Annotated in this window: 136 protein-coding genes (1 of these 136 running past the window's edge); 88 read left to right on the top strand and 48 right to left on the bottom strand. The window is 35.9% G+C overall.

Annotated features, from left to right (window positions below; all coding sequences use genetic code 11):
• The 16 genes from MHH95_RS00680 to MHH95_RS00605 all read left to right on the top strand — a co-directional run.
• Positions 1 to 333, top strand: the 3' end of a protein-coding gene (locus MHH95_RS00680) for a DUF4430 domain-containing protein (protein ID WP_340726052.1). Its footprint begins 3549 nt before the window's first position; only the last 333 of its 3882 coding nucleotides appear in the window; its start codon lies off the left edge, out of view; the stop codon is at positions 331 to 333.
• 66 nt (positions 334 to 399) lie between these two features.
• A complete protein-coding gene (locus tag MHH95_RS00675) occupies positions 400 to 1827 on the top strand; it encodes an S-layer homology domain-containing protein (protein WP_340726051.1) in 1428 nt (475 codons plus the stop codon).
• The gene (locus MHH95_RS00670) at positions 1827 to 2639 is read left to right on the top strand and encodes a DUF4430 domain-containing protein (RefSeq protein ID WP_340726050.1); all 813 of its coding nucleotides are present in this window, start codon (positions 1827 to 1829) and stop codon (positions 2637 to 2639) included. The genes MHH95_RS00675 and MHH95_RS00670 overlap by 1 nt, the downstream gene beginning before the upstream one ends.
• Positions 2639 to 3520 carry an energy-coupling factor transporter transmembrane component T gene (locus MHH95_RS00665; RefSeq protein ID WP_340726049.1) on the top strand — a complete coding sequence of 294 codons (882 nt, stop codon included), beginning with the start codon at positions 2639 to 2641 and terminating at the stop codon, positions 3518 to 3520. The genes MHH95_RS00670 and MHH95_RS00665 overlap by 1 nt, the downstream gene beginning before the upstream one ends.
• The gene (locus MHH95_RS00660; protein WP_340726048.1) at positions 3493 to 5139 is read left to right on the top strand and encodes an ABC transporter ATP-binding protein; all 1647 of its coding nucleotides are present in this window, start codon (positions 3493 to 3495) and stop codon (positions 5137 to 5139) included. The genes MHH95_RS00665 and MHH95_RS00660 overlap by 28 nt, the downstream gene beginning before the upstream one ends.
• Positions 5103 to 5801, top strand: coding sequence for an ECF transporter S component (locus MHH95_RS00655; RefSeq protein ID WP_340726047.1), 699 nt, complete (start codon positions 5103 to 5105; stop codon positions 5799 to 5801). Before MHH95_RS00660 ends, MHH95_RS00655 begins: the two co-directional genes overlap by 37 nt.
• A 223-nt stretch (positions 5802 to 6024) precedes the next feature.
• Positions 6025 to 6618, top strand: coding sequence for a hypothetical protein (locus MHH95_RS00650; RefSeq protein ID WP_340726046.1), 594 nt, complete (start codon positions 6025 to 6027; stop codon positions 6616 to 6618).
• 410 nt (positions 6619 to 7028) lie between these two features.
• Complete coding sequence (locus MHH95_RS00645; RefSeq protein ID WP_340726045.1) at positions 7029 to 8009, top strand: LacI family DNA-binding transcriptional regulator; 981 nt, start codon at positions 7029 to 7031, stop codon at positions 8007 to 8009.
• A gap of 3 nt (positions 8010 to 8012) precedes the next feature.
• Positions 8013 to 8885, top strand: a complete 873-nt coding sequence (gene rbsK / locus MHH95_RS00640) for a ribokinase (protein ID WP_340726044.1) — start codon at positions 8013 to 8015, stop codon at positions 8883 to 8885.
• A 60-nt stretch (positions 8886 to 8945) separates the two neighbouring features.
• Positions 8946 to 10307 carry an acyclic terpene utilization AtuA family protein gene (locus tag MHH95_RS00635; protein ID WP_340726043.1) on the top strand — a complete coding sequence of 454 codons (1362 nt, stop codon included), beginning with the start codon at positions 8946 to 8948 and terminating at the stop codon, positions 10305 to 10307.
• A 3-nt stretch (positions 10308 to 10310) separates the two neighbouring features.
• Positions 10311 to 10616: a DUF4387 domain-containing protein gene (locus MHH95_RS00630; RefSeq protein ID WP_340726042.1), complete on the top strand. Its 306-nt coding sequence runs from the start codon at positions 10311 to 10313 to the stop codon at positions 10614 to 10616.
• Between the two features lie 27 nt (positions 10617 to 10643).
• Positions 10644 to 11537 carry an ABC transporter permease gene (locus MHH95_RS00625; protein ID WP_340726041.1) on the top strand — a complete coding sequence of 298 codons (894 nt, stop codon included), beginning with the start codon at positions 10644 to 10646 and terminating at the stop codon, positions 11535 to 11537.
• 13 nt (positions 11538 to 11550) lie between these two features.
• On the top strand, positions 11551 to 12429 hold the full coding sequence (locus MHH95_RS00620; protein WP_340726040.1) for a carbohydrate ABC transporter permease: 879 nt from the start codon (positions 11551 to 11553) through the stop codon (positions 12427 to 12429).
• A gap of 24 nt (positions 12430 to 12453) precedes the next feature.
• On the top strand, positions 12454 to 13914 hold the full coding sequence (locus MHH95_RS00615) for an ABC transporter substrate-binding protein (protein ID WP_340726039.1): 1461 nt from the start codon (positions 12454 to 12456) through the stop codon (positions 13912 to 13914).
• A 9-nt stretch (positions 13915 to 13923) separates the two neighbouring features.
• Entirely contained in the window at positions 13924 to 15072 is a 1149-nt protein-coding gene (locus MHH95_RS00610) for an ADP-ribosylglycohydrolase family protein (protein WP_340726038.1), read from the top strand.
• A 22-nt stretch (positions 15073 to 15094) separates the two neighbouring features.
• Positions 15095 to 17194, top strand: a complete 2100-nt coding sequence (locus tag MHH95_RS00605; protein ID WP_340726037.1) for an ADP-ribosylglycohydrolase family protein — start codon at positions 15095 to 15097, stop codon at positions 17192 to 17194.
• A gap of 184 nt (positions 17195 to 17378) precedes the next feature.
• Here the strand turns inward: MHH95_RS00605 and MHH95_RS00600 are convergent, their stop codons facing one another.
• Complete coding sequence (locus tag MHH95_RS00600; protein WP_340726036.1) at positions 17379 to 18881, bottom strand: CAP domain-containing protein; 1503 nt, start codon at positions 18879 to 18881, stop codon at positions 17379 to 17381.
• A 415-nt stretch (positions 18882 to 19296) separates the two neighbouring features.
• On the opposite strand from MHH95_RS00600, the gene MHH95_RS00595 reads away from it, so the two are divergent.
• Together MHH95_RS00595 and MHH95_RS00590 are read left to right on the top strand one after the other, a co-directional pair.
• Positions 19297 to 19908, top strand: a complete 612-nt coding sequence (locus MHH95_RS00595) for a hypothetical protein (protein ID WP_340726035.1) — start codon at positions 19297 to 19299, stop codon at positions 19906 to 19908.
• A gap of 121 nt (positions 19909 to 20029) precedes the next feature.
• Positions 20030 to 20509, top strand: a complete 480-nt coding sequence (locus MHH95_RS00590; RefSeq protein ID WP_340726034.1) for a hypothetical protein — start codon at positions 20030 to 20032, stop codon at positions 20507 to 20509.
• A 253-nt stretch (positions 20510 to 20762) separates the two neighbouring features.
• Here MHH95_RS00590 and MHH95_RS00585 read toward each other — a convergent pair whose 3' ends face one another.
• The 3 genes from MHH95_RS00585 to MHH95_RS00575 are packed head-to-tail and all read right to left on the bottom strand — an operon-like array spanning position 20763 to position 23232.
• Positions 20763 to 21245 (bottom strand): hypothetical protein, encoded by a 483-nt coding sequence (locus MHH95_RS00585; RefSeq protein WP_340726033.1) that lies wholly within the window; start codon positions 21243 to 21245, stop codon positions 20763 to 20765.
• 2 nt (positions 21246 to 21247) lie between these two features.
• Positions 21248 to 22504 carry a replicative DNA helicase gene (locus MHH95_RS00580; protein WP_340726032.1) on the bottom strand — a complete coding sequence of 419 codons (1257 nt, stop codon included), beginning with the start codon at positions 22502 to 22504 and terminating at the stop codon, positions 21248 to 21250.
• Positions 22501 to 23232, bottom strand: a complete 732-nt coding sequence (locus tag MHH95_RS00575) for a conserved phage C-terminal domain-containing protein (RefSeq protein ID WP_340726031.1) — start codon at positions 23230 to 23232, stop codon at positions 22501 to 22503. The genes MHH95_RS00580 and MHH95_RS00575 overlap by 4 nt, the downstream gene beginning before the upstream one ends.
• 567 nt (positions 23233 to 23799) lie before the next feature.
• Here MHH95_RS00575 and MHH95_RS00570 point away from each other — a divergent pair.
• From MHH95_RS00570 to MHH95_RS00550, 5 genes are all read left to right on the top strand, one after another.
• On the top strand, positions 23800 to 24309 hold the full coding sequence (locus MHH95_RS00570; RefSeq protein ID WP_340726030.1) for a DUF421 domain-containing protein: 510 nt from the start codon (positions 23800 to 23802) through the stop codon (positions 24307 to 24309).
• Positions 24310 to 24550: 241 nt separating this feature from the next.
• Positions 24551 to 25045: an RNA polymerase sigma factor gene (locus MHH95_RS00565; protein WP_191699646.1), complete on the top strand. Its 495-nt coding sequence runs from the start codon at positions 24551 to 24553 to the stop codon at positions 25043 to 25045.
• Positions 25042 to 25590, top strand: a complete 549-nt coding sequence (locus tag MHH95_RS00560) for a zf-HC2 domain-containing protein (RefSeq protein ID WP_340726029.1) — start codon at positions 25042 to 25044, stop codon at positions 25588 to 25590. The genes MHH95_RS00565 and MHH95_RS00560 overlap by 4 nt, the downstream gene beginning before the upstream one ends.
• Position 25591: 1 nt before the next feature.
• Positions 25592 to 25924: a YfjL-like protein gene (locus MHH95_RS00555; RefSeq protein WP_445682982.1), complete on the top strand. Its 333-nt coding sequence runs from the start codon at positions 25592 to 25594 to the stop codon at positions 25922 to 25924.
• Positions 25925 to 26145: 221 nt separating this feature from the next.
• Positions 26146 to 26898, top strand: a complete 753-nt coding sequence (locus MHH95_RS00550; protein WP_191699649.1) for an SDR family NAD(P)-dependent oxidoreductase — start codon at positions 26146 to 26148, stop codon at positions 26896 to 26898.
• An 84-nt stretch (positions 26899 to 26982) separates the two neighbouring features.
• On the opposite strand, the gene MHH95_RS00545 is transcribed toward MHH95_RS00550, so the two are convergent.
• Positions 26983 to 27456, bottom strand: coding sequence for a DUF2062 domain-containing protein (locus MHH95_RS00545; RefSeq protein ID WP_340726027.1), 474 nt, complete (start codon positions 27454 to 27456; stop codon positions 26983 to 26985).
• Positions 27457 to 27728: 272 nt separating this feature from the next.
• Here MHH95_RS00545 and MHH95_RS00540 point away from each other — a divergent pair, with 272 nt between their 5' ends.
• A complete protein-coding gene (locus MHH95_RS00540) occupies positions 27729 to 27986 on the top strand; it encodes a UDP-glucose 6-dehydrogenase (RefSeq protein ID WP_191699651.1) in 258 nt (85 codons plus the stop codon).
• A gap of 153 nt (positions 27987 to 28139) precedes the next feature.
• Here MHH95_RS00540 and MHH95_RS00535 read toward each other — a convergent pair whose 3' ends face one another.
• The 8 genes from MHH95_RS00535 to MHH95_RS00500 form a co-directional block, all read right to left on the bottom strand.
• The gene (locus MHH95_RS00535) at positions 28140 to 29159 is read right to left on the bottom strand and encodes an ABC transporter ATP-binding protein (RefSeq protein WP_340726026.1); all 1020 of its coding nucleotides are present in this window, start codon (positions 29157 to 29159) and stop codon (positions 28140 to 28142) included.
• Complete coding sequence (locus MHH95_RS00530) at positions 29149 to 30843, bottom strand: ABC transporter permease (RefSeq protein WP_340726025.1); 1695 nt, start codon at positions 30841 to 30843, stop codon at positions 29149 to 29151. Before MHH95_RS00530 ends, MHH95_RS00535 begins: the two co-directional genes overlap by 11 nt.
• 2 nt (positions 30844 to 30845) lie before the next feature.
• Positions 30846 to 31883, bottom strand: a complete 1038-nt coding sequence (locus MHH95_RS00525; protein WP_340726024.1) for an ABC transporter substrate-binding protein — start codon at positions 31881 to 31883, stop codon at positions 30846 to 30848.
• A complete protein-coding gene (gene surE, locus MHH95_RS00520) occupies positions 31880 to 32659 on the bottom strand; it encodes a 5'/3'-nucleotidase SurE (protein ID WP_340726023.1) in 780 nt (259 codons plus the stop codon). Before surE ends, MHH95_RS00525 begins: the two co-directional genes overlap by 4 nt.
• Positions 32640 to 33431 (bottom strand): sugar phosphate isomerase/epimerase family protein, encoded by a 792-nt coding sequence (locus MHH95_RS00515; protein WP_340726022.1) that lies wholly within the window; start codon positions 33429 to 33431, stop codon positions 32640 to 32642. The genes surE and MHH95_RS00515 overlap by 20 nt, the downstream gene beginning before the upstream one ends.
• The gene (locus tag MHH95_RS00510; protein ID WP_340726021.1) at positions 33428 to 34261 is read right to left on the bottom strand and encodes a PHP domain-containing protein; all 834 of its coding nucleotides are present in this window, start codon (positions 34259 to 34261) and stop codon (positions 33428 to 33430) included. Before MHH95_RS00510 ends, MHH95_RS00515 begins: the two co-directional genes overlap by 4 nt.
• 439 nt (positions 34262 to 34700) lie before the next feature.
• Positions 34701 to 35078 carry a YxiJ family protein gene (locus MHH95_RS00505; RefSeq protein WP_340726020.1) on the bottom strand — a complete coding sequence of 126 codons (378 nt, stop codon included), beginning with the start codon at positions 35076 to 35078 and terminating at the stop codon, positions 34701 to 34703.
• Positions 35079 to 35100: 22 nt separating this feature from the next.
• A complete protein-coding gene (locus MHH95_RS00500) occupies positions 35101 to 35592 on the bottom strand; it encodes a hypothetical protein (RefSeq protein WP_340726019.1) in 492 nt (163 codons plus the stop codon).
• A gap of 330 nt (positions 35593 to 35922) precedes the next feature.
• Here MHH95_RS00500 and MHH95_RS00495 point away from each other — a divergent pair, with 330 nt between their 5' ends.
• The 3 genes from MHH95_RS00495 (at position 35923) to MHH95_RS00485 (ending at position 39168) form a co-directional block, all read left to right on the top strand.
• Entirely contained in the window at positions 35923 to 37443 is a 1521-nt protein-coding gene (locus tag MHH95_RS00495) for an AbgT family transporter (protein WP_340726018.1), read from the top strand.
• Between the two features lie 85 nt (positions 37444 to 37528).
• Complete coding sequence (locus MHH95_RS00490; protein ID WP_340726017.1) at positions 37529 to 38707, top strand: amidohydrolase; 1179 nt, start codon at positions 37529 to 37531, stop codon at positions 38705 to 38707.
• 242 nt (positions 38708 to 38949) lie between these two features.
• Positions 38950 to 39168: a hypothetical protein gene (locus MHH95_RS00485; RefSeq protein ID WP_340726016.1), complete on the top strand. Its 219-nt coding sequence runs from the start codon at positions 38950 to 38952 to the stop codon at positions 39166 to 39168.
• A 192-nt stretch (positions 39169 to 39360) separates the two neighbouring features.
• On the opposite strand, the gene MHH95_RS00480 is transcribed toward MHH95_RS00485, so the two are convergent.
• Entirely contained in the window at positions 39361 to 39612 is a 252-nt protein-coding gene (locus tag MHH95_RS00480) for a hypothetical protein (protein WP_340726015.1), read from the bottom strand.
• A 454-nt stretch (positions 39613 to 40066) separates the two neighbouring features.
• On the opposite strand from MHH95_RS00480, the gene MHH95_RS00475 reads away from it, so the two are divergent.
• The gene (locus MHH95_RS00475; RefSeq protein ID WP_339213891.1) at positions 40067 to 40222 is read left to right on the top strand and encodes a hypothetical protein; all 156 of its coding nucleotides are present in this window, start codon (positions 40067 to 40069) and stop codon (positions 40220 to 40222) included.
• A gap of 306 nt (positions 40223 to 40528) precedes the next feature.
• Here the strand turns inward: MHH95_RS00475 and MHH95_RS00470 are convergent, their stop codons facing one another.
• Positions 40529 to 40936, bottom strand: a complete 408-nt coding sequence (locus MHH95_RS00470) for a hypothetical protein (protein ID WP_339213889.1) — start codon at positions 40934 to 40936, stop codon at positions 40529 to 40531.
• The gene (locus MHH95_RS00465; RefSeq protein WP_340726014.1) at positions 40929 to 41735 is read right to left on the bottom strand and encodes a hypothetical protein; all 807 of its coding nucleotides are present in this window, start codon (positions 41733 to 41735) and stop codon (positions 40929 to 40931) included. Before MHH95_RS00465 ends, MHH95_RS00470 begins: the two co-directional genes overlap by 8 nt.
• A 426-nt stretch (positions 41736 to 42161) precedes the next feature.
• Between MHH95_RS00465 and MHH95_RS00460 the strand changes: the two genes are divergently transcribed.
• The 6 genes from MHH95_RS00460 to MHH95_RS00435 all read left to right on the top strand — a co-directional run bounded on the left by MHH95_RS00460 (position 42162) and on the right by MHH95_RS00435 (position 45145).
• Positions 42162 to 42347, top strand: a complete 186-nt coding sequence (locus MHH95_RS00460) for a hypothetical protein (protein WP_191699661.1) — start codon at positions 42162 to 42164, stop codon at positions 42345 to 42347.
• Positions 42348 to 42361: 14 nt separating this feature from the next.
• Positions 42362 to 42808, top strand: coding sequence for an SMI1/KNR4 family protein (locus MHH95_RS00455; protein ID WP_340726013.1), 447 nt, complete (start codon positions 42362 to 42364; stop codon positions 42806 to 42808).
• Positions 42809 to 42866: 58 nt separating this feature from the next.
• Complete coding sequence (locus MHH95_RS00450; protein ID WP_340726012.1) at positions 42867 to 43022, top strand: hypothetical protein; 156 nt, start codon at positions 42867 to 42869, stop codon at positions 43020 to 43022.
• Between the two features lie 54 nt (positions 43023 to 43076).
• A complete protein-coding gene (locus tag MHH95_RS00445; RefSeq protein ID WP_340726011.1) occupies positions 43077 to 43229 on the top strand; it encodes a hypothetical protein in 153 nt (50 codons plus the stop codon).
• 68 nt (positions 43230 to 43297) lie between these two features.
• On the top strand, positions 43298 to 43756 hold the full coding sequence (locus MHH95_RS00440) for a hypothetical protein (protein WP_340726010.1): 459 nt from the start codon (positions 43298 to 43300) through the stop codon (positions 43754 to 43756).
• Between the two features lie 567 nt (positions 43757 to 44323).
• A complete protein-coding gene (locus MHH95_RS00435) occupies positions 44324 to 45145 on the top strand; it encodes an MBL fold metallo-hydrolase (protein ID WP_340726009.1) in 822 nt (273 codons plus the stop codon).
• Positions 45146 to 45305: 160 nt separating this feature from the next.
• Here the strand turns inward: MHH95_RS00435 and MHH95_RS00430 are convergent, their stop codons facing one another.
• Complete coding sequence (locus MHH95_RS00430) at positions 45306 to 46859, bottom strand: hypothetical protein (RefSeq protein WP_340726008.1); 1554 nt, start codon at positions 46857 to 46859, stop codon at positions 45306 to 45308.
• On the bottom strand, positions 46852 to 47391 hold the full coding sequence (locus MHH95_RS00425) for a sigma-70 family RNA polymerase sigma factor (protein ID WP_340726007.1): 540 nt from the start codon (positions 47389 to 47391) through the stop codon (positions 46852 to 46854). The genes MHH95_RS00430 and MHH95_RS00425 overlap by 8 nt, the downstream gene beginning before the upstream one ends.
• A gap of 420 nt (positions 47392 to 47811) precedes the next feature.
• Between MHH95_RS00425 and MHH95_RS00420 the strand changes: the two genes are divergently transcribed.
• The 7 genes from MHH95_RS00420 to MHH95_RS00390 all read left to right on the top strand — a co-directional run bounded on the left by MHH95_RS00420 (position 47812) and on the right by MHH95_RS00390 (position 51344).
• Complete coding sequence (locus MHH95_RS00420) at positions 47812 to 48285, top strand: hypothetical protein (protein ID WP_340726006.1); 474 nt, start codon at positions 47812 to 47814, stop codon at positions 48283 to 48285.
• Between the two features lie 191 nt (positions 48286 to 48476).
• Positions 48477 to 48701, top strand: a complete 225-nt coding sequence (locus MHH95_RS00415; protein WP_340726005.1) for a hypothetical protein — start codon at positions 48477 to 48479, stop codon at positions 48699 to 48701.
• 25 nt (positions 48702 to 48726) lie between these two features.
• Entirely contained in the window at positions 48727 to 48957 is a 231-nt protein-coding gene (locus tag MHH95_RS00410; protein ID WP_340726004.1) for a hypothetical protein, read from the top strand.
• A gap of 54 nt (positions 48958 to 49011) precedes the next feature.
• Positions 49012 to 49935 carry a hypothetical protein gene (locus MHH95_RS00405; RefSeq protein ID WP_340726003.1) on the top strand — a complete coding sequence of 308 codons (924 nt, stop codon included), beginning with the start codon at positions 49012 to 49014 and terminating at the stop codon, positions 49933 to 49935.
• Positions 49936 to 50027: 92 nt separating this feature from the next.
• Complete coding sequence (locus MHH95_RS00400; protein WP_340726002.1) at positions 50028 to 50204, top strand: tRNA U-34 5-methylaminomethyl-2-thiouridine biosynthesis protein; 177 nt, start codon at positions 50028 to 50030, stop codon at positions 50202 to 50204.
• Positions 50205 to 50336: 132 nt separating this feature from the next.
• Positions 50337 to 50729, top strand: coding sequence for a DUF5412 domain-containing protein (locus tag MHH95_RS00395; protein WP_340726001.1), 393 nt, complete (start codon positions 50337 to 50339; stop codon positions 50727 to 50729).
• Positions 50730 to 50822: 93 nt separating this feature from the next.
• Positions 50823 to 51344, top strand: a complete 522-nt coding sequence (locus MHH95_RS00390) for a hypothetical protein (RefSeq protein ID WP_340726000.1) — start codon at positions 50823 to 50825, stop codon at positions 51342 to 51344.
• A gap of 87 nt (positions 51345 to 51431) precedes the next feature.
• Here the strand turns inward: MHH95_RS00390 and MHH95_RS00385 are convergent, their stop codons facing one another.
• Positions 51432 to 52466, bottom strand: coding sequence for a DUF4179 domain-containing protein (locus MHH95_RS00385; RefSeq protein ID WP_340725999.1), 1035 nt, complete (start codon positions 52464 to 52466; stop codon positions 51432 to 51434).
• The gene (locus tag MHH95_RS00380) at positions 52453 to 53016 is read right to left on the bottom strand and encodes an RNA polymerase sigma factor (protein ID WP_340725998.1); all 564 of its coding nucleotides are present in this window, start codon (positions 53014 to 53016) and stop codon (positions 52453 to 52455) included. The genes MHH95_RS00385 and MHH95_RS00380 overlap by 14 nt, the downstream gene beginning before the upstream one ends.
• A 248-nt stretch (positions 53017 to 53264) precedes the next feature.
• On the opposite strand from MHH95_RS00380, the gene MHH95_RS00375 reads away from it, so the two are divergent.
• Positions 53265 to 53843: a TetR/AcrR family transcriptional regulator gene (locus MHH95_RS00375; protein WP_340725997.1), complete on the top strand. Its 579-nt coding sequence runs from the start codon at positions 53265 to 53267 to the stop codon at positions 53841 to 53843.
• Positions 53844 to 53902: 59 nt separating this feature from the next.
• A complete protein-coding gene (locus MHH95_RS00370) occupies positions 53903 to 55132 on the top strand; it encodes an MFS transporter (protein WP_340725996.1) in 1230 nt (409 codons plus the stop codon).
• A gap of 8 nt (positions 55133 to 55140) precedes the next feature.
• Here the strand turns inward: MHH95_RS00370 and MHH95_RS00365 are convergent, their stop codons facing one another.
• Positions 55141 to 55308, bottom strand: a complete 168-nt coding sequence (locus MHH95_RS00365; protein ID WP_339213853.1) for a TetR-like C-terminal domain-containing protein — start codon at positions 55306 to 55308, stop codon at positions 55141 to 55143.
• Positions 55309 to 55339: 31 nt separating this feature from the next.
• A complete protein-coding gene (locus tag MHH95_RS00360; protein WP_339213851.1) occupies positions 55340 to 55537 on the bottom strand; it encodes an ABC transporter in 198 nt (65 codons plus the stop codon).
• A 150-nt stretch (positions 55538 to 55687) separates the two neighbouring features.
• Between MHH95_RS00360 and MHH95_RS00355 the strand changes: the two genes are divergently transcribed.
• Positions 55688 to 56377: a hypothetical protein gene (locus tag MHH95_RS00355; protein ID WP_340725995.1), complete on the top strand. Its 690-nt coding sequence runs from the start codon at positions 55688 to 55690 to the stop codon at positions 56375 to 56377.
• A gap of 184 nt (positions 56378 to 56561) precedes the next feature.
• On the top strand, positions 56562 to 57341 hold the full coding sequence (locus MHH95_RS00350) for a MerR family transcriptional regulator (RefSeq protein WP_340725994.1): 780 nt from the start codon (positions 56562 to 56564) through the stop codon (positions 57339 to 57341).
• A 52-nt stretch (positions 57342 to 57393) separates the two neighbouring features.
• Here the strand turns inward: MHH95_RS00350 and MHH95_RS00345 are convergent, their stop codons facing one another.
• A complete protein-coding gene (locus MHH95_RS00345; RefSeq protein ID WP_340725993.1) occupies positions 57394 to 57750 on the bottom strand; it encodes a Fe3+-siderophore ABC transporter permease in 357 nt (118 codons plus the stop codon).
• Positions 57751 to 58483: 733 nt separating this feature from the next.
• On the opposite strand from MHH95_RS00345, the gene MHH95_RS00340 reads away from it, so the two are divergent.
• From MHH95_RS00340 to MHH95_RS00320, 5 genes are all read left to right on the top strand, one after another.
• Entirely contained in the window at positions 58484 to 58846 is a 363-nt protein-coding gene (locus MHH95_RS00340; protein ID WP_340727283.1) for a DUF2294 domain-containing protein, read from the top strand.
• Between the two features lie 87 nt (positions 58847 to 58933).
• Positions 58934 to 59101, top strand: coding sequence for a multidrug transporter (locus MHH95_RS00335; RefSeq protein ID WP_340725992.1), 168 nt, complete (start codon positions 58934 to 58936; stop codon positions 59099 to 59101).
• A gap of 309 nt (positions 59102 to 59410) precedes the next feature.
• Complete coding sequence (locus tag MHH95_RS00330; RefSeq protein WP_340725991.1) at positions 59411 to 59623, top strand: helix-turn-helix transcriptional regulator; 213 nt, start codon at positions 59411 to 59413, stop codon at positions 59621 to 59623.
• Positions 59604 to 60101: a hypothetical protein gene (locus MHH95_RS00325; RefSeq protein ID WP_340725990.1), complete on the top strand. Its 498-nt coding sequence runs from the start codon at positions 59604 to 59606 to the stop codon at positions 60099 to 60101. Before MHH95_RS00330 ends, MHH95_RS00325 begins: the two co-directional genes overlap by 20 nt.
• Before the next feature lie 171 nt (positions 60102 to 60272).
• A complete protein-coding gene (locus MHH95_RS00320) occupies positions 60273 to 61049 on the top strand; it encodes a phosphotransferase family protein (RefSeq protein WP_340725989.1) in 777 nt (258 codons plus the stop codon).
• A 559-nt stretch (positions 61050 to 61608) separates the two neighbouring features.
• Here MHH95_RS00320 and MHH95_RS00315 read toward each other — a convergent pair.
• Complete coding sequence (locus tag MHH95_RS00315) at positions 61609 to 61878, bottom strand: hypothetical protein (RefSeq protein WP_340725988.1); 270 nt, start codon at positions 61876 to 61878, stop codon at positions 61609 to 61611.
• A 678-nt stretch (positions 61879 to 62556) separates the two neighbouring features.
• Between MHH95_RS00315 and MHH95_RS00310 the strand changes: the two genes are divergently transcribed.
• Together MHH95_RS00310 and MHH95_RS00305 are read left to right on the top strand one after the other, a co-directional pair.
• Positions 62557 to 63324, top strand: a complete 768-nt coding sequence (locus MHH95_RS00310; RefSeq protein WP_340725987.1) for a hypothetical protein — start codon at positions 62557 to 62559, stop codon at positions 63322 to 63324.
• A 121-nt stretch (positions 63325 to 63445) separates the two neighbouring features.
• A complete protein-coding gene (locus MHH95_RS00305; RefSeq protein ID WP_340725986.1) occupies positions 63446 to 64021 on the top strand; it encodes a hypothetical protein in 576 nt (191 codons plus the stop codon).
• 411 nt (positions 64022 to 64432) lie between these two features.
• On the opposite strand, the gene MHH95_RS00300 is transcribed toward MHH95_RS00305, so the two are convergent.
• The 4 genes from MHH95_RS00300 to MHH95_RS00285 form a co-directional block, all read right to left on the bottom strand.
• The gene (locus tag MHH95_RS00300; protein WP_340725985.1) at positions 64433 to 64621 is read right to left on the bottom strand and encodes a hypothetical protein; all 189 of its coding nucleotides are present in this window, start codon (positions 64619 to 64621) and stop codon (positions 64433 to 64435) included.
• A 274-nt stretch (positions 64622 to 64895) separates the two neighbouring features.
• Positions 64896 to 65978 carry a DUF4179 domain-containing protein gene (locus MHH95_RS00295; RefSeq protein WP_340725984.1) on the bottom strand — a complete coding sequence of 361 codons (1083 nt, stop codon included), beginning with the start codon at positions 65976 to 65978 and terminating at the stop codon, positions 64896 to 64898.
• Positions 65975 to 66499 (bottom strand): sigma-70 family RNA polymerase sigma factor, encoded by a 525-nt coding sequence (locus MHH95_RS00290; RefSeq protein ID WP_340727282.1) that lies wholly within the window; start codon positions 66497 to 66499, stop codon positions 65975 to 65977. Before MHH95_RS00290 ends, MHH95_RS00295 begins: the two co-directional genes overlap by 4 nt.
• A gap of 278 nt (positions 66500 to 66777) precedes the next feature.
• Entirely contained in the window at positions 66778 to 67509 is a 732-nt protein-coding gene (locus MHH95_RS00285) for an HAD-IIB family hydrolase (RefSeq protein WP_340725983.1), read from the bottom strand.
• Between the two features lie 379 nt (positions 67510 to 67888).
• Here MHH95_RS00285 and MHH95_RS00280 point away from each other — a divergent pair, with 379 nt between their 5' ends.
• Complete coding sequence (locus MHH95_RS00280) at positions 67889 to 68614, top strand: Fic family protein (protein ID WP_340725982.1); 726 nt, start codon at positions 67889 to 67891, stop codon at positions 68612 to 68614.
• Positions 68615 to 68725: 111 nt separating this feature from the next.
• Here MHH95_RS00280 and MHH95_RS00275 read toward each other — a convergent pair whose 3' ends face one another.
• The 3 genes from MHH95_RS00275 to MHH95_RS00265 all read right to left on the bottom strand — a co-directional run bounded on the left by MHH95_RS00275 (position 68726) and on the right by MHH95_RS00265 (position 71602).
• Positions 68726 to 70072 carry a flagellin gene (locus tag MHH95_RS00275; RefSeq protein WP_340725981.1) on the bottom strand — a complete coding sequence of 449 codons (1347 nt, stop codon included), beginning with the start codon at positions 70070 to 70072 and terminating at the stop codon, positions 68726 to 68728.
• A 233-nt stretch (positions 70073 to 70305) separates the two neighbouring features.
• Positions 70306 to 70791: a small multi-drug export protein gene (locus tag MHH95_RS00270; RefSeq protein WP_340725980.1), complete on the bottom strand. Its 486-nt coding sequence runs from the start codon at positions 70789 to 70791 to the stop codon at positions 70306 to 70308.
• A 28-nt stretch (positions 70792 to 70819) separates the two neighbouring features.
• Positions 70820 to 71602 (bottom strand): helix-turn-helix domain-containing protein, encoded by a 783-nt coding sequence (locus MHH95_RS00265; RefSeq protein ID WP_340725979.1) that lies wholly within the window; start codon positions 71600 to 71602, stop codon positions 70820 to 70822.
• 273 nt (positions 71603 to 71875) lie between these two features.
• Here MHH95_RS00265 and MHH95_RS00260 point away from each other — a divergent pair, with 273 nt between their 5' ends.
• The 11 genes from MHH95_RS00260 (at position 71876) to MHH95_RS00210 (ending at position 79435) form a co-directional block, all read left to right on the top strand.
• Complete coding sequence (locus tag MHH95_RS00260; RefSeq protein ID WP_340725978.1) at positions 71876 to 72424, top strand: hypothetical protein; 549 nt, start codon at positions 71876 to 71878, stop codon at positions 72422 to 72424.
• Between the two features lie 326 nt (positions 72425 to 72750).
• Complete coding sequence (locus MHH95_RS00255) at positions 72751 to 73671, top strand: metal ABC transporter solute-binding protein, Zn/Mn family (RefSeq protein ID WP_340725977.1); 921 nt, start codon at positions 72751 to 72753, stop codon at positions 73669 to 73671.
• A gap of 9 nt (positions 73672 to 73680) precedes the next feature.
• Entirely contained in the window at positions 73681 to 74421 is a 741-nt protein-coding gene (locus MHH95_RS00250) for a metal ABC transporter ATP-binding protein (RefSeq protein ID WP_340725976.1), read from the top strand.
• Positions 74418 to 75293: a metal ABC transporter permease gene (locus tag MHH95_RS00245; RefSeq protein WP_340725975.1), complete on the top strand. Its 876-nt coding sequence runs from the start codon at positions 74418 to 74420 to the stop codon at positions 75291 to 75293. The genes MHH95_RS00250 and MHH95_RS00245 overlap by 4 nt, the downstream gene beginning before the upstream one ends.
• The gene (locus MHH95_RS00240) at positions 75290 to 76150 is read left to right on the top strand and encodes a metal ABC transporter permease (protein ID WP_340725974.1); all 861 of its coding nucleotides are present in this window, start codon (positions 75290 to 75292) and stop codon (positions 76148 to 76150) included. The genes MHH95_RS00245 and MHH95_RS00240 overlap by 4 nt, the downstream gene beginning before the upstream one ends.
• Positions 76151 to 76754: 604 nt before the next feature.
• Entirely contained in the window at positions 76755 to 76964 is a 210-nt protein-coding gene (locus MHH95_RS00235) for a helix-turn-helix transcriptional regulator (protein ID WP_445682998.1), read from the top strand.
• Entirely contained in the window at positions 76961 to 77323 is a 363-nt protein-coding gene (locus MHH95_RS00230; RefSeq protein WP_340725972.1) for a hypothetical protein, read from the top strand. The genes MHH95_RS00235 and MHH95_RS00230 overlap by 4 nt, the downstream gene beginning before the upstream one ends.
• Positions 77324 to 77335: 12 nt before the next feature.
• A complete protein-coding gene (locus MHH95_RS00225; RefSeq protein ID WP_340725971.1) occupies positions 77336 to 77614 on the top strand; it encodes a DUF3784 domain-containing protein in 279 nt (92 codons plus the stop codon).
• A 4-nt stretch (positions 77615 to 77618) separates the two neighbouring features.
• A complete protein-coding gene (locus tag MHH95_RS00220) occupies positions 77619 to 78080 on the top strand; it encodes a GNAT family N-acetyltransferase (RefSeq protein WP_340725970.1) in 462 nt (153 codons plus the stop codon).
• A gap of 171 nt (positions 78081 to 78251) precedes the next feature.
• Positions 78252 to 78737 carry a GNAT family N-acetyltransferase gene (locus MHH95_RS00215; protein WP_340725969.1) on the top strand — a complete coding sequence of 162 codons (486 nt, stop codon included), beginning with the start codon at positions 78252 to 78254 and terminating at the stop codon, positions 78735 to 78737.
• Positions 78738 to 78877: 140 nt separating this feature from the next.
• Positions 78878 to 79435 (top strand): histidine phosphatase family protein, encoded by a 558-nt coding sequence (locus MHH95_RS00210; protein WP_340725968.1) that lies wholly within the window; start codon positions 78878 to 78880, stop codon positions 79433 to 79435.
• Positions 79436 to 79748: 313 nt separating this feature from the next.
• Here MHH95_RS00210 and MHH95_RS00205 read toward each other — a convergent pair whose 3' ends face one another.
• The gene (locus MHH95_RS00205; protein ID WP_340725967.1) at positions 79749 to 79925 is read right to left on the bottom strand and encodes a hypothetical protein; all 177 of its coding nucleotides are present in this window, start codon (positions 79923 to 79925) and stop codon (positions 79749 to 79751) included.
• An 845-nt stretch (positions 79926 to 80770) separates the two neighbouring features.
• Between MHH95_RS00205 and MHH95_RS00200 the strand changes: the two genes are divergently transcribed.
• On the top strand, positions 80771 to 81310 hold the full coding sequence (locus tag MHH95_RS00200; RefSeq protein ID WP_340725966.1) for a GNAT family N-acetyltransferase: 540 nt from the start codon (positions 80771 to 80773) through the stop codon (positions 81308 to 81310).
• 319 nt (positions 81311 to 81629) lie between these two features.
• Here the strand turns inward: MHH95_RS00200 and MHH95_RS00195 are convergent, their stop codons facing one another.
• Positions 81630 to 82604: a papain-like cysteine protease family protein gene (locus MHH95_RS00195; RefSeq protein WP_340725965.1), complete on the bottom strand. Its 975-nt coding sequence runs from the start codon at positions 82602 to 82604 to the stop codon at positions 81630 to 81632.
• A gap of 266 nt (positions 82605 to 82870) precedes the next feature.
• Between MHH95_RS00195 and MHH95_RS00190 the strand changes: the two genes are divergently transcribed.
• Both MHH95_RS00190 and MHH95_RS00185 read left to right on the top strand, forming a co-directional pair.
• Positions 82871 to 83839, top strand: a complete 969-nt coding sequence (locus tag MHH95_RS00190; protein WP_340725964.1) for a hypothetical protein — start codon at positions 82871 to 82873, stop codon at positions 83837 to 83839.
• 168 nt (positions 83840 to 84007) lie between these two features.
• Entirely contained in the window at positions 84008 to 84412 is a 405-nt protein-coding gene (locus MHH95_RS00185) for a hypothetical protein (protein ID WP_340725963.1), read from the top strand.
• Positions 84413 to 84555: 143 nt separating this feature from the next.
• On the opposite strand, the gene MHH95_RS00180 is transcribed toward MHH95_RS00185, so the two are convergent.
• From MHH95_RS00180 to MHH95_RS00170, 3 genes are all read right to left on the bottom strand, one after another.
• Positions 84556 to 85269, bottom strand: a complete 714-nt coding sequence (locus MHH95_RS00180) for a hypothetical protein (protein WP_340725962.1) — start codon at positions 85267 to 85269, stop codon at positions 84556 to 84558.
• Positions 85256 to 85960, bottom strand: a complete 705-nt coding sequence (locus MHH95_RS00175; protein WP_340725961.1) for a hypothetical protein — start codon at positions 85958 to 85960, stop codon at positions 85256 to 85258. The genes MHH95_RS00180 and MHH95_RS00175 overlap by 14 nt, the downstream gene beginning before the upstream one ends.
• Positions 85961 to 86023: 63 nt before the next feature.
• Entirely contained in the window at positions 86024 to 86521 is a 498-nt protein-coding gene (locus tag MHH95_RS00170; protein ID WP_340725960.1) for a hypothetical protein, read from the bottom strand.
• Between the two features lie 272 nt (positions 86522 to 86793).
• Here MHH95_RS00170 and MHH95_RS00165 point away from each other — a divergent pair, with 272 nt between their 5' ends.
• Entirely contained in the window at positions 86794 to 87135 is a 342-nt protein-coding gene (locus tag MHH95_RS00165; RefSeq protein WP_340727281.1) for a GNAT family N-acetyltransferase, read from the top strand.
• Positions 87136 to 87283: 148 nt separating this feature from the next.
• Here the strand turns inward: MHH95_RS00165 and MHH95_RS00160 are convergent, their stop codons facing one another.
• Entirely contained in the window at positions 87284 to 87469 is a 186-nt protein-coding gene (locus tag MHH95_RS00160) for a hypothetical protein (protein ID WP_340725959.1), read from the bottom strand.
• 295 nt (positions 87470 to 87764) lie between these two features.
• Here MHH95_RS00160 and MHH95_RS00155 point away from each other — a divergent pair, with 295 nt between their 5' ends.
• Together MHH95_RS00155 and MHH95_RS00150 are read left to right on the top strand one after the other, a co-directional pair.
• Complete coding sequence (locus MHH95_RS00155) at positions 87765 to 88244, top strand: hypothetical protein (protein WP_340725958.1); 480 nt, start codon at positions 87765 to 87767, stop codon at positions 88242 to 88244.
• Between the two features lie 134 nt (positions 88245 to 88378).
• On the top strand, positions 88379 to 88963 hold the full coding sequence (locus tag MHH95_RS00150; RefSeq protein ID WP_340725957.1) for a hypothetical protein: 585 nt from the start codon (positions 88379 to 88381) through the stop codon (positions 88961 to 88963).
• Between the two features lie 165 nt (positions 88964 to 89128).
• Here MHH95_RS00150 and MHH95_RS00145 read toward each other — a convergent pair whose 3' ends face one another.
• Positions 89129 to 89578: a GNAT family N-acetyltransferase gene (locus MHH95_RS00145; protein ID WP_340725956.1), complete on the bottom strand. Its 450-nt coding sequence runs from the start codon at positions 89576 to 89578 to the stop codon at positions 89129 to 89131.
• Between the two features lie 231 nt (positions 89579 to 89809).
• Between MHH95_RS00145 and MHH95_RS00140 the strand changes: the two genes are divergently transcribed.
• Positions 89810 to 90841, top strand: a complete 1032-nt coding sequence (locus MHH95_RS00140; protein ID WP_340725955.1) for a S66 family peptidase — start codon at positions 89810 to 89812, stop codon at positions 90839 to 90841.
• Between the two features lie 85 nt (positions 90842 to 90926).
• On the opposite strand, the gene MHH95_RS00135 is transcribed toward MHH95_RS00140, so the two are convergent.
• Positions 90927 to 92390 (bottom strand): phospholipase D family protein, encoded by a 1464-nt coding sequence (locus MHH95_RS00135; protein WP_340725954.1) that lies wholly within the window; start codon positions 92388 to 92390, stop codon positions 90927 to 90929.
• A gap of 263 nt (positions 92391 to 92653) precedes the next feature.
• Between MHH95_RS00135 and MHH95_RS00130 the strand changes: the two genes are divergently transcribed.
• The 4 genes from MHH95_RS00130 to MHH95_RS00115 all read left to right on the top strand — a co-directional run bounded on the left by MHH95_RS00130 (position 92654) and on the right by MHH95_RS00115 (position 95587).
• Complete coding sequence (locus MHH95_RS00130; RefSeq protein ID WP_340725953.1) at positions 92654 to 92932, top strand: hypothetical protein; 279 nt, start codon at positions 92654 to 92656, stop codon at positions 92930 to 92932.
• Positions 92933 to 93054: 122 nt separating this feature from the next.
• Positions 93055 to 93906 carry an alpha/beta fold hydrolase gene (locus MHH95_RS00125; RefSeq protein WP_340725952.1) on the top strand — a complete coding sequence of 284 codons (852 nt, stop codon included), beginning with the start codon at positions 93055 to 93057 and terminating at the stop codon, positions 93904 to 93906.
• 246 nt (positions 93907 to 94152) lie between these two features.
• Entirely contained in the window at positions 94153 to 94710 is a 558-nt protein-coding gene (locus tag MHH95_RS00120; protein ID WP_340725951.1) for a hypothetical protein, read from the top strand.
• 412 nt (positions 94711 to 95122) lie between these two features.
• Positions 95123 to 95587, top strand: a complete 465-nt coding sequence (locus MHH95_RS00115; protein WP_340725950.1) for a YtxH domain-containing protein — start codon at positions 95123 to 95125, stop codon at positions 95585 to 95587.
• Between the two features lie 181 nt (positions 95588 to 95768).
• Here MHH95_RS00115 and MHH95_RS00110 read toward each other — a convergent pair whose 3' ends face one another.
• Both MHH95_RS00110 and MHH95_RS00105 read right to left on the bottom strand, forming a co-directional pair.
• Entirely contained in the window at positions 95769 to 96059 is a 291-nt protein-coding gene (locus MHH95_RS00110) for a cell division protein FtsK (RefSeq protein ID WP_340725949.1), read from the bottom strand.
• 171 nt (positions 96060 to 96230) lie between these two features.
• Positions 96231 to 96998, bottom strand: a complete 768-nt coding sequence (locus tag MHH95_RS00105) for a transglutaminase-like domain-containing protein (RefSeq protein ID WP_340725948.1) — start codon at positions 96996 to 96998, stop codon at positions 96231 to 96233.
• Positions 96999 to 97607: 609 nt separating this feature from the next.
• On the opposite strand from MHH95_RS00105, the gene MHH95_RS00100 reads away from it, so the two are divergent.
• A complete protein-coding gene (locus MHH95_RS00100) occupies positions 97608 to 97994 on the top strand; it encodes a hypothetical protein (protein ID WP_340725947.1) in 387 nt (128 codons plus the stop codon).
• A 122-nt stretch (positions 97995 to 98116) separates the two neighbouring features.
• On the opposite strand, the gene MHH95_RS00095 is transcribed toward MHH95_RS00100, so the two are convergent.
• Together MHH95_RS00095 and MHH95_RS00090 are read right to left on the bottom strand one after the other, a co-directional pair.
• On the bottom strand, positions 98117 to 98515 hold the full coding sequence (locus MHH95_RS00095; protein ID WP_340725946.1) for a multidrug DMT transporter permease: 399 nt from the start codon (positions 98513 to 98515) through the stop codon (positions 98117 to 98119).
• 276 nt (positions 98516 to 98791) lie between these two features.
• On the bottom strand, positions 98792 to 99046 hold the full coding sequence (locus MHH95_RS00090; RefSeq protein ID WP_340725945.1) for a GlsB/YeaQ/YmgE family stress response membrane protein: 255 nt from the start codon (positions 99044 to 99046) through the stop codon (positions 98792 to 98794).
• A 204-nt stretch (positions 99047 to 99250) separates the two neighbouring features.
• On the opposite strand from MHH95_RS00090, the gene MHH95_RS00085 reads away from it, so the two are divergent.
• Complete coding sequence (locus tag MHH95_RS00085) at positions 99251 to 99775, top strand: D-glycero-alpha-D-manno-heptose-1,7-bisphosphate 7-phosphatase (protein ID WP_340725944.1); 525 nt, start codon at positions 99251 to 99253, stop codon at positions 99773 to 99775.
• Positions 99776 to 99996: 221 nt separating this feature from the next.
• Here the strand turns inward: MHH95_RS00085 and MHH95_RS00080 are convergent, their stop codons facing one another.
• Positions 99997 to 101394, bottom strand: coding sequence for a DHA2 family efflux MFS transporter permease subunit (locus tag MHH95_RS00080; protein ID WP_340725943.1), 1398 nt, complete (start codon positions 101392 to 101394; stop codon positions 99997 to 99999).
• Positions 101395 to 101551: 157 nt separating this feature from the next.
• Between MHH95_RS00080 and MHH95_RS00075 the strand changes: the two genes are divergently transcribed.
• Positions 101552 to 102088, top strand: a complete 537-nt coding sequence (locus MHH95_RS00075) for a TetR/AcrR family transcriptional regulator (protein ID WP_340725942.1) — start codon at positions 101552 to 101554, stop codon at positions 102086 to 102088.
• 31 nt (positions 102089 to 102119) lie between these two features.
• On the opposite strand, the gene MHH95_RS00070 is transcribed toward MHH95_RS00075, so the two are convergent.
• Together MHH95_RS00070 and MHH95_RS00065 are read right to left on the bottom strand one after the other, a co-directional pair.
• On the bottom strand, positions 102120 to 102983 hold the full coding sequence (locus MHH95_RS00070; protein WP_340725941.1) for a phosphotransferase family protein: 864 nt from the start codon (positions 102981 to 102983) through the stop codon (positions 102120 to 102122).
• A 14-nt stretch (positions 102984 to 102997) separates the two neighbouring features.
• The gene (locus MHH95_RS00065) at positions 102998 to 103222 is read right to left on the bottom strand and encodes a hypothetical protein (RefSeq protein ID WP_340725940.1); all 225 of its coding nucleotides are present in this window, start codon (positions 103220 to 103222) and stop codon (positions 102998 to 103000) included.
• Positions 103223 to 103809: 587 nt separating this feature from the next.
• Here MHH95_RS00065 and MHH95_RS00060 point away from each other — a divergent pair.
• Entirely contained in the window at positions 103810 to 104250 is a 441-nt protein-coding gene (locus MHH95_RS00060; RefSeq protein WP_340725939.1) for a GNAT family N-acetyltransferase, read from the top strand.
• Between the two features lie 57 nt (positions 104251 to 104307).
• Positions 104308 to 104568 carry a hypothetical protein gene (locus MHH95_RS00055; protein ID WP_340725938.1) on the top strand — a complete coding sequence of 87 codons (261 nt, stop codon included), beginning with the start codon at positions 104308 to 104310 and terminating at the stop codon, positions 104566 to 104568.
• A 332-nt stretch (positions 104569 to 104900) separates the two neighbouring features.
• Here the strand turns inward: MHH95_RS00055 and MHH95_RS00050 are convergent, their stop codons facing one another.
• On the bottom strand, positions 104901 to 105131 hold the full coding sequence (locus MHH95_RS00050) for a hypothetical protein (RefSeq protein WP_340725937.1): 231 nt from the start codon (positions 105129 to 105131) through the stop codon (positions 104901 to 104903).
• Positions 105132 to 105497: 366 nt separating this feature from the next.
• Here MHH95_RS00050 and MHH95_RS00045 point away from each other — a divergent pair, with 366 nt between their 5' ends.
• Both MHH95_RS00045 and MHH95_RS00040 read left to right on the top strand, forming a co-directional pair.
• A complete protein-coding gene (locus tag MHH95_RS00045; protein ID WP_340725936.1) occupies positions 105498 to 106340 on the top strand; it encodes a sialate O-acetylesterase in 843 nt (280 codons plus the stop codon).
• The gene (locus MHH95_RS00040) at positions 106337 to 106873 is read left to right on the top strand and encodes a PadR family transcriptional regulator (RefSeq protein WP_340725935.1); all 537 of its coding nucleotides are present in this window, start codon (positions 106337 to 106339) and stop codon (positions 106871 to 106873) included. Before MHH95_RS00045 ends, MHH95_RS00040 begins: the two co-directional genes overlap by 4 nt.
• A 58-nt stretch (positions 106874 to 106931) precedes the next feature.
• Here MHH95_RS00040 and MHH95_RS00035 read toward each other — a convergent pair whose 3' ends face one another.
• Positions 106932 to 107720: a methyl-accepting chemotaxis protein gene (locus MHH95_RS00035; protein WP_340727280.1), complete on the bottom strand. Its 789-nt coding sequence runs from the start codon at positions 107718 to 107720 to the stop codon at positions 106932 to 106934.
• A gap of 310 nt (positions 107721 to 108030) precedes the next feature.
• On the opposite strand from MHH95_RS00035, the gene MHH95_RS00030 reads away from it, so the two are divergent.
• The 6 genes from MHH95_RS00030 to MHH95_RS00005 all read left to right on the top strand — a co-directional run.
• Complete coding sequence (locus tag MHH95_RS00030; protein ID WP_340727279.1) at positions 108031 to 109572, top strand: histidine kinase N-terminal 7TM domain-containing diguanylate cyclase; 1542 nt, start codon at positions 108031 to 108033, stop codon at positions 109570 to 109572.
• A 253-nt stretch (positions 109573 to 109825) separates the two neighbouring features.
• Complete coding sequence (locus MHH95_RS00025; RefSeq protein WP_340725934.1) at positions 109826 to 110830, top strand: AbaSI family restriction endonuclease; 1005 nt, start codon at positions 109826 to 109828, stop codon at positions 110828 to 110830.
• A gap of 269 nt (positions 110831 to 111099) precedes the next feature.
• The gene (locus MHH95_RS00020) at positions 111100 to 111384 is read left to right on the top strand and encodes a hypothetical protein (RefSeq protein WP_340725933.1); all 285 of its coding nucleotides are present in this window, start codon (positions 111100 to 111102) and stop codon (positions 111382 to 111384) included.
• A gap of 27 nt (positions 111385 to 111411) precedes the next feature.
• Positions 111412 to 111744, top strand: a complete 333-nt coding sequence (locus MHH95_RS00015; protein WP_340725932.1) for a 4-aminobutyrate aminotransferase — start codon at positions 111412 to 111414, stop codon at positions 111742 to 111744.
• A 10-nt stretch (positions 111745 to 111754) separates the two neighbouring features.
• Positions 111755 to 112675 carry an MBL fold metallo-hydrolase gene (locus MHH95_RS00010; RefSeq protein WP_340725931.1) on the top strand — a complete coding sequence of 307 codons (921 nt, stop codon included), beginning with the start codon at positions 111755 to 111757 and terminating at the stop codon, positions 112673 to 112675.
• A gap of 301 nt (positions 112676 to 112976) precedes the next feature.
• Positions 112977 to 113246, top strand: a 270-nt coding sequence (locus MHH95_RS00005) for a hypothetical protein (protein ID WP_340725930.1), incomplete at its 3' end; no start/stop codon positions are given.

Below are 113246 nucleotides of genomic sequence, written 5' to 3'. Positions count from 1 at the left end.
CAGGCGATTACAGCTTTATACGAAGCAGGTATTACAACTGGTCGTACAAATACAACATTCGATCCAAAAGATTACGTTACACGTCAACAAGCAGCAGCATTTATGGCACGCGTACTTGCTTACGTAGAGAAGAAGCCATCTGTAAATGGCGAAGTAACTTATAAGGACGGTGCGCAAATTGGAGCAATGTACAAGCAGGATGTTGCACTATTAGCGCAGTTAAACATTATGACTGGTAAACAGGATGGTTCATTTGATCCACGTGGTTCTTTAACACGTGCACAAATGGCGAAAATTTTAAAACGTACATTAAATGAAGCAGGATTGATGTAAAACTATAAGTCGAAAGTCCATCATAGATCTATGATGGACTTTTGCCATATGAAAGAGGGGGAAAAAATGAAGCAATTGAATAAAATACTCGTTGTGCTATTACTAACGATACTTGCATTTGTACCGCTACAGCAAGTAGAGGCAAAAAATACGGTTGATGCTTATAATTCAGCCGCTCAGTACATGGTGAAGCAAGTGCCAAATCCAACGTACGGTGATGAATGGGTTGTAATCGGTCTAGCACGAGGCGAGGCTCAAGTGCCAGCGAATTATTTTGAGACGTATTATCAAAATGTAGTGAAGGAAGTAAAAGCACTGAAAGGGAAGCTACACCAATATAAGTATACTGAATACTCACGTGTCATCATTGCCTTATCAGCCATTGGAAAAGATCCGAAAAATGTAGGAGGCTATGATTTAACGAAGCCACTTGAAGAAGTAACGAATGTTGTCTGGCAAGGTGTGAACGGTCCGACTTTCGCACTCATTGCCTTAGATACGAAGCAATACGATTCCCCTGTAAGAGCTCAATTAGTAAACGCTATTTTACTAGAGCAGCTTCCAGATGGAGGATTTACGCTAAGTGGAGAAACTGCTGATTTGGATTTAACAGCGATGGCTATTCAAGCACTTGCACCGTATGCTGAAGATAAAAAGGTTGAACCTGCACTTCAGCGTGCAATCGCAAAAATGAATGCATTAGCGGCGAACGGTTATAACAACGCGGAGACAGCTGCACAAGTAATCACTGCTTATGCCGCATTAGGTCTAGATGCATCGGAACATGTACAGAAGATGCTAGCATTTTATAATGCAGCTGATGGTGGCTTCAAGCACGTCTTAACAGAAAAGCGTGCAAATGGGATGGCAACAGAGCAAGCGACGTATGCTTTAGCAGCATATGACCGCGTACTAAATGGTAAAACGTCATTATATGAGATGAAAGAAACTAATACTAATTTTAATGATACAACAACAGGTTGGGCTAGACCTTATATTGATGAAGCGGTTGAGTTAGGTCTTTTAAAAGGGTATGCCGATGGAACATTTAGACCGAATAATCATTTAACTAGATCTCAGGCAGTCGCAATTATTGTTCGTGCCATGAAGATTACCAATAAAGAGAATGCACCGTATCAGGATTTAGGAAATATGGCGGTTGCGAGTAAAAATGAGATTGCTGCAGCTTATGAGGCAGGAATTATTAAATATAACGGTGGGACATTCAACCCAAATAAGAAAATTACTCGTATGCAACTAGGTTTAATGCTTATGCGTGCATACAACATACAGCATGCACCATATGTCGCGAAGAAGAATGTAACCTATAGTGATACTGCTCATTTACCCGCAGAAGAGCAACAAGCCCTTGCTTTTTTAGCTGAATATAGCATCGCAACAGGCTCAAACGGTAGATTTAACCCATCCGATCCGACAACACGTGCTCAAATGGCAAAAATGAGCGTTCAATTTGTGAAAGGAACGATGAAGTAATGAAAAAATTAATATTTTTTTTATTACTTACCTTTTTACTAACGGGCTGCGGGGTTCAATCCGTTGAACAATATGAGCAAATGCAAGAAGAGGAGAGAAGTAAGGAAGAAATCGTACAGCCAATTCCTTCAGAAACAAAGGAAGAGACCGCTGAACCTATTGTAGAGGAAGAAAAGGCTCCAAAAGAACAAATAGAAGAAGGGGACGGAGTAGTAGAAACAACAAAGGCTGAAGAAAAGCAGGCCCCAAAACCGACTGAACAAAAAGTAGTTGAGCAGCCAGTCGAACAAAAGCCAATTACACAAAAGCCAACAGAGCAAAAAAAAGCTGATGAAAAACCGGTACAGCAAAAACCAGTACAGCAAAAACCAGTTCAGCCAGTAGAGAAGCCGAAGCGTTACGCCACAATTTCGATTCAAGTGCACAGCTTACTAAAACATTGGGATATGTTGCATCCTTCATTGCAAAGCGAGCAATATGTTCCAGCAAGTGGTTTTGTTTTAACGCCGAAAAAATATGAATTGCTCTCAGACAAAGAAACTGTTTGGCAGGTTTTACAGCGTGCCGTGAAAGAACATGGTATTCATTTAGAATACGAAGGAGCAAATGAAAACGTTTATAACAACGTCTATATTGAAGGGATTAATCATTTATATGAATTTAGTGCAGGTCCTTTAAGTGGTTGGATGTATCGTGTAAATGATAATTTCCCGAACTATGGAAGCAGTCAATACGTTTTAAAGGACGGGGATAATGTCGAATGGCATTATACGGTCGATTTAGGTCGCGACTTAGGAGTAGATGGCCCATAATGACAGCTTTTGAAACATATCATCCAATCGTCTTATTTGCATTCTTTTTATCAGCCATAGGAATTGGCATGTTTATTATGCATCCCGTATTTTTAGTGATTACTATTTGTGCGGCGATGAGTGTTAATTTTGCATTTCGTCGAGGGCGATTTCTACGAGATTGGAAGCTGTATGTGCCACTTTTTATTATTATGGCCATTATCAATCCATTCATAAGCCACGATGGAAAAAAGGTGCTGTTTTATTTGAATGGCAATGCGGTAACAGTGGAGGCCATTTGCTATGGTGTGGCAATGGCAACGATGCTAACAGCTGTTATGCTTTGGTTTAGCAGCTACAACGAAGTGATGACCTCAGATAAATTTTTATATTTATTTGGGAAATTGTCACCCGTCCTTGCGTTAACACTATCGATTACGATGCGTCTTGTTCCACGCTTTCAGCATCAGCTCATGCGTATTGCCCGAGCTCAAAAAACGATGGGAATGGATTATACTACGGGTTCACTTGTACATCGAGCTAAATGTACGATGCGGATTATTTCTATTCTAATAACATGGGCACTCGAAAACGCTATCGAAACAGCAGATTCTATGAAGGCGCGCGGTTATGGCATTGGCAAGCGTTCGTCTTTTTCATTGTTTTTATTTGAAAAGCGTGACGGGATAATGCTTGGTATGATTAGTTTTCTTGTAGCACTGCTATTAACTGCAAGTGCATTAGGCTATGCGACTTTTTACTATTATCCAACATTTACAGCGATTGATTGGAGCTGGAAAAGTATAACGGTATACGCGATTTATACCGCATTACTAATGATTCCACTCGTTATTGAAGTAAGGGAGACACGAAAATGGAAATACTTAAAGTCGAAGATGTAAAGTTTACGTATCCAAATGAGCCGAAGCCGGTGTTGAACAATATTAAGCTAACGGTGGCGAGCGGAGAATTTGTTACGCTTATTGGACAATCTGGTTGCGGTAAAAGTACATTATTAAAGCAATTAAAAAAAGAACTTCAGCCACATGGGGACAAAAGCGGTGCCATTTATTATCAAGGTGAAAATTTGGAACAGCTAGACGCAAAAATAGCCGCGACAGAAATTGGCTACGTTATGCAAAGTCCTGAAAATCAAATTGTGACAGATAAAGTATGGCATGAGCTCGCATTTGGTCTTGAAAATTTAGGGATGGATCAGCTAACAATTCGTCGACGTGTTGCTGAAATGGCAAATTTTTTTGGCATTCATAAATGGTTCCGTGAAAAGACAACGGTGTTATCGGGTGGCCAAAAACAGCTGTTAAATTTAGCCTCGGTTTTAGTAGGGCAGCCGAAAGTATTGTTATTAGACGAGCCGACATCTCAGCTGGATCCGATTGCAGCGATGGAATTCATTCAAACATTAAAACGCTTGAATGAAGAACTTGGCATAACGATTATTTGTATTGAGCATCGATTAGAGGAGTTGCTACCGATTTCCAATCGTGTTGTTGTGATGGAGCAAGGGGAAATAATCTATGATGGCACGCCTCGAAAAATGCTATTAGAGCTTCCAAAAGAGCATCCGATGATTACGGCGCTGCCAACAGCGACTAAAATTTTTGCTGCATTAGACGGCGAAGGTGAGGCACCGCTTACGATTCGTGAAGGACAACAATGGCTCCGTTCTTTTTCATGGCATAAGGTCGCATTCAAAGCAGAGGAGCAACAGTTAGGTAGCCCAATATTGGAAGCGAAAAATATTGCGTTTCGCTATGAACGTAATGCCCCCGATATATTACAGCAATTTGAGTTAAGCGTGCATGAAGGTGAATTTTATACAATTATTGGTGGCAATGGTACGGGGAAATCGACGGCCCTTAATGTACTGGCAGGTCTAGAGAAACCTTATAGAGGTGACGTTTTAATTTTTGGAAAGAACTTAAAGCAATATCGAAATCAGGAGCTTTATCGTCAAACGGTAGCATACTTACCACAGGACCCCAAAATATTATTCACAGAAAAAACTGCAGAAAAGGAATTACAAGTAGTTGAGGCAACAGAGCAACAAATGGCTGTACTTATTGAACAGCTGCATTTACAGCATATTCTAACGCGGCATCCATATGATTTAAGTGGTGGCGAACAACAGCGTCTAGCACTTGCAAAAGTGCTACTGCTAGAACCGAAACTCCTTTTATTAGATGAACCGACTAAAGGGTTAGATGCACATGCAAAGGAAGAACTAGCTGCTATTTTGCATCAGCTACAGCGACAAGGGTTAACAATTGTGATGGTAACGCATGATATCGAATTTTCTGCACAATACAGCTCACGCTGTGCATTGTTTTTTGACGGCTCACTCGTGTCACAAGGGACACCACGCAGCTTTTATAGTGGTAACAGTTTTTATACAACTGCAGCACATCGCATTGCTCGTTCGTTTGAAAAACAAGTCATTACATATGAGGATGTGGTTACGCGATGTCAAAAAACAGAATTCGAATATTCGTCAATTTAATAGTGTTTGGGTTTGCCATGCCGGCTGTTCTATATTTAGGTATAACGGTTTTCGAGGACCGAAAGTATTATATGATTTCGCTGTGTGTAATTGCACTTAGCTGTATCCCGTTTTTCATTTCATTCGAACGTCGTAAGCCGCAGCCACGGGAAATTTTGACGATTGCAGTTATGGCAGCAATTTCTGTGGCTGGACGCTGCTTGTTTGTGGCTACACCAGGTTTTAAACCAGTAACGGCCATTACGGCTATAACTGGTTTTGCACTAGGAGCTGAGGCAGGTTTTTTAACAGGGGCATTGTCAGCTCTCGTATCAAATATGTTTTTCGGACAAGGCCCATGGACACCATTTCAAATGTTTACCTGGGGGATGATTGGCTTTGTAGCTGGTTTGCTAGGTAAAACAAAGTGGATTACGAAAAAGGTGCCTCTCGTATTATTCGGCATTTTCGCTGGTATTTTTTTCTCATTTGGCATGGACATTTGGGGGGCAATTTCGACGTATGGCGTATTTGAGACGGAAGCTTACGTATTAGCACTTGCCTCAGCAATTCCGTTTACGATCATCTATGCTGTATCGAACGTTATTTTTTTATTAATTTTAACGAAGCCGATAATGGAAAAACTAACACGTATTAAAATTAAATATGGCATGATGCAGTAATAGAAACGACAAAGTTACAAAGGCTTTGTCGTTTTTTTGCGCCAGGTATGGATATGAGCGTTAGAGTGACAGTCCTGAACTTTGAAGGCAGTAGTAGGAGACAAATCTCCCCCCTGAATAATGGAAAAACCCTTCAGCATAAAAATATTGAAATGAGATATAACTATGAGTATGTAAAGAAGCATTACTCGCAATATTATTGTGACAATACGGAGGCTATAAAATGAGCTCAGCTAAAGACGACTTTTTGGATTCAATTGCCCCATTAGAGAGAAGTAATTTGCTAAAGATTATGAAAGATACCTTTGAAAAGCTTGATCGAGAATTCATCGATGAGTTAGCAGAAATAGAAGGCTTTTTTTATGAGGAAGATGAAGATGATATCAATTTTGAAAGCCATAAGAATTCAATGCTATTAGAATATATTAACAAGTGCGAGGTGCCTGAAGAGATTGATCCTGAAGAAAGTGTGTTTGATTTATCACGCAAAATTGTCCATTTTATTTTTAGAAACGGCATCATTGAAGATATGCATGCGGGTAAATATGGTTATGATGAGTTCTTAAAGATTCCTGAAAATACACCTCTAGAAGTCATTAGTCAGCTGTCTGATAAAGATATGATGGCTTTAAATAAATACATGATGGACCGAGTAGGGTATATTTTACACTTACTACAAAATGCGGAGTACAGTAAGCTTCATTATATATTGGACAAAGAAAAGTATTTCGGAGATGACTGGGATCGTCCGGAAATAGAAAAAATAGAAAAGGAGACAGAGGACTTATTTTTAATTGAGTTTTCTCGTCATCAGTAATACTTAAAATTCTATGTTGTATGTACTAAATTTTATTAATTAGTGGAACTCCTTTCGTACGTAATCGGTTGACCAGACCTGATATTACTGTATGATAGGAGTATTTTTTTGTCTGTCCATAGCTAAAAGTCTTAGACACCATACATAGGGTATTTTCGTTTCAAAAAATGTCCAAACGTTGTTGTAAAAACGTTTGGACATTTTTTAATATTTGGCATTTTTAATTTATCATACAGTTTCCATAAATGAGGGGTAATCAAAGAATGACATTTCAATATAACAGACAAAATTCTCGAAGTTAACAGAAAAAATAGTAAAAATTATAAAAAGTGATTGACATAATTATATAAAAATTGCGATAATTTGTGTAACCGTTTACATTACAATTATAGACAAAAAAGGGAGATAAAATGGCGAATATTAAGGATGTCGCACGTTTGGCAGGTGTTTCAGTCGCGACAGTTTCAAGATATTTAAATCAAAAAGGTTATTTAAGCGAAAAATCTAAAAAGAAAATAGAAATTGCGATAGGCGAATTAAACTACAAACCCAATTTAATCGCACGTTCCTTATCCACAAAGCAAGATAGCTCAATTGGACTGTTATTGCCTGATATTACAAACCCATTCTTTCCAGAGCTAGCACGTGCAATTGAAGACGTAAGTATGGCTAAAGGCTACTCAATCATTTTGTGTAATACAGATGATAGCGTAGAAAAGGAAATAAATTATCTTCAGCTCTTAAAACAGAAATATGTAGCAGGTTTAATCATTACGATGAACCATTTACCAAACTCTGTTTATATGGATCTGGATATTCCCATTGTTGGATTAGATCGAGTGGAAAATTTACCGTTTCCGATTATTACAACAGACAATGAGCTTGGCGGTGAAATGGCAGCAAAGCATTTAATTGATAGGGGTAGTAAAAATATTTTAGTGCTGAGTGGTCCGTCAGCTGAGGAATCGGTTGCACGTCGAGTTAATGGCTTTAGGCAATATAGCGAACAGTATGAAGATGTAACTCTTTCACTACAAGCATCGCATTTTAATTATAGAAAATCTTATGTGGATATTATTGATTTTTTAAAAAAGAATCCCACAATCGATGGTATTTTTGCTTGTAGTGATACGGATGGAATTGCAGCGATTAAAGCTGCTACAGCATTAGGCTATGCCATTCCGGAAGACATTCAAATTATGGGTTTTGATGGTGTTTCGATTGGTGAGCTAACATCTCCTAGTTTAACATCAGTTGCACAGAATATTTATTTACTTGGCAGTTTAGCAGCCGAGCAATTAATTGCTCAAATTGAAGGACAGGAAGTTGCAAAGGAACTAATTAAGATTTCACCTGAATTAATTATACGTGACTCTACGAGAAAGGAGTAACTCATGATAACAGTACTTGGCAGTATTAATATGGATTTAGCAGTTGTCACAGCTAGTTTTCCAGAGCAAGGTGAAACGGTGCTCGGTAATGAATTTGCAACGATTCCAGGTGGCAAAGGAGCCAATCAGGCAATTGCCTGTGCCAAGCTTGGAAGTAATGTTCAGTTTATCGGCTGTCTGGGAAGAGATCGTTTTGGCGAACAGCTAGTTTCAAATTTACAAAGTCATCGAGTTAATACAGCCGGGATTCAATTTGTAGATGCTCCTACAGGGATTGCGAATATCTTAATCCATAACAATGATAACCGTATTATTGTTGTTCCGGGGGCAAATGCCAAGGTGACAAAGCAGCAAATAGATGAGCACTGGCACATGATTGAAAAAAGCAAGATTGTCATTATGCAGCTGGAAATTTCCAAAGATGTGGTAGCATATGCTATACAAAAGTGCAGTGAGTCAAACATTGACGTTCTATTAAACCCAGCACCAGCACAGCATTTTTCATTAGAGTGGATGGAATATGTTACATATATAACACCAAATGAATACGAGTGTCAGCAAATTTTCCAACGGCCATATGAGCAGGTTGTTGCCGAATATCCCAATAAAGTGATTGTTACATTAGGTGATAAAGGTGCGTGCTATCACGATGGTAAAAACCTTGTTGTAGTGAATGGTTATCATACAGAGGTTGTTGATACGACAGGTGCAGGCGATACGTTCAATGGTGCCTTAGCACATGCACTTACACAAAATTACACATTAACCGACGCTGTGTATTTGGCAAATATTGCTGCATCACTTTCTGTAGAGAAATTTGGTGCTCAAGGTGGTATGCCAACATTTGATCAAGTGCAGCAACGTTTAAATAAATAATACGTATTTTTTTTACTTTAAAATGTAAACGATTACATATGCAAATTTCGAAGGAGGCAAATGCAGTTGAAGAAACAACTAAACATTCTTTCGCCATGTGGCATGCTAGGTTATGGGTTTCCACAAGAGAGCTTTGAGCGAGCATTTGAATATGAGATTGACGGTATTGTCGTTGACGCCGGATCAACAGATGCGGGTCCTCATAAATTAGGTGCAAATGTATCCATTGTGAGTCGAATGGCTTTAAAAAAGGATTTAAAAGCAATGATTGCAAAAGGACTTGAACATAAAATTCCAGTTATTATTGGTTCGGCCGGTGGTGCAGGGGCAAAAAGCCATGTGGAACAAACAATTGAGGTTATTCGAGAAATATTACAGGAAATGAATGAGCATGCAAAACTAGGGATTATTTGGGCTGATTTTTCTCAGCAGGAAATTATTGAAGCACTGAACGAAAATCGTATTTCACCACTATCAGAAAACATACCAGCGTTAACAATAGAAAAGATTGAACAAACCCATACAATTGTTGCTCAAATGGGTCATGAGCCATTTGTGCAGGCGCTTGAAAGTGGATGCGATATTATCATTGGTGGTCGAAGCTATGACCCATCTCCCTTTGCTGCACTAGGAATTTTTCATGGTATGGACCCTGGCCTCTCATATCATTTAGGGAAAATTTTAGAATGTGGGGCGCTTTGTGCAACACCCGGGACAACGAAGGATTGTATTTTAGGAACGATTACTGAAGACAGTTTCCAAGTACGTGCATTAAACCCAATTCGCACATGTAGTCCGACAAGCGTTGCTGCGCATACATTTTATGAAAAAGAGCATCCGTTTATTTTACACGGACCAGGTTTTACATTGAATTTAGAAAATTGCACGTTTACGGATATTGGTGATGGTGTTGTTGAAGTGAAAAATAGTCAATTTATTAAAGATGATACGTACCGCATTAAACTTGAGGGCGCTCGGAAAGTAGCTTATCGAACGTTTGTGTTGGCAGGTATTCGCGATCCGTTATTACTGGAGCAAATCGATGAAGTCGAGCAAGAGGTATTACACCAAGTAGCACTTTATTTTTCAGAAATACCGAAAGATTCTTACCAAGTCAACTTTTATCATTATGGGCACAATGCAGTGCTTGGCGAGCAAGAACCAGAAATATTTACTGGGCACGAAATGGGAGTCATGTTTGAAGTGTTGGCAGATACACAAGATTTAGCGAATGCAATCTGTGCCAATGTACGCTCTACGTATTTACACTATGGATATCCAAACCGAAAATCCTCTGCGGGTAATTTAGCTTTTCCATTCGCGCCAAGTGATGTTGAGTTTGGTCCAGTATATGAGTTTTCAATCTATCACCTCATGGATATTATTGATAATCCGTTTCGCTTTGAATTGATGGAGGTGTAACACATGAAATTATATGAAAAGGCAAAAATACTTCGGAGTAAAAACTCAGGGCCATTTGAGGTAACACTCGATATCTTATTTGAAAACGAGCAAGATTATTTGGATGTAAAAAATGGAAACAAAATAACGGAAGAAGTTATTGCGAGAATCTATAAATTAGAGTTAGAAGACATACATCACTTCGTCTTCTTCGATCAAGCGCTAGGAATTAAGATTACCATTGCACGCAAAATTTCTTCTGGTAGTCCAGGTGATCGAGATGTTTACGGTGCACAGCAGCACGCACCATTAATGAATATAGAGGTCTAATCGCATTCGAAGGGAGGCCATTCGAACATGAGTTCATTGAAACGTATACGAAAAGACTATGTTTTATATTTAATGCTTTTACCTGGTCTAATTTATTTTACGGTTTTTCATATTATTCCAATCTTCAATATGAAGCTCGCTTTTCAAGATTACAAGATTATTGGAGATAATACATGGGTGGGGCTTAAGCATTTTGAAACATTATTCAGTTCACCCGCTTTTAAAGACGTTTTGTTAAATACAATTATTATTAGTACGATGAAGATTATATTTATTTTCCCGATTCCAATTCTTTTATCGTTGCTAATTAATGAATTGCGCTTTGGACAATATAGAAAATTTATACAATCTGTATCTTACTTACCGCACTTTTTGTCTTGGGTAGTAATTGCAGGGATATGGATTACGTTACTTAATCCGGTAGATGGCGGTATTAACACGATTCGAAACTTCTTTCATTTACCGTCGCTTGATTTTATGACGAGTAAGGAGCATATCCGCTGGGTGCTTGTGTTTTCAGAGATGTGGCGTAGTGCCGGCTGGGATACAATTTTATACATTGCGGCGATTTTGAAAATTAACCCGGCGCTTTATGAGGCAGCAAAAATGGATGGTGCAAGCATGTGGCAGCAAATGCGATACGTTACACTACCCGCAATGATTAGTACAGTTATCACTGTATTTATTTTAAACTTAGGTTTCTTCATGAATGCAGGTTTTGACCAAGTGTTTAACTTAATGAATGATTCCGTATTAAGTGTTATTGATATTTTAGATACGTATGTTTACCGTATTGGTTTATTGAATGGTCAGTATGCTTACGCCACAGCAGCCAGCCTATTTAAAGGTGTTATCGGCTTAGTTTTAATTCTGGGCACGCATTTCTTATCAAAGAAACTAACAGGCAAAGGCGTCTGGTAAAGGGGGATTAACTATGAAGCGATTTTCAATATCGAAATCGATCATTCAATTTGTGCTATTTCTTTTCGCATTAGCCATTATAATCCCACTGCTAAATATTTTAGCGATGTCTTTATCAGAGCCTTCGCGTGTAAATGAATTATCAGGATTAGGGATTATACCGAAAGGCTTTACATTTATAAACTACGAAATCATTTTATCAAACCCGTTAATAGTTCGAAGCTTATTAAACTCGTTGTTCATTACAATAGTAGGGACTTGTATTAATTTACTCTTAACGGCGTTAACGGCATATGTTCTCGCACGTACAGAATTTATTGGGAAAAAAGTGGTCTTATTTCTATTAATCGGCATTATGGTATTCGAGCCATCGATGATTACAGAATATTTATTAATGAAAGATATTGGCCTGTTAAATAGCTATGGCTCTGTAATTTTGTATAAGGCGATTAATGTCTACTACTTATTTATCTTAATGCGATTCTTCCAAGAGATTCCGGACAGTATTATTGAAGCGGCGCGTATTGATGGCGCGGGGCATTTCCGCATTTTCACGACAATTGTATTGCCACTTTCGAAGCCAGCACTTGCAACTATGGCTCTGTTTTATGGAGTGTATCACTGGAATGAATATTTCCGAGCAACCATTTATATTACAGATCCGAACAAATGGCCTCTTCAAGTAGTTTTACGCCAATTTGTCGTATCCCAAGATAACCAAACGATGCTTAAAGGTGTCGAAGGGATGACACCAGAATTACTGGCATCGCTCGATTTTGGTTCATTGCAATCTTCAACCATTATCGTGGCGATTATTCCAATGTTATTACTTTATCCGCTTATTCTTAAGTATTTCACAAAGGGAACTATGGATGGCGGAGTTAAAGAATAAAAAAATATTAAGGGGGCATTTTACATGAAAAAATGGAGTGTTTTATTCTTAAGTCTACTTCTAGTGTTAGTTTTGGCAGCTTGTAGTGACAAAGAAGAAGAAACGACAGAAGCAGTAGTAGATGACGAAGGTAACACAGTAATTAAAGTTGTATTTAAAGATGATGGTCCATCAAATCCAGAGGCTGTAAAGTATTATGATGCATTAGCAGAAGCACTTAAAAAAGACAAAGATTTAAACGTGAAATTTGAACTAGTTGAAGTAGCACAGGGTAGCTATGCAGAAGCGTTAAATTTACTACTATACAGTGGTGAAATTCCTGATTTAATTTACTTCCAAGGTGGCGATGAGCAAATCGCAGCACAAGGATTATTAGAAGATTTAACTCCTTACATTGAAAAGTCGGAGCATATTAAAAATGTTTTACAACCACATAACAAAGCACGATTAGAAAACTATCCATATTTATTATGGATTAAAAACCTTGATAACAAAGTACCTGTAGTGCGTACGGATTTCCTAGAGCAAACTGATGCAGGGAAAGCCTTACTACAAGATCCAACGGTAGACAATTACACAGCATTCTTTGAGGAAATAATGGCAAAAGGCTTAACGAAAAATGGTGTAACGGTTGCAGGGGATATTGCAGAGCTTGATTTCATCTTTAACAATGCATTTGGTGTAACGACTTCATGGATTGAACAAGATGGTAGCTATGTTTACAAAAAAGTAACTGATGGTGAAAAAGCGAAATTACAGTATTATAGCGAACTATACAAAAAGGGAATTTTAGATAATCAATATTTAACAAAAGCTTGGGATACAAAAGAAGATGCATTCTATAACAATGAAACCGCTGTTATTGTTGGAACAAACGGAAAAGTTGTAGATTTCTATAATAGCCGTCAAAAAGAAGTGAACGGTGATACGGCGGCATTAACGATATTACCTCCAGCAAAAGGTGAAGCACAAGGCTACGGTGCAACAAGTGTAACAAAAGAAACGCGTGGTTTAGCAATTTCTTCTCAATCGCCAAATAAAGAAATCGTATTTGAAATTTTAGATTACCTAGCTAGTCCAGCAGGTCTGAAATTTGATTCTCTAGGTTATGAGGGCGTTACTTATAATATGAATGGTGACACAGCGGAATTAACACCAGATTACTATGCAAATTGGTTTGCACGGTACTGGGAGCCAGTTGATGCTGATTACGGTATGAAAATTAGTGAATCAACACCATTATTAAGTGCACCAGCGCAAGCTTCTCAAACAGCGGTAGGTGAGTACTACCAACAAGATAATAACTTTACAATTCCGGAAGATCAGATTTCGAACTGGGATGCAATGGAAAACATATATAAAGAATATACAGCTGATATTATTACTGGAAAAAAATCAATCGATGCATTTGACGAGTTCGTAACAAAGTGGAATGAAGCGGGTGGCGAACAATTGACTCAATATGCAAATGAAACGATTAAATAGGAGCCAATTATGACGAACTTTTATGAGCGTGTAAAAGGCGTCCTACTTTCTACAGCACTGGGCGATGCGCTCGGTGCTCCTGTAGAAAAGTTAAATCGCCGACAAATAAGTGAACAATATGGTTATGTAACTGAATTATCAACAAAATGGTATAAAGAAGATTTAGGTGCAGACGTAAACTTAGGAAGACATCGCGGCAATGGAACGGTGACGGATGATACGCTAATGACGCTAGCATTATGTCGAGTATATGAAACGGAACAACGCCATTTGGATGCCTATGATTTAGCTAATGAATTTGTTAAGGAAATAGCTTTTCGACCAACATTTATTCCAGAGTTCAAACGGGAGGCACTTATTATAGACCGTTTATTTTATCCAGAAAAACATATTTTTTTACGTCATGTGTTAGCGAATTGTGAGCCACGTGAGGGAGGCTACGGTAATATGGTGAATTGTGGTGCAGCGATGTATATAGCACCAATCGGTATTGTCAATGCGGGAAATCCTCTTGGAGCATACAATGAAGCGGTTTTATTTGCGAGCGGTCACCAAGTGAGCTATGGCTTAGAGGCAGCGGGTGTATTAGCAGCATGTGTTGCAAAAGCTTTTGAGCCAAATGTAACGGTAGAAGCCATTTTGCAAACAGCACTTACGTATGCTAAGGACGGTACAAAGATGGCAATCGAAGCGGCATTAAATTGTGTAGATACATTAAGTAAAGACACTCATTCGTATGATGAAATTGTTGCCGCGTTACATGAAGCAATTGCACCATATTCACCAATGGGAGATGACGTGCATCGTAAACTGGAGAAAGTTGGACTTCCATCAAATCATTACACGCCAAGCCGATTGTTTTCTATTGAGGAATTACCGTTAGCATTAGCATTTATTAAATTGAATAAAGGCGCTTTTTATGAGTCTATTTATGATGGAATAAATTCAGGTCGAGATACTGATTCCATAGGTGTTATGGCTGGAGTAATTTTAGGTGCGATATATGGCGAATCCGTAATTAATGAAGAAGACGTAAAATTATTAAGTGAAACAAATCGCATCGATTTTGATGATGCAGCATTACGATTTTCAAACATAGCCAAAGCCATTATTCAAGAAGATATCGAAACAGCTTTAAATAGACAACAAATTATATAAATAAAATTTGGAGGTATCTTTCATGATCCCGACTAACTATGTAGACAAGGTTTATGCAAGCATTTTAGCAATGAATGCAGGTATTCGCTTAGGGGCACCTGTTGAACCGACTGAGTGGACACCAGAAGTCATTGCCGATGTATTTGGGGATATTCGTAATTATGTCAAAGACTATACAGTGTTTTCCGCGGACGATGATGCGAATGGTCCCATCTTTTTTTTACGTGCATTTTTAGATTATGCAAAAGATAATCAGCTTCAGCCAGAGCATATGGAGAAAACGTGGTTAAATTATATGCGAGAAGGGCTTGGAATGATTTGGTGGGGTGGTGACCAAATTAGTACGGAGCATACTGCTTATTTGAATTTACGTAGAGGGATCAAAGCGCCGAAATCAGGCTCCATTGAAGTCAATGGTAAACTGCTAGCGGAGCAAATCGGAGGTCAAATTTTTATCGATTTCTTTGGATTGCTATTTCCTAACAATCCTAAAAAGGCAGCGGATTTTGCTGAAATAACAGCATCTGTTTCACATGACGGGGAAGGTTTATATGGTGCACGATTTATTGCGGCTTGTATTGCTTCTGCTTTCACGGAAAAACCGATGCGAGCTATTATTGCGGATGGTTTAAAAGAAATTCCGTCAGAAAGTACATATACAAAAGTAGTGGAGGCTGTTCTCGACTTCCATAAAGAACAGCCGGATGATTTTTACGCCTGCCGTGAATATTTAGAAAATAACTGGGGTTATGATAAATACGGAGGTATTTGTCATATTATTCCGAATGCGGGCGTTTGTGTTTTAGCGCTGCTTTATGGACAAGGCGATGTTAGCCGCACGATTGAAATAGCGACGATGTGTGGGTGGGATACAGATTGTAATGCAGGAAATGTAGGTTCCATTGTGGGCGTACTGAATGGTTTGCAAGGGATTGCGGATCATTATCGGAAACCTATTAATGATGCTATTGTCACTTCAAGTGTATCAGGCTATTTAAACATCCTTGATTTACCTACACTTACTAAACAAGTGGCGCTTATCGGCTATCGTTTAAATGAAGAGGTAGCCCCAGAAGCTCTTGTTCAAAGCTACAAAGAAACGGATATCTATTTGGATTTTACACTTCCAGGCTCAACGCATGGCTTTAAAACTAACTATCCATTTAAAACATTTTTACGTCATAGCAGTGAGGGCTATCGAACAGTAGGTTCATTAGAAATTTTCTTAGATCGTATGTATGAAGGTGATGAAAGTACAGTGTATTATCAATCTTTTTATCGTCGTAAGCAATTTATGGATGAAAAATATGCACCGACATTTTCACCGACAGCCTATAGTGGCCAAACCGTATCAATGTATGTCAAAATCGATCAATATCAGGGAGAACCGGTTATTGCGACACCATATATTAAAACAACGACAACCGAACAAAAGATTTTTACATCAACACCTATTGAACTAATAAGTGAATGGCAACAAATCGAATTTGTAATTCCTGATACAAATGGGGACTTTATCGAAGAGGTTGGGATTCATCTTTACAGTAATTCAGACAAAACGTGTCGAGCATTTGGTAAGGTCTATGTAGATGAATTCCATATTACAGGTACGCCAAGCTATTCAATTGATTTTAATAAGCAATCAATCGAATTCCGTTCCGTAACAGGCTTTGCACATCATCGTGGGCAATGGTCTTTACAGGACAATAACCTTGTCATGACAAGTGAAACGGATGCCTCAAGCTATACAGGGCATTATTATTTACAAAATGCGAGGGTGCAATTAATGATGAAGCCTCTAGCAGGTCACAACCATCATCTAATTTTACGTGCACAAGGCATTGAACGATACTATCGTTTAGGTTTTGAAAATCCTAGCGAGCTAGCAATTGTTGTCAAAGATCATTCAGATGTGCATGTACTTGCTAAAACGCCATTTACGTTAGAGTTAGGACGTCAATATACTGTCGAAGCATCCGCAGTTGGAAACAAATTAACGCTAGCAATTGATGGTACTGTTTATTTAGAAGTAGAAGATGACCGTTATGCAACGGGAATGGTCGGGGTAGGAACAACAACTGGTGGAAGCTGTGAATATGGAACAATACATGTGAATTCGTAGTTAAAAGATTGTGTTAGCAATATAGTTAGCACAATCTTTTTTTATATAATTGTGGAAAGTGTTTTATAAGAACACTCTTTTTCTTCATTACCTCTGTGATTTTACAGTTCGGTAACGACACCTATCCTAAAAGAGGGGAGAGAGGATTACCATACCCCACTCGCCCTTATTTAAATTTAGTAACTTACTTTTGAGATTCTACTAAACGCTTATGGTTTTTAAGGAATGCCGATACCTGTGCGCGTGTCAAAATTTGAGTTGCGTTATAGTCCTTGATTGTTTTCGCTGAAGTGAGTTTATTCTTAATCATGTAATTGATAGCATCCGTTTCCGATACCGTCTTACCTAAATCTTTTGATACCATTAACTGTGCTAATTTACCTCGTTTGATGCCTTGTGATGCTAAGTTCTTTTTAGCTGTTGAGGACTCATTTGCTAACGTTGGTAAGTTGTACTTTTTAGCGAGTTGGTACGGTACACTGTATGCCCAATTGGATGTTGCTTTAGTTGCTCTGTACTCATCAGGTGAGATATAGCGGAAGAAAATCATTAAGAAATGTGCCTCCGTTAACTGGTTTCCTGGTTTTAAGTACTCTTCATACTTTTTAGTCTTTGGGTTTAATTCTTTACCGTAACCTGATAAATAACCCCTGTCTAATGCCCAAGCCATATCCGATGCCCACCATGCGTTAGGATTGAAGTCTGCGTACATACTCGCATACTGCTTAAAGTCAGGATTTGACGGTGCTGACGGTGTAGTTGGTTTTGATGATTCTTTTGGTGGTGTTTGTGATGCCTTTCCTGCTGTTGTGAATGACCAGGAGTGGGAATGTACCTTATCCTTTATATCCGTATAAGTAACATTTACCGTGTATTTTTCACCGCTTTTTAACTCTGCTTTTGGTACTATATAAAGAGTGTTAAGTCCCTCATCGGGCTCGTTATTCTTATTCCATAGAGGTACACTAACTCCCTTGCTATCTTTTAGAGTCATAGTGTGACCACCTAACCACCCTAAGTTTTCTTTAGGTGTGTAAGAAATCATGTACCCTGAAGTTTTTACACCATATTTTTGTAGTGGGTCAGGTTTTTCCGTTACGTCGAATAAGGTTGGTGCTTCAGTCTGACCATTATACGGATAGGAGACATCACTTTTTCTCATACCATCTGAAGAATCCGTAACAACGACAAAAGCCCCTCCTACTATCCCTATACCTACGGTCTCGTAGATAGGACTTAGAATAGTATCTCTGTGGAAGATAGCCTCTATGAAATCAGCAATATCCCTTTTTATATTTATTGAAGTACCGTAGGATGCTGCTTCACTACCGAATTTTATTGTGTACCCCGCTGATTTTGCTCTCTCCGTAAAGTTTTTACCCGTATACCCCGATTTGCCTGAAGTTTGCTCATGTGATGCACCCTTAACGTGTGTTACAAGGTATTTTGCATGGGACTCGGCTGATTTCGATAAGAATGGGTCGATTTTGTAAGGCTGAAGTCCTGTTGCTTTACGGTGTTTGTTGATTTCGTTGAACGCTTCGACTACTTCTGCTGAGTACGTGTAGCCATCGATTTGTGTGGAACTGGCGTGTGCAGTATGTGTCTCTTGTACTGCGTCAACAGCAAAAAAACCTCCCGTGAATACTGCTGCGATAGCCAGTGATCGTATTAAATCTTTTGACATAAATTTTAACCCTCCTGATTTTGTTAGCTTCAGTTCTATAATTTGTTTGTTTTAATTACCATAATTACAATTATATACCATTGATATTTTATCATTCCCTTTTACCAAAGTATACAAAGCTGTAGTTTATTAGATGAAAATGGTCAATCGTATCTTATTTAGATAAAGCAAGCAGGAAAAGATATGGAGAGGGAATTCATGCTATGTATTGTGAGGGGGAAGGGGTACCCCTTCAAAGAGAAAATATTTAAATAAATTGTGTAATTAGGGATATTAAATGGGAGTTGAACTCTTGTTTAATATCCCTTTTCTTATGGGAAAACCCTTCAGCATAAAAATATTGAATTGAGATATAACTATGAGTATGTAAAGAAGTATTCTCGCATAAACCTTGTGCCAATATGGAGGCTATAAAATGAGCTCAGCTAAAGACGACTTTTTGGATTCAATTGACCCATTAGAGAGAAGTAAATTAATAAAGATTGCTAACGGTAACTTTAAAAAGTACGATCAACAATTCGTGGATGAGTTAGCAGAAATAGAAGGTTTTTTTTACGAGGAAGATGAAGAGGGTATCAATTTTGAAAGTGAAAAGAATATCATGACATTAGGTTATATTAACAATGGTTATTTACCAGATGAGAGCGATCCTGAAGAGAATGTATTTGATTTATCACGCAAAATTGTCCATTTTATTTTTAGAAACGGCATCATTGAAGATATGCATGCGGGTAAATATGGTTATGATGAGTTCTCAAAGATTCCTGAAAATACACCACTAGAAGTCATTAGCCAGCTGTCTGATAAAGATATGATGGCTTTAAATAAGTACATGATGGACCGAGTAGGATATATTCTGCACTTAATACAAAATGCGGAGTACAGTAAGCTTCATTATATATTGGATAAAGAAAAGTATCACGGAGATGACTGGGATCGTCCGGATATAGAAAAAATAGAGAAGGATACGGAAGACTTATTGTTAATTGAGTTTTCTCATCTAAAGGATCATGATCATAATAGTTGAGTACATCTTGGTTTATCAGGATGTACTTTTTTTGCTTCGCTCACAGTGATTATGGCATTCTTTAATAAAGAACCATAAAAACCATCATATGAGATTGATTTCAAGAAAGGATGCTTTGTACATGATTTTAAAAAGAGGCGTAACGGGCTTTACTAAAGGGGATTTATCATTTGAACGGGATGGGGCAGCATGTAGTGCTGAATTCAAAAAATATTGCTACTCGTATGTCGGGCAGTTAAAGGGTAGGGTTATGGCCTTTTATGAGCCGGATATTGATGTTGGCTATGCTCATGCTCATGTGAAAATCGATGGGGAAGCGTTTTATATTTTTTATAATGATTTATATGATTATGTAGCGTTCACAAGTAATTGTGATATAGGGGGCTTAGATTTTATTGACCATCCATTATTGGCCGAGTTGTTTGAAAATCCATATCAAGTATTAACCGCAGCGCAATTAGCAGAGCCGTTAGCATTTCAAGCTAGTGGCAGTGGGAGGATTCTATTGAATGAAAATGACCTGAATGATGTGGAGCTTCATTTTATGAAACATTTTAGATCACAGACGGTAGGGGATTTAGTGTTTAATTATTGGGATTAGAAATAAGGGAAAGATTTACCGCTATTGCCGCTGATTTAAGAAATAACGTTAAAATAAGGGAAGAATGTTCCACTATTCCGCCATAATGGCATTATTTTCATGAATATTTACTGAATAACGGAAAACGCTACCGCTATTTTCGCTGATTAAAGAAAAAAGTTTAAAATAACGGAAATTTGTTCCTTTAATCAACGAGCCTTCCAAATATACGAAATGGAAGACTCATGTAGGGTATCTCCTGTTGAGTAACAAACTAATTAACCAAACTCATTTCCTTCACCCCCTCCACAGCAACCTCCCCAATATAATAAGGAAACTTCTTAATGCGCTCCTTCAGTATGAACATATAAATTTCCTCATCCGTTTCTTGATGATAAATGCTTGTGTACTTGTGCTGGTTGTAAATGCTGTGCCACTTTGTTGGTTTGGTTCCGTAAATAGAGGCGTGTAGCATTTGGGCATCGTACGGTGTTTGGGCAAAGTATAGGGCGTACTGGGTAGGGGAAATGCTTGTTGCATACAGCTTAATGCGATTGATACCGAGTACGTCGCGTTTATTCATTTTATGGATTTCGGCAATTTCCTCTTCTGTAAACGGGACTTCGTATATACGCGATGGGTCGTCTTCCTTTTGCAAATAGCCTTTCTTTAAAGCGAGGTAAATCCAGTAAGCGCCGAAGTTTTCCTCGTATTTGATCATCTCAAGTAGCAATGTATAAACGGTTTGTTTCTCCATTTTTATCGCTCCCTTGTCCAAATATGACCTGTTTTTTTGTTGTAATGGGCCATAGCTGTACCTGTTGGACCATTGCGATTCTTGGCAACGATGAGCTCTAATGCATCGGGGGTATTGGTCTCTTCTCGTTCGTAATACGAGTTGCGGTATAGCAAAATAATGACGTCTGCATCCTGTTCGATGGAGCCCGAATCTCGTAAATCACTCATAAGAGGACGCTTATTGCCACGGGATTCCACATTACGGTTGAGCTGGGATAGACAAATGACCGGGCAGTTGAACTCCTTTGCCATTTGCTTTAAGGCGCGGCTAATTTTGCTCATCGCAATGGCTGCATATTCCTCATCGCGGTCTGCTTGAATAATTTGCAAGTAATCGATTAATATAATCGGTGTTTTGTTTTCATTTTGCCGAATAATACGGCGGGCTTGGCTGCGGATCTGCGGGATTGTTAAAGAGCTGCGGTCATCAATTTCGATGCTCGATTTATTGACCCGTTCGAGTACTTGAATCCAGTTCTTTTTTTGTTCATCTGAAAAGTATTGTTTCGGGTCGCGCATTTTTAATCGAGAGTATTGACCTGTTGTTGCAATGAGCCGATCGAGTAAAATCGTTTTACTCATTTCCAATGAAAAGATAATCGGCAAATGACCTTGCCAGCCTGCATAAAGGGCTAAATTGTTCATTACATCGGTTTTTCCCATCGAAGGGCGGGCTGCAATAATCGTCAGCTCGCCTGGACGGAATCCGTCGATTAGTAGCTCGAGATCCTTAATATGGGGGATAATGAGTCCAGGTGTTTCTACTTCCTCCCACGGACGATTATCCATTGCGACTAAAGCTTGCGTGATCGTTGTATCCGTCCGATTTCCTTCGAGCTGTGTATGATCAAGGCGCTCAATAATTTGCGGGATCGCCCAATCTCCCTCTGCCGCATGAAAAAGGATTTGGCCTTTTTGCCGCTCGCGCCAAATTTCCCGCAGCAGTAGGACATAATCGTCGAACTTTTCGGCATTGGCAAACCTCATAAGCTCCGTCACATAGGAAATCCCAATCGCTTCAATCTGTTCAAACCGTGCACTTAGTGTTAAGTAGTCTACTGGATGTCCTTCATTTGCGAGCTGCTGCATGAGCGCAAAAAGCTGTCGGTGATATTGGCCGTAAAACATGTCCGGCTTGAGCTGACTATCGAGTATTAAATAATTTTCCTCAAGCATCGTTGCTAAAATGCTTTGCTCTAAAAATTCCTTTTTAATCATTCATAATCACCTTCATCAAAATCAAGTACGACAGGTGCCGGGACGTAATCATTATCCTGCATTCTTGCGAGGGCATTGTTTAAATAGCTTTCAAAATTACCCGAACGGAACAATGTCATCGGCCTTAAGTATTTGTACATTTGCGGGTCGTGCATCCAATTTCTCACTTGCTCATCAATGACTAAATAGCAGTCTTCCACCGTGTAGCCTTCATTTAAAATCGCTTTGATCAGGCGGTTACTCGTTTTGGAATGTTCGTTAAAGTGCTTATTTGTCTTTTTGTTTAAATAGTGAATGATGGTTGCAATATCATTACTAGGGTCAATATTTGGTTTCGTTTTTTTCTTTTCCCGTAACTTTGGCTCTTCTGGAAACAGCTCTTCCTGGGTATATACTTTTTTCTGAAGGAGCTTATTAATTTTTTCATAATCAATTCGGTACCATTTCGAACGGTCGGTAAAGAAACTGTTCAATTTGTTTGAAGAAAGGATCAGTTGATAGCGTTCTAATTTCGTTATGAGTCTTTTCACTTTCGTTATGTTCCAATAGGAGCATTGCTTTGCCCATCCTTCATAAGTTTGGCGATACCAAATATGTCCTTCCTTCTCTACACCGTTCTTTTCTAATCGATAATGCAGCAGCTGCAGGAATAATGCCTCCTCAACACCGATTCGGACTGCCAAACTGTGTGATACAAGTAATTGTTTATCGTTCACTAATACTTCCATGTTCCAACCTCCCAAATTTGAATTACTGTCTTGCCTTATATATGGCATCCATAATCAAAAAAAGGGACATGAAAGTGAAAATAATTTTTTGGGGAGATCCGAATTGGCATTGACCTAAAGAAAAAAACATTCAGTTGCGTGTTAACGCAACAATATATATTTTAAAAAATAATTAAAAAAATAATTAATTCTTTTTGAGCGGACTTTTTTGAGCACATGGTGATGGGATTTTATTGAGTTGTTCATGATGGGATTAGAATGGGTCGATGGAAGGGAGGGATTTGGCTGAGGAAATAAGAGTAAAAGCGGGTCAAAAAATGCTGGAGAAAACAGAAGAAATTCTATTTTAGAATAATAAAAGGGGTTTATTTTATTAATATAATTTATCGAATGGAATTTCATATGTATAAATCATTACAGAAAAATATGTACAGCTGTTATAGGAAAAATTAAATCTTAATTTTGTTACGAATAGGGTATAGAGAGTAGGTATAGCAGCTTCAATGGTTGTGAGAATTTATCCGATAAGAATCTTTATCCTAATAATTACGGAGAGGAGCTGGTAGCATGTTCTCAATAACATTGGATAGTTTTATTCGAATTATCACTGTTGGCATTCTAGCTTATGTCGGTCTAATCTTCTTTCTGCTGACTTCTGGGAAACGGTCATTAACCCAATTAAATGCTTTCGATTTAGTGGTAACGGTAGCACTTGGTTCTATACTCTCGACAATTTTATTGAATAAAAATGTGAGCTTGCTAGAGGGACTGTTAGCATTTGTCCTGATGATTTTATTGCAATTCTTATTGACATTCACATCTGTACGTTGGAAAAAATTCAATAAAATCATTAAGTCCGAGCCGAGCTTGCTCTATTTGAATGGCTCATTTCTTAGAGAAACGATGAAGGAAGAAAGAATTAGCGAGGGCGATATACTGCAGTCTGTGCGGAATGATGGAATCGGAGACTTAAAGGAAGTTAAAGCGATTGTTCTTGAAAACGATGGCAGCCTATCAGTTATTAGCGGAGAACTGGGAAATACCTTGGCTAATGTAAAAATAACTAGAGAAAGCTAATGAACTTCACAGGAATTCAATGAGTGCCAAAATCCTTTATGATCAAGGATTTTGGCACATTTTTTTGTGGACTATTGATGTATAATTTACTTTTTGTTTTTCCATCCCCAATTACATAACTGTTCCAAAGCCGGTATAGTGAAATCAACAGAATACTTGAAAAAAATATTTAAAAATATTTTGTAACGAAATATAGAGTCGTGGTATTAATACTACGAACAACAAGAAAGTGAGGGCAGTTATGAACAAGTTAGAGGAACAATATGAACAAATTCATCCAAAACTCTATGCGTTTTTTTTATCCAAGACAGGAAATCGGATGACTGCTCAAGATCTTTGCCACGATACCTTTTACGAGGCTTGTAAAAGCATTGGCTCCTTTAATGGACAATCCACTTTGTCAACATGGATATTCTCGATTGCGGGGAATTTACTAAAAAAATATTATCGGAAAAATAAGTATCAGCAAAGCTTAATGCAAAAACTTTCAGCGATACCAGAAACTGAAATGCCATCAATAGAAGAGTTAGCAGAACTCAATGAAGATACAAGAATACTTTTACATCATATTTCAAAACTAGATGATGCTTCGAGGGAAATTGTATTGCTACGCATATATGGTGAACTGAGCTTTGCAGAAATTGGTGACTTAATTGGTAAATCAGAGAACTATGCGCGGGTAACGTTTCACCGGCTGAAATTAAAGATTCAAAAATTAATGGAGGTGACTTTATGAACAAAGAATGTCCGGTTATACAAGATCTTTTACCTTTATACGAGGAAGATTTGGTTCAGATAGGGACAAAACAATTTGTCGATGAGCATTTGAAAAGTTGCCAAGCGTGCCGCCACATTGCAGAACAATCACAAATCCCGCTGCCTGTGGAAGTAGAACATGGCGGTGGCTCTAAAAAAATGATTCGGAAAATCACGCTGAAGTTGACAACGATACAGATTTTCTTTGTAGCGATTGCCTTTATCTTGGCGATGGGGACGACCGTGATGAATAACAATAGTGGATTTATCCTGACCTATGCCTTATTGGGTGCGGTTACGTATTTGTTTTACCGCTCCATTGTTATTGCCGTTCTGCTTGCAGGGGTACCTAATTTTATATGGAACTGTCTATTGTATATGACGGATTGGTTCGGTGAATTTTATGGAGGAAGCTTTTTGGAGGCTTTTTCCCTCGCACTCACATCCGTGGTGATCCATTTAATCATAACGTTTATTGGAATTGTGATCGGCTTTTGTATTCTTAAAATAAGAGAGGAAAATTAATATGAAAAAGAAAATACTATATAGCGTGATTGCTATTACATTAATTGGTGTCCTAGTGTACGCTTACATGCAAATGAGCGGAAATACAGTGCATAAACAAAGAGCAAAGGAGAGCTTGGAAACATTTTTGCAAGAAACGTATCCAGACATGAACTATGAGATTAAACAGGTAGGGTACGGTTGGACGGATGTTACGTATGAGTTTGAAGTGGTGAAAAAGGACTCGTTGGCAGTTGAAACTACTTATACTTTTTATGTTTCTGGTATGGAGCCTTATGAAGTTTTCAGTGATACCATTCGTGGAACCAATATAGACAAAGAGGTATCTGACTGAGGTAGAGTATCACAGTGAGTTTTTCTCCTGACATTCAATGATTGAAATGAAAGCAAATTTCTGTAATAGTATCTGCCCAAAATGCGCATAATAAGTCCGATTGATAATTTGCCTCTAAAATAATGAAGTTGTATATTTAATTTGTTAGCTACAAAAATTTATTAACGATACTGGGAACAATCACGTGAGAATGGTGGTTTTTCTGAGAAGGAGAAATTGTATTGAAATTAAAAGACAAGGTAGTGATCATTACAGGTGGTGCTGGCGGTATTGGCGCTGGTATGGGGCGTGCAATGGTAAAAGAGGGCGCAATTGTTGTAGCAGTTGACCTTAATCCGGAAGCAGGTGCAAAAGTATTGGCGGATTTGCAGCAACACTCACCACAATCTAGCTTTATTGAATGTGATTTGACAAAGCATGATCAACTAAAAAATGTAGTGGAACAAGTTGTCGAGAAATATGGTCGTTTAGATGTGTTAGTGAATAATGCACATGCTTCTAAACAAGTGCCATTCCTTGAAACAACACCAGAACATTTAGCATTGTCAATGGATACAGGCTTCTACCCTACATGGTACTTAATGCAGGCGGCTATTCCACATTTGAAGAAAACACGTGGTAATATTATAAACTTTGCTTCAGGTGCCGGGTTAAAAGGACATAAAACACAAGCTGCTTATGCGGCAGCAAAAGAAGCGATTCGTGGTATTACGCGTGTCGTAGCCAATGAATTTGGGGCAGATGGTGTGACGGCGAACTTGATTTCACCAATCGCCAATTCAGAAGGTGTACAAGCATGGGCAAAAGCTCAGCCGGAATATTATGAAGGGGTACTTGCGGGTATTCCGATGGGTAAATTCGGTGATCCGGAACAAGATATCGGACGTGCTGCTGTCTTTTTAGCTTCAGAAGACTCGAAATATATAACAGGTCAAACTTTGATGGTGGATGGCGGCTCAATCATGCTCCACTAATATCGTGAATTTTATATAACAACGAACTGGGTGCTCGAACAATTGTAGAATTGTTCGAGCACCCGGTTTTTTTATGTGACGGACTCACCTCATTTTATTCAAAATCCTTACCCGGTTCGTCTTAAACATAACATATACGATAATGTAAATAAGTATCGAGGAGATGACGATATTGCAAGTGGCACCTGTTAGAAAGATGAATCCACTCGAATGGGAGCTCACAATGCCTGTATAAGCATGTTCGAGAGCATCAATGTATTCTACTTCATCCAGTTCAGTGACTTTTGTATTTTGATTCAAAAGTAAGCTTCCGACCTGATAATTTAAGAAGAAAAGCAGCGGCCAAATAAAAGTGCCCATGACACCACCGACAAGTGCGGAAACGGTATTCGCCTTTACGAGTCTTGCCAAACCGACAGAGAGTACGGGGCCAAGTCCGAATGTAGGCAGCCAGCTTGGAATAAACCCAATCGTTACTCCTGAAGCAACTTCATGTGGACCCGATTTAAGCCGAAATAGACGGATTAAATTATATTTAACGGTTCGTGTTATTTTCATAGATGACTATCCTCTCCAAGTAATTCGTCCCAAACGTTAAATGGTCATTATAGATATATTATACCGAATTTACCAGATATAGAATTATTTTTTCTAAATAATTAAATTAGGTAGGTCGGATCAAAAAATTATTATACTGATTAATGATTCATTATGTAAGCAATAGGGTAAAGATAAAAAGATGCTTATTTACAGCGTGTTAAATACGGGCTGCAAGAAGCATGATCAAAGGGTGACAACAAAGATACTACATAAAAAAGGGGACATGAATTATGCTACAATTATTTTTTAACGACGATCATTTAATTTCGATTACAGGAGATGAAGATATTTTATCAAAAATCCCTGATCGCTATGAGTATTATGATTTAATTAACATTAAAAATGAATTGGTAACAACGGAGCATTTAGTGGAGGCATTCGAGTATGCTTTACGTAAAAAAGGTGAAGATGCAGTCAATGCAGCGGCTTATTATGCTAAATTAAAAGATATGTACGAAACGAAAAAACGTTTACCGATCGAAAACTAGTGAGTTGGCAAAGTGGATTTTTAAACGATGAGGCATGGTAACCTGGCACAAAATAGTTGTGCACAGGTATAGCCAGGCTTTTTTTGTGTTTGAAAATTAGTGGGAGCTAATATTGGAAGGTAGTCATCGCTTCGTCCTTTCATGAGCCGTCCCTCATGTCCCAACTAGCAAGCGTTCACCGATTTGAATGCGAGTGTCTGCATCTGAAACTATAGTTAACTGAGTTTCGTTAGCGAGCGCTGTGTAGATCATTTCTCGGCCTTGGAATTGGACGTTTTGGATTTCGACTTCAATGCCATGTTGGTTATCGGCTGTAGGTTTAAGTTGCTCTGGACGTAATGGGCATAAGCCAGCTTGTTTAAATGATGTAGAAACCTTCGGGAAATGCCACGATACATTTGGACTTAATGCTGGAGAAAATTGATCATTGTCCCATGTTCCTTCTAATAGATTGGCTTTACCTACAAAGTCTGCAACAAAAGGTGTTTCTGGATAATAATAAATTTCCTGTGGTGTGCCGATTTGTTCGATTTTTCCAGCATTCATCACAACAATTTTATCAGCCATTGCCAATGCTTCTCCCTGATCGTGCGTAACGTAGACGATCGCTTTTTTAAATTGGCGATGAATTTTTTGGATTTCATAGCGCAATTCAATCCGCAGTTTGGCATCAAGACTACTTAACGGCTCATCCATTAAAATCAGAGCAGGTGCGGGACTTAAAGCTCGTGCAATCGCAACTCGCTGCTTTTGCCCGCCGGAAAGTTCATGGGGGTAGCGATCGGCTAAGTGACTCATGCTCATGGCGCTTAACATTTCTTCTACGCGTACATCGGGCTGTTTTTTGAAAGCTTCACTAACAAATCGATGATGCTTTAAAGGAAATGCCACTTGCTCCTTTACTTTCATATGAGGCCATAATGCAAATGATTGGAATACTAAACTAATATTGCGTTGTTCTGGAGGTATCCGATTCATTAATGCGTCATCCATTAAAAGTTCGCCACTCGTTGGACGTTCAAATCCAGCGAGAATTTTCAGCAGTGTCGTTTTACCACAGCCTGAAGGACCAACAATCGCTACAAATTCACCCTCTTCAATTGTTAAATCGATTCCTTTCAAAACATCTGTGGAGCCGAATGATTTTTTTATATTTTTTAATTCAGTGATCATGCGAAACCCTCTTTCTACGTATTATTGCACTTATCCCATAGAGTAATCCGGCGAAAATGGACATGTATAGTAAAACAATAGCGGAAAACGCAGTTGAGTATGTCGTATACCCAGCTTGCTCAAAGTTATAAATTAGCACGCCGATTGTTTCAGCACCACTTGACCATAGTAAGGAAGAGACCGTTAATTCTGTTAATGTATTTAAAATGACAAGAACAGAGCCGCTAATAATACCTGGTAAAAATAGTGGTAGTAATATAGCTTTCCATTTTGCCCATACCGAAGCACCACTAATATGTGCGGCCTCCTCTAAGTCAGTAGACACTTGCAGAATGGCTGTACTGCTGCCTCGCACTTGCAAAAACATAAAACGTGTAACATAGGCAATAAGTAAAATCCAGATGGAGCCATATATGCCAGGATTCCAGCCCGGAATTGGCTGCATCCATGCGAGGATCATCGCTAAAGCTAACACCATACCTGGTAATGTGTACGGAATCGCAACAATCAGCTCAAGTGTTTTCGAAAAAATAGAGTTCTTTCGAATTCGCATATACGCAATAATCGTACCTGCAACAACACAAATAACAGCTGTGGCAATCGCTAATATCGTGCTCGTCTGTAATGCATCTCCAACTTTATTATAGTCGTAAAGTAAAAAGTTATAATTGTATAGCGTAAATGTATCGAGCGTAAGAGGCACCCCATATGTTTTTACGAACGAAGTCTTTAGCATGGAAATTAGGGGTACGATGCTAAATAATAAAACAAGTGCCCAAACGATGATTTCGACTAAGCTACGCCACTTTCCCAAATCTACTCTTGGTGTATGATCGATATAGCTCGTTTCCATTACTTTAGAGCGACGTAAAAGCAGCCACTGAAGGCCCGTAACAATAAGGGCAATCAAAGCAAGTAGCACTGATAATGTAGCAGCTCTTGCGAAAGCATTATTTCCGTAGCCGATTACTTCCTGGAAAATGGCTGTACTTAACACCGTAATATTCGCAGGAATTCCTAAAAAAGCAGGGATGCCGAAATTATCTAAATTTGAAAGAAACGCGATCATGCCACCGCCAATAACGCCAGGCAATGATAATGGTAACGTAACGACAAGGAATGTTTTGATTCGACTGCCGCCAGATGTACGAATAGCCCACTCAAGCTCTTTTGGAATTCGCTTTAACACGTTTACCGTAAACATATAGACTAATGGAAAATGAGAAACACCTAATAAAAATGCGATGCCTGTTAGCGAATATAAATTAACAGTGATCGGTAAATCTTTGACGAATTGGGTCCAAGCAATCGTCACGATATAAGACGGAATAATAAATGGTAACATAATGAAAATTTGAATCCATTTCTTTGCGCGGAAATTGGTATACGCCATAATCCAAGCAAAGGTTACACCTAGTACTAAAGCTAAAATTGTAGAGACGACGACAATGAAAGCCGTGTTTTTCAGCATATTCCAAGTGAAAGGCTCACTTAAAATGGTTGTATAATGTTGCAGAGACAATGCGCCATCATATTGAAAGCTTTGCCAAACAAGACGCAGAATCGGTACGATGAAAAATATAAAGATCAGTACCGAAGAAAGGGTAATGAGCCCTTTTTTCGATAGGAGTAAAGCAGTAGATTTTTGTGCTTTTGTTTTACTTTGAGCTGTAAAATGCGTCATTCTTATTCCCCAAATAATGTTTTAAATTCATTTTTATCTGATTCGCGTCCATTATAAAGCTCTTCTACACTGCTTGATAATACATTTAGTTCATCCACACCTTTAAGTCCTTCTGGTGCTGTAACATCTGAACGAATTGGTGCGTAGCCTAAACTTGCTGCAAGCTCTTGACCTTCTTTAGAAAGAACGAAGTCGATGAAAGCTTGGGCTGCTTTTTTATCTTGAGCATCCTTTACTAATGCGATTGGCTCCGTAATTACCGGTACACCTTCTTCAGGGTAAGTGATGGCAATTGGTGAACCTTCTTTTGCCGCATTATTTACTAAATAGTCTACAATCATTGCGTAGTTGTTTTCACCGGCTTGCAAGCCTTTTAATGCAGCACCATTTCCTTGGACAACTGTCGCTTTGCCTTCTTTTAACGCTTTATAATAATCCCAGCCGAAGTGATCGTTGCGTGTGAAAATTCCTAAATTGTATGCGGCAGCACCTGAATAAAGAGGGCTAGGCATAATCGTTTCATTCGCCTTTTCTGTTAATACGCTCCAGGATGTCGGTGCATCTGTAACCGCATCTGTGTTATAACCGATTACTGTTGCCATTACTTTTGTGCCGTAATATGTTAAATCTTTGTCAATAAATTCTTCAGAAATATTTTCTTTCTCCGGTGAATCATAGCTTTCTAGTAAATCTTGATTTTTCAAGTTTTCAAATGTTACGTGATCTGCCAGTAACAACACATCTGCTTGAATATCGCCAGCTGTATTTTCTGCTAAAATCTTCCCGACAACTTCCTCTGTTCCTGAACGGAATAATTCAACTTCTATCTCTGGGTATAAATGATTAAACTCTGAAATAAGTTTTGTAGCATCAGCTTCAGGCTGAGAAGTATAGAAACTAACCGTACCATCAATTGTTGCTTCAGCTTCAGTTGCTGTATTATCGTTTGCGTTGACCTCATTTGCTGTATCTTCCTCGGTCGATCCACATGCTGCTAAAATTGCTGTTGATAATAACGCAGTCATCCATAATTTTTTCATTTTTTAAGAGCTCCTTTTATCAATAATTGTGTTTGTTGTAATAAATCTTGATTGATAAAGCTGACTGTTAAAGGGGTAATGGTTAAATAACCTTGTGTAATTAATGAAAAGTCTGCATTGCCCGCTTCACTTTGTATCGTTTTCCGATAGTCTTTTAGCCAATAAAAGAGCTGTCCCATCCCATCTTCAATATGAACATGTTTGTATCGTTTGACCGAAAAATCTAGCTCGGTAACGATAGGCCCTAAATAATGATTGGGCTCAACATATGGAAGATTCACGTTATAGACAGTCCCATTTTTTAAATCTAGGTGAAGAAAATTTTGTAAAAATTGATATAAATATTGTTTTGGGTACTTTAAATTTAATTTTTCCGCATCATAGGCATCTACAGAAATGGCGAATGCTTTATAACCGAGCGAAGCACCTTCAATTGCAGCGCTGATCGTCCCGGAGTAGTAGACATCCCTTCCAATATTTGAGCCGAGATTAATACCGGAAATAATAAAGTCAATCGGTTCTTTGATAAGGACATCTAATGCTAGTTTTACACAGTCAGCAGGGGTCCCATCAATGCACCACGCATGAATATGCTCACCGAAAAGATCGGTTTTTTGAATGTTTAACGGCTTACGTAATGTAATTGAATGAGAAATGGCACTTCTTTCTTGGTCGGGACAGCAAACGTACACTTGACCAAAATTACTTAAAACTTCGACAAGAGCGCGGACACCAGGTGCAAAAATACCATCATCATTAGTAACTAAAAAGTTCATTATTTATTATCTCCAGCTTCTTCAAATAGTTGAGATGTTGCGTAAACATCGTATCGTCATAGCATAAGCCTTCTAACACAACGGGCACGTTCTGTTCTTTAATGCGATGCCAAAGTGTGTGTGGCAGCAGCAATTGTCCCGTACCAAGCGCAACATGAAATTTTTGTTCGGTTGCATCACTTATATGAATTTTATCGATATTGCGTAACTGACAAAGTTTTTCTTCAATATTATCTTGCAGCCCAATATGTGCAATATCGAACGTTGTTTTAAATAGTGGGTACTTCTCGAGCAGTTGATTTAATGCTTCGGGCTCAACATATAATTCTTTTGGAAGTTTCTCGAGCAGCTCAAGAGAAATACTAACGCCGGTTTTTTCACTTGCTTTATATAACGTTTTTAAACTTTCATCCATCGCTTGTTCATAAAACATACTTGGATGACTGGCAATCATTTTTCGACCCGGATGAATCGTAACCGACGGGCAGTTTAATGCTTTTGCAATATAGAGCGCATCGATTATTTCATGAACGGATGCATTCCTAATTTCTTCATTGAGCGAGGCTAAATTTAAGTCCCAGCTCCGAGCATGGATGGACACAGCTAGGTTGTATTGCTGCATAAGCTGTTCAATTTTTGGCAGCGACCAATTTTCCAATTGCATTTGCTCCATCCATAATTCAATTCCTTGTAATTCAGCAGCCTGTACTTTTTGAAAAATCGTTTCCAAAGGCTGTCCCCAAAATAACGTAGTTGCAGCATATAATTTCATACGTTCACACCACATTTTTTGCTTAATGCTACTAGGAAAGGAACAACATCGGCTTCTTCGTAAACGACAGATCCTGGTAAGTAGGGGCTTCTTGAATGCACACCATGGAAGTCGCTGCCAACTGTTTTATACAGATTATATTTGTCTGCGATTTGTTTGAAATGGATTACTTGGTCCTCGCTATGAAGAGGATAAAATACTTCAATTCCATCAATTCCTTCTGCTAGTACTTTTTCTATAGAATAATCAAACTTATAAATACCCGGATGTGCCAACACAGCTAAACCCCCAGCATGATGAATCATTTGAATGGCTTTAGCTGAGGTAGCTCCTTTTCGGACTTCAAAGGCAGGGGCACCTTTTGTTAATAGTTTTTCATAGGCTGCTTGAGCATTTTCAAAATAGCCTAATGACACAAGTTCATCGGCAATATGGGTGCGTACAATGATTCCACCTTCAGCACGCTGTTGAACCTTTTCATAATCGATTGGATAGCCGAGTTGTTGAAGCTTAGCCACTATTTTTTGAGACCAGTGAATACGTTCTTCTCTGCGCATATTGCAATAATGGATGAGCTGTTCATTTTGTAAATCCAGACCATATCCTAAAATATGTAGTTCACCGTTTGGTCCATCTGTATTGAATTCCAATGCAGTAATTAAAGTTGATTGAGTAAATTCCGTATTTGCTAGTTGTTCATATGCTTTTGTTGTGTCATGATCAGCAATCGCAAAGTGCGTTACTTGTCGTTCGTGTATTAAAGTTACTAGTTGTTCAGGTGTCAACTCGCCATCTGAACAGTTTGTATGCATATGTAAGTCAATAAGCATTTGTATCACCTCCACCGATAACATTACGCGTTAAATGTAAAGGGAAGTATTCGGAAATTATTAATAATTAGTAAATTGTGGTTTATCGGAAATATTAGGTGAGTGGCTCATTTTCACAACTTATTTACAATTAATTAACATGCTGTCTTTACATTCTCTCAATAATGGGAGATCAAGGTGATTATTGAAATTGATTGGGGTGCGGTAATAAGGAGTACGCGCAGAAGATTTTATTGAGGAAAGGGAAAAGGGATTCTATTTTAAAATAATCTAATTTATGAAGATAGTTTGCTAACTGAATTTTTAAGGTGGCAGGCAATTTTACATATTTAGCGAGTTTGCAAAGTGGCATTATAAAATATATGGCATGGTAACCTGGCACAGAATAAATGTGCACAGGTATAACCAGGCTTTTTTTGTGTTTGAAATTTAGGGGGAGCTAATATTGGAAGGTAGGAAACAACAACTTTAATAACAATTTTCTTGCTTGCTCAAAGGTTGTATATTCCTGATGGAAATGATGATAATTTGCTATATGGTCTTTCAGAAATTCATATTGATAGTGCTCAATAAAAGATTGAAATAACCTATCAATTTGACCTTGGGGAATTTGATTTATGTTATCTCTTAAAACATAACTTAGCGTTCCGGCAATGTTCACACAGTAAAAATGAAAATCATCATAGAAATCCACCTCATGAGGTAATTTCATAAACTCTGTTCGAAAATCTTCTGCTATTTTATTAATATCATTGGTAGGAAATGGTTTTCTTAATTCAGGGTCAATTTCAGTTAATTGCTTTAAAATATCGTTCATAGGATCTCCCTTAATGTTGGGGCTATTTTTTCTTCGCTTTCTTCTTTTTTGATTCTTCTTTTTTCTTTTTATCTTTCTTCTTGGATTTTTTCTTTTTATCTTTTTTTAACTCGGACTTTTGAGAAGCAGGTTTTAATTCTGTTAAATCGATTTCAAAGGGAATTAATTCCGCTTTCCTACTTTCTTTAAGCTCTTCTCTATAATCTATTTTCCCTTTAGGATATTTAATAATATTGTTTTTCCGTAAATCCTTTTTATTATTATTTAATGCACAGGTATCCTCATGTTTAAGAGCATTGGTAATGAAACGTTTATACATAACGCGTGTCTTATTTTCATCATGGTAATGGAGGCTATGGGTATCACACCCACCTTGCTTCCACGTGTATTGTGGCGATTCGATATAGTGACGATCTTCTGTATCAATAAAGTAAGTGATGCTTGCAGAATTGGACGCAGGATGAAACGTGACGGTCGTGATATTGTGCTCGTAATCTACTAAGGTATAGTGCATAAAAATACCTCCTAGGGAATAATAGGTAGTCTTGTAAATTAAATGGTAAGTTAAAGGGTATTCAATGTCAATATTCTACAGTAATAACTTGAAATAGAACTGAATATCAAAAAATATTTTCATTATATAGATCTAAAAAGGTGTCTATTTAACTTAAGAAAGACCTATCTCACCATCGAATGAATAAGAGCTTCCTCCCAAGTTCATCGCTAAACTAAACACTATTATTATCGAAATATAACAAAAAATCTAAAAATTTGCATAACTAGTTGTTAAGTTTTTCTTGCTTTGTTATTCTATAAAACATTAATCAACTAGGGGGGCGCATATATGGAAAACAAAGTAGTAAAGAAAAAATTAGTTGATAGGTTTTTAGATGGAATCGAACGAGCGGGCAATAAACTTCCAGACCCGGTTACGTTATTCGTCATTTTGGCATTTTTCGTTTTGGCGCTATCATTTATTTTATCAAAACTAGGAGTTTCGGCCGTTAAGCCAGGAACTGACGAAACGATTGAAGTTATTAACTTGATGAATCGTGAAGGACTTATTCAAATCGTTACAAACATGGTGACGAACTTTACTAGCTTTGCTCCACTTGGTATCGTGGTCGTGACGATGATCGGTATCGGGGTAGCTGAAAACAGTGGCTTAATATCGGCGTTAATGAAAAAGACGGTTTTAAGTGCACCGAAAAAACTTATTTTACCTGTTATTATATTTACAGGACTTGTCGGGACGGTTGCCGCAGACGCAGCGTTCATTATTTTACCTCCAATTGCCGCAATGATTTTCATGAGTGTTGGACGAAATCCACTTGTTGGTTTAATCGCGACGTATGCAGCAATTGCCGGAGGGTTTAGTGCTAATATTATTATTTCGTCTTTAGACGTTTTATTACTCGGTATTACACAAACAGCAGCACAATTGGTTGATCCTACATATACAGGACTTGCAACGATGAACTATTACTTCATGATTGTTTCGACATTTTTAATAGTGATTGTAGCAAGTTGGGTAACAGTAAAATTCGTAGAGCCCCGCTTTGGTAAGTACAGCGGAGAAGTTGAGGTCGCTGAACCACTAACAGCTCTAGAAAATAAAGGGCTTCGCTGGGCAGGGATTGTCACAGTTGCCTATATCATTTTAATCGCTATTTTAGTCGTACCAGAATCAGGGTTATTACGTAATCCAGAAGATAACGGCTTTTTAAACTCACCGTTTATGACGGGGATTGTGCCGATTATGCTATTCTTCTTCTTATTACCGGGCTTAGCATATGGTATCGTAACAAAGAAAGTAAAATCGGACCGCGATGTAGCGGAGCAAATGTTTAAATCAATCGCTGACCTTTCTTCATTCATCGTGTTGGCATTCGTAGCAGCGCAAATGATTGCTTATTTTGGTTGGAGTAACATTGGTCCGATTTTAGCAATTAAGGGCGCAGAGTTTTTACAAAATATGAACTTTACCGGCGCACCAATGTTTATCGGCTTCATTATTATTTGTGCAATGATCAACTTACTGATCGCAAGTGCATCGGCAAAATGGGCTTTACTGGCACCAATCTTTGTACCGATGTTCATGTACTTAAACTACTCGCCAGCTGTTACACAAATGGCCTACCGTGTCGGGGATTCCATTTCAAATCCAGTTACACCGATGCTTGCATACTTTGCGATTTTACTAGCATTTGCTAGACGCTACGATAAGAATATCGGGATTGGGACGTTAATCTCAGCGCTATTGCCTTATTCTATATTCTTCGCGATTATGTGGATTCTTTTATTCGCTGTATGGTTCATGTTTGGCCTGCCATTAGGTCCTGGCGATAGTATTTTCTTAAAGTAATATTTTAGAATTTTGAATAGTAGCCTTTAGAAGCAATGTAATGTTTATTCGAAATACAGACAACTTAGAAAATGGGGTATGAGAAATGACGAATATATTTGAAATACTAGAACAGCATTTTGATGAAATGGTTGCGATTCGTCGCTACCTGCATGAAAATCCGGAGCTATCACATGAGGAAGTCGAAACGCCGAAATATATTGCTGAGTACCATCGTGCCCTTGGACATGAAGTACGAGAAGGAGTAGGTGGTCGTGGGGTAGTCGCTACTTTAAGAGGCGGTAAGCCAGGTAAAACGGTTGCGCTACGTGCAGATTTCGATGCATTGTCAATTCAGGAGCAAAATGATGTTCCGTATAAATCTAAAGTTGATGGCAGAATGCATGCATGTGGTCATGATGGCCATACCGCGTCACTTCTTGTATTGGCAAAGGCACTGAACAAAATTCAGGATGAGATTCAAGGGAATGTCGTATTCATCCACCAATTCGGTGAAGAAATTGCACCGGGTGGAGCGATTCCGATGATTGAAGATGGCTGCTTGGATGGGGTCGATGTCATTTTCGGTCAGCATTTATGGGCACCGGTTGAGCATGGGAAAATTGCAGTTTGTGAAGGTCCGTTAATGGCTGCAGCAGATGCCTTTTACATTACGATTAAAGGAAAAGGCGGACACGGTGCGAAACCACAGGAAACGAAAGACTCGATTTACATCGGCTCACAATTTGTTGTGAATGCCCAGCAGTTATTAGGCCGCCGTATTAATCCTGTGAAACCAGCTGTTGTTTCAGTTTGTCACTTTGAAGCGCTAAATCCATTTAACGTTATTGCCGATTCAGTAAAAATTAAAGGAACGGCCCGTGTATTTGATGAAGAAACGCGTGACATCATTGAACGCGAGCTGGAAGATGTGCTGAAGGCATCTTGCTTAGTGATGAAGGCAGATTATGAATACAATTATGTGCGCGGCTACTCGGCTGTCATTAATGATCGCGAGACAACAAGATTCTTCATCGAGCAGGCAAAGGAAACACCAGGTGTTGAGGAAGTAGTTATTTGTGAACCGGAAATGGGCGGCGAGGACTTTGCTTACTATTTGGAAAAAGTACCGGGAACATTCTTTTTCACAGGTGCGCGTGACCCAGAGAAAGAAGAGGCGTACCCGCACCACCATCCGAAGTTCGATATCGACGAGCGTGCACTTTTAGTTGCTGCCAACACACTTGCAAAGGCAACGTTGGAGTATTTGAAGAAGCATGCTTAAATTGGAGACGCGAAAACCTGTTGAGTGTAACGGTTTTCGCGTTTTTTTGTTTAAAATCATACATAAGTAGGGATTTTCATTATACACATCACTATTTTCGATAACTTTCATAATAAAAGGTGTTAATTATCTTTGTTTTTTAGTAAATTTCTGTGTTTCCGGTTATCGATAACATATAGGACACTTAACAATTTACCCTTTATTATGTTAGACTCCTAACCAATCACTTAGGAGGGGTTTTCTTGAAAAAGGATACCGTAAAAAGAATAGCGTATATGATTATAGGGAGCTTATTTGGTCTAGCTATAGCGAGTTTTTTTAATAACGGAAATGAAAGCTTTTTAACTAGGGATAACGTGCTAACCGTTATTTTAATTATGGTGGTTGGTGGGTTGATCGGAAGTATAGCGAGAGGATGGCTGGATAGGGTCAATCATCGTTCATCTGACGAATCGGAGTAAAGCGGTTAAAATAGGGGGAGGAATTCCCCTTATTAAGATAATAATGTGAAAATGCATCGAAATAAGAGGAGAAATTCCTGTTATTGACTAAAAAAATGTAGAAATCAGCGTTGAAAATGAAAATAAGAGTAAATCCTCCCCTTATTTTCATTAAATTGAGTGGAATTTCCCAAATAAGGGGAGATCCTCCGCTTATTTCGTATAGGTATTTATATTTTTTATTAACCAAACTAAATATTTTGCAGCAAAGTATGTTAACGGGATACCTAATAACCAAATAAATAAGGCAAAATAATAACTACTAAAAAAATATTGATTTGATAAGTACGCAGCTATATTAAAGTATGGAATATAAAGTATGATCATTATCGCGATAACGCCCGCTTGTCTGATCATTAATTTATTTTCTTTCACATTCAGCTCTTCTTTACGTTTTTCATCCATAAGTAACTTCACCTTTCCCATTCATAGATTTTTGGAAATACTCGTGCTGCAGAATTGGGATTCATCTTGTTAATGTGAGTGTAACATAGTTCAGTAGCATTCATAAAAAATATTATGGAAATGGCTAGAATTACTAATGTGGCAGTTCCAACAGGAGTCTTCACACAGTAAAAGGGGGATGATGTTATAGTGACTTTAGTGGTTTTACTGGTAGGTTTATTTTTAATGATCTATTTGAAGCAACCTTATCTATTTAGTAAAAGAGTATTTGATTATATATTTTTAGGCGGTTATTTATTACTTCTTACACTTTATATTATTAACACAGCTTTTGTTAGAATAATGTCTGATGCGTTATTTTTAATAGTTACAGTTACTTTCCTATTACCTTTATTTATTAGATTTATTACAGTGAAAAGTAGTACCCAATAAAAGATTCGAGGAGGTCGGAAAAATGGATTATACGAAAGTCTATAATGAGGAACTGATTATTTTAGTAAAAGAGAAAATACAGTCCGTCGGTGAAGTGAAAGCGGTGAAGTTTGTGAGAGAACAAACAGGTTTGTCCTTAATCCAGGCAAAAAAATTCGTGGATTTTTGTAAAGAATAGATACAGAAACTCAGACTGTAGACAAACTCGAAGAAATTCGGGATTGCCTACAGTCTTTTTTATTAAAATAAAGTTAACTAATGAAAACCGATGATTTCCATTGCGGGACCGATGCTTTCCCCGGGCACGGCTCCAGCTAACTAAATTGTGCCTACAACGGCAGGCACAATTTAGTGGATCTTCCGCGCGTGCGGTTCCCGGTGGAGTCACGGTCCCTCCACTCCAATCAACTTATTCATCGCTTTAAATAAAGTGAGATACGATATCAACGATGACTAGTAATCAATTCTCTAAAAAAATATATAATCAAATATTTGAAACATTTGTTCCTTCCGAATCATTCGGATAATAGAGCTCTTTTCGTAGGCACACGTCTTTATGACGTAATTTTTCACCCTTAAATCGTATCCAAATTTCGTCATCTGCCATGACACCATGCGTTTTACGAACAATGCCCCAACGGTTATAGGCTTGCATGTCAAGGCTTTCAAGTAGTTCATTGGCATTGGCACGTGTTGGTGGAAACGTACGCCACTTAAGCCATTTTTCAAGTTCTTCTAGTGTAATATGCCCTTCCATCATTGGTGAAAACTGCTTGTTAAAGTCATTAATATAATTTACAACATAAGGCGACCCACCATTTGCAGGCTTTAAATCGACTGTTGCAATGATGTCATCCATCCACATGACATCAAACTTCATATAATCAATCATGAGTTTCACTACCTTCCACGAATAGATGTTTAAAAATCGGATCATTCAATTGTGAGAGAAGTACTTGCTTCGCTCGCCCGAAATCAATAGTACTTGATTCAATTGCTTCTAAAAGTGCCTGTTTTTTAATAAAGGCAGGTCCTGTATAAAGGGCAAGTTGTTTTGAAAAGCTTGAGTTGAATGGTTTCGCTTTCACTTTACGCTTTAAAATCGTCAATGGCTTACCTTGGGTGTAATCTTTTTCATCTGATAATAAACTTAGCCCATTATCAAAAATAGGTGCAAGCTGCCATGTTTTTTCGATTGGGTTGTAAAGAAATAGAATATTATTCGTATGACGGTCTACGTTTAAAATAAGGGCATCGAACGCAAGTAACTGGGCGATTTGTACACGGACATCTAGTCCTGTAAATTTTTGTACTTGCTCCATGATTTGCTCAAATTTTTCACCCGTTGATAACGATTTATCATTTAAAATAGAATCTGTCGACGTGAAATTTGCTTCAAATAATCGTTCTAACGTTACTTCTTGCAGTTTACCTCTGAAATCGTGTGAATAGCAGCCCATTGACTTGTCACCATATGGGAGAATGATTTCACAAGGATGATACATAACATAATCCGTTTGTTTTAACGTAGAATGCGTCAAGACTAGTGAAGCAAGTACTTCTGCTTGCCCTTCGTACCCTCGTGTATTTTGTTTTACCCATTTGTCACCAACACGCCACTTTGATTGGTCGCCTTTACTAGATGTACTTATAATTCGTATAGCATCTGCAGGGATATGAATGGTTTCCATAATTCTCACGTCCAATTATTTTGAGTTTTCTCTATTATATAGGGAGTTAGAAGTCTTTTCATTAGAAAGCTGCTGAGACGAATCACTATAGCATCGAGAACCCATTAATCAGTCAAATGGGCTTATAAATTTCAATAATTCTAGATAAATGTCTTTTACACCTTTAAATGAAGTGAGTTTAATGGTTTTTGTGTTTTTGTAAGCTATCAAATCATTCAAAAGTAGGAGGTTCCTCTCTCGAAAGCGCTATGATGAATAGATTTATATTAAACTTATTTTATTTTTATTGTATTAATAATATTTTTTTGCGGTTCCGACTATTAGTAGCATGCGAGCTAAAGAAAAATTTATTTTTGATTATGGTAAACTCCTAAGTAATCACTGTGAAGGCAATTATTTGAAGTGCATTTACTGAGGAGGGGAAAGATGGAGTTTTTAGCGAAAAAGATTTTAGGCAATACAATAATTTTCTGGATACTCTTTCTAACACTCGGGCTAACAGGTTTTTATTTAGTGTTTATGAAAAGCGATCTGAAAGGGTTTTATTTGTTATTTTTAATGGTCGGTTTATCCATTCTTTTTGAAAAAGTGTTATTTAAAAAGGATAAATAAAGGAGGCGTATTTGTTGGAAAATATATGGCGCATAGAAGAAAAAGAAAAGCTAACTGATGATATGGTAAAAAGTGCAGAGAAAAAGTTAGGTGTAAAATTACCGGATGCCTACATTGATCTATGCAAAATTCAAAATGGAGGTTATATCACTTACGATGCTTTTCCAACGTCGGTTCCTACAGGGTGGGCGGAGGATCATATTGGTGTTGACCACATTCGAGGTATTGAAGAAGAGGGGATCCTTTCCAATGACTATTACATAGAAGAATGGGACTTACCGAAAGATGTCATCCTTTTAGGTGGAGACGGGCATACGTGGACGGCAATGGATTACAGACAGACGAAAGAAAATCCACCGATCATTTATATTGATTTGGAATGGGGCGACGACATTTTTATTTTTCAGCTAGCACCGGATTTCGAAGCATTTGTTGATGGGTTGTTTCATTACGATGGTTGATCATATTGTCATTATGTATAAAGAGCTGTAGCCTTAAGTGCAAAGGGAGGGGAAAATTTTGAACAAAGGGTTCGTTATCTTTGTTATAGGAATAATCATGTTCATGTTAGGGATCTATTTATCTACTAGTTGGATTGTAGTTGGATCTATTATTGGGATTAGTGGAGGATTGCTCTTAGGCCTTAGCTCTTATTTTATGGCAATGAAGGATTAAACAAAAAACATATGTTACAATAATGAAATTAAAAATTAAAGGAGAAAAAGTACAATGGAAGAAACAGCTATATTCAAAAGTTATTCTAGAAAATTGATGAGAGATTTAAATGATATAAAGAAAGCCCTAAAAGAAAAGGATTACGAAAGTGCAGATAAACTTTTAGATCAGCTAATTGAAGATACTCAAAAGGGTATTGAAGACTAGTATAAAAGGTGCCAGCAAAAGCATCTTTTTTATTTTGTCATTTTTGCCTTTCGAAAGGAGCACCTATTGTGAAAAAGATTTGGCTGATCATTGTTAGCTTTATAGCAATTTCAATGATCATTATTATATATCAGCAACACCAATTAATTAAGGACTATCGCAGTTTACTGCATTCTGAAATGGAAAAATTAAATGTTCCGATAGAACGTATTCTCGAATTTCATCAAGAAGCCGAAAATTATAATGAAAAAGAACGTGCTGAAAAACTTGAGCGTTTAAATGAAACTTTTGCAGATTTTTCGAACTACACTGGGAGTGGACTGCAATTAGAGTCTTGGATAGGGGACAGATATTTTATAACCTATAATGACACTAAATTAGCTTATTTTTATTTTATTAAAAATTATATGGCCGCACCAACCACAGAAGAAAGAGATGTAATTTATAAAAATTTAAAGGAGCGATATGACCAATATCGTGAATTCCTTAAAGTTGCTGAAGAAGAGTTAACGGAACCTTTTGAATGAGGGGTATTCACTACAAGCAAAGCTTTCTACGGGGATAGTGAATTGCTTTTGCGACGAGTAATCGCAGGAAGCGTGACGCCTGAAACATTGGTGTGTAGCCACGACCGCGGAAAGTGTCCCCGAAATGGAAATCCATGTAAAGAGGGAACACAGAAAACCTAATTTAATTATCAGGCGCGATTCTGTAAGAAGAATCAGCGCTTGTTTTCATTCTAGGGGTTACCATCAGTTTCGGAAACTTTTCTTCTTTTTTCCCCGACAATTAGCCTGCTGAGAATGAAATTAGCAATACTGACAACCAACACTAAAATAGGTGCTGAAATTCCCATTTTCATATCCCCCGTAGTTCCTCTAAAATCTTCGTAAAACTTATCTAACAATTTTGCCCATTACTTTAAGGACATAGTTCACAATGTATAAATTTATTTTAACAAAATACACTTTTATTTGTTAAATAAGGTAAATTCATCCTAAATACTGATAGAAACTTTAAGTTTACAAATATAAAATATATAAACGAATAACCATAAAGAGGAAAAAATATAAAATAAGGATGGTTGATTTGAAATGGATTATTATATTTGTGATACGTGTGGAGTTCAATATGAAAAATCTACTGTTGAACCTAGTGAATGCAAAATTTGTACTGAAGAGAGACAATATGTGAGTGTAGATGGACAAAAGTGGACAACTTTAGATCAATTAGTGGCGTCTAATCAGTATAAAAATAAGATTACTTATGAAGAAGATGGATTACATAGTATTAAAACTGTCCCTACATTTGGTATTGGACAGACTTCTTACTTAGTTCAGAATAGCGATTTTAATTTGTTGTGGGATTGTATTACATATATTGATAAAGAAACTATTACTAAAATTAATGAATTAGGTGGAATTAATGCAATTGCGTTATCTCATCCTCATTATTATTCAAGCCAAGTAGAGTGGGCAGAAGCATTTGATGCCCCAATCTATATACATGAAGATGATAAAGCGTGGGTAACTAGACCAAGTGAGCATATTGTATTTTGGTCAGGTGAAGAATTGATTTTACAAGAAGGAATAGCATTACATCGTGTAGGAGGGCATTTTAAAGGAGCCACAGTTTTAGAATGGCAAAACAATAAAAAAGAGGGCGTTTTATTTGTTGGAGATATCATCCGTGTGGTTGCAGATCGTAGATGGGTAACTTTTATGTACAGCTATCCAAACTTTATTCCATTGCCAACTAATATTGTAAAACGAATTGCAAGTCAAATTGATACATTTAATTTCGAAAAGTTATTTGACGCATTCCATCGAGTAATTGAAAAGGACGCTAAAGAACGTGTTCAAATTTCAGCAAACCGATACATTGCAGCCTTAGAAAATAATCTTTTTGAAACATAAATAATTATACACACCAATTTAGTTCCCAAATAAAGCATCGATACGTTCGTATGTGGCCAAGCTCGTGGAAAACAAAAAGAACACCATTTTTCTTTGAAAGAAAAATGGTGTTTTTGATTCTGTCCAGCCTTCTTTTTGATAATTCCGGGCAGCTATTATCCTACTTACTAGGGGTAAAAGATTCTAATAAAGCCTTCGTTTCCTCGAGTGTGATTTTTTGACTCACGACCTCATATATATAATCACCTTTCATGCCTATAAACTTGGCACCTAAAACATCTTTTATTTCATAGCTTTTCCACTCAATGCCGTTTAATGTAAAGGTTTCTAGTTGTTCTCCCGTTTCCTTATTAAAATCAGTCGAAGAACGAATAAAGGAATCCTCATGATAAGTGCGTACGTACACTACTCCCGTTTCATTTTTGGGAATATACGTAAGGTAAGCATGGTGGAAGTTTTTATATTTTTCATAGCCTGCTGAGAATAGATCAAGATCGGGATGAGTAAATTCATACAAGAAAGGCAGGTCCTTTCGAAGTAAATCTACCACAGCCTCTGTATCTTCTTTAAAAGTGTCTGCATAATCTACAACTTCTATTTCTGCTTCTCTTGGATCAAGATCAGGCTTTTTCCCGTAAGGAACAAAAGGTTTATAGCCATCTAAATTTGGCACAAAATCTTGCGGATCAATAGGTATATCCACTTCCAAACTTTCTGGATGGAGATAGCCTGTAAGTTGACCGTCCGTATCATACGTTTCGTATTGAACTAAGATTCCAGTATCTTTATCTACCCAAAAGCGAAAAGTGTCAGTCGTTCTTTTCATTTGGAATCTATTTATCACTTGCTCATCCATTTTTCCGTATAAAACAATGGTATTATGACCTAACAATTCTTCGTTTTGTTTTTCTATGTCCCAAAGCTCTGTATTTCTTAAGTAACTTGCTGTGATTTCATAGGGAAACAAAGACATGCCGCCAGGGGCAATTTCCGGGCTTTCCCTAAAATTGGCCTTATCTGAATAAATGTCTTTCAATTCTAAACTAAACGCTTCCTCTGGTGTTATCGGATCTCGTGTGGGTTTAGATTGATAGTCATGAACGAAATATGTTTTATTTACACTTTCTTTATGCCAGCGCTTTTCTTCATTATAAATAAATTCATTTATCATTTCCGCATAACCCATTAACTCTTCATCAAATTGAGAGGTACTTTTCTGATAGCCACCAATTACATTTTTTATACTTACTTTGTACTCAGTCACTGACTTACTATCTGAGTCGTCATAATATTTGGCATAATCTTCAAATTTACCGGCAGCTGTGTAAAAATAATCCACCGTATTTAAAAGCTTGCTAACCACATCTTCTTTTGTCATCTCTTCGTATGATTCTTCTTGTGCGGGAGGCGTATAGATGTTGGTTTCATCTTTTGATCCTGGTGGAACATCTCCCTTGTTGTTATTTAAACCTGCCGTCTGCTCTTCACGCGAAAAAATTTCCAACTCACTTGCAATATAATAACTTGTGCCTAAAAAAAACAAACTCGCTACAGCTATTGGCAACAAATAATTCAATATTGGCTTGATATGGCGCTTCTTTTTTCTTTTGTATATAACTTGCCTTACGTTTTCTTTTTGTTTCGCATCGAAGTGAATGTCCTTTAATACAGTTTTGTTCATAGTCTCTACGATTTGTTTAAACATGTCATCCATGTTTGATGCTCCCTTCTAGTGACTTTTTTAACAAGAGGCGCGCCCTATGTAATCGGGACTTTATCGTTTGTATACTCAAATTTAATAAATCTGATATTTGGTTATATGACATTTCTTCATAGTAATATAAAATTACTACTTCTCGATACTTCACGGGTAAGGAAAGTATTTTTTCTGCAACTAATCGTTTTTCCTCTAGACCGACTAATTCCATTTCAGGTGATTTATTTGTACTTTTTATTTTTGTGAAAAATTCAGTAAGGACGATATTTTTAAAAGACCAGCTCCTTAACTTATCTTTACAGAGGTTCACCGTAATACGGTATAACCATGTTTTATAAGAAGATTCATTCCTAAAGTTGTCTAAGTTCTCGTAGCACTTAATAAAAACTTCTTGCGCAATATCTTCTGATAGTTGCTTCTGCTTAGTATAAGTAAATGCTAAACGAGCTATATTTTGGCCGTATTCATTCATCAACCATTCAATTCTCTCCTCTTTATTTAACTCATTTTCATCTACTTGTTCTATCACTCGTTCAAGCATCCTCCTCACCCTTTCAATTATTAGACGGAGCAAATCTGATTTGGTTGTAAAAAAATTACTGTAATGAAATATTAAAACACATTGGCTTATTATAAAAGTCAACGGGGCTTACTGAAGGGAGGGGGCGGAACAAAATAATATTGAAGCGCGGTTAAAATAGAGGAAGAAAGTTCCCTTATTTAAGAATTCATGTGAAAATTCGCATAAATAAAGGAAGAAAATTCCCTTATTTACTAAAATAATTTAAAAATTAACCATTTTTACGTAAATAACGGAAAATCCTTCCGTTATTTTCACTAAAATGAGCAGAGTTCTTCAAATAACGGAAAATCTTTCCCTTATTTAATTCTCTGAAGGAGTATCCGTACTAGTTAGAGAAGTAACATAAAAAGTCAGTGGGAGGTATTTATGTTGAAAAAAAGAATCCTTTTAATCTTCGCATTAATTTTATCGTTTGCAATTGCAGGCTGTAAGGAAGAGGAGTCCATTGGAAAAAATGAAAAAGTAATTAAAAACAATTGGAAGGAAAGTTCACTTTTTGAATCAGGCGGTTACACAATGATTGGAGAAGAGGGGCGATTAGGTTTTATTTACGATGATAGTGAAGAAGTTCGGTTCTATCCTGATAAAGAGCAAAAGTACATGTGGCATTTTTGGGGGGAAGAACAAGAGCTAGAAGGAGAACTAAAAGTTGTAGCCACACAGGAAAATGAAGATGAAGAAATCCTTGTAACCAGTGGCGTACTAGGTGGTGCTAATAATGGAGCAGACAAACACGCCCCATCTAACATGTCATTACCGAAAAGTGGAATATGGAAGTTAGATGCTTATATAGGAGAAAGCCTATTTGGAAGCGTATATGTGAAAGTTCATGAGAAGTAGTAATTTATATTTGATTGAAACTTGCTGTTAAATATAGTTAGCTAATAGAGGATATCCTATTTTATACAAAAAGGTATCCTTTTAATTTTTACCCAAAAAATGCATACTTCAATTTTTATATGGAAAATTTATGGTAAAATAAATGGATTGTGAAATAATGTGCTTTAACTAACGAAACGAGGGGGAATTAATTGAAAATTATTAAAATAATCCTGGCTTTAGCTGCAATGGGAATATCAGCATATGGCTTAATTACAAAAGATTTTTCGTATGGTCCAATATCATCTTTACTACTTGGTATTTTCTTTGCACTTATTGGAATAGAGGAATTTAAAACGAAAGGTAAAAATAGCTGGGCAATATTTTTTATACCCGTATCATTAATCATTATCGTGATGGCGCTTTTTACTTTCTAAGTATATTTAGCAAGGAGTGGAGTACATGAATAAACGTGGAACTGGGGTTGCTTTTATAGCGATAGCTGCATTTTTATTTTCAGCAAATTACATTAGCGCAGCTATTTTTGGTTCGAGTTTAAAGGCTATAGATTGGAGTGTAGCGTTATTGGTTGTAGGGGAAACTTTAAATATATTTAGCAGCATTGCTTTAATCATAGGTATAGCATACATAGCCTGGGGAGAATATGAAGAGTTTAAAAGTAAAAAGCAATAATTAATGGCCTTAAGATATAGAAATTCTTTATAAAGAAAAGGTTGGTGAAAGAAAATGAAATCAATACTCAAAATACCGATGAAGCCCATTGCTAATCTGAAAGAAGAACTGAAAAAAATGTCGCCTCTTTCAATTGCACTTGGACATGAAAACGATGTCTTTGTTCTACTGAGGGAAGAGCAAATTCCATTAGTTGGTGGTTCCTTCCCTGCAACTGTTACGGAAAAAAGCTATAGATATCAAGTCGTTCATCTAAAAGATGGACAAAAGAAAGTGCTGGATTTGCCAGAAGAGACATGGAATTATCATTACATACAGCCGATTGATAACGGACACATTCTACTTGTTGGTGCGCGGTCGTATTACCATGATGCGCAAAATATTGAAGAAAACGCACGGGTCTATGATGAAGACGGGCATTTTATCCGTTCATTTTGTTTAGGGGATGGTATAGAGCATGTGTACGTAACGAAGAATCAAGAGGTTTGGACAGGATACTTTGATGAAGGCGTTTTCGGCAATTACGGCTGGAAGGAACCAATTGGCAGCAGCGGGCTAGTTGGCTGGGACGCGTCGGGTGATAAGATGGATTCGCTTGAAGAGGATACGGAATATTATATTTTTGAGTGTTTGGCGTTGAATGATATACCTAATGAAGGAATTTGGTTTTTCTTTAGCCTGGAATCGATGATTGGTGTACGGGAAGAAGGGCTCACAAAGTATTATTCAACTGAAGATATGCATTTTCATGCGTTTGCGGTAAAAGAGGAGACAATCGTTGCGTACCAAGGGAGAGGGGAAAATGCATTTTTTGAGTTACGACTTGAAGGCAATGAATATAAGACGTTCCGTAAACTCGAACTGATGAAACCAAATGGTAAGCCTCTCGAACCGCAATTAGTGAATAACCGGGAGAATAAGTTGCTGTTTTTGGACGGGAACGAGCTGTATATGTATGAATTGAAATCCGGTGTGTGATCGTTATCGCTCAGTAAATGAGATGTTTCAATACTTAAAACAGAGGAGAATAGGGAAAGTGGATCTGAAAAAGTATCGTGAGGAGGTATGGTGTGAAAAATATACTAGGATTAATATTGGGTTCTTTAGTGGGATGGCTTATATGGGGGTATTTTACGAATGATTTCTCTGTAGAAAGGTTTTTCATGTTTTTAATGGGTATCATTTTAGGATACATATTTGGCAGAAGTAATCCAAAAAAAGAAAGAAACAAAATGATAAATTCATAACTGTACTGCAATCGGGGGCTTTCTTTGAAATAAGGAAAGGCTCTTTTTTTGGGGAACTAAATAAAATTAAAAAAGTCTACAGTAAAAGGAATTATTTAACTTTTCAACGAAATAACAAAAGGGGTGTGTTTTATGACTGCTAACTCAACGATAAATGGAACTAAGCGAAAAAAGGTAGTAAAAATTTCACTGATTACTAGCTTTTTATTTATAGGGTTTATTGGATATGGAGTTTATTGGGCATTTTTCGATATGAACAGGCTGCCCACTGGTAAATATCTTACGGAAGAAACCTCCCCTGATGGTACATATACTTTAAAAGCCTATGTATCGAGTCCAAGCTTAAGTGATGATGCTGTAAGAGGTGAATTAGTATTTAATAAACGTAATGGCAAAACAAAAAATATCTACTGGAATTATCGAGAATCAACAGCCAAAATTGAGTGGTTAGATAATAAAACAGTAGTAATTAATGGGCATACTCTTGACGTTCCTAATGGAAAATTCGATTTCCGTAAACAATAAATCAGTTTCACAGTTTTTTTACAAATATATAAAAGAGCTACGATATTACTTTTCAAAATTAGGCGGAGTTTAAAATATACCTGAGGTGAACATATGAAAACAAAAGTTCTTCTTGCGATAATAATGATTTCAATTCTAGCTATAGTATTCGGTTGTTCTATGCAGAATGATGAAAGTGAAACAGAACTTTATCATGGCAAGCCGTTACATATTGGGATTATTGGTGAAGAACCAGATGTTAGAGAAGAACAAATACAATTTACAAGCATTGATTTTACTGATCTGCAAAAAGTAGAGAATTATGATGCTATATTTATTACGAAGGAAAATCTCATAGAAGCAGATAAAACTCAATATGCGAAGGTTTATAATAATAGTCCTCGTCCATTCTTATTTATCGACTCACAAAAAGGATATGTTCCTTTCATTAAAGAACAATTTGATTTTGAAAATTATCCGGATGATGATTCAGGTGTTTACGCCTATCTTTATGATAGTAAGAGTCAAAGGTATTGGGGTTATGTATTATATAATGAGGTAGTAAACGAAAAAAGTATTCAAGATGTATACTCAAGAATTTTTGAAACTATTGAAGATTTAACAGGAATAAATTAAAAGGTTTCTAGACACGACTTAAAAGTAACTTTAAATAGAAAAAGAGCAACGTCATAAATGAAGTTGCTCTACTATGTTTATAAGTATTTAAAATTGAAAATCCTTGCCGTTCTTGTCTTGGATAATTAACTCATAACCTTGATTGTCTGTCTTTATTTTTACTTCTTCACTATTTAGGAATTCAGTAATTCTTTCATGGATTTTGTTTACTGCCTCTTTAGCTTCAGTATGTGATGAGTTCATGTTCAACTTGATGGTAATAGATACTTTTTCAGGTTTGAAGGTATAACGAATGTCATCTACCCGGTACTCTTTTTTCAGGTATAACTCTTCTTCAATACGCGTAATGACGGGTAGCCACTTTGTTTCAAGTTCTTCAACTGAAACATCTTTAGTTATAATGTGTACACTTTTCAATGAACCGTTTGATTCCAGAAATTCATTCGCTACCATGTTAATTTCTGCTTTCTTAGCTTCTTCAGTAACCGGTATATATACTTTGATGATAGGCGAGTATGCGTTAACATCCAAAATCGTATAGCCTGCTACCTGCAACTCCGACTTCAACTTTTCGCCTATTTCGGCCCTTTGATTAAATATTTCAGCTAGCACAGGTGATATTTCATTCGTCTCAGAAATCATTAACTCGTAGTTATCATAGCCTCTTTTTTCCAAAACTCCCGACAAAATAGCTAAAACATTGTCCTTTTCTTGATTGACGTATTCTTCCGTTCCTTTCAGCTGTATGTCAAAAAGGGTCATATCCTCCCATCTGCTCATACCGATGCCTGCCGTATTATATCCTTCTTTCTCCAACACTTCTGTAATTATTATTTGGATTGGTTTTTGGAATACTTGTCCTACATATGGGATTTTTGAAGCCATTTCTGCCATAGTTGGATTCAAAAATGCAGAAGCCGTTAGGACACTAAGGCTGATCACCGCTGCAACTGCAAACTGGAACTTCCTCCAGCCTCTTTTTCTTTCTTTTGTTTTTACGAAATCCACTTTCATTTCCGACTCTTCCTTAATATTTTTCGCAAATTCATATAAGGAAGAGGGTGTCTGGATTTTTTCCATCTCTTCTTGAATTTCTTTCTTCATTGAGTCATCGATTTTCATGTGAATTCACCCCTATAAACTGATTTTCAATCAATCTTTTTTTCAAAGCGTTACGTGCTCTGCGAAGGTGGGATTTGACCGTCGAAGTTTTCAGTCCCAGCAAATCTGATATTTCCTGTATAGCGTGGTCTTGGTAATAGTAGAGGATGAGGACATTTCGATAGTCCCTGTTGTCGAGGGATAGTATGCCTTTTTTAAGTTCATTTTCGGTTTCCTCTTTTAGCACGCTTTCCATGACGCCAAGTTTTTCTCTCCCTATATCAATTTCAAGCGGAGATTCCTTCAGACGGTCATTCTTTCTCCATGCATCTATTGAGCGGAGAGAGACGAGTTTATAGAACCAGGTATTGAAATAAGTGATTTCTTTTCCACTCATGATGTTGCGGTACGCCTCAATCAGTGCATTTTGAACAACCTCTTCAGCCTGTTCTTTGGATTTGAGGATACTGAAGCTGGTCCTGTATCCCTTATCGATCAAGGGGTTTACGAGTTGAGCAAAAGCTTCATCCTCACCATTTCGAATTCGTGTCATCAGTGTTTCTTGTTCCATTTGGATAACCCCCTTTTTTGTTTTTACCTTATAGGCGAAGATGGAGGAGCTTAGGATGCAATAATATGGAAATTAAAAAGAAAAAGAGCTGGTTCATGAACAGCTCACTTTTCAAATGAAATGATGTTTTGTTTCAAAATTTAATTAATATTATTTTACAGCACTATTGGTTTTTATTTACAAAAAATGTTTTATGTAGTAGATTTAATAAAAAGATTGATTAATCAATCAAAAGTAGGTGACACAAAATGAAAAAGACAATTGAAGAAAAGCGAAAAGATGTTTTAGAGGTGGCGATTAAATTATTCGCAGAAAAAGGATACGAAGCTACGACAATGGCTGAAATTGCTAAGCTTGCAAACGTAGGGTTTGGGACAGTGGCTACATATTTTGAAAACAAAGAAAATTTACTATTAAAATGTGTTGAGGAACCAATGGCAGATTTTTTGGAGGAGGTATTAAGATTTAATACGCAACCGAACGATTATGAAGAGGAAATTCATCAAATGACATTGAAGCATTTCCAACTTTTTAGTGAAAAACGTTTATATTTACTGTTATTAATTCATGTGACATCCCAGTGGGAGAAGTATATGAAGCCCTATCTTATTGCGAATAAGGCTGCTCGGGAAATGTCAGATAAATTTGAGCAGTTGATTCAAAATGGTCAGCGAGAAGGGAAGCTTGCAGAAGCCAATGCAAATGTTTTAGCCATTTCATATATATCCCTTTTATTAGGCCTGTTCTTATCTAATACAGATCAATTTTCGGAGAGTGCTTTAAAATTATATGCTGAAAATGCTACGCGTTTATTTGGATTGCAATAAGCAATCCTTTTCTTAAACAATTTTTTGATTGATTAATCAATCAAAATAGGAGGCTTTGTATGAATTTCCGAGATTTTAATAGAAGTGTACAAATACGTATTATATTAAAATTTGTTACCGTTATAACAAATACAGCAGTGTTACCGTTTATTGTTTTATATTTTGCGAATGAAATCGGAAGTGTAAAAATTACAATTTTAGCAATAGGAATAGGTGTAATAACTTTATTTGGTGGTTTGCTTGGCGGTCAACTAGCGGATCTAAAAGGGAGAAAATTAACGATTGTTATAGGAGAATCAATGACAGCAGTTGGTTTTATGTTGTTATTGTTAGGACAAATACTGAATGAATACATGATTCTTTTGAGTGTAGTAGCCCTTATTTTAACAAATTTTTTTACAGCCATGGCTTTACCAGGATATAGTGCACTAATATTAGATGAAACGACTAGGGAAAACCGCAAAAGTGTTTATATTTATTCGATGTGGACGTCATACTTAGGGTTTGCAATAGGAAGTTCAATAGGGGGACTTTTATTTGCGGAATATAAAATTTTGCTGTTCACCTTCATCATTATAAGCTCGATCATCACAGTTATTGTAATCATGAAGTGGATTCCCGAAACGCTTCATAAAGCGACACAAGAAAATTCTCTATCAATCAAAGAAGATGAAGGACATTCAATAAATAACTCCATCTGGAAGGTTGTATGGAATAATAAGATTTTACTTTTATTATTATTTTTAGGCTTTGTATTTAGTTTAATGGATCAACAAATTGGTTATTATTTAAGCTTGCATTATTATGATTTATTTGGTGAAGACAGCTATTCTTTATTAGGGTTTTTACGGACAGAAAATACGGTGATTGCCGTGGTATTTTTATTAGTAGCAAAAAAATTACTCGTTCGTTTTAATGAAATGAACGTGGCGTTAACGGGTGGAGTTTTGCTGTTTGTAGGTTATATTTTGCTAAGTATGCTGCAAACGCAACCACAACTATTTAGTGCCATGTTTGTAGCAGCGGTAGGTGAAATATTGCTTTTCCCCGCATTACAGGGCATTTCAGCGAACTTTATTCCAGCATCTTTTCGAGGAAGATATTCAAGTCTAGCAAATAATGTAGGGATGCTAGGAGGCATGTTCGCAGTGACGTTTATGTTACTTCATCCATTAGGATTACCACTTATAGTAACACTTAGTTATCTTATAGTAGGTATATTAACGCTTTTATCGCTATCCATTTTAAAAATAAAAGTTGAGAAAATACAGCAGGAAGAATATGCGTAATTCTTCACTTACAATAAACTCAGCATGCATTTAAATGAAACATTAACTGTTAGGTTGGCTAGAAGTCGAGCTATTTCTTGAGGGAATTCTTTTCTTCTCGTTTCTAGCCATCTTTGTATCACTCCGATAGGTGCCGATGCAAAATACGCAGCTAAATAGTGTTTGGAAACAAGCAAGCTCCCCAAAAGCCCATTATACTTACTTGCACTAGTGCAATGCTTTCTTGAATAGGCGTAAACCAAAGTAAACAAAAGCAAGGAAGCCAATTAACGCAACAAGAATATTTAAAATATTACCAAGAACTCCTCCTAGACCGATTAATTCGAAGAACTCTGAAATGAATCCTAATAATGCTAGCAGCAGCCATATCACACCTGTAAGAAATCCAAGGAAAATTCCATTCATAGAAACACCTCCTTTTCAAAGATTGTTTATTATTATAGTAAGCAGATGCAGTCAATATGATTGGGTTATCTAGATTAAGACTTAAGGCTTATTACAGTCAAAGGTGAATTTGATGAGCAAGTTTTAGTACTAGTAGATCATAGAGAAAATATGGGAAACAGCAGGAATAGAGAAGAACAAATCGCTGCTCACAACTTATATGGAGATTTAGTATACTTAGGAAAAAGTACGGGTTTTACATTAACGATTAAAAGGGTGAGTATGTTGAAATTTAATTATAAAATTATAGGCGTAGGATGGGCTATATGCGAAATACAGACAGCGAATGAAACGTTTACTTTTAGAGCGAGTTATCTTTCTGATGCTTTAGGCGATTTGTTAAATGCTTTAATGTCGCTGAATTCTGATATGAATACAGAATCTTATGGCGATGAAACGAATTTTAGTTGGTATCTAGAACCAGGATTGACAGAGTGGCATATCAAAGCGTTTGATATAAAAAGTAACGGAGAAAACCTACACTTTAAAATCAATCAGTATGTAGACGACACTGAAAAAGGTGCTCCAGAGACTACATCAGCATTTGCGTGCAATTATGATGAATTTGTATATTCAGTAGTAGAAAGTTTGGACCGTCTGATTCAAAAATTTGGCTTAGTAGGTTATCAGGCAATATGGCATGATTCAGATTTTCCAGTGGTCGCCTATTTAAAGTTAAAGCATTACGCTATTCACAAAACAGCTTTTCCATTTGTTGATGGAAAAAATGGTACTCTTAAAACGATGACAAATAGGGACTATGAAATGAAATTGCTCACGACGGATTTAAAAGATTGTTAAAGGGGGAGGGGGTCAAGAGTTTTTTTACAAGTTTTTATGCAAATTGTAGAACATTTCTAGATAATATAAACACCGTTTAATTAATAGGAATAGTGGACAATATATCATTTTCAAATTTATCACTTGAACCTCAAGTTGCTTGAGGTTTTATAATAAACTTATACTTTTGTTGGGAGGAATTTTGATGAATAACAATAACAGGTTTTCCGTTGGGGAGTTTTCAGAAAAAACAGGAGTACCTATTCCTACTTTACATTACTATGATGAAATTGGTTTATTACGACCAGAAAAGAATCCTTCTTCAGGGCATCGCATTTACAATTATCAAGATATTATAATATTACAAAAAATTCTGAGTTTAAAATTCCTAGGATATAGTCTGGATGAAATAAAAAATTTATTAAATAAATCAAGCTTTACCGTTGATTTAAATGAAAGCTTGTCTCTCCATTTTCAAGCTTTAGAAAAAGAGAAAAAACGAATCGAACAGTCAATGAAATCTATTAATAGAGTAATTAGGTTAATTGAGGAAGAGGGAACAGTGGATAGTAACTTAATACTTAACCTTATTCACAGTATGCGTACTGAACATATACAAGAAGAATGGATGGATCGCCATATGTTAACGGATTTCAAGGATGTCATGGAAGAGTTAGAAAAGAAATCGGAAGAAGAAAAATTCCCTTTAGATAAAACGATTTATCAAGTGTCTAAAGAAGTGAAACAATTATATGGTAAACCCGTAGAGGACCCGAAAGTACAACGAATGATTAAGAACTATGTAGAAGAATATTTTTCATTTCTTGGTGAGGGTTTGATGCAAAAATTCGCTGATACGAAGATAGAAGGAGAACTTGATTTTCAAGAACTTGAAAATTTGACACCTTCTCCTTTTACAGAAGATGAACAAAAATGGTTTGATCAAGCGATAGATTATTATATTCAGCAAGAAGAAATGGAATAGATGTTTATGAACTATACTCTTAAACTATAGTTGGTCTATCCCCCCCGTTAGCTTAAAGATAGGTAACCATAAGCCCATAAGCTGCTATTCCTAAAACGCCTAATAAAATAAGTACAGCACTTTTTATAAAATCAGTTTTTCCTTTTTTCCAGTTTATGATACTTGTAGTAAACCAACTAATAAATACCATAGTTACACCAATATGCTGAATCAATTCAATCGCTAGGATAATTCCAGAAAGTGATAGCAAAAAGCCTATGACTAGTAATCCCACACAAAAAAGTGTTAAAGGTTTTTTAAACTCGCTTTTAAATTCTTGTTGATCTTCCTTATCCATTTTAAAATATACATTTGTAAGAAGGATAATCGGTATAACCCATATTAAAATAACAAATAAAACCTGTATCACTTCGTATGCTCCAATCTATTATGTATTTCAAAGTTGATGGCAAATTGTTTCATTTCCTTTTCCTTTTCCTTTTCCTTTTCCTTTTCGATGCATGAGGGGGGTTCGCCCAATTAAATATTACAAATGCTAAAAAAACAATTACAATAGCAATTACTGTAAGGGATAAATTTTCTCTCCATCTAATATTTCCACTTGTAAAATATTGACCAACTGTTGCAATAATAAAATATATTATAGGATAAATAAGATAATATAATTGATTTTTTCTCATATAACCCCTCCACTTATTTCCAATCATACTACAAATAATAAATGAAAATGGGTTAATAAATTTAATTATCTAAAACTTGACAGTGAATTAACTAAGTATTAATATTTTATATAATACAAATAGCGTATTATCCTTAGTTTGGTAGTCAATATTTTGGACATTGATTATCCATTCAAAAAGGAATTAAAATAATAATTTTAAATAATAGGTAGACATTTTAAAAAACCTAGATTAGGTTAGTTAAAAGTAAACCGACAATTTTAAAAGTAAATGGTTTGATAATTGAAACCATTATTTTTGATTGTCGGTTTTTTTTATATTTTAGAAATGCAGCTATGGACTTGTTAGAAAATGGTGCAGAGAAAAAATATTTATATGTGCATATAGGAGAAGCTAGAGATAATACAGACTATATAATAAATGTATAACGATTAATTGTGGAGTGGAGGGATAGGAGTCATGATGGTTAAAACAAAAGGTGCTCTTGAAGCCGAAATCAGTAAAGTGTTAACTAATTGGGAGAAAAGTTATCTAGGGCGCGGTTCCGTATCGGTTAAATCAGATATCTTGCGAGATATGGTGGTTGTTGTATTAGGAGGAGTCTTAACACCTGCTGAATATGCAGTATGCCAAAATAAAGAGGGCCTATTATCAGTCAAAAAAATGCGAAATAGCTTAGTGGAATCCGGTGTAGAAGAAATAAAAGAAGCAATCCTAACGATAACAGGTATAGAAGTGGTGAGTTTTTATAGTGATTTGAGTACAATAACTGGGGAACGCGTTATGGTCTTTAAGCTTTCAGAGGATTTGCAAAGTAAATTATGAGTTAACGTAGTAGTGAATTAATAGTCTTTTATGGAAAGAAAAGATTTATATCACTAATAATAGCGGAAAAAGGAGGTTTAAATTGATATGGAAAAGAATAAGACATCAGTACCTCACTTAGATACAAAACTTTACGATAATGAAATCCATCTAAATATAAAGGAAACGATAGCTAAAAATAAGGAAATAATAGAGAAAAATCGCGAAATTCTATCCTTTAAATTTGCTGACGACTTGAAAAAAACAACAGAATGAGTTTTCTTTCTCCCTTCCTAAAAAACACCTTCCAATAATAAACCGGTAAACGCTACATCAACGTTTACCGGTTTTTCTTTTGATTCGACTTTTTTGTGCCTATTGATTTCAAAATTAAATAAAAGGATATTATACCGGCTAAGAAAACAAATGAACTTATCCATGTAACTTTATCTCCGGAGAAATATTTCCATGCCATTAAGGCAGAGTAATAAAGCGCTCTCAAGGCGATTTTTTTCTGAAAAAATGTCATTTATAATTGACATTTAATTTTAAAATACATAAAATTTCCATATGGGTGGTGATTAATTGAATCGTGTACGAGAATTTCGCAAGTTGCAAAAGCTTACCCAAATTGAACTTGCAAAACAAATTGGTATCGCACGCCAAACACTCAATATGATTGAAAACAATAAATACAATCCTACATTAGCTTTATGTATTTCATTAGCAAAGGCATTACATACCGATTTGAATACATTATTTTGGGAGGTTGAGAACGATGAAAAACCAAATCTTTAACCATTTCATTGGTGCAATTGATGCACGAGATGAATATCAACAGCAGGAAATCTACAAGGAACTCGCTTTCACAGGTATCTTACTGTACTACGTGACAATGGCACTTATGATGATTAGCCTTATAAACGATCTCGTTTTGCAAACGGTTTCGATTATGACTCCTATTTTACTTGTCGTAAACATTGGTTATTCTGTATTAATCATGAAGCGTTTAAATAGAAAAGAGTGGTTAGCAACAGATTGTGCAACGCCTGAAGAGTATAAAGTAAACGTGCGTAGATTGAAGCGCTCAAATACTTTTGGAGGAATTAGTTGGGGTTTGATGATGTTATTATGGATGGAATATTTAATGCCACTCATCTCACGCGAGGAAATTAACTTTTCGTGGATTGGTGTAACGATCTGGGGGATCGGTGGCGTTCTTTTTGGCGTAGCAATGTATTTTGTTTCGAAATCCAAATTAGAGAAGCATTATTAGGTGTCCCTGTACATTTAATTGAAAAAACGATCTTCATCAATCGGGCGCATTTCTTTAATAAGGAACGCGTCTTTTTCTTTCAGGGTCCAGATAAATTAAAGTAATTTGAATATTTATGTTAAAATTTAGGTGATTGCAAGATGGATTAATAACTCTTTAGAGGAGGATATGGTGAACTTAGGAGAATTGGTGGCTACCGGTAATACAGCTAATCTATATGAATGGAATAATAAAATAGTAAAAATTTTTAAAGAAAATCTACCACCTACTGAATCGTTTTATGAAGCTAAGAAACAAGAGTATGCATATTCATGTGGGCTTAATGTTCCTGAAATTTTTGAGGTTAGAAAGGTAAATGGATTACAGGCAATCATAATGGAATTCATTGAAGGAGAAACGTTGGGACATCTTCTATTAAAAAATTTAAACGATGCTGACCGATATATTAATGTCTTGGTTAAAGTACAAAAAAGAATACATGAAGTCAAGGTAGAATCCGATGAAATTGAACGTATGGATGAGAAAATTTCCCGTAAGATTGAATCGGCTCCAAGCCTAAATAAAAGTCAAAAAAGTATGTTACTTAATAAGTTGAATTCTTTAAAGTATGAACCTAGACTATGCCATGGTGATCTCCATCCATTTAATCTAATTATGAACGAAGAGGTAGTTAGTATTATTGATTGGGTTGATGCTACTGCTGGGGATATCCGTGCAGACGTATGCCGTACATATTTATTGATAGCTCAGCATTCCTTAGATTTAGCTGAGCTATATTTGCAATTATATTGTTGTAATATAAACATCTCCAAAAGTGAAATACGCCAATGGATGCCAATTATAGCAGGCGCAAGGTTAGCTGAAATCGTATCTTCTGAAGATACTCAACGATTAATGGACATTGTCAACCAATTTTGTAATGGATGCAGCACTGATGATGTGCTCTAATATTTATAAAGAATAGCTAAGATATAAACTACAAAGGGTTGATTAGAATGAAATTTATTGAACTAAAAATATTTACAACACTTGTTACTTCATTGTTCGTTTCAGCAGCTTTAGCGTTTAATTATATTTATTTTTTACATAATCCACCTATTTATGATGAGTTCTTTATAAGCCTATTTGGTTATAGCCTGTATGTTTTCGTATTATTTATTATGGGTGCAAGTATTTCTTTCATTCTAGACTTTAAAATCAAAAAGAAAATTTATAATTTTATTAGTTATATTATTAGCGGGTGCTTATTTGGACTACTATTTTGTTTGATAGTGTTTCGAGGGGTAACTATTAAATTGATAGCTGAAATGATCATACTAGCCATTATTTGTGCAATTCTATTTTGGATAATACAAGAAATATTAAAAAGAACATTTTATAAAAATACTACTTCTCTTCTTTGATTTTAAACAAAAGTTCAAGCATAATTTGGGACCTTCAAAACACCCCACATTTAATTAAATAGCGTGTGGGTTACCAAAGTGTCATGTAGGTTTATTTATGTCTATCACTTTAAAAAGGACTTTTCTAAATACTCTATTACTAGTATTACTAGCCCTAAAATTGCCAACAATACCCCGATAACAAATGGGAAACCTAAAAATAAACTTTGAACACTTTCATTTCCATATTGTATATCTCCAAAAATTGCATACCACAACTGTGAACCAGACCAACTCCTCATGTTAGGAATATATAATGTGGCCACCACAATTATAGTTAATGTAATAAATAATCCCCCAAACATTATAAAGCCGCCAATTACTGTTCTTTTCATTCTTTCACCCCCATCTATTCTCCAAGTAATTTAGATTCGTCGAAATTGGAATTAAAAATGCACCCAAAGCGATGTTTGATAGCATTACTTAAACTTACCCTACACTACATGAATGGATTTATCTAAATTTATTCCTACTAAAAATAAAAAAGCACGCAAAATCACCTGTATTAAAGGATTTTTGCGTACTGCATAAAATATTAACTATAACAAATATCAACCGGATTACACTTTTGAAAGAGCGTTTTTGGCTTTATAGACAATGAGTAATAGAATGGTAATAAGCAATAATGAAAATAATACACCTAGAATTTTAAAATCACCAAATACATTATGAAGGAATAAATCATAATGTAGACTAATTCCGAATGACCTTAAAATAAACGAAACCAATAATCCCGTAAGTACTCCTAATATTAACAAAGTATTCGTTTTTATAGTTTTCACCCCCTTTCAAATTACTATAATAGTATGTTCTTGAGTGAGGGAAATTACCCCTTTTTTTATTAAATATGGAAAATATATTATGGTGAAAAAGAGTAGCCTTTGCATATCTACTCTTTTTTTAGCTGACTTCTATTTATTCGTTAAACATAACTGGTTATGACGTTGATATTGGACAAAGATAAAGTTATTAGCAATGTTTGTTTGAAGACTAAAACAAAGTGAGGATTATATATGCAAGCACCAAAGAATATAATGAATGTTTGGAATCAATTTAAGCACTTTCCTATGGAAACACTTACAAAAGTTTGGTATGCAAAACAAAAACCATTAAAATATCAGCGTTCAGTTACTCTAATGAAACAGCATTATAAACAACATAAAATTACTGGGAACTGTTTTGACTTAGCAATATGGCTATTGGATGAATTAAATCATAATAATATTGAGGCGTATGCAGTTGGTCGTAATTTATTTAACGAAAAAGCTCATATTGCTGTTATAGCAATAGACGAAAATAACTATAAGTATTTATGTGACTTAGGAGACCAATGGATTCAGCCTATTTGTGTAGATATAAATAGCCCATTGTTTCACTCAGAGGAGTGCATAGGTTTTTTTCCAGGTGCTAAGATTCAAGTACAGCATCAAGATAATAATGTCGAGATTTTCTATAAACGACCAAGTGGAAAAATTTCTAAGCAAGTATTTAGTTTAAATCCAATTGATGAAAATCAATTATTAGAAGCTGCAGAATTCTCGCAAAGGTTGATTAAACCTTATCCGCTTCTTGAATGTAGACAGTATGAGAATGAAGTAATTCACTGGGAATTTTATAACTTCAGAAGTTTTTCATCTTCTATGAAAGGTTTAGCTGAAGAGGATGAACTACTGACTGTAAGGGAGTGGGCAACTAAGATACAAGAAAAAACAGGTTATACCTATGAAATTCTTTTAGAGGTATTAAGCTATTATAAGCAATTACCAAGAGAGAATTCATGATGAGAAGTGGAGCAACATTTTTCTTGGGGAGCGTTAGAGAAAATGCAGACAGAAGCTACTGGATTATTTTTGAAACGAAAGCTATGTAACCCCGTCTAATGATAAAAGGAGGTGTGACTAAATGAAAAAAATAACAATGATTTTATCTTTTGCATTTATAACACTTATTTTATTTGGTTGCCAACAAAGTAATGACAAGAAGCTTGATAATGAGATGTCCAACACAGATAATCTGGAAACACAGGCCGAAGTCATTGAGGGGGATTTTACCTATCGACTTGTAACCGAGAAAGCAGAGTATAGTAAAAATGAGCCGATAAAAATATATGCAGAACTGGAATATACAGGTGATAAAAAAGAAATTGAAATTTTCCATGCTGCTTCACCATTTTCTTTTCCAATGGTTGAGACTACGAGGAATTATGAAATTGAATACGGAATGGATATGCCGTTATTAAGTACGACATTAGTTAAGGGAGAACCACTTCGAAGAGAATATGTTGGTAGTGGAGGATATAGTTCCGAAGACAAAAATGAATATCAAGATTTCATGAAACGAATTATGAATAAAGAATTCCCTGCTGGACATTATGTCGTAAACGGTATTGCAGATTTTGATATTAGAGTTTTAGAAGGGACTGAATCAGAGGGAAAATATCAATTAGAAGCACAGGTAGGATTTAGTGTTATTAATTGAAATCGCATTATAGTTATTCAACAATCTGGTGCTTTTCTTAAAAAGGAATTACGCCTTCTTCAACTAAAACAAAATTGGAATATTTATTATTAATAACCATAAGTTAGGTATGGCAAAATTGCCGCCTCGCGATAGCGCAAGCGGCTTGATTAGGTGTTTTTTATCTCACTTTATAACGAGGGCAAAATTTTGGGATTGATGGGCCTCGCAAACGGCAATAAAGGCAGTGATAAAAACACGTATCACGTGGTTTTAGCGCTGTCTTGCCGTAGCCCACCAATCAAACAAGTGAAATTTTATTAGAAAGGCAACCCCATGTTATGGTGATGAGCCATATTTATAAAGACGGACATGGGCATTGTTCTATCCCAAAATGAAGGGGAAATGGTTTTGATAAAAAAACCACTGAGATCATTCTTCAGTGGCTTCTTGTTGTTTCTTTGATTCAAGAATTTTACGGTTTTGCTCTATTACTTCTTTATTCTTCTCTATTGTAACCTTGATGTTTTCAAGCATTTCTTTATCTTCATTACTGCTAGTTTCAGAATTATTCTTCAGGTGTTCATCTAAGTGGGATGATCTTTTATCTTTAATAATCACTAAATTCACCTCTCATAACTATATTTTTAGTATAAATGATAGAAAGTAGCTTTTATATTAAATTTATGTAACATTTTCAGAATTACGTTTATTTTACTCGTATGATGGGTAAAAAGTTGCTGTTTTCGGAGAACGAAATAGCTTTTTTTTCAATCTACTACTTCCTGTTCCTGTCCTTTTATGTATTTATCTTTTATAAAATATGTTCTTCTTACTAAAAACACGAAGGAATCAATTTAGATTCCTTCGTATTTTTTATCAGCTTAAATTTAATTTACTGAATTTGAACTTTAATAGGGTCTAACCGAACTTGCTTAGAAGGGCTATCGCTGTTGATTGAACGATAGTTCGCTTTGACTAAATTTCCGTCTTTATCTACATCAATTATATCGTTTTCAGTGAGCGTAACAATTGGCGTTAAATAAAGGGCCTTCGCACGAGCATCCAATTGATCGTAAGTGGCAAGCCAATTTTCCGTAAAATCTGTTCGCGCTCCATGATTTAAGCCATTTAAGGAAGTATAATTATTTCCTAAATCATCCTCTATTTCTACAGATACAAAAATATTGTCCCATTGATTAGATAGATCGGCTGTAACGTTTGTTTCATATGATAGAATGAACGACATTGGAGTGACAGTTAGGTTTTGTGCTGTAAATGTAAGCCCATCTTCCTGTAATGTTTTATTTACTACAATCGAGTTAGTATCGACTGCGGATAGTTGGAAGTCGAAATGCCAGCTGCCTTCATAAACGGTACCTGTATGATTAATACCTGTTGAAATACTCGTAATATCCCATTTCACGTCGATATCCTTTAGCGGGTGACCAGCATAGTGATCAATTGTCATGAGACTAATATATTTTCCTTCCTCGGTTTTTACTAGCTGTTCACTACTTACTAACCCTGTGTCGCCATATATCGGTAAACTATTGATAGCTGGCTTTTCACCTAAATCATTGTCTGTTTCGATTGTGTACGTAAGGAATAGCGTTTTTCCATCGAAAACTCCATCTATAATACTAAGCTTTATGCCATTGCTTTCTTGAACGAGGTGAAGCTTTTTAGCATTTTGTTCATAAGCTAAATAGCTGCTATTAGAAGTAAATAATTTAAAAATGCTTCCTAGTAAAGGAATATCTTTTGCATAAGTTGTGGTAGAGAGACCTGCAATAGAACCTGCTAGGATGACTAATGCAATAATAGATGCGAGTAAATTTCTTTTTCTTTTCTTTTTTACTATTTTACTTTTTAAAGCTTTTGTTACCTTTTTCTTTTCGAATTCAGAGACAGGGGCAAAATCGTCATCAGATAGATCTACGTTAATATCATTTAATAGCTCATAAATATCCTTCAATTGATATTTCCTCCAATCAGATTAATTGCATAATGTTTTAGCTTTTTCTTCCCTCGGGATAAGCGACTGTCGATAGCTGACTTAGAAATGCCAAGCTTCTCAGAAATTTCATCTGATTTCATACCAAGGAAAAGGCGCATTATAATTATTTTTTGGTCAACTGGATCTAATGTGTGGATATAAGCGAGTATTTCTCTTTTATTTTCAGAAGAAATTATTTGCTCTTCGACGACGTCACTTTGGATAAGTTCAATATCTTCAGTTGGTACTACAGTGTTTTTTACTGTTTTGCGGTAATAATCAATTGCTTTAAATTTAGCAATCGAAGCAATCCAATATTTAAAGTTGGTCGTGTCTCCTTTGAATTTACTAGCATGGTTCCAAATGGATAGAAATATATCATTGATGCATTCATCGATTAGCCCCTCATTTTGAAGTGGACTAAGAATTTTTAATGAGATGCCTTTAATGAGTGGCAAATATTGATGAACGATATATTCAAGTGCATCTTCTTTTTCCATTTGGAGGCGTTCAACAAAATTATGTTCATTTGATTTATTCAAAATTAAACCCTCCTACTTTTTTGTAAAAGCTTTTACATATAATAAGACGAAATAAAAAATCAAAATTTGCAAATTTAGTAATTTTTACAGATATTATACTCATATTTCTGGAGAGAATATTGACGCTATTCAATATGAAATAAATGAAGGAATTTTTATAAAAGATGTATTCCTTACAAAGGAAGAGGGGAAAAGCTTAAAGAACACGAATTATATATGTTCTCTAAGCTCTTTTATTAGATGCTAACGGGAAGATTTATTGGTTGCAAAATTGTTTCAGCAACATCTTCTATTGAGATTTTTTTGGAAGCATATTGCTGCACTTCATTATCACCTACACATACACTATAAGTTGCTTTTTCAAATAAACATTGGTCGTTGCTATCATTTCCAAAAGCAATAAAATCATGGATGTTTAATCTTTCAAGACCGACTACTTTATTAATACCTAATGGACTGATATCAATCGCATTTTCTTTTTTATAATTTGTGATTGAAACAGGTAATTGTTCAAGCTGGGTGATTACTTGTTGTGCAGGATTAAATATGACTAATTTGCAGATTTTACTAAGCTCTGTAATAGCTAAGTTTTTAGCGGAAGTTTGGTTAATATTCTTATAAATAGGATGTTCAAAGCTGCCAGTAAATGCATAATCCCATTCGCCATCAGCTAAATAAGTAAGTTGGTATGTATAGATTATTTCTTGTAGCTGCTCTCTTAAATTAGAATTAAAGAAAGTAGAGCTAACTTGACCGTTTACTGAAGTGTAACAACCGTTACCACCAACCAATTTACCCTTGATAAATTGGGCTGGAATAACGGAAACTAAATCACGTATCGGTCGTGCAGATGCAAAAACAACTTCATGGCCAGCATCGGATAGTTTGGTTAAAGCATCTATTATTGATGGATGAATCGTTTTTCCATCAAAGCAAAGTGTACCATCAATATCAAAAACAAAGTTCATTCGAATCGCCTCCTGTAAATAGTATAATAAGAAGAAATGGCTGCTGAAAGGACAGGTGTCTTCAGGTAATGGATTTAGAAAAATTTGCGCAGTATTATATATGAAATATAGAAATGTGGGCATGAGATCATAAGCAAGTATAAATTATTCATACGATGATTATCATCTTAGGTATTATACAATTAAAGCATCCGATATTTGAATCGCTAGGTGTATAAAATAAGTATACTTCTTTCTTCATTTTGTACTTATTTTTATAAAACATTTGGAATATAAAATAGATAGTGAACTATTCATACTTATTAATCGGAGAAATTAAAATCTGTATTTTTTAATATCCAAGTCACATGATGTAAAGTTACATAAAGGAGTTGAAAATATGTTCGAACAAATTGATTTAAAGAAACAGAAGTTGGATGAAAAAAGACCGCTACCGAAATATACAGTGCAAAGTTTACGTGAAAAGCTTTTTCTTGAATGGACATACAACTCAAATGCCATAGAAGGTAATACACTAACAATTAACGAAACAAAAGTTGTGTTAGAAGGTATTACAGTTGGCGGCAAAACGATGCGAGAGCATTTAGAAGTGATTAACCACCGAGATGCGATTTCGTACGTTGAGGATGTTGTGCATAAAGAAGAACCTTTTTCGGAATGGCAAATTAAAAACTTACATCGTCTTGTTTTAAAAGGGATCGATGATAGCTATGCAGGTGTTTACCGAGACCAGCAAGTATTTATTTCAGGTGCAGTGCATACACCCCCGCCACCATTTAAAATTCAAGAAGAAATGGATGCGTTAATGTCATGGTATAAAAGTGAAGCACAAAATTTACATCCAATTGTACGTAGTGCAATGTTACATGCAATCTTTGTTGGCATTCATCCATTTATTGATGGAAACGGTCGTACTTCACGACTTTTATTGAATTTAGAGTTAATGAAGTCTGGTTATCCACCAATTATCATCCGAGTAGAAAACCGATTAGCATACTATAATGCTTTAGATAAAGCGCATACAACGACGGACTATGATGATTTTGTTGAGCTTGTTGCAAAAGAAGTAGAAGCCTCATTAAATTTATATTTAAGTGCAATATAAAAACCGCACTTATTCAAGTTACGGAAAACCGTACCATAAGTAGATACAGTTTTTTGAGAAAACAGTAAAGCACCAATCCTCTATTGGATTGGTGCTTTGTTGACTTAATAATTAACCTAGTATTTCTAAAATCCCTTGGCTCATTTGATTAATTTGCGCCATCATTGATTGAGATGATTGCAAAAGAACTTGATCCTTTTTCAATTTAGACATTTCTTTTGCCATATCCGCATCACGTAACTGTGACTCGGCTCTAGTGAGGTTTTCCTTAGTGTTACTAACATTATTTAAAATGTGTTCTAATGCATTTTGATAGGTACCGTATTTTCCTCGTTCACCTGATATTTTTTGAATAGCTTCATCTATTCTTTCTAAAGCTTCTTTTATTTTTTCATAAGGATCTACGACAATTTGATCTATGTTTAAAGCAGTAGTGCGAGCATCTGTTAAACTTACTTTAAAATGATGGCCCTCATTGGGACCTACTTGCAGTAGTAATGGTTTAGGAACGATTTTCTCTATAGTCGTTACGGTTTCAGTTTTAGGAATGGTCGTAGTGATAGTACTTTCAGTTGTATATTCATCGTAAATTAAATAATTTGATTTTAGATTAAAAGTGGATGTATCTTGACCGCCATCATGCCTAATTTCTATATACCACCTGCCACTTATCGGATTTTCAAACGTCATTTTTTCGTTGGATGCACTGTATCCAGAGTATGTTGCCTTATCAGAAGAAGTATTCGATGTATTTTCTTGATAGTCAGAGCCGGGCATAATTGGGGTATTGTATCCAAATAATTCACCGGTTGGACTTTTAACATTCATGTCAGGCCAGTTTGCACCAGTAATAGTTCCGAACAAAGCTTCAATTTCTAGTGGAGAAGGCACCGGTGGATCAGGAATTTCTATATACCCAGCAGTTACACGGTGTTCAACTCCTGGTTTTACGCTAATAATTTTATTGGTTGTTGGATTTGTTTGAGTAATTGTTTCTGTACCGATAATGATTGTTTCAGTTTTGCTTATTTCTATAGTTTCTTGCGGGACATTTAACAAATGAATCCCGTTAAATTCAGTGTTATTAGCGATATCGTTGATGCCGTCCTTGATTTGTTCAATTTCCTTTTGTATCATTTGTCGATCAGAAGGAGTTAATGTATCATTGGCGGCTTGAATAACAAGTTCTCTTGCTCTTTGCAAGTTCTCGTGAGTACCATTAAGACTGCTATCGGCTACTTGTATAAGAGAAGTGCCATCTTGAATGTTTTTTTCAGCTTTTTCTAATCCGCGAATTTGAGAGCGCATTTTTTCACTAATACCTAATCCTGCAGCATCGTCAGCAGCTTGATTTATTTGGTAACCAGATGAAAGTTTATTTAGAGTTTTATTCAACTCGGTGTTTGTTTGGTTATATCGGTTTTGTGTGAATAAACCTTGATTATAGTGAATGCGCATAGTCTAATCTCCTTATATAGGATATAGGTTAAATTATATAGTATTTTTACAAATTTAACTATATATTTAAAGTTTAAGTCTATATATTCCTAGTATAATTCATAAAAAATCACAATTAGACAGTTTATGGAGACCCGTATCATAAGTAAGTGTGGTTTAATATTAAATCTCCAACAATCTGGCGCAAATCTTGAATAGAAGAAATTTTACCTTCTGCAGCAAGAACGTTTCTTTTATTGATTTAAAAGTCTTGTAATAAAACCAAAATCTTCTTCATCTTTCGCTAGAAAATCAAACCCTAAATACGCGGCACCGCCAAGTGAAACTGCCCAAAATGCGATACTTGCGGTCATTAATACTAAAGTTTTTAGGCGTGTACCACCAAAAGTGACAGCTAGTAATGCTGTTAAATGAGTACCTATAAAAAACGGACCGATAAACGCTAAACCTGGTAAACCATATTTATCGCGAATTTTCTTTGCACGTTGATGACGTTTAGAATCATTCGTTTCTACATTTGTTTTTTTCTTTTTACGCCAATTACGGATCGAGTCTACAAATATAATAAATAAAGCAACCGTTAATAAATTTCCTAAAATGGCAACAAGAATCACTGGGACTGCCGGCATACCCCCGATAATTGCAATCGGTACGATCATTGTCACTTCAAAAAATGGAATTGCAGCTAATATAAAAATAATAAAATATGTCCAAATCATTTATAATCCCCCTTACTCAAATTTCTCCTTAAAAGTCCTCGAATTTCTTCTTTGCCTTCTGTTTTAATTTAAAACCAAACCGGCCAGTATGCTCATCGTTATTAACCAATAATTGATATGCGGAAAGAATTGTAAGACCACGTACCGATATATAAAGACCAACAGCGATTAAAAATACAAAGATCGGATAATAAGGAACTAAAATACCCATCTCTAATTTGTTCTCCAAGGCAAAAGCTAAGAATCCCACCGCCAGTAAACAAGCACCAATCACCATTACTCCAGAATATTTTCTTTTAAAGCCTTCGTATCTTCCTGTTAGCTCTTTAAAATAATTGGAATCAAATAATAAAACTTCTTTTTTGAGAATGGAATATTGCCCCTCATCAAAACCTAGTGTTGCAAAAGAAATGATTCCTAAAGTCGCGATGACAATAATCAAGAGAACCCCTAGCATTGAATTTGTCCCCATAATTAAGTACGGTTCAAATGCCAATGCAAAAAGTCCAAATCCCAACGCAATATGTTTCGCAGTTTTTTCTGTGTTTAATAAAAAACCTTCTGCCATCTCTTTGCTTACATAATAACCTTCTTCATTTCCTTCATTGTTTTCAACAGAATCTTTCAATAAGTAATCGATCGATACCTCAAAGATATTTCCTATCATTAAGAGTTTTTCTGTTTCAGGAAATCCTTGACCGTTTTCCCACTTGCTAATTGCCTGTCTTGAAGTGTTTAGTTTTTCAGCTAAAGTTTCTTGAGAAAATCCTTTTTCTTTTCTTAGCTTAAGTAGTTTTTCACCAAATCCCATTTATTTCAACTCCCTTGTATTTTGTTAGTTATAATGTATAAAAACATGGACCCTTTTTCTATCACGTGGGGAATGCAAATTGTCAACTTGAGGTTGCATTGTTGTTATAACGGGCTTTTAAAGCCTTTTCCCACAAAAAAAGTAAGAAAGTAATTTACGATAAATAAATAAATTAAGGAGCCAGTTAATTTCCATTATAAGGCATATTGAGGAGTAACTTTAAGTTAATTTGGAAATTTATGTTATGATGAAAAGGATTTAAGGAGGCAATTAATGAGGAAGATACTTATTGGCATATTAATATTAACGGGATTGATAACGTTATTTTTATTTTATAATCATAAACAACTACCGACAGAAGAAGATGTATTTAACATGACTGCCAAGTGGTCTCCAACAACTGAAGAGGTTTATTTTGTGAGGGAAATAGATGGGGACTGGTTAACCATGTTTAGAAATAGCCATTCAATAATGGTGGCTCGGTTAGAGCAAAATTGGTTGGGGAATTGGAAGGTGAGAGATGAAGAGGGATATGAATCTACATTAATTTCAACAGCTTATCCACCTAGAGAAGAGGATGAAATTACTTGGAGCGCAAGTTCAAAAGGAAAAAGCCTTTCATACTACTTTGGTCAAATTCTCAATCCAATGATTTACCGAATAGAAGTAGAAACTAAGAAAAACGTCTTTGAAGATGCTTTAATCTTTAGTCCCCAAGGATTGCGATTTTTCTTTATTAAATCCGATGAAGATATGTTCTTGCCTGTAAACATTCGGGCATTTTCTGAAACTGGAGAATTAATTTATTCTACAGTTAAATAAAAGGCAGTACATTTAATTAAAAGATTTTTCATCTAACCAGCTAACAGAAAACAATAAACAATCAGGCACAATTTCTTAATAGGAATTGTGTCTTCTTCAGTTTAAAAAGTAATTAAAATGGGATTTTACGGAGGTGCTTTAACTACTGTTTTATTTATACGTATTTATTGGTTTATTGAAATAAACGGAAGTGACTGAAAATTTGTTGTATTGTATTGCACAAATATTTTTTTTGGTTTATAGTTTCCTCAAGGAAACTTTTCGTCACTCATGAAATATAATTTCATAGACGAAAGAATAAATTATAATGAAAAGGAGATAAAATAATGAAAAAATGGTTAGGAATTGCAGCGCTAAGCTTAATGTTAGCAGCATGTAATGATAAAGATTTAACAAATGCTGGGGCAGAAAAGGAAGGAAACGTTGTTGCAACGACAGGTCAGATTGCTGATGCAGTAAAAGTAATTAGTGGTGACAAGTTGAAAGTCACAACATTAATGGGACCAGGAGTTGATCCGCATCTTTATAAAGCAACACAAGGGGATATGACTAAACTAGATAATGCAGAAGTGATTTTTTATAACGGTCTGCATTTAGAGGGACAATTACAGGAAATCTTTGACCAGATGAGCAAGGATAAAACAGTGTTTGCAGCAGCAGAAGTATTAGAAGAAGGTAAGCTACTAGAAGACGAGGAAGATAATTCGTTAAGTGACCCACACGTATGGTTTGATATCATGCTTTGGAAAGAAGTTGTGGACGGCATCGGTGATACGCTTGTAGAGGAATATCCCGAGCATAAAGAGGCATTCGAAAAAAACGAGAAAGAGCATTTAGCTCAACTTGATGAGCTATTCGCCTTTGCAAAAGATCGTGTGGCAGAAATTCCAGCAGAGCAACGTATTTTAGTAACAGCTCATGATGCATTTAATTATTTTGGCGAAAGCTTGGGCTTTGAAGTAAGTGGGTTACAAGGTCTTAGTACAGAGGCTGAGTATGGTGTAAAAGATGTTGAGAATATGGTGAACTACTTAGTAGATAACAAGATAAAAGCCATTTTCGTCGAATCAAGTGTTTCTGATAAAGCGATGCAGGCTGTTATTGAAGGAGCAAAAGAAAAGGGGCATGAAGTCATCATTGGAGGAGAGTTGTTCTCAGATGCGATGGGCGCTGAGGGAACAGATGAAGGTACGTATATCGGTATGTATGAGCACAACATCAATACGATTGTTGATTCATTGAAGTAGGTGAAAGTTATGGAAGCATTGTCGGTTCAACAACTACAAGTTGCTTATGATAAAAAAATTGTGTTAAAGAACATTAATGTGAATGTACCTGAAGGGCATTTAACAGCTATTATCGGTCCAAATGGTGCAGGGAAATCAACATTTCTTAAAGCGGTTTTAAATCAGCTACAAAATAAGCAAGGTGCTGTTCAAATACTAGGAAAGCCTTATAAGCCAAAAGATGGTGTTGTAGGGTATGTCCCACAGCGCAATGCAGTAGACTGGGATTTCCCAACGACTGCCCTTGATGTTGTACTAATGGGAAGATATGGTCATGGCGGGCTATTTAAATGGATTAACAAGAAGGACCGTCAAAAAGCGATGGATGCGTTAGTAAGTGTTAATATGCAAGACTTTGCGGATCGTTCTATCGGTGAACTATCAGGTGGTCAACAGCAGCGTGTGTTTTTGGCGAGAGCACTAGCACAGGAGGCGCAAGTGTACTTTTTAGACGAACCGTTTGCTGGTGTAGACGTAGCGACAGAAAAAATGATTATTGAAATTTTAAAGAGACTTCGTAATGAAGGGAAAAGTATTTTTGTTGTCCACCACGATTTACAAACCGTAGAAGATTATTTTGATTACACGGTTTTACTAAATGAAACTATATTAGCAGCTGGACCATTAAAAACAACATTTACTGCGGAAAATCTTCAAAAAACGTATGGTGGAAGCCTCGTTTTATTTAATAAAGAAGGCGAACTCGTATGATTAGTGGGAATCTACTATGGATTTTAGTGGGCACGATGCTACTCGGCCTTGCAGCAGGTGTCATTGGGACATTTTCATTTTTACAAAAACAAAGCTTAATTGGGGATGCTGCAGCACATGCAGCATTACCAGGAGTTGCTTTAGCATTTTTACTTACTGGTGAGAAGGATTTGCCGATTCTTATGCTTGGAGCGGTCATTACATCTACATTAGCTGTCTATAGCATTCAAGGCATTGTGCAATACTCAAAGCTAAAGGCAGATGCAGCAATTGGGTTAGTACTATCTGTGTTCTTTGGAATAGGCATTGTCTTTTTAACGATTGTGAATCGCCAGCCAGGCGGCAATCAAAGTGGGTTAAGTGACTTTATTTTTGGTAAAGCAGCAGCTATGACAAAAAGTGATTTATATTGGTTGGTTTTCTGTGCAGGTCTTATATTATTGGTCAGTGTGTTACTCCAAAAGCAGTGGAAGTTAATGATTTTTGATCCGGTTTATGCGAAAAGCATCGGACTACCTGTACACATGTTGAAAATTACTTTAACGGCATTGATTGTTTTAGCGATTGTCACAGGGATTCAAGCAGTAGGGGTTATTTTAATGTCGGCTTTATTAATTATCCCAGCAGTAACGGCAAAACTTTGGGCAAAAACCGTTGTGGGAATGCTAATTTTTAGTGGGCTATTAGGTGGCTTTTCTGGTGTAATAGGAACTTATATTAGCTCCTTAAAAACAGGTTTATCAACAGGTCCCGTGATTGTGCTGGTGTCAGCACTTGCCTTTATCCTTTCCTATTTCATTAGTCCAAGAGCAGGTTTAATTCGAAAATACCTGCATAAGAGACGAATGCAACGTGAGGGGGATGCAGTATGATTGAGTTTTGGGTCGTTTTAACAGGTGTATTAGTAGGCATCACGTGTAGTATTGCAGGGGTATTTTTAGTGTTACGGAAAATGTCTATGATAGCAGATGCCATTAGTCATACAGTACTTTTCGGTATTGTTATTTCATTTATTGTGACACAAACATTGTCTGGTGTGACGATGTTCATCGGAGCTGCACTCGCAGGCTTATTAACGGCATTTTTAGTGCAATACTTACGTTCCAATGGGATTCAAGAGGACGCCGCCATCGGGATTATTTTTACAACACTTTTTGCGATTAGTGTGCTGTTAATTACACTGTTTGCGGGGGATGTTCATTTAGATGTAGAGCATGTATTAATGGGAGAAATTGCATTTGTTCCATGGGATAAACTCACATTGTTTGGGATTGAAATGCCAAAAGCAGTTTGGATGCTAGGCAGTGCATTACTAATCAATATCATTATTTTAACGTTGTTTTTCAAACAGTTTAAATTATCGACCTTTGATCCGGTATATGCAGCCTCGATTGGACTACCGATAGTTTTCATGCATTATTTGTTCATGCTGATGATTTCAATGACAACGGTATCGGCCTTTGATAGTGTAGGTGCGATATTAGTTATTGCAATGCTGATTGGACCAGCTGCGACAGCCTACTTAATCAGTCGTTCATTAAAGCAAATGTTTGCCTATGCGATTAGCTTTGGCGTCATGGCAGCTATTGGCGGGTATTATGTAGCGAAATGGTTCGATACATCCATCGCTGGTATGATGGCTGTTATGATCGGGATTATTTTTATCGTTGTATTATCCTCACAAATAATTCGCCGGATATTCATTAAAAGCAGATTGTCAGCTAATTAGATTGAGCGTGATTCTTTAACAAGGATCACGCTTTTTTCTTAGGTATGGTTCCAAAGCTTTTGTATATTGAATTTCGTAATGAGATAAATAGAGGAATGAATTTCCCTTATTTTTAAAATAACATAAAAAATAGTGAAAATAAGGGAAGGAAATTCCGTTATTGCTCTAAAAAACATGAAATTTCATGGTTTTATTGAAAATAACGGTAGAACGTTCCCTTATTTACCCTAAAATGAACTACTTCCTTCAAATAACGGAAATATATTTCTTTAAAAGTAAATACACATGCCAGACAATCCCTCAGCTAATCATAGCTTTTGGGATTGTCTCTTTGAACATTTACCTGTTGTCATTCTTCTCTTTTCAACCACTCTTCTAATGGCATCATCTTAAAAATTTCCCTCATTCAAAGGTCTAAACTTACTTAATCCATTTCCCCCTGTTCTTTTTGGTTTGCTCTTTTTTTATGTATGGGGTGTAATTTATAATTGACAATTGTAATATATATATTACAATTCATTTATAAGGTAATTTTATCCTTATTTTGAAAATGTCAGCAAAGTGGCGTCTTTATTTTGGGGAAGGAGGTTTTGAATTGAAAGAGGTGCAAATAAAAAACCGCGTTAAATTAAGACGAATGGAACTTGGGAATTTAACGCAGGGAGATTTGGCGAAGCAAATTGGTGTCACGAGACAAACGATGAATTTAATTGAAGCACAAAAATACAATCCTACGATTAAAGTATGTTTACTTATTGCTGATGTATTGGATACGTCAATTGAGAAATTATTTTGGATGGAGGAGGAAGCATGAAGAAATTATTCACTTATGTACCGGTTATTTGTTTAATAATGGTGATTTTATTTATTGAGAGTACGATGATGAAATGGATTCTTTTAGTAGGAATAGGCGCTTTAATTGTATTTGCTAAATTCAAGCGAAATAAATTGCTACAGGAAGAGATTGTAACGGATGACCGCGTAAATGCTAATATTTCAACGTGGTCTTTACGAAGTATGTTTGGTTTAAATACGCTATTAATCGTGATTTTGTTTGTTGATAACCAAGGCATTTTTAACTTGAATTTTAATATGGAAATGATTTTAGTGTATTTGTTAATTACCTTATGTATTCCTTTTTATATTGTACCAGCAGTATTAAAACATTATTAGGAGGCGTTTGTATTGGAGATAAATTTAATCGTAATGGGAGCCGTATTCGTAGCAATTGGTTATTTGGTTGGGGTGAAAAAACTCACTTGGTTACTAGCAGGTTATAACGAAAAAAGAGTAACTAATAAAAAGAAATTGGCCATGTTAGTCGGAGTAACATTTGCTGTTTTGGGACTGGGTTTACTGGTTTTCGGATTAATTGGCTTTGAACAAGCTGAGACGATTATGATGGTAGCTGTTGGTATTATTTTACTTGAAGTCGTATATGTAAACGCAGTGATGGTCGAGTAAAATTATGATGCGTTACACTATAAGATTAGCCAATGAAAACGATTTGTCTGGTTTATGTAGTATTAGAAATAATAGAGATTTATTTGAGAATTACTTAGAGAATAAAGATATTTATTTGGTAATTGCTGAACAAAATGCACTTATAGTAGGTTTTGGAGTGCTTAAAATTAAAGGTACCTTACACCCAAAATTAAGTGACCTGTATGTAAAAGAGGATTATCGGGGAAATGGCATAGGTTCAGATTTAATAAGATATAGAGAAAATCTTGCAAGGAATTTAGGGTATGCGGAGATATTTGTTAGTGTTGATCCAATAGAGAATCCTAAAATGATAAAGTTAATTAAAAAGCATCTCTATGAAACAATTTCAGAACCATATACAAAGAAAGCAATTTTTTATAATAGTGATGGTTCTTCTTATGATAAAACCTACAAAAGAATTGATTTAAGGAAGTTGTTGAACTAATAGAGTGCATCAGTCACGATGGCGCAATTCTTGAAAAGGAATTGCGCTTTCTTTAGGAATCTGGATACTTTTCATGAATAAGATAATTGGATATTTATGTTAAAATGTAGGGGTGAATGTTAATTACACTTTGCTATGGATGAAACGCTTTAGTTCAGGAGGGGAGTTTGTATGGACTTTACAATTCGTAAAATGCAATCAGAAGATATAAAACAAGTACAAGATGTAGCAAAAACAAGTTGGAATGCTACTTATGACGGAATAATTCCTTTAGAGGTGCAAGAGAAATTCTTGAAAACTGCTTATAGTAATGAAAGAATGCAACAACGTTTAGAGCAATCTTTTCTCTTCGTGGCAGAGAGAGCAGGTAAAATTGTTGGATTCGCTAACTTTTCTCCAGTAAGAGAAGATGGTAAAGCTGAATTAGGTGCTATTTATCTCTATCCGGAAGAACAAGGTAAAGGAATAGGCTCAGCATTGTTACAACAAGGAATCGATAATTTAGACGGTATAAAAGAGATTTATATCAACGTAGAAAAGGACAATAAAATAGGAAAGACATTTTATGAAGCAAAAGGTTTTGAAGTTGTGAAAGAATTTGATGATGAATTTGATGGGCATATTTTAAAAACGGTACGAATGGTTTTAAAAGTTTAAATCTAATTGGATAAGCGTTTAGTATTCTTTCATGGGGTGAAAGGAGACAGGTTGTTGACTATCATTCTTTTTTGAAAACAGTTTATTTATTGCGAGAGGGCTTACAAAATAATGTACTTAAATGACAGGAAGCTGATAAATTGACTAATTTATATTTTGTTAGGCACGCACATTCTATATATACACCTGATGAATTAAATAGACCTTTATCGGAAAAAGGTTTTGCTGATGCAGCAGTTGTTACTAAATTATTAAAAACTGAGGAAATTGGTATTGTTGTGTCCAGTCCGTATAAACGAGCTATTCAAACAGTCAAAGGCATAGCGGAATACATAAACACAGAAGTTGAAATTATAGATGGTTTGAAAGAACGTACTTTAACCACAGTCCCAGCCAACGATTTTACTCTTGCAATAACAAAAGTATGGGAGGACTACAATTTTTCATGGGAGGGTGGAGAGTCTAACATCGTCGCTCAAAAAAGAGGTGTAGAAACCACTTTGAATATATTAGAGAAATACAAAGGGGAAAATGTTGTTATCGGAACACATGGAAATATAATGGTCTTAATCATGAATTATTTTGATAGCCAGTATGATTTTTCTTTTTGGCAAAATCTCGCTATGCCAGATATATATAAATTAACTTTTAATGGCAAAGTGCTAGAAAACGTAGAAAGAATGTGGGGAAGAATATAATATAATTGTTCGACAATCCGGCCAGATTGTTGAATACCATTTTTTCTAGGTGATTGTTAGAAAAGATGCGGAATTATAACGTTAAGTGATTAGCTATACAAGTTTTTATGTAAATTAAAGAACAAGCACAGAAAGTATAAAAGTTGCTGGATCATTCATTTGCGCCATTTGTATAAAAACTCTATAAGCAATAATCCTCAAAAAAAGCACGAACGGTGATTTTACAACATGTGTGCCATTCTAGTGTCTTCCCAAACTTTCATTTGGGAACGTTATTTGCAATTATTTTGTATATGTTATAAATCTTTAATAACTAATTTTTCTTAATGAAATTTCTGCTCGATATAAAATAAGCAGTACCAACTATAAATAACCCCGTGTTAAGCCACATTACTATGCCATTCCATTCGTTATTAAACAAGGTCATATTTATTAGGTTTACGAAAAATATTGCAGCTAAAATAACGTACAGCCCTGTTATTTCTTTCATTTCTACACCTCCAAAAAAGCGTCAATTTTTTAATAAAAAAAATACTCCCAAAGCGTCCTTTCGTAACATTAAGCCATTCAGAACAGATGGATCGAACAGTCTTCTTTAAAATTACTTTTGCAGCGTCTCAGAGTGTTATTTCAATCCAGTCTCTCGATTTTACATTTTTAACCTTTATAGTAACATTTAAAATTATGGAATAAAAGCACCTAAGGCTCCCAAAGCGATGTTTGGGAATATTAATTTCATAAACTTTTGGACGAATAAAACTAAGGGCATTCGTTATTCAACAAAACGTAAACTGAATTCGGTTCATTATCGGTAATGTTCACAAGATATATTTCACATTCATCTAGAGTTTCCATTGATTCAGCTGCTTCTAATAGAATATTAACCATTTCTTCTTTTTTCTTCTTGAACAATAAACTTATTAAGTAGGCTAAATTTATTCATTTCATTCTCCTAAATTTGTCATTAGTTAAGTAATTCTATATTCCAATTCCATTCTCCTATTCTTTCCATAAAAAAGGTATTAAAACTACTTCAACTAATCAGGTTCATCGGTCTATAACAATATTTATAATGTAATGCGTTATTCCACAATCGGGTGATTCTTTAATAAGGATCACGTCACTTTTCATTAAAGGACCAGGTAGTTGAATAACAGTTTTTTGTGCAATATTAACAAACATCGCTTTGGGAGCTTTATTCTTCAACTAACGCAGCAATTCAGTTGAAGAAGGATATGCTAAAATAAAGTCATGAGCTAATTAGTAATTTAGGAGATAATTATGAATAAAATCTACCTGTCAGCGAATTTATATTTTCGGAAGTAGGGAAGAAAAATGATTGAATTAAAAAAGATTACCCACCATAATTTTGAGGCAGTGTTGAAGTTAAGCATAACAGACGAGCAGAAAGGAAATGTCGATTCCAGTATATATTGTTTGGCTAAAGCATATGTAAAGATACTCAACGACGAAAAACCTCCTATGATCTTCGCTATATGCAACAATGATGAAGTCATTGGATATGTCGATATTGGATTTTACGAACTGGCTGAAGGTTCACTTTTATGTATAAAATATGGAGATAAATCTACTTATGGACTTAATCGCTTTATGATTGATAAAAAGCATCAAGGCAAAGGATTTGGCAAACAAGCAATGATGAAAGTTATTGATTACATAAAGTCGTTTCCACAAGGAAAAGCCGATGCAGTTGCTACATCATATTGGATGGTAAACGATGCCGCTCGGAAGTTGTTTGCGTCTATCGGTTTCATTGAAACAGGAGCGATATGGGATGGACAAACAGGGGATAATTGGAATGCAGAAAGAAAAGATATAGAGTATGCAGAAGTAGGTGCCAGACTCGGATTATAAAGTATGGAACATTGTTTATACTTGATTTATGCAGTTTCATATTGATGTATAAAATTTTGATCAATCTTTTTTCAAATTAAATTCTTCTTTTTTACCTTAAAATAAGGATTTACGAAGTGTTTTTGCTCAGAATTTTTTTCAAAGCTACATTTGTTTTATTAAAATACATGCCTAATTCTAAATACAGAACTTTTAGAACCTTCTCATGGTTTAAGTGGAATATTGGTTATTGCAGAGGTAAACGTCAAATAATGTCCATCTAGTTTTTTAGTGGACGTTATTTGACGCATTTGACTGAATCGGGTTTTTGAAGTATATATTATTTTACAACGTCTACAACAACGTACGGCTGTAATTGGTATGGTTTTGGTGCGATATTGCGGTCATTCCACATACCGAACCAACGCTCTAATGGGTAGAAGTAATAACCATCTTGCCAATGATCTGATGTATCATATGGATCAGCAAAAATTAACATATCATCGCCGATACCTGGTGTACCGTTGTTATCATAACCAATAATTGCTTGCCAATGACCACCCCAGTCAGCCCACTCTACCATAATTGGACGGTCGTTTTCTAAATGACCTGTTAACCATTTTACGAAGTAGCTATCCTTAGCATCTGAAACCCATTTTTCTGTTTCGTTTGAGTTTTCTGATGCGTATAAGCTATTCCATGTAAATGTTTCTGGTAAATTGCCAACGTTAGAGCCAGTTGCACTGCCATCTGCTTGAATTAAATCAGACTCTTTGTAGTCTGCACGGTAGCTAGATTCTACAACTTCAAAGCCTTCTAAGTTTTCAAAGAATGTGTGAATTCGGCTAACATCTGAACCGTATTCATGGAAGCTATTTGCAGAGCCTGGTTTTGCACCTTCAACATCAAGGTCTGTGTGTGCTTTCATTGCTTCAGCGATGTCCATTTCTGTCATGTCTTCTTTGCCAAAGTGATGAAGCACCATCAATGAAGTTGCTGGGCCGCAAGACCATTCCGTTGTTTGTTGGAACGTTTTAAAGTTTTCAATGATTGTTAAGTTTTCATCCGATTTCTTGTTGTAGAAATCTGGTGTTTTGTAGTAGCGTGATTCTGCATTGTCGCCTGCATTGTCATATGCATCTGCGCCACCATTTGCATCATAATCTTCGCCTTTAATGGTTGTTGGTTTAACTGCCACAGTAGTTTCTGCTGACGCTTTCGTGTCGACTTTAGCCTCCGTGTTTTCTTTCTCGTCTCCTGAGCATGCACCGAGTAGTAATACAGATGCTAAAACTGCTGTAAGGGTTTTTTTCATTTATCATTCCGCCTTTTAATAGTTTTGTATCAAATATTTGATACAAAAAAACATTATATACATTTTAGGGGAGAGAGCAATAGGTTTAAGAAAGTGCGGAATATTATATTTATTAGCAGTAGGTATAAAATCGAATTTGAAAATACACTACAATTTTATAACTACGTTAACAACAAACCATGAAATTAAGGGTGACTAATATATTGGACTTATGAATGATTTAATATGAGTTTCTTTATGTAAAAATTGGATGAGGGGGGATTTAAGTGATTAATGAAGTTTTATTTGGTGAAATAAAAGAAGCTCAAAAATATACGAATTTCGTAATATTAATGCCTACATTACCTGAAACATATAATCTTAAAAATATTACATTAAAAAAAGAAACGAATAAGCAACGTTCTTCAATTCGTTTTGAAATACATAGTAAAGGAAAAGTCCTTCGCATTAAACAATTTTTTTATGATTGGGCGATACCTGTAATTACAGCGGATACGAATTTAATTCAGCAAGGGAAGTCTTTTGAAATAGAAGGTATAGTCGGTTTTATTGGTATCGATTACAAAGGTAATCAAGCTGCTTGTTTTTGTAGATGGTTCACTAATATTGAACTCTCTGTAATAGAAGGTAATTTTGATGAAAAAGAAATTATAATGATATTAGAAGGTTTAAAAGCAGTTGATAACGATTCAATTCGCACAATAGGTGAACAGTCTTATACTACCTGTAGTTACACCGCTCGTTATAACAAATCGAAATGGGATATAGATGATGAAGTTTCTCGTGTAACTTGGTATGAGGCTAACGAGAATATAGGAATTGAAGAGAATCTAAGAATAAAAATCCCAAAGATATATAATGAATTTAATTTAGACTCAATAGGTTATAAAGAAAATGAAGCTGGGTCAGAGTATCATTTTTTATATCGTACACGAGAAGATTTTACAAACGGGTTTTGGCTGTGGATTGCTCCTAGAGAATTATCAGATCCGATTCCTCAGTTTACAGGTCATAAAATTGGAACGAGGCAGAGTTGGAATATCAAAAAAGTGAGTGGATCTATTTTACACATCCCAGTTAATGAAATTATTTTGTGTCGACAAAATACCAAATATAAAAGCTGGATGGTCCATTGGGAGAAAGATAACTATATTTATCACTTTTATTCTAGAGCTAGTATAAAAAATAATATTCGGGAGTTCCAATCATTTTTTTCGGAATTATATTCTCAGTAAAGAAATATTACGGAAACCAAAGGGTATTGGAGACCTCTAAATAAAGCAATTCCTTATGATGGAGAAAAAAATGAAATTTCATTTGGCTCAGAATGTAAATTAGAATTTGTAAAAATCAAGTAAGTTTATTTCCTTTTATTCAGTCATATCCTTAGATTAAAAAAGGAAGTGTATAAACTGAAAAAGGATAGAATTGCTTTAGTCGGAGCCGTAGTAATTTTAATTGTAGGAACCTTCTTATTTATCAATAACTCTTCGTCAAAAGGAACAGCATCTGAAGTTCCACCTATAGTAAGTTCTGAGGAAATGGAGAATTTCCTATATGGAGATAATGGAATCGTGAATCATGTGCATAATGAATTATCGGAAAAAGGTTATAAATACCGTCTTTTAATTGCTGCTTATTCGAAAGAAGATATTCAGATGAAAATTATCTTATTAAATAAAGAAGCTACAGAATTAGAGCAAGAAGAGATAAAATCCATCTTCTATGAATTAGTTAAAAAAAACAATCTAAACCCAAAAGCTTTTACTCTTAAAGTGAGTGATTCTGATGATGGACCAGATTGGTAAAGGTTCAGATTTCATTAAACTAGCTAACTTAAGCTGATACTTATTCCACAATCGAGCGCTTTCCTTGAAGAAGGAAAGTCCTTTTTTGCGACGCACATAAAAACATGAAGTATGGAATTCTTCTTTTCCACACTTCATGTCAATTATTGAATCCTATCCAAATCATAATACATGATAAACTCTAATGTCGTCTCCGCTTTCCCTGTCCAATAACTTTCTGTGCCATTTGTCTCGAAATCTTCAAAATTATATTCGGCCGCAATTAAATAATTCGGATTGTAATTGAAAAATGAGAACATAGAATTATTTGTTACGCCAGCGGACTTATCAAGCTCAGCCATTAGTTTAGACCATTGTTCTGGCACTTTTGTAATGCCGTATTCCGACAATGTTATTTCCTCCGTTAATAGTACCTGTGGCGTAAAGAAATGATTATCCCTAGATGAAAGGAAGTTACGCTCACGGTAAAATAGTAACTTCATCGTTGCGTCTTCAGCGGAGCTTCGATTCCACACGATAAAACTTGATGATAAATCTTTTTCATCTAATTGCCAGCGCATTTTTTGATGGGTTGTTAAATTAACTAATTTCCACTTTGCCTTATCCCATTTCCAAAACGACATCGCTTTCGTTCCGTCATAATTTACAAACGGCACGAAGTAATGGTGCTCATCTAATTGGAGCACATCTTGTATTTCTTTTACGTTAAGGGAACTTGTGTAGCTATTCATTTCCTCGACCATTGCTGCTTCAGACAAAAATGACGTTGGCTGTTTAAAGTTTAGCCATAAAAGAATGCCTGCTATAGCGACCACTATGACTACAACAATTCCAATGAAATATTTATTCTTCCTCATTTGCCGTCACCTCCTGTAAAATCGATTCATCGAGGCGGTAATACAAATGTTTAGTCGGTGATGCAATCAGCAGGCCCTTTCCATCCTTCTCCACATAAATCGTTGCCTTCGCCTGACTACCCCATTTCGGCGCTATATTTGCTAAAATGTACGGGAATCGTTCAACCTCAACGCGGTCATCTCCAACACTTTCGTAGTACCAATCCGTATTCACAGGTTGCTCTTTTGCAGCTTTTACTTGCTCGAGGATAGATGTACGAACAGCTATATTGTCATTTGCTGACGGATGAATGCTCAAAATTTCTATGTTTTCCGAATGAGCCATATACGTATGGATATCGTTTTTATCATAAAGAAGAGAATAGAGTGGAATTATTAATAACGTACCTACTAAAAATAAATAATTCGAAAAAAATCCAAACCATGCAAATGTTAAATATGTATTAAAATTAGGCCGCTTTGAAAAAAATAAATAGATGGCTATCACACCTAATGGAATAAGCGCGAAGTGAATTGCCTGTTGCTCAATTGGATAATTTAACGAAAATGCAAATTTACCGACGAAATATACAATGACTGCTTTCCAAATAATCGGCTTTATCTCTTGCTTTTTAAATAACTTAAAACCGATGACAAAAATTAGCAGCCAGCAAAAGCTGTAAACGACTGCTTCTGCGAAATTCATACCCATCAATTACGCCCCCTTTAAGAATAATACGAGTCTTTTTTCATTTATATTTCCTCCAATATTTCCTTAACGAGTCTCGGTTGTTAATTGTTCAAGTGTTTTCCATACAACGATTTTTTCAACTTCTTGTCCGTCACTATCGAATGTAATTTTTAATCTGCGCGAATCATCTGCTTTTACATCACCCAATGAAAATTTAATCACAATTTTTCCTTCGCCATTAATTTCTAAACCATTTATGTCTTTTAATTCTCTGTCATACGATTCGTCACGTAAATCCGTTTTCCTTGATGGTTCTGCTCCGAAAATCTCATACTTTATGCCATCTTCTTCATATGTAGTAAGAGAGTCGGGATAATCTTTAACGAACTCAATCGATTTTAGTGTTATAGGTGATTCACCTGTCCATTTAATGGGCGCTACCATATAAAAAGTTTCCTTTTTCCAATCAGCACCAAATTGCCCTAATAAAAATTCACCTTCAACCTCGTTGACCTGTTCGCTACACCCAGCTAGTGAAACTAAACAAAACAAAATAAATAAATTGAATAATATTCTTTTCATAAAACGCCTCTTCAAAATTTTACCATAAAATGTACTTAGTGAACGCATAGATTTAATGTTCCTAGCGTAATTCTTCAATTAGAAAATTTTATACCATTATAGGGCCATATCGTTGAATATAGGTTTGTATTGAAAAAATTAATTAAACGAAAATGAAATAAAGACATACTGTTTTAAATTCAGTAAAATTATGTAAAAGGACTTTTGGGGGTTAGTACTTGAATATTGTAATTTTAAGTAATACTGCTAAAAAGATTAAAGCGAATGATTTAATGATGTTGTATCAAAATGTAGGTTGGTGGGAGGAAAGAAAACAACAGGATATTGAAGATATGCTACTAAAAGTAAAATCAGTAGGTGCGTGGAAAGACGATACCCTTATTGGTTTCGCAAGAGCTGTTTCAGACGGAAAGTTTAGAGCGTATATTGAAGACGTAGTTATACATAATTCCTATAGAGAGGAAGGTATAGGAACAAAAATGGTATCAAAATTGTTAGATGAGCTATCACATATCGATGTAATCAGTTTGTTTTGTGAAGAAAAGTTATTACCATTCTACGAGAAGAACGGTTTTAAATACAGCAAATCACAATTTATAATGCATAAGAAGTAATCGAGTAAAAAAGTTTAAGGTTCAATAACATCCTATTCATTTAATAGGAGCTATAATTGGAAAAGTATCTTTAACAATCGGGCACGATTCTTTATACGCAAGGTGAAAACAACCAGCAGATAAGTTGCTGGTTGTGATTGGTAACTATTTATTTGTTGTTTTTAACTTGTCGGATTTTCTGATTCATTTTTTTAATATCCGTCTCATTTCCGAATTCTACATTAGAATTCGAACGGGAAGCTTGTCGTTCTTCAGCTTCAATATGTTGGATTATTTGCTTAACTTGGTCACCATCAGTCCCAAATCTTTCATGTGCTTTTTTGTTGTTTACCATGGCTTTCACCTCCTGAATTTAGTCTTTACAGAGGCTTTTTAATTATGCATTTCAAATGATTAATGAAAGGTATTAAAAATTTGGACCATATTGTGGAGTAACTTTTTTTCTTTGGGGATTGTTAGAAAGGATGCAGATTTATAACGATAAAAAAAATCGAGTTTTTCCGTTATAGAGCCACAAGTTGGGATAAAAGTTTTTTATGTTAGCAAATATCGCTTTCTTCAATATTATTTTGTCAAATATAATTATTTTCCACTATTAGTAAGCTTAAGTATATAAATGGAGGTTGTTTATGAATGCTAAAGTTAAAAGTAAAAAAATGTTAGCAAGTATATGCGTTTTGTTTATAGTTGCCCTATTTGTGGCTTTCTTTAGTTTTAACAGTAATACATTAGCCAGCGATGAAGTTTTTAATGATATAGACTTTGAATCAGAATACGTTAATGTGGACGGTTATAAATTGGATCATGAAACAGAAGAGATATTTGTAAAACTTAAGCTGTCGGAGGAGGATAAAACAGCAATTCTGGAAGCTTTTAAGAATTCTAAGTTTGAAATATTATCTAGTTCAGATTTATATGTGGATGAAAACTATTATATCAATATTACATTGAATAAGCGTTATGAGTTAAAACTTGATTCAACTCAAAAAATATTAATATTTGTCTATGAAGATGACAATGATAGCGATCATAAGTACTATAAATTTTCGAATGATAGTGGTTTATTTGAGCTTTTAGAAACAATAACAAAAGAATCACATATTCATTAAATTTCAAGTAGCTAGGACCCATGAAAGAGCTTTTATAGTTAGTGCAATACATGGTATTGAAACGGGCGTATAACCAAACGCATTATTCAATATCGGGCGCTTTTTCTTGAATAAGAAATTAAGGGGAAATAGATGTGAACATTGCAGATTTCAAAGAGAATCTTCTTACCTTAAACGATCTTATTTACTTTGATCAAAATGAATATCTTCGTGAAAAAACCTCCGAACCATTAAAAATACTCCAATTCATTAGCGATGCAGAAGCCTTGCTAAAGGATAGTAATGAAGATGAAAAGTATTTTCTTTATGGTACTTTGGGGAATTTATATAGAATAATCGAACAACCCAAAAAAGCAATTCATAGTTTATCTTATTGTCTTAAACATTCAAAAGAAGAAAGAAATCTTTCAAGAGAAATTGTCTCTTTAATTCGTCTTGGAGAGGCTCTTAAATATGATAATAATCATTTAAAAGCATTGGAAAAATTTAATAAAGCATTGAATCTGTGTAAAGCTAATAAGGTTATTGAATATAAAGACTTTGTATTGCAACATAAAGGTAAATGCCTTATGGAATTAGCACTTTTAAATGAAGCCGAAGAATGCTTTTTAGAAGCATTGGTGTTAAGAAAAACAAAAGGAAATTCCTCTTTGACTGACTCAACTCAACAAGCGTTAAATCTGTTAAAAGAATTGAAACAGCACAGAACCTCTATTTAGAATAACGATAGATAAGATAAATCTTTTTATTCAATGTAGTGTAGTGCTTTAATTTAAAACCCCATAATTGAATAAAAAAAATCCCTTCTTTCAAATTAAAAGTAGGGATTTTTGGTATTTTAATAGACGAAAAGGCCCCGTTCGATAAGGATATTCTATTGACTCTCATTTTATTGTGTACTTAAATAAAAGCTCTCCATTATTCGGGTCTCTCTCGTTCATGAACTCAAACCCTATATTTTTATACAAGTTATAAGCTGCTCTATTTTCCTCAGTGATACTTAAATATATAACGTTTACGCCATATTCTTTTGAAACTACATCAATAAGTTTTATCATCGCAAGTTTTCCATAGCCTTTGCCTTGATGTTTTTCATCAATCATTATTCTATCAATCCAAGTATCTTTATTAAGACCAAATGAACCGTACATAGCAAATCCAATAATTTCATCATCATAATATATAGCTACAGGATGCCATTCATGAAAGTTCTCAGCTTCTTTTAAACACTCATCTACTGTTTCAATAAACTTGTCTTGTCCAGGCTTTAATTTAATAGTTCTAACTTTGTATTCATTAGTATCATCAATATTTTTAAAATGCACATTACTCATATATTACTGTACCTCCACAACTAAAAATTTACTGAATTATACTACCCTGTTAGCTTATTAATATAGATTTTTTTTGATCTCTATATAGTCTATTAAGAATTAATTATAATGCAAATTGGAAAAGATATGTATTAATGTGTTAATATTTGGAATAATATAAATCTCACGAAATAAGAAAGAAGAGCACTTTTCCAATTTCATAATGAATTGAAAATGTTAGGGGGAGTTAATGTGTTAATAAAGCCACAAAAATTGCAGCGGGGAGATCGGGTTGCTACAGTAAGTCCTTCTTGGGGTGGGGCAGGTGAACCAACACTTAAATGGCGATATGAACAAGGTGTAAAGCGGTTGGAGGAAGTTTTTGGACTAGAGGTGATCCCAATGCCGAATAGTTTGAAAGGTGGAGAATATCTTTATGAAAATCCACAAGCACGAGCTGAAGATTTAATGACGGCATTTAAGGATGAGCGTATCAAGGGAATCGTTGCAAATATTGGTGGAGACGATAGTATTCGCTTACTCCCTTATATTGATTTTGATGTTATACGTAACAACCCAAAAATATTGATGGGTTATTCCGATGTGACCATTTCCCATTTATTTTGTCACAAAGCAGGTATTTCTTCATTTTATGGGCCAGCAATTTTAACTGATTTTGCAGAAAACGTGGAGATGGACCCTTATACAATTGAGATGATAAATCGAACGCTGTTCTCAAATGAGATAATCGGTGAAATACAACCTGCAAACGAATGGACGAGTGAGCGTTTGGAATGGGTAGAAGAGAATAAAAATCTTCGCAGGAATATGCGAAAAAATTCAGGTTATGAAGTACTTCAAGGATCAGGTATAGCACAAGGACATTTGATAGGTGGTTGTATTGAAGTTTTAGAGTTTGCTAAAGGAACCGAGATCTGGCCAGCAAAAGAATATTGGGAGAATAGCATCCTTTTCTTTGAAACATCTGAAGAATATCCTGATCCAAATCATATTAAGTATTGGTTGCGAAATTATGCTGCACAAGGCATTCTACAAAAAACGAATGGTATCATTTTTGGTAAGCCACAGGATGAGAAATATTATGATGAATATAAAGAGGTAATTCAAATAGTAATGAAGGAATTAGATATGGAAGACTTACCGATTCTTTATAACTTGAATTTTGGTCATACAGAACCTAAATTTATTTTACCTTATGGCGCAAAGGCAGAAATTAACTGCGAAAAGGGGACGATCAAAATTCTAGAGAGTGGAGTGAAATGAAAGTAAATCACTTTTCTAGAAACGGGAACCTTATAAATTTGAAAAGGAGATGCCGTATTCAAATTGAGGCATCTCCTTTTTCCTATTAATAAGTAGTTACTTTGGCTATTTTTTGCGCCATGTAAATCCAGCGCTGCCACCAGGAGAGGTTATCCTGATATTCTTCCACATCAAGTGTGTAGAGGGCATCTTCATTTTCCCAGAGCCGTTCAAAATATCGTTCCATATCCAAGGCAAGCGCGCTATCATTTGGAGCGAGGATGCGGATGTTATTTTCCAGGTTGTAATCATCCAATGTTCTTTCTGTATAGTTGGAAGATCCACTTGAAATGATTGTTTGTTCCGCTGTTTGAATCCAGATGGCTTTTGTATGGTATTGACCAACTACGGTATTGTACCAGCGAATGTTGATCTGTTCCTCTGTATCCCCAAGTAGTTCGTTCACAACCGGTCGATTTGGCAGACCGGACTTTTTCTGACCGAATGAGTTTTCATTTGGATCTAGAATCATATTCACCTGCACACCTCGGTTTACTGCATCGGTTAAGGCGTTGACAATGTCACGCTGGGCAATAAAGAACATGCCTACCCAAATTTTATCTCCTGCTTTTGTCGCCGCTAAATCTTCGAGTAAGGCATCCAAAATCTTCTTCTCGGTCAAATATTGCACTTCATACTGACCTTCATCTTGCTGAGGAAACTCAGCCCTTGGTAATTTAGGACCATCCGACATAAGCGACACCGCTTCTTCAGATTTTAGAATATCGTTTATGATGGGCCCTGTTACTTTTAAAGCAAGATTTCCGTGGAAGCCACTTGCATCATGTGGGTTTGATGATGTGATAATCGCTTCCTTTTCCGAAACGGCCACTTTACGGTGGTTGGCTTTCACATTGAGCAGTTCTAAGTAGGAGGATAATGTCATTTTTGGTGCTTTGCTCGACATGGCATTGGCAATCCATCCTTTGCCGTCGTTGTCGAACCATTGAAAAAATAATCGGTATAAGCCTGAATAAATCGGTGTGGAATCCCGAAGCGGCTCTAAATTGGTGTAAACAATTTCTACCCCGGCTTCACGCATCTTCTTGAACCACGGGGTTTCATAGGAGCCATAGCCTTTATTTAGCGGATCGGTAATAAATATAACAGGCATATCGGGATTGTTTTTCTTTTTCTCGGTAAGCTTGTCAGAGAGGAGATTTGCGATTGGGGGGAAATCTTCTTTTTCATCGAAATACCCATCAACCAAAAAGAAATCGACAACCACAAATTGTTCTGCTTCATCAATCAATGTATAAACCTCATCAAATATATAATTCTCATGTTTCCGATTGGTCCCTTCTTTGTCTTGTGCATAAGTTAAATCCGTCAGCATTTCAATATTGTCTGTTCTATGCAAGTCTCCTTCATAGGAAATACCATCCGGCAACGGTTTATATGTATGCCATATCATTTCTCCTATATATAGCAAAATCAAAAGAAGTAAAAGAGCGCTTAGAACTTTATATTTGCCACTCCGGCTGTTCCATTTCTTCAGAACTTTTTTCATTAAAATTCCTCCAATACTCTTGTACTTTTAGTTCCCGTGGAAAAGTAAAATTAAACAGCGGTAGCTTGCATGGCGCGGGTAATTTTTAAGGGGAAAATGATTTTTAAAACACCATCCCATCGAGCGCTTTTCTGGAATATGAAAAGTGCTTTATTCAATAGCAGGACCATATATTATTAAGTATGTTATAATTTAAATACCAAATATTGGATAAAAAATTCTGGATATAAATTAATAAAATTTTTAATCGATGGGGTGATTGTTTGTTAAAAGTATTTTTTTCAGTATTATCCGCATTTCTTTTTCTATTAATAAGTTCATCGTTTACACAAATGCCTTTTAATTTTGAAAGTAAAATTTTTGATTTGATTATAGGACCTACTTTATACTTACCATTTGGATTAGGTATTATAGGAATAATCTTTGCCATGTTCGGTGTGAAAGGATATGTAAGACTTACATTAGTAGGCTTGAATATATTTGGTTTGATTGGCTATCTTGTTATATTTATTATGGCAACAGTAGGTTTTCAAGATCCATAAATTAAATAGAGATCTTCGCGATTCTGCAGTAATGTAGATATTTCTCTTATTGAACAATCTCCAAAAGAGTATAATAGTATTTGTAAGAATATTACAGGCCGTTACGAAGGGGATGCGTTTAGATGTGGGAACAAAAATTAATTGAAACAACCAGAGGTACTTTCGAATATTTTGTAAAGGGAAGCGGTCAGCCTCTTGCTATTACGCATTTTTACAGTGCTTTTAATGAAAAAGGCAGTTGGTTTGCTAATCCATTCACAGAACATTATCAAGTATTTTTAATAAATGTCCGTGGTGCAGGCAATTCAGATGGTATTGAAGCGGATGAGCAAATGACTTTAGAAGAAATTATTTTAGATTTAGAAGCGATTCGTGAAGCATTACATATTTCAAAATGGGCTTTTGCAGGGCATTCAACAGGGGGCATGCTTGCCTTACAATATGCTGTATTAAGGCAACAATCTTTAACGAAATGCATTTGCGGTAGCAGTGCAGCAAGTAAAGCTTACGCAGCCCATCCTAATAGCATTTACTGTATGGAAAATAAAAATTTTAATCGGATTATCGAAATAATGGAGAGTTTAAATGATCCGAACACGCCACAAGAAATACGAAAAAAACTGGATTTTGAATGGGCTTTGATGTCCTTTACTAGTGAAGAAAACCTAAAACAAGCCCTCACAATTCCGAATAGTGGGCGTACTGTTGGTCGAGCACTGGATTACTTTAGAAAAGTAGCAGTAAAGTCATTTGATTTACGTAATGAGCTGACGACAATTCATGTAGATACCTATGTGTTTGGCGGGAAATATGACGCGCAATGTCCAGTTGAGTTTAGTGTTGAAATTGCTGAGCTCATTCCTAACTCTGAATTAACTATCTTCGAACAATCCAATCACTACCCGTTTGTTGAAGAAGAGAAAGCATTTAAGGACTTTGTTGAAGAAACTACCAAGACATTTAAGCATGTGTAGTATATAAATTAAAGTTAACTGAAAAATCGGGCACTTTTCTGGATAAGGAAAGTGCTTTATTTTTATTAAAGGGTCATATTGTGGAATAAAATTTTTATTAAAGGTGGATTAACTTTTAGTTGTTAAAAAAGATAATTTTAGGATAATTTGGTAATTAATCAAAAAAATTGAAACTTTATGTTATCTTAACCGTATAATTAGTTAGGGACAATACCTATTCTTATTTAATTTAAAGGGGGAATTTAAATGCGAACTCATTACTCGCCTCGTCTAATCTTTTTAGTGCTCGCCATAGTAGCCCTTATCAGCATACCTGTTGTTGGAGCAATATTTCCTATGTTCTATGTACAAACATTTTTATTTGATAGATTGGCAATAATACTCTATCCGGATGAAATAAATTTCAGACTAGTAATGGCTGCATGTTTTATTTTATTTATCGGATTAATGATTCCAGTAATTAAACAGAACAAAGTCACTTTTAGCCTATCAAGTGTTATTATTGCAGGGGGACTCTTTGTTTTCTATTTATCGATTTTAAGTTATACATATATAGGAAAAGAAGAAGTGGTCTCAAATAAATTATTCGATGAAAAAACGTTTCAATGGTCTGAAATTCAAGAAGTAGTTCTCGAATATTTTGTCGATGATATAGGTACGCATGAAGAATATATTTTTACTTCAGTTGAAGGAGATTCTATTCGAATTCCTTTAAATGGTCAGTTCTTGCACGAAGATAGAAGTGAAATTTATAGGGTAGCTAAAGAAAATAATGTGGAATTTATTGAACGGGAAAAAAAGTAATGCCCTTATACGAACTGCCCCTCCATTGTTAGATTATGTCTAATAATGGAGGGGCAGTTTTTATTAGTAAAGGTATGAGCTATCTATCATGAAGTAAAGTTCTTAACATGATGTTCAACTAAAATTTTCTTCTTCAACAATCGGGCGCAATTCTTGATTTTTCTTTTGCAGAATTTTTGTTGTTTTTCCAATGGGGCAAAACATGCTTGTATACTTTACTCCAAAATCCACTAAATGAATTAGTGGAGGATTTAAAGTTAAAAGGAAAAGATTTTACTAGTTGGTTTGAAATAAAAATATCACTATATGGCTCATACATTGATAGCTGAAATTCCTTAAATAGTTTAAATGGAAAAAATATCGGGCAATTAAGGAGTAAGAGAACAAATTCAAACATAAAGGAGCATAAACTATGACACAAACTTCTTATAATGATGTATCGACGACTACTGAAAACGAAAATAATGGGAAGCTTTTAAAAGGCATGGTGTTAGGGGCAATTATAGGTGGTGCGCTGACACTGCTAGATTCAACGACACGTAACAAAGTAACTACCACAACAAAAAATATGAAAGATTCGACACTGGATATGTATAGCCATGTCAAAAATAATCCATCAGAAGTGAAGGATGACTTGCAAGAACGACTGAAGTCCGCTTCTTCTGTTCTCAAAGAAGCAATAAGCGATGCTCAAAATCTTTATGAAAAAGTAAACGAGAACATTATTATCCCAGTTAGTACAGTAAAGGAAGAATCAAGTGAAATTCTTTCCCATGCTAAAGAAGCTACGACGGATTTAAAGGTAATTAGCGGGAAAGTGAAAGAAGCCGGCGAAGAAGTGATCGATAGTAGTAATGGGCAAGGTGCAAAGAAGTAGACATAACGATTTGAAAACAAATAATCTTTACATCAGGACGCTTTTCTTTAAAGGAAAGTGTCTTTTTTTGTTTCGGGGAGACGGCAATCGGAAGAAATTCTAGATATTCTAACGGGGGAAAACATTAAAAGGGTCACTGCTCTCCAAGAGTTAAGTGACCTTGTTTACTGTAATGGTAATATTAAATAATTACTTTATGAATTTCACCTGTAATAAACATTTTTATTCCTATTAATGAAATGATAATACCAAGATAAAATGGCCAAGGATTATCTTCTTTCTCCTTATCGAATGTAAAATAGGTTAATATACAAAAAATGAGCGTAAGAAAGGATAATCCATATTGTGGAAAAAGGAATGCAAATCCACTCATAACAAGACCTATCATGCCATAAGGGTTTTGATTTTTAATATTTTTGCTATACTTAGTTTGCTCCTCATCTTTGTCTCCCCAAATATCAATGTGTTTCATTTTGTTAAGAAAATCAATTATTTTTCTAAAGATATTCATAATTCACCCTTTTATATTTTACCATAATTATACATGTGCTAAAGTGAAAAAGTTAAAGGAGTAAGGAAAAATGACAAATCTTTTATTAGCGTCGTTCTTTATGAGGAAATACTGACTAGGTGTATTACAATTTTAAATAACTGCACTTTTTAAAACTTCTTGTTTTAACTTTGAATAAAGGGTTGTAAACTGTTTTATCTCATCTTGGTTTTTATGAAGGTTGTGTTGACTATTGTAAGTGGCTATCCCTAACTTCGTAAGTTGATTGATCAACATCTTCCACTCAGCCCATTCTGCTGATTGACTTAATAATCCATTATAATACTGATCGAATTGTTCAATGAGGTAAAAACTTGAGAGCTCCTCGGAAATAGCATTAGTTGAATCTAATGCAACAATACAAAAAGGGATTATTTGTTGTGAGGTTGGTATTGATTCTCGAGAAAAACTTATCCTCATTTCTAGCCAATGCTCCATACCAAATACACCAAAAGCGGTATCTATCGGAATCCATCGGTTAGTATCTTTGTTGTAATATTCAATCCATCTATGGTCATTATGGTTCAATCCGAAAATGGAGTAGAAATTCCCATCCTTTTCAATGAGGTTTTCAGCAAACTTTTGTCTATCATCCCATTCCGGCTGTGAGTTTATTTCCAAAATCCAACGTGTTTTTATTCCTATATGGTTTAAAACTTTTTCAACGACCTTCGCCTGTTCCGCACAGTTCCCAGCCTTACGTATTAAGATTTCTTCCACAGTTCTTTCCTGATAATCCGTTTCAATCCATTCAATTTCATCATTGATCCAGGAGAAGATGCGTTTTACTTTTTCATCTTCCTTTGTTGCACCCATTATTCTGTCGCTTATTAGATTAGAAATAGTTGTGTTGAAAGACATTTAATACCCCACCCCTTCATTTTAAATATTCTCCCATTATACCAAATTAATGGGTATTTTATCTTTAAAGAAAACATTGATGAGTGGTGAGTACTGTAATATAGAGGAGGATAAAAACTAATTTAGGAGATCGGCAATAGAATTCGTATAGGATCTGGCGCGGTTTTTATTGCTGCATTATCGCCCATATAGTGGCTGAGACATTTAATATGCTAGCGACGTTATTTCCAAATCGTATACGTGCCTGGCAGATGAACGAGTTGAAATCAAGGATAACGAAATAATTTTGCCGTCTAAAGAAAGTGTCTTTTAATGACTTTTTACTTCCGAGGACTTTATTAGGGATACTGTGTTTCGGAGTTTCATAAGAATATTTAGCGTCGCTTTATTAAACAAAACATATAGTACAACTAAAGGATGAAAACGTTTTACCTCTTATCAATTGGGGGATTGATTGTTAAATATGATTTTTCCAATATTATGTACATTTCTTTTTCGCTTAGAGGGGAAGAGTGGGTTTTCAAGAGCCAGATTCTTTGAATAAGGAATTGTGCCAAGCCCCTAGAAAACCCAACATATTCTTCTCCGAAATCAAAGGAGGTGATTATAATGAATAAAATACTCTTTGGTGTGTCTTTAGTTGGTTTAGTGTTCTCATTTATATTTATGGTAGTATCAATCTGGAACAATACTGATTGGATGTTACTTGAAAGAGGTTATTATACTTTCGGAGTAATAACTGTAACAATAGCCGTATACTTAGCAATTCAACTCTTAGTGGAATTAAACAATCTCGACATATTAGGCAAATTCAATATGTTTTTATCCGTGGCATTTGCTGTAATATCGATAATCTTCATGGCAATTTCTATAAGAAATACCGAGTGGGTGCTGCTAGAAAAAGGTTACTATTGGATGGGGCTAGGGTTTGTTACTGTAACGTCAGCAATGGTTTCTGCTACTATATCAAGTATCCTTAAAAGTAACAAAGAATAACGTCAAAGGGTGGTGAGACGCAATGTTTCATCGCTCTTTCTATTTGTATATCGTCTTTTCCTGTTTGGGGTTCGTTCTTTTTAATCCTTATAGCAATTACCTTTCTTGTATTTCGACTATGCTTAGTCAGACTTCTTTGTTGAATTACTTAAAGGGTTCGAGCGCATAACTAATGTAAACCAGACGGCAAACCCCAAATAAGCTAATGTGAAAATAAGCAATATGAAATGAAACTGATCCGCCAACTGCCGAATTAGGGCAAAAAAGACAATGATATGATGCATCAAATTTCCCAATACGACAGGTTTGTTATAGATGCCGCCGATCAGGGCAGAACGTGTAAACCAGTTTAACATTGCGAAACCTAAATAAAGTCCTCCGATGATTTGCAGAAGAATCAGCGTAATGGGCGAAGGGTCAATTCCTAATATTGTTGAAATTTCTTCGGGAATAAAGGTTCCCGCCAACCCTAACAAACCCATCATCACGGCACTACTACTCAAAAGCCATTTTGTTTTCATTTTTTTCTCCTTTGCATCTAATCTTGAGATTTTCTAAGCAGTAACTAGAGAAAAATTTTGGGTAAAGGGGGAGAATCTAATGTTCCTATAGACGTCCACCAAGCGTTAAATCTTTATCTCACCACTGAATTAGATAATTTATTATATTCGATGAAACTCCAACTTTGAACTTTAAGCAAGAGCTACCTTCAAAGCATCTATTGGAATGAAATCTGCACAAAGTAAAAGGTCCTCCACAAATTAAATTGTAGAGGACCAATTTTTAAATTATTTAGCTTATGAAGCTTTACGCATTGATTTCATAATGAAACTCACTACGAATACAAGTATTATGGCTCCAATAATAGCAGGGACGATATAGAAATCTGAAACTTTAGGTCCCCAACTTCCAAGAAGCATACCACCAATCCATGCACCAACAATACCTGCGATAATATTACCTATAATTCCGCCTGGGACATCTTTACCCAAAATTACACCTGCAAGCCAACCGATAAGGCCGCCAATAATTAAAAACCAAATGAAACTCATACTATCCATCTCCTAATTTTTATTTAGATATTTCGCTATAGTGTTTTATAACCTTTATTTAACGAGTTTAAACTTTAAGGAGAAAAAATATTTTAATTACATGCAAATAGATAGTTTCACTAAATTGTGGGTTATCTAAAATACCCCTGCGTAAAGCCGATGATTTATAACATACTAAGATTAAAACTTAAAGGTGTGATTGGATTGAAAAGGGCAGTTTTTTTAGATCGAGACGGTGTAATAAATGAGGTTCTGACACATCGAGTGAAATTTGTAAATGAACCGAAGCAATTTTATTTTTTACCTGGTGTAGAAGAAGCAATTAAAACTTTAAATGAGTATTTTGATTATGTGTTTGTCGTAACAAATCAAGGTGGAATCGGATTAGGCTTTATGAAGGAAAAGCAGTTACATAAAATTCATGACCATATGGTAGCTGAATTGGCGAAAAAGGGAGCAACGATTCATGAGGTTGCCTATTGTCCACATAAACCAAAGGCTGGGTGTAAATGTAGAAAACCAAATAGCAAAATGATTGTAGATTTAGGAAAAAAGTTCAAAATTGATCTTGAACAATCCTATATGGTTGGAGATACGGATACGGATATTCAGGCAGGTAAAAAAGCAGGCACAAGAACTGTTTTTATTGGTAAGCACGACCCATTAGCAGATGCGGTGTATCCAAATTTAAAAGAGGCCGCACAATGGATTATTCAGGATTTAAAATGATAAGAAGCAAGAGGTTGGGCAGAACTAGAAATTTAAATGGATACGGAGAAAACCCTTATTAAGAAACTGATACTCTATAAAATTGATTGGAATGGAGGGGCGACTCCTACGGGAATAGCGTGACGCCTGAGACTACAGCTCAGGCCACGCCCGTGGAAAGCGTCCCCGGAATGGAAATCAATTTTGCGCTTTTGGTTCTGTCCGCCCTCTTTATAGAATGGTTAGACCTTCTTTTCTACAGTTTTAGATGGTACAAAGAATGTAAGAACAATTGCGATGACTGCAAGGCCTAGCATCCATATATAGGTGTTGCCTGCTGCCGTAGCAAAACCTTCATTAGTAGCAAGTGATACGTTAGTTAACTGTATTGTGTAAATGGTTACGATAATCGCTGTTCCAATGGCACCAGCTAATTGACGGACTGTGTTATTAACAGCCGAACCATGGGAAGCAAGCTCTTTTGGTAATGCATTTAATGCAGCAGTATTAAGCGGCATCGTAATGAAAGCTAACCCGACACGTAAAAGGATGGTACGCATCACGATATACGTCACCGACATCGTAGTAGTTAAATCAATGACAAGAACCATCGACAAGGCAATGAGTACGGTCCCGATGATAAAGAGCGGTTTTGCCCCAAAGCGGTCGAATAATTTACCTGTAACAGGTGATAAGAATGCATTGATAATCGCTGCCGGCAGTAAAATTAGTCCCGCTATAAACGGATTAAAGCCAAGCCCATCTTGTAAATAAATCGGCAGTAAAATTAAATCCGCGTACATAAGTACTGTAATCGCAATATTAATAATACTTGTCATCGTAAACATTTTGTACGAGAACACGCGTAAGTTTAGTAATGGCTCCTTCGAGGCGAGCATTCTGCGACTAAATAAATAAATGCCTAGTACCCCGATTAAAATCATCGTGAGCACGAGCCAGTCGCCCCACCCTCGACTGCCGGCACTACTGAATCCATAAAGTACGGCACCGAAGCCAATCGTTGAATAGATGACACTTTTAAAATCAAGTAATACTTTTGAGCCCTCTTCAATGTTAATCATGTATTTCAATGCCAACAAAATAATAGCAGCTGAAATAGGAATCATCATGATGAACAAATAACGCCAAGAAACATACTCAAGAATAAAGCCACCGACAGTTGGTGCGATCGCTGGCGCAAAAATGATCGCAAAACCCATTTTCCCCATAATCGCACCGCGTTGCTCAGCCGGATATAAATAAACAATAACCGTCATCATAAGCGGTAAAATAATACCTGCCCCTGCTGCCTGAATCATGCGCCCTGCTAATAACGTTCCGAAGTTTGGTGCACAAGCAGCAACAATAGATCCTATAAGTAAAAAGAACATAGAGCTAATGAACATTTTTCGTGTTGAAAAACGCTTCATTAAATAAGCTGTGATGGGTACAAGTACACCATTTACAAGCATGAAACCTGTTGCTAACCATTGAATCGTTGCGGGCGTAACACTAAAAATCTGCATCAATTCACTGAGTGCGACATTTAGTAACGTTTGGTTTAATGTAGAGAAAAAGCAGCCGACAATTAAAATAATCACAAGCAGCTTTTTCGTTTTAGGTGATATTTCGTTTTGCATAATTGCGTAAAGTCTCCTAACCAATTATATTATAGACACAATGTCTATAAAATATCATAACAAGGTGTATAACAAATTGACCATGAACAATCATAGACAAAATGTATAGTAGTAGACACAACGGAATAAACTGTCGATAAAAATTGGAGGAGAAGCAGTGCAATATGAAGATCCGCGTGTTTTACGAACACAACAATTATTAAAGGACGCACTAATGGAGCTATTGCTGGAAGGGAATCAGTTGCATCAATTATCCGTACAAAAGGTAACGAAGCATGCCAAGCTGAATCGGACGACATTTTATTTACATTACAAGGATCTTGAAGACTTGCAAGTGCAAATGACGGATGAAATTTTACAGCAGTTAACTGTCAAAATAAGTACGCTGATGCACGAAAGAAATAGTTCAAGACAAGAGCAAGTCGTCGATTTACTCCATTATTTGAAAATCCAGTGGGGGATGATTACCGCGCTTTCGCAACAAGAGGCAGTTAAACGCCATTTATTTGAATTATTTAAAGAGCTGATTACGGCGCGGCGACGCAATCCGATGAAGCCGAAGCGAGATTTTTACATAGATCGCGATGTAAAAACAGCATCGATTATCGGGGTCATTATGTGGTGGCTGCAATATGAAAATGAATTATCCGCACAAGACATAGCAGAACAAATTGAGTTGATGAATAAGCGGTAGTGCCAAGCGAATATGCTTGGCACTATGTTTTTTACATTACAAAAGTCTTTAATTTAGCTAAATTTTCTTCTAAAAACAAAGCGTTTTTCTCAATTCCACGACGCTTAGACCATCCAATACTATTGAACGCATCTATAAATGAATAAAACGGTAACACAGTCTCTAAATCAATGAGCGGCCTAATACTTTTATAGCCTTCTTGAAATGCCTCATAGAATTCCGGGTTGAAGCGTAAAAAATCACGGTTCATTTTGGTGAAGTCTATTTCTGTTGAACCGAATCGGACACTTTCAAAATCAATCATGCCTGAAACTTGATCACCGTCTATAATAATATTGGCCGGTCGGAAATCCATATGTACAAAGCTCGGTCCATCGTGAGGAGGAAGCTGCTGTTTCATTTCTTCAAACTTTTCAATGGCTTTCCTGTACAAATGTTCGTCCACAACAGTGATTACATCCTCAGCAAAGCTATAAAATTGCTTTTCAATAAAATGAGACCAGTTTGGAAATTCATTTTGTATACCGGTTAACAATTTCCCCTCTGGCGGACGAACCGTATGCATAGTAGCTTGAAGGACCCCGACTTGAAATGCTACGATTGGTGAAACATCTGTTGTTAACGGTTTTCCTTTTAATTCAGACAATAAAAAAGCACCGGGACAGGCATCATCACCAGACCAGTAATCCAACATTTCCGGAATAGCAACACGCCCTTTCAAAACCTCATAAGCTTCTAATTCACGCTGCCATTTTAATTTCGTATAAGGGATTTTCAAAAAAACATTTTCCCCATTTAATAACGTGCATTTATAGACGGTAGAACTATGAGAATTTTCTACATCACTAACAGATTGCACCTGCAGCCCAAATCGATTAATTAAACTATTTAACAACAAACAAACCTCCCTTAAGCTATTTCTATTTTTGTAAGTATAAAAATAACAACAATTATGAGCGTTAACATTAGAATACCGATTAAGGCTCCCCATTTTGTATAACGTATTGCGCCTTCAGTTACGTGATGTTCTTCTTTGTACTTCTCCCGTTTTAGCCACACTAAACTTTTTTCTGGCTTGAAAAAGATCCAAATTAAAACTGCATATATTAGATTAATTGACAGTATGATCGCCATTTACAGCACCTTTCAAGAAGAATAATATTAGTTCGCAACCTAAATGAGAGCCACTAAAACTGTTAAACTGCTCAAATCCGTACGTTTAAGTATAACAGCTTGCAGTCTTTAAATGGTATAATTTTACACATGAACTTTTTAAAATTTAGGTGAGGTGAATAGTGTGAGATCAAAAAAATTATCTATTGTAATCATCCTTCTAGGCTTAATCGTTGGTGCATTAGGTTACTTCTTTTTTATGAACGTGTTTATTCCGAATATGATGTAATTTCTTTAGTATAGGAAAGTAACGACTCAAGATATTTTAAGAGGGGTAGGGGGCAATTTGGAAGAACTTCCATATGTAATTATAGTGACGATTGTATTAATTAGCAGTTGGATCGATTACAGAAAGAAGATTAAGAAAGCTAATAATGAAGAAGATAAAAGAAAGCCATTTGTTCTCCTTCTTTTAGCAGTGGTTCTATTTCTTATTTCTATTGCAGTATTTCTTACGTAACTCACGGGGGTTCAGTGCAACAGCATTTCAAAATAATAATAATGAAAAAGATAACATGCTCAGAGCTTGATGGGAAGGAGGTATTGATTTGCTACAATTAAGAAAAATTAATAGCGACAATTACGAAGAATGTTTAAATTTGCGTACAATTGATACCAATGTGGATTTTGTAGATTCTGTAGCAGGGTCATTAGCCGAAGCGTGGGTATATTATGAGGATTCACGACCTTTTGCAATTTATGCCGATAATGTGATGGTAGGTTTTGTTTCAATGTATATTGGCGAAAATAACCCCCAAATCATCAATTTTATGATAGATAGCCGGTTTCAAAGAAAGGGCTATGGATCAGCAGCGGCCAAGCTTTGTATTGAATATTTATGTAAAGAATTCAAAGCACGTAGGATTTCCGCACCAGTTAACCTAGAAAATATCACTGCACAAAAATTTTGGAGCAACATCGGCTTTGAATCATCAGACGATATAGAGGATGATTATCTTTATATGCGGTTGTACATAACAGAAAAATAGGTCTGAGTGTCTTTCTCCTCCATAATCAGCATAGGCTACGGTTATGGAGGTATGGTCTTGAAAAAAGATAAGCAAGTTCTCTATTTTTATATGATTTCGGTCACAATCAGCTTCACACTCATTGCCTTGGCTACAATGAGGTATATTGTTGTAAATGAACCTAAAGGATATTTAATCATAATTTTTGGATTTGTACTTACATTTAACTATATTATTTACTTAGAAAAAAAAGCAGGGATAAGTAAAAAAATCATTTGGATTAGAAATAGTGTGTATATGTTGTTAGTAGGTTCTTTAACATACTTTTTATATTTTTAATTAGTGAAAACAAACGGCACCTCCTTGTTAGATGTGTCTAACAAATTGGGTGCTTTGAAATGTTTAGAGGAATGGAGGTTCAATACTTTGGGTATCAAGACGTTTCTTCTTAGTTCTATCGTTATCTATCTATTGATTAGCCTTCCTACAATGTTAGGAATTGGGTATGTTATTGATTGGATGCCAGAAGCAACAGAACTACAAAAATTTAAAGGATACGTTATGGAAGGACTTACAAACAATTACCTTATCAAAATTGTAATTTCCATAATAATCGGCGCTATCTCTAGCTTCTTTATACAAAACCGTAATTTTAAGTTGGATTAATCCGTTTAATATTTTTTTGCTTTCATTCTAGAACTATAATTAAGGATAAACTCGTACCCAAAAGCTACTAACAATCCAGTCCAAAAGATGATGCCGGAAGTAAGAGGCTCACTTTCAAATATTAGTGAGGAAACATAATTTATAAATAATAGCAGCATATAAGTATAAAAACCGAGGATGGCTCCTTTTCTCCAATTATTCTGCTCACCCTTAGCCATCTTTCTGAAGAATTTCATTTTAACCTCCACATTGTTAGTTAACAAAAGATGATACCGCAATACTCCATACAATTAAAACAAATGACGCTGTTAATAAAAATGCATTGAAAGTAGTAGGTAAGTCTTCTTTAACTTTTTTGATTATAATTACTAAATTAACACAAAATATAATAGCTAAAACAGGCATTAAATAAAGGCTAATTATTAGAAATATTATCATAGATAAATTTCACCCCCATCTTAAGGATACTAAAAATATCCATTCAATTCCGTTATATATTCAAAATTCGAAATATCACTCAGCAATAGTGATTTGACGATAGTCTAATTAGACTCTATAATATTGAAGTCTAATTAGACTATTATGTAGAGGGTGAAAATTAAATGATAAAATCTTTTTTAATGTTAGGGCAATCCAATATGGCAGGGCGTGGATTCTTGCATGAAGTAGAGCCTATTTATAATGAAAAAATAAAAATGCTTCGCAACGGTCAGTGGCAAATGATGACGGAGCCGATTAATTATGACCGCCCTGTTGCTGGTGTAAGTTTAGCAGCATCTTTTGCAGAGGCATTATCGAAAGCCAATCCGGAAGACGAGATTGGATTGATTCCTTGTGCCGAAGGTGGGAGCTCCTTAAACGATTGGCACCCGCAAGGCACTCTTTTTCAACATGCATTGTGTGAAGCTCGATTTGCCCTTGAAACGAGTGAAATTTGTGGCATACTTTGGCATCAAGGTGAAACGGATAGCAATCATTCGCTACATGAAACATATTACGAAAAGTTATCGCTCATTATTGAAACTTTACGAAAAGAATTAAACCTCCAAAATATCCCGCTAATCATAGGGGAGCTTGGTGATTTTCTAGGGAAAACAGGTTTCGGCAAGTACTCACCAGAGTTTCAGGAAATTAATGAACTGCTACGTCGATTCGCATACGAACAGGAAAATTGCTACTTTGTAACGGCAAAAGGGCTAACTGCCAATCCGGATGGAATCCATCTAAATGCCGTTTCCCAACGAAAATTCGGTTATCGCTATTTCGAAGCATATTCGAAAAAATGTCATGTTTTAGAGCCTCTTTCGGATGAAAATCAAGCACTAAAAATAAACAATAACTATTCGAAAACGGAACAAATTTATATTCACAGTATGAATTTGGCTCAAGGTAAAATCACATACGAGGAATTTGAAGCACAAATGGCGAAGGTGATGCAGCGATGATTCCCTTACTGATCCTTGGCTTACTTATTCAAAATCCTGGTGCTCATGGATACGAACTATTAAGTTTAATGGAAAAACGACATTATAAATATATCGTTAACTTTACAAAAGGGTCATTTTATTATAATTTGCAGCAACTTGAAGAAAAAGGTTTGATTGAACAAACCAAGCAGCGTCCAACTAATGGTCGTGAAATTAACAGCTTTATAATTACCTCTTTAGGAATAGAAGAGTTTAATAAACTAATGACCAAATATGGGACTAAATCTGAGTATGTTAATTTACAATTCTATGGGGCATTACTTTTTGCAGATGAATTTGATAAAAATAAATTACTAGATTTAATCCAATCACAAATTGATCAAACAAAAGACCGAATTGCGCTGCTCAATGATTACTTGGCAATGACTCAAGAGTTACCAGGGGAAATTGATTATTTTCGTCGCATGAATGAAAATTCCCGTGCTCACCATGTAGTGAACTTACAATGGTTTCAAGAGTTGAAGGCAGATATAGAAGGAACTACTGTATAAAATCAAAAAAGCCCAATTCCTTATGAAGAATTGTGCCCTTATGTAGTAAACAAATATTTTATTTCATAACACTTTCAAATTCTGCGATCGTCTTAGTAAACTTTGATTGAGTTTCTAGGACGATTTTTTGTAAATCGTCTGTAATTTTGCTGACATTTCCTACGTCTTTTAAAATGGTTTCAACATTCAGATTGACATTTTTAATGGCATCATCAACATTACCAGCCAATCTTCTCACTTCTTCGGCTACTACTTTGAATCCTCGACCTTGTTCTCCTACACGGGCAGCCTCAATTGCTGCATTTAACGCTAGCACATTCGTTTGTCTGGAAATATTGCGAATCGTTTTAGTGATTTCCGTGATTAAATCAATGTGATCCTTTAATGATTCTACTGCCTGTATTTTTTTATTAGAATTTTCAACGACGAGATTTACTAATTCGATGGGCATTTCCTTTAATTCTGCAGTAATTTTATTGGTAGTATTTTCACGCTCGTTAATATTCGTCGCTATTTTAAGAACGGCTTCTACTTTACCATCCTGATTTAGAATGGGAATATAGGTAGCCTCCAACCAAATGATATTGCCTAATTTAGTGACCCGAGGAATCTTTGATTGAAACTTTACCCCTTTACTAAGATTACTCCATAATTCTTTATATTCTTTACTGTTCCTAAACTCCGTCGTACAAAACTGCTCATGCTGCATATTTTTCATTTCGTTAACTGTATAGCCTAATGTTTCAGAAAAATTTTCATTTACCCAAATTACTTTTCTGTTTAAATTGAACTCAATCATTGCTAAATTTGCTTCCATTGCAGCCAGCACAGATTTTTCATTTAGCATTTGCGTACTTACGTTAACGCCCGGAGAAAAGAACACTCCTTAGAAACCCCCTTATAAAGATATTAATTGCCTATTATCTAGGAAACCTCATTATATAGTAAATTAGTGCTAATTCGAAAGTATTTTGCTTGAAATGATTGAAATATATGTAAAATGTTCATTTCAAAAGAAGGGGAGTGTATTATATAAATCTTTTAATTGAAGGTTGTAGTTATAATCCCTTATGTGATTTTGTCCTTCCAATATGCTACATTTAAAATAAAAAGTGTTAACTAAGAGAGGGAAACCAAAAGTGGCTTCGCAATTAACAATGTATATTACACTTGTTTGTACTTCTGGAATACTGAATTTGTTCTTATGCCTGTATACATTTAAGAATCGTTATAAATATACGAATATCTCAAATTACTTTATTTTTTATACAGCAACAATAGGCATCTATTGTTTTGCTTCCGCGTTGTGCTTAATATCCACAACGCTTGAACAAATAACTTTTTGGAATATCATCTTATACATCGGGATGACCTTGTCTCCACCTTTAGGGTTATTGTTTATTATGGTTTATTTGGGCATTAAGGTTACGTTAAAAAGAGCTATCCTTCTTCTTGTTATTCCGTTCACTACTGTAATAATGGTAGCGACGAATAACTGGCACCTTCTTCATTATCGGGTATTTGAACTAGACCCGAATTTAGGTGCCCCTTACGTTTACCAGGAGATTGGTATTTGGTATATGGTACATGGTATGTTCACATTTGCCTGCATGTTAGTAGCCTTTATCCTATTAATTTCTCGCTGGAAAGAAACAGCTAAGGGATATCGCCCACAGCTTATAGCGTTAATGTTCGGTCAACTTCTTCCTATGATAACGGCGTTTCTCTATTTGATAGGTTTCACACCTGTAGGAATTGATCCGGTACCAATGATTTTATGGATTTCTTCTGTGCTCTATTTATGGTCTATTAGCACATCGCGGCTGTTTACCATCATGCCAATTGCAAAAGACACGATATTTAATAGTATTAATGATTGTGCGCTTGTATTGGATAAATCTCACCGGCTAATTGAGTACAATCAAGCTTGCAGAGCAATACTTCCACTAACGGATAAATCCATGCTCGGTAAGAACTTTGCGGAGATATGGACGGAGCAAACAGGAGAGGCCTTGCCATTCCAATTAGGTGCCGATATTGTGGACATTCAAGAATTTAAACTTACGACGAATGATTCAGAGCGAATGTATCACGTTCGCATTACATCATTAGAACAGGAAAAAAATAGCAAAGGTCTATTGTTAGTATTTACGGATATAACGGAAATAAAAACGTTACAAGAAAAACTAGAGCAGCAGGCTTATTATGATGAGCTTACACAGATTTATAATCGACGCGCCTTTTTACAGAAATGCGAGCAGGATTTCATGGCAGCAAAAGAAACGTCCTCACCATTTACGATACTATTAATAGATATCGATCATTTTAAACGGGTGAATGATACGTATGGGCATCATATCGGTGACCAAGTAATCGTGCACGTAGTAAAGCTTTGCCAATCACAATTGCAGGAAGAACATGTCTTTGCCCGTTATGGCGGAGAGGAATTCGTCATTGCATTGAAGGAATACAATGAAGCAGAGGGCGAAGCATTAGGCAAGCGACTTTGTGAAACGTTGGAAATGGAGCAGCTTATGACTCCAGAAGGAAAGCTTTCTGTAACGTTAAGCATTGGCGTTGCGGAAGTAAAGGATTGGACAGAGGAAACGCTGCATCAGCTACTGCATAAAGCGGATAAAGCTTTGTATGCTGCAAAGGAAAAAGGACGCAACAGGGTAAAAACTTTCGGGGCGAGCTAGGAAGTAAATTCCTCTCATTGAGCTAGGAAAATAAGCGGAGAAATTCCTTCTATTTGCTAGATGACCGCTGTTCGGGGGTAAAATAAGGGTAAGTTTTCCGCTTATCACCTCGGAAAAACCTAATTGTAACTGCTTTTTCGATAAATAAGCGGAATTTCTCCGTCTATTTTGGCTGATTTTCCGGTGTGATTCAAAATAAGCGGAATTCCTACCGTTATTTCCACCCGAAGTCACATCATTGCAGGAGCTAAAAATGAAGAAATATAATTTTATAAAAAAACAATTATCGAAAACTAATAAGAAAAATGATGAAAATTATGTGGTGTCTCGAATTTGGCATTTGCTGAATAATTCGGATGTGAAGATGATCACCCAGCAATACATTGTCCGTGATGTGGCAACCAAAAAATATGCGCTTGCCGACATTTATTTTCCACAAATTAATACGATTGTAGAAATAGATGAGCCATATCATTTATCAGATGAAATGGTGCTGAGTGATACGATGCGTCAACACGATATCGTACAAGCGATTGAATGTGAAGTCTTTCGTATAAAGGTGACAAATGATTTGCAGGAAATGAATGAAAAGATTGATGAGATAGTTTTAGCGCTTCGTCAGCAGTTTGACCGTATAGATTATCAGGTGTGGGATGTTGAGCAGGAGTACAATCCAATGACCTATGTACAAAGAGGGTATCTTGATGCGACTGAACATGTTGCATTCAAAATGGTAAAAGATTGCTGTAATTGTTTTGGAGCCGGCTATAAAGGGTTGCAAGGTAGCGGAGCCAAGCACAAATTTCAGGATGCCATCGATATTAAAGCGTTAAAGTTTTATCCGAATGCGAATTGGGATAATGAGTTAAGCGCGAATGAACAATATTTCACCGAGTATCATACTGATGCGGAAGTAAATGCTTCCTATATGAAGAAACGTTTGTATGAGCTGAGACAGGAACTTGCATTATTTGCCCATGTCCGTAGTGAGTTTGGCGGATTCGAATATGTATTTAAAGGATGGTACAAAGTGAATCCGAAACGGTCCCTAGAGTTAGGTAAAGTATGCTATGATCGAATATCAACAACGATGCCGACATATTTTGCATCGGATCAAGCAGCTTATGAGAAAGTGGCAAAAGCTATAGAAAATAATCGAGAAATTGCATTCTTCTATGATAAGGAAGAACTTGAGCGCTTTCAGGAGAGGTATAAGGATGCGGATATTACATATGAATTGATGAGCAACTACAGGTAGGAAAATAAGCGGAGAATTTCCGTCTATTTGCTACATGACCGCTGTTCGGGGGTAAAATAAGGGTTAGTTTTCCGCTTATCACCTCGGAATAACCATAATTGAATTGCTTATTCGGTAAATAAGCGGAATTTCTCCGTCTATTTTGGCTAATTTCCTGGTGTAATTCAAAATAAGCGGAATTCCTACCGTTATTTTAAGAGCCGAGGTATACCAGTTGTTAAGTTACACGAACTAGTTAAAGTGAGGGATTGTAAATGTTTGGATTGATAATGAGTGGATTACTTTGGATATTTTTGATCATGAAATTTTATAAAAACAGAAGCCTTTTTAAACAGCTTTCAAAAAAAGAATGGGTTCAGTTTAGTGGAGGATTTTTAGTTGCATGGGCTGCAGCTGTGATTGTCATTATTGGTGGCTCCAATTTTACGGATACTGTACAAATAGCTTGGCTAGTAAATGTTTTGGAGATTGCGATAATTTTGATGGGATTAGCTTTAGCAGGCTTCATTATGAATAAAACCTTGCCGGAAAAATTAAGAGAATTTTACTCATAAAGTCAGCAGGTAAACGGGGGAAATACAATGGATGACATTATAGGATATGCAGTAGTTTTTTTCATCATTTCAGGTTTGATTTATGCTTTATTAAAACAAATTGATGATACAAAGAGTAGCGAAAATAGTGGGGGAAGTCCGCTGTTTCGGCAACAGTTGAAAAGAAAAAATAAAGTGATGACTGTTACGTTATTCGGTATTTTATTGTTTTTCACATTAAATATTATTAGCGGTATAACAAGTATGCCGGTATCAAATTCCATTACTGTCATCGGGATCTTTGTTAGTTTTTCTTTTTACATATATGCAATGTTTGTAATGTCACCAAAAGAGGAAAATCAACGCTTTTTAAAGAACTAGGAGGGCTGCAGTGAAAAAACGCTTTTCAAATTTAGACCAAGATGATCAACTAGGAACTTTTAAAGACGTCCTGAAATGGCAGCGGTCAAAGCCAAAAAAAGTCGTCGATTATAAAGTCCCGCAATGTGAAGAAAAACAAATTGCTTATTTAAAGAGTAACCGCTCAGAGCAGTCGATTACTTGGATTGGCCATTCGACTTTTTTGATTCAAAAAGAAGGACTGAATATTTTAACAGACCCGGTTTGGGCGAAGCGAATGGGAATAGCGAAACGTCTAACAGAGCCAGGCTTGCAGTTAGAAGAATTACCGGATATTGATATCATCCTCATTTCGCACGCACATTACGATCACTTGCACATCCCAACGTTAAAAAAGCTGAAGAAACAAAACCCAAACGTATTATTTGTCATTCCAGAAGGTCTCGGCTATTTAATGAAACGCCACAAGCTCCACCATTTTATCGAGCTATCATGGTACGACAAGCATGAAGTAGGCCCACTTGAAATTCATTTCGTTCCTGCCAAGCATTGGACAAGACGCTTGCTTTGGGACACGAATACATCACATTGGGGCGGATTTGTATTACAAACGGCATCGGATTCGCAAAGTATTTATTACGCCGGAGATAGTGGATATTTTAGAGGCTTCAAAGAAATCGGCGAACGTTTCCACATCCATACAGCACTAATGCCAATTGGTGCATACGAGCCGGAATGGTTTATGCATGCATCCCATGTTACCCCGGAAGAAGCAATTCAAGCGTTTTGCGATGTGGGAGCGAAGGTATTTATCCCGATGCATTACGGTGCGTATATGCTGGCAGATGAAACACCAAAAGAGGCGATTGACCGGTTACATTTTCATTGGCAGCGCGCGGGTTTGGAAGATGTGGAACTGAAATCATTGACGATCGGTGAGACTTTTCGATAGTGAGGAAAGGTGGAAGCTGTTTTCATTTGTTAGTCAGAATAGTAATTATCGTTATTTTGAAAGCTGTGAGGAGAAATTACCTCACAGTTTTTTTTTGGCTAATTGTATAGAAGTGTTTATCCTGCTGTTTGCCTAAAATCTATAAATAATTATTAAAGCATGTCACGAAACATTGAGTTAGCAATATTCGTGGATTTTTGGGAGATTGTTAGAAATTATGTATTACCTAATCAAAAGTACAACTCGAAATGTTTAGCGAGAATAAATTGTAGTTGAATACGAATAGAAGGGGGGGAAAAGTATGGATAGAAAAAAACATTCAGATTCAGATTGCTCTGGTAAATGTAAAGAACCGTGTAAGCAAAGATGCTGTAGAAGAGGTAGAAGAGGATTGCCAGGACCTCCTGGACCAGCAGGACCCCCGGGACCAGTAGGACCAGCAGGACCAGCGGGACCACCAGGAAGAACTGGCCGACAAGGACCCCCTGGACCAGCAGGACCACAAGGACCACAGGGAGAAACAGGACCCCAAGGACCAGCAGGACCACAGGGAGAAACAGGACCACAAGGA

The sequence above is a fragment of the Solibacillus sp. FSL K6-4121 genome (assembly GCF_038002585.1).
Lineage (GTDB): Bacteria > Bacillota > Bacilli > Bacillales_A > Planococcaceae > Solibacillus > Solibacillus faecavium.
The sequence above is the reverse complement of the archived record's forward strand: the minus strand, read 5'-3'. Positions and strand labels throughout refer to the sequence as shown.

Bases quoted from the DNA above. Each gene is read 5' to 3' on its own strand.
- MHH95_RS00675 (WP_340726051.1), top strand. From the start codon at position 400: ATGAAGCAATTGAATAAAATACTCGTTGTGCTATTACTAACGATACTT.
- MHH95_RS00670 (WP_340726050.1), top strand. From the start codon at position 1,827: ATGAAAAAATTAATATTTTTTTTATTACTTACCTTTTTACTAACGGGC.
- MHH95_RS00665 (WP_340726049.1), top strand. From the start codon at position 2,639: ATGACAGCTTTTGAAACATATCATCCAATCGTCTTATTTGCATTCTTT.
- MHH95_RS00660 (WP_340726048.1), top strand. From the start codon at position 3,493: ATGGAAATACTTAAAGTCGAAGATGTAAAGTTTACGTATCCAAATGAG.
- MHH95_RS00655 (WP_340726047.1), top strand. From the start codon at position 5,103: ATGTCAAAAAACAGAATTCGAATATTCGTCAATTTAATAGTGTTTGGG.
- MHH95_RS00650 (WP_340726046.1), top strand. From the start codon at position 6,025: ATGAGCTCAGCTAAAGACGACTTTTTGGATTCAATTGCCCCATTAGAG.
- MHH95_RS00645 (WP_340726045.1), top strand. From the start codon at position 7,029: ATGGCGAATATTAAGGATGTCGCACGTTTGGCAGGTGTTTCAGTCGCG.
- rbsK (WP_340726044.1), top strand. From the start codon at position 8,013: ATGATAACAGTACTTGGCAGTATTAATATGGATTTAGCAGTTGTCACA.
- MHH95_RS00635 (WP_340726043.1), top strand. From the start codon at position 8,946: ATGCAGTTGAAGAAACAACTAAACATTCTTTCGCCATGTGGCATGCTA.
- MHH95_RS00630 (WP_340726042.1), top strand. From the start codon at position 10,311: ATGAAATTATATGAAAAGGCAAAAATACTTCGGAGTAAAAACTCAGGG.
- MHH95_RS00625 (WP_340726041.1), top strand. From the start codon at position 10,644: ATGAGTTCATTGAAACGTATACGAAAAGACTATGTTTTATATTTAATG.
- MHH95_RS00620 (WP_340726040.1), top strand. From the start codon at position 11,551: ATGAAGCGATTTTCAATATCGAAATCGATCATTCAATTTGTGCTATTT.
- MHH95_RS00615 (WP_340726039.1), top strand. From the start codon at position 12,454: ATGAAAAAATGGAGTGTTTTATTCTTAAGTCTACTTCTAGTGTTAGTT.
- MHH95_RS00610 (WP_340726038.1), top strand. From the start codon at position 13,924: ATGACGAACTTTTATGAGCGTGTAAAAGGCGTCCTACTTTCTACAGCA.
- MHH95_RS00605 (WP_340726037.1), top strand. From the start codon at position 15,095: ATGATCCCGACTAACTATGTAGACAAGGTTTATGCAAGCATTTTAGCA.
- MHH95_RS00600 (WP_340726036.1), bottom strand. From the start codon at position 18,881: ATGTCAAAAGATTTAATACGATCACTGGCTATCGCAGCAGTATTCACG.
- MHH95_RS00595 (WP_340726035.1), top strand. From the start codon at position 19,297: ATGAGCTCAGCTAAAGACGACTTTTTGGATTCAATTGACCCATTAGAG.
- MHH95_RS00590 (WP_340726034.1), top strand. From the start codon at position 20,030: ATGATTTTAAAAAGAGGCGTAACGGGCTTTACTAAAGGGGATTTATCA.
- MHH95_RS00585 (WP_340726033.1), bottom strand. From the start codon at position 21,245: ATGGAGAAACAAACCGTTTATACATTGCTACTTGAGATGATCAAATAC.
- MHH95_RS00580 (WP_340726032.1), bottom strand. From the start codon at position 22,504: ATGATTAAAAAGGAATTTTTAGAGCAAAGCATTTTAGCAACGATGCTT.
- MHH95_RS00575 (WP_340726031.1), bottom strand. From the start codon at position 23,232: ATGGAAGTATTAGTGAACGATAAACAATTACTTGTATCACACAGTTTG.
- MHH95_RS00570 (WP_340726030.1), top strand. From the start codon at position 23,800: ATGTTCTCAATAACATTGGATAGTTTTATTCGAATTATCACTGTTGGC.
- MHH95_RS00565 (WP_191699646.1), top strand. From the start codon at position 24,551: ATGAACAAGTTAGAGGAACAATATGAACAAATTCATCCAAAACTCTAT.
- MHH95_RS00560 (WP_340726029.1), top strand. From the start codon at position 25,042: ATGAACAAAGAATGTCCGGTTATACAAGATCTTTTACCTTTATACGAG.
- MHH95_RS00555 (WP_445682982.1), top strand. From the start codon at position 25,592: ATGAAAAAGAAAATACTATATAGCGTGATTGCTATTACATTAATTGGT.
- MHH95_RS00545 (WP_340726027.1), bottom strand. From the start codon at position 27,456: ATGAAAATAACACGAACCGTTAAATATAATTTAATCCGTCTATTTCGG.
- MHH95_RS00540 (WP_191699651.1), top strand. From the start codon at position 27,729: ATGCTACAATTATTTTTTAACGACGATCATTTAATTTCGATTACAGGA.
- MHH95_RS00535 (WP_340726026.1), bottom strand. From the start codon at position 29,159: ATGATCACTGAATTAAAAAATATAAAAAAATCATTCGGCTCCACAGAT.
- MHH95_RS00530 (WP_340726025.1), bottom strand. From the start codon at position 30,843: ATGACGCATTTTACAGCTCAAAGTAAAACAAAAGCACAAAAATCTACT.
- MHH95_RS00525 (WP_340726024.1), bottom strand. From the start codon at position 31,883: ATGAAAAAATTATGGATGACTGCGTTATTATCAACAGCAATTTTAGCA.
- surE (WP_340726023.1), bottom strand. From the start codon at position 32,659: ATGAACTTTTTAGTTACTAATGATGATGGTATTTTTGCACCTGGTGTC.
- MHH95_RS00515 (WP_340726022.1), bottom strand. From the start codon at position 33,431: ATGAAATTATATGCTGCAACTACGTTATTTTGGGGACAGCCTTTGGAA.
- MHH95_RS00510 (WP_340726021.1), bottom strand. From the start codon at position 34,261: ATGCTTATTGACTTACATATGCATACAAACTGTTCAGATGGCGAGTTG.
- MHH95_RS00505 (WP_340726020.1), bottom strand. From the start codon at position 35,078: ATGAACGATATTTTAAAGCAATTAACTGAAATTGACCCTGAATTAAGA.
- MHH95_RS00500 (WP_340726019.1), bottom strand. From the start codon at position 35,592: ATGCACTATACCTTAGTAGATTACGAGCACAATATCACGACCGTCACG.
- MHH95_RS00495 (WP_340726018.1), top strand. From the start codon at position 35,923: ATGGAAAACAAAGTAGTAAAGAAAAAATTAGTTGATAGGTTTTTAGAT.
- MHH95_RS00490 (WP_340726017.1), top strand. From the start codon at position 37,529: ATGACGAATATATTTGAAATACTAGAACAGCATTTTGATGAAATGGTT.
- MHH95_RS00480 (WP_340726015.1), bottom strand. From the start codon at position 39,612: ATGGATGAAAAACGTAAAGAAGAGCTGAATGTGAAAGAAAATAAATTA.
- MHH95_RS00475 (WP_339213891.1), top strand. From the start codon at position 40,067: ATGGATTATACGAAAGTCTATAATGAGGAACTGATTATTTTAGTAAAA.
- MHH95_RS00470 (WP_339213889.1), bottom strand. From the start codon at position 40,936: ATGATTGATTATATGAAGTTTGATGTCATGTGGATGGATGACATCATT.
- MHH95_RS00465 (WP_340726014.1), bottom strand. From the start codon at position 41,735: ATGGAAACCATTCATATCCCTGCAGATGCTATACGAATTATAAGTACA.
- MHH95_RS00460 (WP_191699661.1), top strand. From the start codon at position 42,162: ATGGAGTTTTTAGCGAAAAAGATTTTAGGCAATACAATAATTTTCTGG.
- MHH95_RS00445 (WP_340726011.1), top strand. From the start codon at position 43,077: ATGGAAGAAACAGCTATATTCAAAAGTTATTCTAGAAAATTGATGAGA.
- MHH95_RS00435 (WP_340726009.1), top strand. From the start codon at position 44,324: ATGGATTATTATATTTGTGATACGTGTGGAGTTCAATATGAAAAATCT.
- MHH95_RS00430 (WP_340726008.1), bottom strand. From the start codon at position 46,859: ATGGATGACATGTTTAAACAAATCGTAGAGACTATGAACAAAACTGTA.
- MHH95_RS00420 (WP_340726006.1), top strand. From the start codon at position 47,812: ATGTTGAAAAAAAGAATCCTTTTAATCTTCGCATTAATTTTATCGTTT.
- MHH95_RS00410 (WP_340726004.1), top strand. From the start codon at position 48,727: ATGAATAAACGTGGAACTGGGGTTGCTTTTATAGCGATAGCTGCATTT.
- MHH95_RS00405 (WP_340726003.1), top strand. From the start codon at position 49,012: ATGAAATCAATACTCAAAATACCGATGAAGCCCATTGCTAATCTGAAA.
- MHH95_RS00395 (WP_340726001.1), top strand. From the start codon at position 50,337: ATGACTGCTAACTCAACGATAAATGGAACTAAGCGAAAAAAGGTAGTA.
- MHH95_RS00390 (WP_340726000.1), top strand. From the start codon at position 50,823: ATGAAAACAAAAGTTCTTCTTGCGATAATAATGATTTCAATTCTAGCT.
- MHH95_RS00385 (WP_340725999.1), bottom strand. From the start codon at position 52,466: ATGAAAATCGATGACTCAATGAAGAAAGAAATTCAAGAAGAGATGGAA.
- MHH95_RS00380 (WP_340725998.1), bottom strand. From the start codon at position 53,016: ATGGAACAAGAAACACTGATGACACGAATTCGAAATGGTGAGGATGAA.
- MHH95_RS00375 (WP_340725997.1), top strand. From the start codon at position 53,265: ATGAAAAAGACAATTGAAGAAAAGCGAAAAGATGTTTTAGAGGTGGCG.
- MHH95_RS00370 (WP_340725996.1), top strand. From the start codon at position 53,903: ATGAATTTCCGAGATTTTAATAGAAGTGTACAAATACGTATTATATTA.
- MHH95_RS00360 (WP_339213851.1), bottom strand. From the start codon at position 55,537: ATGAATGGAATTTTCCTTGGATTTCTTACAGGTGTGATATGGCTGCTG.
- MHH95_RS00355 (WP_340725995.1), top strand. From the start codon at position 55,688: ATGGGAAACAGCAGGAATAGAGAAGAACAAATCGCTGCTCACAACTTA.
- MHH95_RS00350 (WP_340725994.1), top strand. From the start codon at position 56,562: ATGAATAACAATAACAGGTTTTCCGTTGGGGAGTTTTCAGAAAAAACA.
- MHH95_RS00340 (WP_340727283.1), top strand. From the start codon at position 58,484: ATGGTTAAAACAAAAGGTGCTCTTGAAGCCGAAATCAGTAAAGTGTTA.
- MHH95_RS00335 (WP_340725992.1), top strand. From the start codon at position 58,934: ATGGAAAAGAATAAGACATCAGTACCTCACTTAGATACAAAACTTTAC.
- MHH95_RS00325 (WP_340725990.1), top strand. From the start codon at position 59,604: ATGAAAAACCAAATCTTTAACCATTTCATTGGTGCAATTGATGCACGA.
- MHH95_RS00315 (WP_340725988.1), bottom strand. From the start codon at position 61,878: ATGAAAAGAACAGTAATTGGCGGCTTTATAATGTTTGGGGGATTATTT.
- MHH95_RS00310 (WP_340725987.1), top strand. From the start codon at position 62,557: ATGCAAGCACCAAAGAATATAATGAATGTTTGGAATCAATTTAAGCAC.
- MHH95_RS00305 (WP_340725986.1), top strand. From the start codon at position 63,446: ATGAAAAAAATAACAATGATTTTATCTTTTGCATTTATAACACTTATT.
- MHH95_RS00290 (WP_340727282.1), bottom strand. From the start codon at position 66,499: ATGGAAAAAGAAGATGCACTTGAATATATCGTTCATCAATATTTGCCA.
- MHH95_RS00285 (WP_340725983.1), bottom strand. From the start codon at position 67,509: ATGAACTTTGTTTTTGATATTGATGGTACACTTTGCTTTGATGGAAAA.
- MHH95_RS00280 (WP_340725982.1), top strand. From the start codon at position 67,889: ATGTTCGAACAAATTGATTTAAAGAAACAGAAGTTGGATGAAAAAAGA.
- MHH95_RS00275 (WP_340725981.1), bottom strand. From the start codon at position 70,072: ATGCGCATTCACTATAATCAAGGTTTATTCACACAAAACCGATATAAC.
- MHH95_RS00270 (WP_340725980.1), bottom strand. From the start codon at position 70,791: ATGATTTGGACATATTTTATTATTTTTATATTAGCTGCAATTCCATTT.
- MHH95_RS00265 (WP_340725979.1), bottom strand. From the start codon at position 71,602: ATGGGATTTGGTGAAAAACTACTTAAGCTAAGAAAAGAAAAAGGATTT.
- MHH95_RS00260 (WP_340725978.1), top strand. From the start codon at position 71,876: ATGAGGAAGATACTTATTGGCATATTAATATTAACGGGATTGATAACG.
- MHH95_RS00255 (WP_340725977.1), top strand. From the start codon at position 72,751: ATGAAAAAATGGTTAGGAATTGCAGCGCTAAGCTTAATGTTAGCAGCA.
- MHH95_RS00250 (WP_340725976.1), top strand. From the start codon at position 73,681: ATGGAAGCATTGTCGGTTCAACAACTACAAGTTGCTTATGATAAAAAA.
- MHH95_RS00245 (WP_340725975.1), top strand. From the start codon at position 74,418: ATGATTAGTGGGAATCTACTATGGATTTTAGTGGGCACGATGCTACTC.
- MHH95_RS00240 (WP_340725974.1), top strand. From the start codon at position 75,290: ATGATTGAGTTTTGGGTCGTTTTAACAGGTGTATTAGTAGGCATCACG.
- MHH95_RS00230 (WP_340725972.1), top strand. From the start codon at position 76,961: ATGAAGAAATTATTCACTTATGTACCGGTTATTTGTTTAATAATGGTG.
- MHH95_RS00220 (WP_340725970.1), top strand. From the start codon at position 77,619: ATGATGCGTTACACTATAAGATTAGCCAATGAAAACGATTTGTCTGGT.
- MHH95_RS00215 (WP_340725969.1), top strand. From the start codon at position 78,252: ATGGACTTTACAATTCGTAAAATGCAATCAGAAGATATAAAACAAGTA.
- MHH95_RS00205 (WP_340725967.1), bottom strand. From the start codon at position 79,925: ATGAAAGAAATAACAGGGCTGTACGTTATTTTAGCTGCAATATTTTTC.
- MHH95_RS00200 (WP_340725966.1), top strand. From the start codon at position 80,771: ATGATTGAATTAAAAAAGATTACCCACCATAATTTTGAGGCAGTGTTG.
- MHH95_RS00195 (WP_340725965.1), bottom strand. From the start codon at position 82,604: ATGAAAAAAACCCTTACAGCAGTTTTAGCATCTGTATTACTACTCGGT.
- MHH95_RS00180 (WP_340725962.1), bottom strand. From the start codon at position 85,269: ATGAGGAAGAATAAATATTTCATTGGAATTGTTGTAGTCATAGTGGTC.
- MHH95_RS00175 (WP_340725961.1), bottom strand. From the start codon at position 85,960: ATGGGTATGAATTTCGCAGAAGCAGTCGTTTACAGCTTTTGCTGGCTG.
- MHH95_RS00170 (WP_340725960.1), bottom strand. From the start codon at position 86,521: ATGAAAAGAATATTATTCAATTTATTTATTTTGTTTTGTTTAGTTTCA.
- MHH95_RS00165 (WP_340727281.1), top strand. From the start codon at position 86,794: ATGATGTTGTATCAAAATGTAGGTTGGTGGGAGGAAAGAAAACAACAG.
- MHH95_RS00160 (WP_340725959.1), bottom strand. From the start codon at position 87,469: ATGGTAAACAACAAAAAAGCACATGAAAGATTTGGGACTGATGGTGAC.
- MHH95_RS00155 (WP_340725958.1), top strand. From the start codon at position 87,765: ATGAATGCTAAAGTTAAAAGTAAAAAAATGTTAGCAAGTATATGCGTT.
- MHH95_RS00145 (WP_340725956.1), bottom strand. From the start codon at position 89,578: ATGAGTAATGTGCATTTTAAAAATATTGATGATACTAATGAATACAAA.
- MHH95_RS00135 (WP_340725954.1), bottom strand. From the start codon at position 92,390: ATGAAAAAAGTTCTGAAGAAATGGAACAGCCGGAGTGGCAAATATAAA.
- MHH95_RS00125 (WP_340725952.1), top strand. From the start codon at position 93,055: ATGTGGGAACAAAAATTAATTGAAACAACCAGAGGTACTTTCGAATAT.
- MHH95_RS00120 (WP_340725951.1), top strand. From the start codon at position 94,153: ATGCGAACTCATTACTCGCCTCGTCTAATCTTTTTAGTGCTCGCCATA.
- MHH95_RS00115 (WP_340725950.1), top strand. From the start codon at position 95,123: ATGACACAAACTTCTTATAATGATGTATCGACGACTACTGAAAACGAA.
- MHH95_RS00110 (WP_340725949.1), bottom strand. From the start codon at position 96,059: ATGAAACACATTGATATTTGGGGAGACAAAGATGAGGAGCAAACTAAG.
- MHH95_RS00105 (WP_340725948.1), bottom strand. From the start codon at position 96,998: ATGTCTTTCAACACAACTATTTCTAATCTAATAAGCGACAGAATAATG.
- MHH95_RS00100 (WP_340725947.1), top strand. From the start codon at position 97,608: ATGAATAAAATACTCTTTGGTGTGTCTTTAGTTGGTTTAGTGTTCTCA.
- MHH95_RS00095 (WP_340725946.1), bottom strand. From the start codon at position 98,515: ATGAAAACAAAATGGCTTTTGAGTAGTAGTGCCGTGATGATGGGTTTG.
- MHH95_RS00090 (WP_340725945.1), bottom strand. From the start codon at position 99,046: ATGAGTTTCATTTGGTTTTTAATTATTGGCGGCCTTATCGGTTGGCTT.
- MHH95_RS00080 (WP_340725943.1), bottom strand. From the start codon at position 101,394: ATGCAAAACGAAATATCACCTAAAACGAAAAAGCTGCTTGTGATTATT.
- MHH95_RS00065 (WP_340725940.1), bottom strand. From the start codon at position 103,222: ATGGCGATCATACTGTCAATTAATCTAATATATGCAGTTTTAATTTGG.
- MHH95_RS00050 (WP_340725937.1), bottom strand. From the start codon at position 105,131: ATGAAATTCTTCAGAAAGATGGCTAAGGGTGAGCAGAATAATTGGAGA.
- MHH95_RS00045 (WP_340725936.1), top strand. From the start codon at position 105,498: ATGATAAAATCTTTTTTAATGTTAGGGCAATCCAATATGGCAGGGCGT.
- MHH95_RS00040 (WP_340725935.1), top strand. From the start codon at position 106,337: ATGATTCCCTTACTGATCCTTGGCTTACTTATTCAAAATCCTGGTGCT.
- MHH95_RS00035 (WP_340727280.1), bottom strand. From the start codon at position 107,720: ATGCTAAATGAAAAATCTGTGCTGGCTGCAATGGAAGCAAATTTAGCA.
- MHH95_RS00030 (WP_340727279.1), top strand. From the start codon at position 108,031: ATGTATATTACACTTGTTTGTACTTCTGGAATACTGAATTTGTTCTTA.
- MHH95_RS00025 (WP_340725934.1), top strand. From the start codon at position 109,826: ATGAAGAAATATAATTTTATAAAAAAACAATTATCGAAAACTAATAAG.
- MHH95_RS00020 (WP_340725933.1), top strand. From the start codon at position 111,100: ATGAGTGGATTACTTTGGATATTTTTGATCATGAAATTTTATAAAAAC.
- MHH95_RS00015 (WP_340725932.1), top strand. From the start codon at position 111,412: ATGGATGACATTATAGGATATGCAGTAGTTTTTTTCATCATTTCAGGT.